This window comes from Paraburkholderia sp. CHISQ3 (assembly GCF_030464945.1).
Lineage (GTDB): Bacteria > Pseudomonadota > Gammaproteobacteria > Burkholderiales > Burkholderiaceae > Paraburkholderia > Paraburkholderia megapolitana.
Window position 1 is genome coordinate 173,015 of the sequence record NZ_JALPRG010000011.1, and the last position, 113,313, is coordinate 286,327.

The 113,313-nt window shown below is 62.7% G+C and carries 110 protein-coding genes and 2 pseudogenes (1 of these 112 running past the window's edge); 74 read left to right on the forward strand and 38 right to left on the reverse strand.

The features are described from left to right. Nucleotides 1-112: 112 nt before the first annotated feature. The 3 genes from M0D65_RS24740 (at nt 113) to M0D65_RS24750 (ending at nt 2,662) form a co-directional block, all read left to right on the forward strand. A complete protein-coding gene (locus tag M0D65_RS24740) occupies nt 113-1,201 on the forward strand; it encodes an alpha/beta hydrolase (RefSeq protein ID WP_266254968.1) in 1,089 nt (362 codons plus the stop codon). A gap of 82 nt (nt 1,202-1,283) precedes the next feature. Continuing rightward, complete coding sequence (locus tag M0D65_RS24745) at nt 1,284-1,667, forward strand: hypothetical protein (RefSeq protein ID WP_266255071.1); 384 nt, start codon at nt 1,284-1,286, stop codon at nt 1,665-1,667. Between the two features lie 134 nt (nt 1,668-1,801). Then, the gene (locus tag M0D65_RS24750) at nt 1,802-2,662 is read left to right on the forward strand and encodes a lytic transglycosylase domain-containing protein (protein WP_266254969.1); all 861 of its coding nucleotides are present in this window, start codon (nt 1,802-1,804) and stop codon (nt 2,660-2,662) included. A 15-nt stretch (nt 2,663-2,677) separates the two neighbouring features. Here the strand turns inward: M0D65_RS24750 and M0D65_RS24755 are convergent, their stop codons facing one another. Continuing rightward, nucleotides 2,678-3,682 carry an AraC family transcriptional regulator gene (locus tag M0D65_RS24755; RefSeq protein ID WP_266254970.1) on the reverse strand — a complete coding sequence of 335 codons (1,005 nt, stop codon included), beginning with the start codon at nt 3,680-3,682 and terminating at the stop codon, nt 2,678-2,680. 127 nt (nt 3,683-3,809) lie between these two features. Between M0D65_RS24755 and M0D65_RS24760 the strand changes: the two genes are divergently transcribed. Both M0D65_RS24760 and M0D65_RS24765 read left to right on the forward strand, forming a co-directional pair. Continuing rightward, on the forward strand, nt 3,810-4,772 hold the full coding sequence (locus tag M0D65_RS24760; RefSeq protein WP_266254971.1) for a sterol desaturase family protein: 963 nt from the start codon (nt 3,810-3,812) through the stop codon (nt 4,770-4,772). 34 nt (nt 4,773-4,806) lie between these two features. Beyond that, the gene (locus M0D65_RS24765; RefSeq protein ID WP_266254972.1) at nt 4,807-6,162 is read left to right on the forward strand and encodes a lysoplasmalogenase; all 1,356 of its coding nucleotides are present in this window, start codon (nt 4,807-4,809) and stop codon (nt 6,160-6,162) included. 116 nt (nt 6,163-6,278) lie between these two features. On the opposite strand, the gene M0D65_RS24770 is transcribed toward M0D65_RS24765, so the two are convergent. Further along, complete coding sequence (locus tag M0D65_RS24770; RefSeq protein WP_266254973.1) at nt 6,279-6,716, reverse strand: heme-binding protein; 438 nt, start codon at nt 6,714-6,716, stop codon at nt 6,279-6,281. Between the two features lie 119 nt (nt 6,717-6,835). Here M0D65_RS24770 and M0D65_RS24775 point away from each other — a divergent pair, with 119 nt between their 5' ends. The 3 genes from M0D65_RS24775 (at nt 6,836) to M0D65_RS24785 (ending at nt 8,736) form a co-directional block, all read left to right on the forward strand. Further along, nucleotides 6,836-7,741, forward strand: a complete 906-nt coding sequence (locus M0D65_RS24775) for a LysR family transcriptional regulator (protein WP_266254974.1) — start codon at nt 6,836-6,838, stop codon at nt 7,739-7,741. 46 nt (nt 7,742-7,787) lie between these two features. Further along, nucleotides 7,788-8,240, forward strand: coding sequence for a GNAT family N-acetyltransferase (locus M0D65_RS24780; protein ID WP_266254975.1), 453 nt, complete (start codon nt 7,788-7,790; stop codon nt 8,238-8,240). 67 nt (nt 8,241-8,307) lie between these two features. Next, on the forward strand, nt 8,308-8,736 hold the full coding sequence (locus M0D65_RS24785; protein WP_266254976.1) for a nuclear transport factor 2 family protein: 429 nt from the start codon (nt 8,308-8,310) through the stop codon (nt 8,734-8,736). A gap of 40 nt (nt 8,737-8,776) precedes the next feature. Here M0D65_RS24785 and M0D65_RS24790 read toward each other — a convergent pair whose 3' ends face one another. Beyond that, entirely contained in the window at nt 8,777-9,220 is a 444-nt protein-coding gene (locus M0D65_RS24790; protein WP_266254977.1) for a MerR family transcriptional regulator, read from the reverse strand. Between the two features lie 434 nt (nt 9,221-9,654). Between M0D65_RS24790 and M0D65_RS33180 the strand changes: the two are divergent. Continuing rightward, nucleotides 9,655-9,906 (forward strand): annotated as a pseudogene (locus M0D65_RS33180) (hypothetical protein); the annotation flags it as partial. A 249-nt stretch (nt 9,907-10,155) separates the two neighbouring features. Continuing rightward, nucleotides 10,156-10,401, forward strand: a pseudogene (locus tag M0D65_RS33185) (hypothetical protein); the annotation flags it as partial. A 143-nt stretch (nt 10,402-10,544) separates the two neighbouring features. Here the strand turns inward: M0D65_RS33185 and M0D65_RS24800 are convergent. Together M0D65_RS24800 and M0D65_RS24805 are read right to left on the reverse strand one after the other, a co-directional pair. Then, nucleotides 10,545-11,012, reverse strand: a complete 468-nt coding sequence (locus M0D65_RS24800) for a GNAT family N-acetyltransferase (RefSeq protein ID WP_091017161.1) — start codon at nt 11,010-11,012, stop codon at nt 10,545-10,547. 28 nt (nt 11,013-11,040) lie between these two features. Next, a complete protein-coding gene (locus tag M0D65_RS24805) occupies nt 11,041-12,900 on the reverse strand; it encodes a type III effector HrpK domain-containing protein (protein ID WP_266254979.1) in 1,860 nt (619 codons plus the stop codon). Nucleotides 12,901-13,238: 338 nt separating this feature from the next. Here M0D65_RS24805 and M0D65_RS24810 point away from each other — a divergent pair, with 338 nt between their 5' ends. Beyond that, nucleotides 13,239-14,249 (forward strand): hypothetical protein, encoded by a 1,011-nt coding sequence (locus M0D65_RS24810; protein WP_266254980.1) that lies wholly within the window; start codon nt 13,239-13,241, stop codon nt 14,247-14,249. A 204-nt stretch (nt 14,250-14,453) separates the two neighbouring features. On the opposite strand, the gene M0D65_RS24815 is transcribed toward M0D65_RS24810, so the two are convergent. Both M0D65_RS24815 and M0D65_RS24820 read right to left on the reverse strand, forming a co-directional pair. Beyond that, the gene (locus M0D65_RS24815) at nt 14,454-15,371 is read right to left on the reverse strand and encodes an FAD-dependent oxidoreductase (protein WP_266254981.1); all 918 of its coding nucleotides are present in this window, start codon (nt 15,369-15,371) and stop codon (nt 14,454-14,456) included. 112 nt (nt 15,372-15,483) lie between these two features. Continuing rightward, nucleotides 15,484-16,467: a LysR family transcriptional regulator gene (locus tag M0D65_RS24820; protein ID WP_266254982.1), complete on the reverse strand. Its 984-nt coding sequence runs from the start codon at nt 16,465-16,467 to the stop codon at nt 15,484-15,486. Nucleotides 16,468-16,596: 129 nt separating this feature from the next. On the opposite strand from M0D65_RS24820, the gene M0D65_RS24825 reads away from it, so the two are divergent. The 4 genes from M0D65_RS24825 to M0D65_RS24840 all read left to right on the forward strand — a co-directional run bounded on the left by M0D65_RS24825 (nt 16,597) and on the right by M0D65_RS24840 (nt 21,942). Next, the gene (locus tag M0D65_RS24825; protein WP_266254983.1) at nt 16,597-17,910 is read left to right on the forward strand and encodes an MFS transporter; all 1,314 of its coding nucleotides are present in this window, start codon (nt 16,597-16,599) and stop codon (nt 17,908-17,910) included. Between the two features lie 30 nt (nt 17,911-17,940). Continuing rightward, a complete protein-coding gene (locus M0D65_RS24830) occupies nt 17,941-19,467 on the forward strand; it encodes a CoA-acylating methylmalonate-semialdehyde dehydrogenase (protein WP_266255072.1) in 1,527 nt (508 codons plus the stop codon). Between the two features lie 29 nt (nt 19,468-19,496). Continuing rightward, entirely contained in the window at nt 19,497-20,393 is an 897-nt protein-coding gene (mmsB, locus tag M0D65_RS24835; RefSeq protein ID WP_266254984.1) for a 3-hydroxyisobutyrate dehydrogenase, read from the forward strand. A gap of 382 nt (nt 20,394-20,775) precedes the next feature. Beyond that, nucleotides 20,776-21,942, forward strand: coding sequence for a porin (locus tag M0D65_RS24840; protein ID WP_266254985.1), 1,167 nt, complete (start codon nt 20,776-20,778; stop codon nt 21,940-21,942). Nucleotides 21,943-22,066: 124 nt separating this feature from the next. Here the strand turns inward: M0D65_RS24840 and argC are convergent, their stop codons facing one another. Further along, complete coding sequence (gene argC / locus M0D65_RS24845; RefSeq protein ID WP_266254986.1) at nt 22,067-22,993, reverse strand: N-acetyl-gamma-glutamyl-phosphate reductase; 927 nt, start codon at nt 22,991-22,993, stop codon at nt 22,067-22,069. Nucleotides 22,994-23,117: 124 nt separating this feature from the next. Between argC and M0D65_RS24850 the strand changes: the two genes are divergently transcribed. The 5 genes from M0D65_RS24850 to M0D65_RS24870 all read left to right on the forward strand — a co-directional run bounded on the left by M0D65_RS24850 (nt 23,118) and on the right by M0D65_RS24870 (nt 31,612). Then, nucleotides 23,118-24,002 carry a LysR family transcriptional regulator gene (locus M0D65_RS24850; RefSeq protein WP_266254987.1) on the forward strand — a complete coding sequence of 295 codons (885 nt, stop codon included), beginning with the start codon at nt 23,118-23,120 and terminating at the stop codon, nt 24,000-24,002. A 260-nt stretch (nt 24,003-24,262) separates the two neighbouring features. Further along, nucleotides 24,263-24,667 (forward strand): hypothetical protein, encoded by a 405-nt coding sequence (locus M0D65_RS24855; RefSeq protein ID WP_266254988.1) that lies wholly within the window; start codon nt 24,263-24,265, stop codon nt 24,665-24,667. A gap of 217 nt (nt 24,668-24,884) precedes the next feature. Next, the gene (locus tag M0D65_RS24860; RefSeq protein WP_266254989.1) at nt 24,885-25,442 is read left to right on the forward strand and encodes a hypothetical protein; all 558 of its coding nucleotides are present in this window, start codon (nt 24,885-24,887) and stop codon (nt 25,440-25,442) included. Between the two features lie 193 nt (nt 25,443-25,635). Beyond that, nucleotides 25,636-27,105, forward strand: a complete 1,470-nt coding sequence (locus tag M0D65_RS24865; protein ID WP_266254990.1) for a hypothetical protein — start codon at nt 25,636-25,638, stop codon at nt 27,103-27,105. A 421-nt stretch (nt 27,106-27,526) separates the two neighbouring features. Next, nucleotides 27,527-31,612 carry a tetratricopeptide repeat protein gene (locus tag M0D65_RS24870; RefSeq protein ID WP_266254991.1) on the forward strand — a complete coding sequence of 1,362 codons (4,086 nt, stop codon included), beginning with the start codon at nt 27,527-27,529 and terminating at the stop codon, nt 31,610-31,612. Nucleotides 31,613-31,754: 142 nt separating this feature from the next. Here M0D65_RS24870 and M0D65_RS24875 read toward each other — a convergent pair whose 3' ends face one another. From M0D65_RS24875 to M0D65_RS24885, 3 genes are all read right to left on the reverse strand, one after another. After that, nucleotides 31,755-32,051 (reverse strand): flagellar protein FliT, encoded by a 297-nt coding sequence (locus M0D65_RS24875; RefSeq protein WP_091017184.1) that lies wholly within the window; start codon nt 32,049-32,051, stop codon nt 31,755-31,757. Between the two features lie 25 nt (nt 32,052-32,076). After that, entirely contained in the window at nt 32,077-33,522 is a 1,446-nt protein-coding gene (gene fliD / locus M0D65_RS24880) for a flagellar filament capping protein FliD (protein WP_091017187.1), read from the reverse strand. Nucleotides 33,523-33,707: 185 nt separating this feature from the next. Then, nucleotides 33,708-34,526, reverse strand: coding sequence for a flagellin domain-containing protein (locus M0D65_RS24885; RefSeq protein ID WP_091017189.1), 819 nt, complete (start codon nt 34,524-34,526; stop codon nt 33,708-33,710). A 220-nt stretch (nt 34,527-34,746) separates the two neighbouring features. Between M0D65_RS24885 and M0D65_RS24890 the strand changes: the two genes are divergently transcribed. Next, nucleotides 34,747-35,688, forward strand: coding sequence for an aldo/keto reductase (locus M0D65_RS24890; RefSeq protein ID WP_266254992.1), 942 nt, complete (start codon nt 34,747-34,749; stop codon nt 35,686-35,688). Nucleotides 35,689-35,988: 300 nt separating this feature from the next. Continuing rightward, nucleotides 35,989-36,201, forward strand: a complete 213-nt coding sequence (rpsU, locus tag M0D65_RS24895; RefSeq protein ID WP_006050883.1) for a 30S ribosomal protein S21 — start codon at nt 35,989-35,991, stop codon at nt 36,199-36,201. A 264-nt stretch (nt 36,202-36,465) separates the two neighbouring features. Here rpsU and M0D65_RS24900 read toward each other — a convergent pair whose 3' ends face one another. Further along, a complete protein-coding gene (locus M0D65_RS24900; protein ID WP_091017194.1) occupies nt 36,466-36,891 on the reverse strand; it encodes a hypothetical protein in 426 nt (141 codons plus the stop codon). Nucleotides 36,892-37,263: 372 nt separating this feature from the next. Further along, the gene (locus M0D65_RS24905; protein ID WP_266254993.1) at nt 37,264-37,860 is read right to left on the reverse strand and encodes a DNA-3-methyladenine glycosylase I; all 597 of its coding nucleotides are present in this window, start codon (nt 37,858-37,860) and stop codon (nt 37,264-37,266) included. Between the two features lie 134 nt (nt 37,861-37,994). On the opposite strand from M0D65_RS24905, the gene M0D65_RS24910 reads away from it, so the two are divergent. Continuing rightward, entirely contained in the window at nt 37,995-38,879 is an 885-nt protein-coding gene (locus M0D65_RS24910) for a BadF/BadG/BcrA/BcrD ATPase family protein (RefSeq protein WP_266254994.1), read from the forward strand. 75 nt (nt 38,880-38,954) lie between these two features. Further along, a complete protein-coding gene (locus M0D65_RS24915; protein ID WP_266254995.1) occupies nt 38,955-39,776 on the forward strand; it encodes a Cof-type HAD-IIB family hydrolase in 822 nt (273 codons plus the stop codon). A 96-nt stretch (nt 39,777-39,872) separates the two neighbouring features. Here the strand turns inward: M0D65_RS24915 and aqpZ are convergent, their stop codons facing one another. Next, nucleotides 39,873-40,598, reverse strand: coding sequence for an aquaporin Z (gene aqpZ / locus M0D65_RS24920; protein WP_091017203.1), 726 nt, complete (start codon nt 40,596-40,598; stop codon nt 39,873-39,875). Between the two features lie 287 nt (nt 40,599-40,885). On the opposite strand from aqpZ, the gene M0D65_RS24925 reads away from it, so the two are divergent. Beyond that, nucleotides 40,886-41,188, forward strand: a complete 303-nt coding sequence (locus M0D65_RS24925; protein ID WP_091017205.1) for an H-NS histone family protein — start codon at nt 40,886-40,888, stop codon at nt 41,186-41,188. A 243-nt stretch (nt 41,189-41,431) separates the two neighbouring features. Here the strand turns inward: M0D65_RS24925 and M0D65_RS24930 are convergent, their stop codons facing one another. After that, a complete protein-coding gene (locus M0D65_RS24930) occupies nt 41,432-42,496 on the reverse strand; it encodes a glycosyltransferase family 4 protein (protein ID WP_091017207.1) in 1,065 nt (354 codons plus the stop codon). Between the two features lie 624 nt (nt 42,497-43,120). Between M0D65_RS24930 and flhD the strand changes: the two genes are divergently transcribed. The 23 genes from flhD to M0D65_RS25045 all read left to right on the forward strand — a co-directional run bounded on the left by flhD (nt 43,121) and on the right by M0D65_RS25045 (nt 67,712). Beyond that, nucleotides 43,121-43,441, forward strand: coding sequence for a flagellar transcriptional regulator FlhD (gene flhD, locus M0D65_RS24935; RefSeq protein WP_266254996.1), 321 nt, complete (start codon nt 43,121-43,123; stop codon nt 43,439-43,441). A 50-nt stretch (nt 43,442-43,491) separates the two neighbouring features. Beyond that, a complete protein-coding gene (flhC, locus tag M0D65_RS24940) occupies nt 43,492-44,055 on the forward strand; it encodes a flagellar transcriptional regulator FlhC (protein WP_091017591.1) in 564 nt (187 codons plus the stop codon). 256 nt (nt 44,056-44,311) lie between these two features. Then, nucleotides 44,312-45,172, forward strand: coding sequence for a flagellar motor stator protein MotA (gene motA / locus M0D65_RS24945; RefSeq protein ID WP_091017211.1), 861 nt, complete (start codon nt 44,312-44,314; stop codon nt 45,170-45,172). Between the two features lie 37 nt (nt 45,173-45,209). Further along, nucleotides 45,210-46,190 (forward strand): flagellar motor protein MotB, encoded by a 981-nt coding sequence (motB, locus tag M0D65_RS24950; protein WP_091017214.1) that lies wholly within the window; start codon nt 45,210-45,212, stop codon nt 46,188-46,190. Nucleotides 46,191-46,247: 57 nt separating this feature from the next. Further along, nucleotides 46,248-46,625, forward strand: a complete 378-nt coding sequence (locus M0D65_RS24955; RefSeq protein WP_266254997.1) for a response regulator — start codon at nt 46,248-46,250, stop codon at nt 46,623-46,625. A gap of 57 nt (nt 46,626-46,682) precedes the next feature. Then, nucleotides 46,683-49,076: a chemotaxis protein CheA gene (gene cheA / locus M0D65_RS24960; RefSeq protein ID WP_266254998.1), complete on the forward strand. Its 2,394-nt coding sequence runs from the start codon at nt 46,683-46,685 to the stop codon at nt 49,074-49,076. Between the two features lie 62 nt (nt 49,077-49,138). Further along, complete coding sequence (locus tag M0D65_RS24965) at nt 49,139-49,669, forward strand: chemotaxis protein CheW (RefSeq protein ID WP_091017223.1); 531 nt, start codon at nt 49,139-49,141, stop codon at nt 49,667-49,669. A 52-nt stretch (nt 49,670-49,721) separates the two neighbouring features. Then, nucleotides 49,722-51,614 carry a methyl-accepting chemotaxis protein gene (locus M0D65_RS24970; protein WP_266254999.1) on the forward strand — a complete coding sequence of 631 codons (1,893 nt, stop codon included), beginning with the start codon at nt 49,722-49,724 and terminating at the stop codon, nt 51,612-51,614. Nucleotides 51,615-51,761: 147 nt separating this feature from the next. After that, nucleotides 51,762-52,727 (forward strand): CheR family methyltransferase, encoded by a 966-nt coding sequence (locus M0D65_RS24975; RefSeq protein ID WP_266255000.1) that lies wholly within the window; start codon nt 51,762-51,764, stop codon nt 52,725-52,727. Beyond that, nucleotides 52,724-53,518, forward strand: a complete 795-nt coding sequence (cheD, locus tag M0D65_RS24980) for a chemoreceptor glutamine deamidase CheD (protein ID WP_266255001.1) — start codon at nt 52,724-52,726, stop codon at nt 53,516-53,518. Before M0D65_RS24975 ends, cheD begins: the two co-directional genes overlap by 4 nt. Before the next feature lie 5 nt (nt 53,519-53,523). Then, nucleotides 53,524-54,627: a chemotaxis response regulator protein-glutamate methylesterase gene (locus tag M0D65_RS24985; RefSeq protein WP_170275888.1), complete on the forward strand. Its 1,104-nt coding sequence runs from the start codon at nt 53,524-53,526 to the stop codon at nt 54,625-54,627. A 62-nt stretch (nt 54,628-54,689) separates the two neighbouring features. Continuing rightward, on the forward strand, nt 54,690-55,085 hold the full coding sequence (cheY, locus tag M0D65_RS24990; RefSeq protein WP_091017234.1) for a chemotaxis response regulator CheY: 396 nt from the start codon (nt 54,690-54,692) through the stop codon (nt 55,083-55,085). Nucleotide 55,086: 1 nt separating this feature from the next. Next, complete coding sequence (gene cheZ / locus M0D65_RS24995) at nt 55,087-55,818, forward strand: protein phosphatase CheZ (RefSeq protein WP_091017236.1); 732 nt, start codon at nt 55,087-55,089, stop codon at nt 55,816-55,818. A gap of 175 nt (nt 55,819-55,993) precedes the next feature. Continuing rightward, nucleotides 55,994-56,509, forward strand: coding sequence for a DUF2844 domain-containing protein (locus M0D65_RS25000; protein WP_266255073.1), 516 nt, complete (start codon nt 55,994-55,996; stop codon nt 56,507-56,509). Nucleotides 56,510-56,526: 17 nt separating this feature from the next. Beyond that, on the forward strand, nt 56,527-57,774 hold the full coding sequence (locus M0D65_RS25005; RefSeq protein WP_091017237.1) for a DUF3443 domain-containing protein: 1,248 nt from the start codon (nt 56,527-56,529) through the stop codon (nt 57,772-57,774). A gap of 174 nt (nt 57,775-57,948) precedes the next feature. Continuing rightward, nucleotides 57,949-59,160 carry a flagellar biosynthesis protein FlhB gene (flhB, locus tag M0D65_RS25010; protein ID WP_266255074.1) on the forward strand — a complete coding sequence of 404 codons (1,212 nt, stop codon included), beginning with the start codon at nt 57,949-57,951 and terminating at the stop codon, nt 59,158-59,160. Next, nucleotides 59,157-61,259 (forward strand): flagellar biosynthesis protein FlhA, encoded by a 2,103-nt coding sequence (gene flhA, locus M0D65_RS25015; RefSeq protein ID WP_266255002.1) that lies wholly within the window; start codon nt 59,157-59,159, stop codon nt 61,257-61,259. Before flhB ends, flhA begins: the two co-directional genes overlap by 4 nt. 178 nt (nt 61,260-61,437) lie before the next feature. Further along, nucleotides 61,438-63,216, forward strand: a complete 1,779-nt coding sequence (gene flhF / locus M0D65_RS25020; RefSeq protein WP_266255003.1) for a flagellar biosynthesis protein FlhF — start codon at nt 61,438-61,440, stop codon at nt 63,214-63,216. Then, the gene (locus M0D65_RS25025; protein WP_266255004.1) at nt 63,209-64,078 is read left to right on the forward strand and encodes a MinD/ParA family protein; all 870 of its coding nucleotides are present in this window, start codon (nt 63,209-63,211) and stop codon (nt 64,076-64,078) included. The genes flhF and M0D65_RS25025 overlap by 8 nt, the downstream gene beginning before the upstream one ends. A gap of 25 nt (nt 64,079-64,103) precedes the next feature. Further along, nucleotides 64,104-64,838, forward strand: coding sequence for an RNA polymerase sigma factor FliA (locus M0D65_RS25030; protein ID WP_091017249.1), 735 nt, complete (start codon nt 64,104-64,106; stop codon nt 64,836-64,838). A 483-nt stretch (nt 64,839-65,321) separates the two neighbouring features. Further along, nucleotides 65,322-66,443 (forward strand): hypothetical protein, encoded by a 1,122-nt coding sequence (locus M0D65_RS25035; RefSeq protein WP_266255005.1) that lies wholly within the window; start codon nt 65,322-65,324, stop codon nt 66,441-66,443. Nucleotides 66,444-66,963: 520 nt separating this feature from the next. Next, nucleotides 66,964-67,305 carry a hypothetical protein gene (locus M0D65_RS25040; protein WP_266255006.1) on the forward strand — a complete coding sequence of 114 codons (342 nt, stop codon included), beginning with the start codon at nt 66,964-66,966 and terminating at the stop codon, nt 67,303-67,305. Further along, nucleotides 67,302-67,712: a hypothetical protein gene (locus tag M0D65_RS25045; RefSeq protein ID WP_266255007.1), complete on the forward strand. Its 411-nt coding sequence runs from the start codon at nt 67,302-67,304 to the stop codon at nt 67,710-67,712. The genes M0D65_RS25040 and M0D65_RS25045 overlap by 4 nt, the downstream gene beginning before the upstream one ends. 65 nt (nt 67,713-67,777) lie before the next feature. On the opposite strand, the gene M0D65_RS25050 is transcribed toward M0D65_RS25045, so the two are convergent. The 3 genes from M0D65_RS25050 to flgA all read right to left on the reverse strand — a co-directional run bounded on the left by M0D65_RS25050 (nt 67,778) and on the right by flgA (nt 70,121). Beyond that, nucleotides 67,778-68,221 (reverse strand): flagella synthesis protein FlgN, encoded by a 444-nt coding sequence (locus M0D65_RS25050; protein ID WP_266255008.1) that lies wholly within the window; start codon nt 68,219-68,221, stop codon nt 67,778-67,780. Between the two features lie 148 nt (nt 68,222-68,369). Next, a complete protein-coding gene (flgM, locus tag M0D65_RS25055; protein ID WP_266255009.1) occupies nt 68,370-68,723 on the reverse strand; it encodes a flagellar biosynthesis anti-sigma factor FlgM in 354 nt (117 codons plus the stop codon). Between the two features lie 108 nt (nt 68,724-68,831). Then, nucleotides 68,832-70,121 carry a flagellar basal body P-ring formation chaperone FlgA gene (gene flgA, locus M0D65_RS25060; protein ID WP_266255010.1) on the reverse strand — a complete coding sequence of 430 codons (1,290 nt, stop codon included), beginning with the start codon at nt 70,119-70,121 and terminating at the stop codon, nt 68,832-68,834. 227 nt (nt 70,122-70,348) lie between these two features. Between flgA and flgB the strand changes: the two genes are divergently transcribed. The 12 genes from flgB (at nt 70,349) to flgL (ending at nt 82,295) form a co-directional block, all read left to right on the forward strand. Next, entirely contained in the window at nt 70,349-70,840 is a 492-nt protein-coding gene (gene flgB, locus M0D65_RS25065) for a flagellar basal body rod protein FlgB (RefSeq protein ID WP_266255011.1), read from the forward strand. Between the two features lie 45 nt (nt 70,841-70,885). Next, nucleotides 70,886-71,311, forward strand: coding sequence for a flagellar basal body rod protein FlgC (flgC, locus tag M0D65_RS25070; RefSeq protein WP_091017271.1), 426 nt, complete (start codon nt 70,886-70,888; stop codon nt 71,309-71,311). A gap of 11 nt (nt 71,312-71,322) precedes the next feature. Next, complete coding sequence (locus tag M0D65_RS25075; RefSeq protein ID WP_266255012.1) at nt 71,323-72,048, forward strand: flagellar hook assembly protein FlgD; 726 nt, start codon at nt 71,323-71,325, stop codon at nt 72,046-72,048. A 51-nt stretch (nt 72,049-72,099) separates the two neighbouring features. Then, nucleotides 72,100-73,347: a flagellar hook protein FlgE gene (gene flgE / locus M0D65_RS25080; RefSeq protein ID WP_266255013.1), complete on the forward strand. Its 1,248-nt coding sequence runs from the start codon at nt 72,100-72,102 to the stop codon at nt 73,345-73,347. Nucleotides 73,348-73,370: 23 nt separating this feature from the next. Next, the gene (gene flgF, locus M0D65_RS25085; RefSeq protein ID WP_266255014.1) at nt 73,371-74,129 is read left to right on the forward strand and encodes a flagellar basal-body rod protein FlgF; all 759 of its coding nucleotides are present in this window, start codon (nt 73,371-73,373) and stop codon (nt 74,127-74,129) included. Nucleotides 74,130-74,186: 57 nt separating this feature from the next. Next, nucleotides 74,187-74,975, forward strand: a complete 789-nt coding sequence (gene flgG / locus M0D65_RS25090) for a flagellar basal-body rod protein FlgG (RefSeq protein WP_091017281.1) — start codon at nt 74,187-74,189, stop codon at nt 74,973-74,975. Between the two features lie 40 nt (nt 74,976-75,015). Further along, the gene (gene flgH / locus M0D65_RS25095) at nt 75,016-75,714 is read left to right on the forward strand and encodes a flagellar basal body L-ring protein FlgH (protein ID WP_266255015.1); all 699 of its coding nucleotides are present in this window, start codon (nt 75,016-75,018) and stop codon (nt 75,712-75,714) included. Beyond that, nucleotides 75,714-76,919, forward strand: a complete 1,206-nt coding sequence (locus tag M0D65_RS25100; RefSeq protein WP_266255016.1) for a flagellar basal body P-ring protein FlgI — start codon at nt 75,714-75,716, stop codon at nt 76,917-76,919. The genes flgH and M0D65_RS25100 overlap by 1 nt, the downstream gene beginning before the upstream one ends. An 11-nt stretch (nt 76,920-76,930) precedes the next feature. After that, entirely contained in the window at nt 76,931-77,863 is a 933-nt protein-coding gene (gene flgJ / locus M0D65_RS25105; protein ID WP_266255017.1) for a flagellar assembly peptidoglycan hydrolase FlgJ, read from the forward strand. Between the two features lie 292 nt (nt 77,864-78,155). Beyond that, entirely contained in the window at nt 78,156-78,944 is a 789-nt protein-coding gene (locus tag M0D65_RS25110) for a flagellar brake protein (protein WP_266255018.1), read from the forward strand. Nucleotides 78,945-79,062: 118 nt separating this feature from the next. Continuing rightward, nucleotides 79,063-81,063: a flagellar hook-associated protein FlgK gene (flgK, locus tag M0D65_RS25115; RefSeq protein WP_266255019.1), complete on the forward strand. Its 2,001-nt coding sequence runs from the start codon at nt 79,063-79,065 to the stop codon at nt 81,061-81,063. An 11-nt stretch (nt 81,064-81,074) separates the two neighbouring features. Further along, a complete protein-coding gene (gene flgL, locus M0D65_RS25120) occupies nt 81,075-82,295 on the forward strand; it encodes a flagellar hook-associated protein FlgL (RefSeq protein ID WP_266255020.1) in 1,221 nt (406 codons plus the stop codon). Between the two features lie 103 nt (nt 82,296-82,398). Here flgL and M0D65_RS25125 read toward each other — a convergent pair whose 3' ends face one another. Further along, on the reverse strand, nt 82,399-82,638 hold the full coding sequence (locus M0D65_RS25125) for a helix-turn-helix transcriptional regulator (protein ID WP_266255021.1): 240 nt from the start codon (nt 82,636-82,638) through the stop codon (nt 82,399-82,401). A gap of 198 nt (nt 82,639-82,836) precedes the next feature. On the opposite strand from M0D65_RS25125, the gene M0D65_RS25130 reads away from it, so the two are divergent. Further along, complete coding sequence (locus tag M0D65_RS25130; RefSeq protein WP_266255075.1) at nt 82,837-83,280, forward strand: helix-turn-helix domain-containing protein; 444 nt, start codon at nt 82,837-82,839, stop codon at nt 83,278-83,280. After that, nucleotides 83,277-83,852 (forward strand): PIN domain-containing protein, encoded by a 576-nt coding sequence (locus M0D65_RS25135; RefSeq protein ID WP_266255022.1) that lies wholly within the window; start codon nt 83,277-83,279, stop codon nt 83,850-83,852. The genes M0D65_RS25130 and M0D65_RS25135 overlap by 4 nt, the downstream gene beginning before the upstream one ends. Nucleotides 83,853-83,902: 50 nt before the next feature. On the opposite strand, the gene fliR is transcribed toward M0D65_RS25135, so the two are convergent. The 13 genes from fliR to fliF form a co-directional block, all read right to left on the reverse strand. After that, complete coding sequence (gene fliR, locus M0D65_RS25140) at nt 83,903-84,685, reverse strand: flagellar biosynthetic protein FliR (RefSeq protein WP_091017293.1); 783 nt, start codon at nt 84,683-84,685, stop codon at nt 83,903-83,905. Nucleotides 84,686-84,691: 6 nt separating this feature from the next. Continuing rightward, nucleotides 84,692-84,961 (reverse strand): flagellar biosynthesis protein FliQ, encoded by a 270-nt coding sequence (fliQ, locus tag M0D65_RS25145; protein WP_091017296.1) that lies wholly within the window; start codon nt 84,959-84,961, stop codon nt 84,692-84,694. A 28-nt stretch (nt 84,962-84,989) separates the two neighbouring features. Further along, nucleotides 84,990-85,778, reverse strand: coding sequence for a flagellar type III secretion system pore protein FliP (gene fliP, locus M0D65_RS25150; RefSeq protein ID WP_266255023.1), 789 nt, complete (start codon nt 85,776-85,778; stop codon nt 84,990-84,992). Continuing rightward, nucleotides 85,779-86,291: a flagellar biosynthetic protein FliO gene (gene fliO / locus M0D65_RS25155; protein ID WP_266255076.1), complete on the reverse strand. Its 513-nt coding sequence runs from the start codon at nt 86,289-86,291 to the stop codon at nt 85,779-85,781. 50 nt (nt 86,292-86,341) lie between these two features. Further along, nucleotides 86,342-86,800: a flagellar motor switch protein FliN gene (fliN, locus tag M0D65_RS25160; RefSeq protein ID WP_091017298.1), complete on the reverse strand. Its 459-nt coding sequence runs from the start codon at nt 86,798-86,800 to the stop codon at nt 86,342-86,344. Further along, nucleotides 86,793-87,791 carry a flagellar motor switch protein FliM gene (gene fliM, locus M0D65_RS25165; RefSeq protein WP_091017301.1) on the reverse strand — a complete coding sequence of 333 codons (999 nt, stop codon included), beginning with the start codon at nt 87,789-87,791 and terminating at the stop codon, nt 86,793-86,795. Before fliM ends, fliN begins: the two co-directional genes overlap by 8 nt. Nucleotides 87,792-87,846: 55 nt before the next feature. Beyond that, complete coding sequence (gene fliL, locus M0D65_RS25170) at nt 87,847-88,356, reverse strand: flagellar basal body-associated protein FliL (protein WP_266255024.1); 510 nt, start codon at nt 88,354-88,356, stop codon at nt 87,847-87,849. A 576-nt stretch (nt 88,357-88,932) separates the two neighbouring features. Continuing rightward, nucleotides 88,933-90,456, reverse strand: a complete 1,524-nt coding sequence (locus tag M0D65_RS25175) for a flagellar hook-length control protein FliK (RefSeq protein ID WP_266255025.1) — start codon at nt 90,454-90,456, stop codon at nt 88,933-88,935. Nucleotides 90,457-90,502: 46 nt separating this feature from the next. Next, nucleotides 90,503-90,952, reverse strand: a complete 450-nt coding sequence (fliJ, locus tag M0D65_RS25180; protein WP_091017307.1) for a flagellar export protein FliJ — start codon at nt 90,950-90,952, stop codon at nt 90,503-90,505. A 2-nt stretch (nt 90,953-90,954) separates the two neighbouring features. Further along, nucleotides 90,955-92,535 (reverse strand): flagellar protein export ATPase FliI, encoded by a 1,581-nt coding sequence (gene fliI, locus M0D65_RS25185; protein WP_266255026.1) that lies wholly within the window; start codon nt 92,533-92,535, stop codon nt 90,955-90,957. Beyond that, nucleotides 92,529-93,215, reverse strand: a complete 687-nt coding sequence (fliH, locus tag M0D65_RS25190) for a flagellar assembly protein FliH (protein WP_266255027.1) — start codon at nt 93,213-93,215, stop codon at nt 92,529-92,531. Before fliH ends, fliI begins: the two co-directional genes overlap by 7 nt. After that, nucleotides 93,202-94,197 carry a flagellar motor switch protein FliG gene (gene fliG, locus M0D65_RS25195; RefSeq protein WP_091017314.1) on the reverse strand — a complete coding sequence of 332 codons (996 nt, stop codon included), beginning with the start codon at nt 94,195-94,197 and terminating at the stop codon, nt 93,202-93,204. Before fliG ends, fliH begins: the two co-directional genes overlap by 14 nt. Next, nucleotides 94,187-95,968, reverse strand: coding sequence for a flagellar basal-body MS-ring/collar protein FliF (gene fliF / locus M0D65_RS25200; protein ID WP_266255028.1), 1,782 nt, complete (start codon nt 95,966-95,968; stop codon nt 94,187-94,189). Before fliF ends, fliG begins: the two co-directional genes overlap by 11 nt. 283 nt (nt 95,969-96,251) lie before the next feature. Between fliF and fliE the strand changes: the two genes are divergently transcribed. From fliE to M0D65_RS25225, 5 genes are all read left to right on the forward strand, one after another. Further along, nucleotides 96,252-96,593, forward strand: coding sequence for a flagellar hook-basal body complex protein FliE (fliE, locus tag M0D65_RS25205; protein WP_266255029.1), 342 nt, complete (start codon nt 96,252-96,254; stop codon nt 96,591-96,593). Nucleotides 96,594-96,926: 333 nt separating this feature from the next. Further along, complete coding sequence (gene fliS / locus M0D65_RS25210) at nt 96,927-97,361, forward strand: flagellar export chaperone FliS (RefSeq protein WP_266255030.1); 435 nt, start codon at nt 96,927-96,929, stop codon at nt 97,359-97,361. Further along, nucleotides 97,358-97,687 (forward strand): flagellar protein FliT, encoded by a 330-nt coding sequence (locus M0D65_RS25215; RefSeq protein WP_091017322.1) that lies wholly within the window; start codon nt 97,358-97,360, stop codon nt 97,685-97,687. Before fliS ends, M0D65_RS25215 begins: the two co-directional genes overlap by 4 nt. Nucleotides 97,688-97,752: 65 nt before the next feature. After that, on the forward strand, nt 97,753-99,324 hold the full coding sequence (locus M0D65_RS25220; RefSeq protein WP_266255031.1) for a flagellar hook-length control protein FliK: 1,572 nt from the start codon (nt 97,753-97,755) through the stop codon (nt 99,322-99,324). After that, complete coding sequence (locus M0D65_RS25225) at nt 99,324-99,662, forward strand: EscU/YscU/HrcU family type III secretion system export apparatus switch protein (RefSeq protein WP_266255032.1); 339 nt, start codon at nt 99,324-99,326, stop codon at nt 99,660-99,662. Before M0D65_RS25220 ends, M0D65_RS25225 begins: the two co-directional genes overlap by 1 nt. Here M0D65_RS25225 and M0D65_RS25230 read toward each other — a convergent pair. The 3 genes from M0D65_RS25230 to M0D65_RS25240 all read right to left on the reverse strand — a co-directional run bounded on the left by M0D65_RS25230 (nt 99,639) and on the right by M0D65_RS25240 (nt 103,737). Beyond that, entirely contained in the window at nt 99,639-100,424 is a 786-nt protein-coding gene (locus M0D65_RS25230) for an SDR family NAD(P)-dependent oxidoreductase (RefSeq protein WP_266255033.1), read from the reverse strand. The two genes, M0D65_RS25225 and M0D65_RS25230, sit on opposite strands and share 24 nt — an antisense overlap. 114 nt (nt 100,425-100,538) lie before the next feature. Beyond that, nucleotides 100,539-101,957, reverse strand: a complete 1,419-nt coding sequence (locus M0D65_RS25235; RefSeq protein ID WP_266255034.1) for a coniferyl aldehyde dehydrogenase — start codon at nt 101,955-101,957, stop codon at nt 100,539-100,541. A gap of 103 nt (nt 101,958-102,060) precedes the next feature. Next, nucleotides 102,061-103,737: an isovaleryl-CoA dehydrogenase gene (locus tag M0D65_RS25240; protein ID WP_266255035.1), complete on the reverse strand. Its 1,677-nt coding sequence runs from the start codon at nt 103,735-103,737 to the stop codon at nt 102,061-102,063. A gap of 335 nt (nt 103,738-104,072) precedes the next feature. Here M0D65_RS25240 and M0D65_RS25245 point away from each other — a divergent pair, with 335 nt between their 5' ends. The 3 genes from M0D65_RS25245 to M0D65_RS25255 all read left to right on the forward strand — a co-directional run bounded on the left by M0D65_RS25245 (nt 104,073) and on the right by M0D65_RS25255 (nt 108,443). Then, the gene (locus tag M0D65_RS25245) at nt 104,073-105,701 is read left to right on the forward strand and encodes a GMC family oxidoreductase (protein ID WP_266255036.1); all 1,629 of its coding nucleotides are present in this window, start codon (nt 104,073-104,075) and stop codon (nt 105,699-105,701) included. A gap of 504 nt (nt 105,702-106,205) precedes the next feature. Beyond that, nucleotides 106,206-107,405, forward strand: coding sequence for a porin (locus M0D65_RS25250; protein ID WP_308076708.1), 1,200 nt, complete (start codon nt 106,206-106,208; stop codon nt 107,403-107,405). Between the two features lie 291 nt (nt 107,406-107,696). After that, on the forward strand, nt 107,697-108,443 hold the full coding sequence (locus M0D65_RS25255) for a glucose 1-dehydrogenase (protein WP_091017337.1): 747 nt from the start codon (nt 107,697-107,699) through the stop codon (nt 108,441-108,443). A 136-nt stretch (nt 108,444-108,579) separates the two neighbouring features. On the opposite strand, the gene M0D65_RS25260 is transcribed toward M0D65_RS25255, so the two are convergent. Next, the gene (locus M0D65_RS25260; protein ID WP_266255037.1) at nt 108,580-108,804 is read right to left on the reverse strand and encodes a hypothetical protein; all 225 of its coding nucleotides are present in this window, start codon (nt 108,802-108,804) and stop codon (nt 108,580-108,582) included. Between the two features lie 334 nt (nt 108,805-109,138). Here M0D65_RS25260 and M0D65_RS25265 point away from each other — a divergent pair, with 334 nt between their 5' ends. Continuing rightward, nucleotides 109,139-109,831 carry a cytochrome b/b6 domain-containing protein gene (locus M0D65_RS25265; RefSeq protein WP_266255038.1) on the forward strand — a complete coding sequence of 231 codons (693 nt, stop codon included), beginning with the start codon at nt 109,139-109,141 and terminating at the stop codon, nt 109,829-109,831. Nucleotides 109,832-109,878: 47 nt separating this feature from the next. Here M0D65_RS25265 and M0D65_RS25270 read toward each other — a convergent pair whose 3' ends face one another. Beyond that, nucleotides 109,879-110,418: an ATP phosphoribosyltransferase regulatory subunit gene (locus M0D65_RS25270; RefSeq protein WP_266255039.1), complete on the reverse strand. Its 540-nt coding sequence runs from the start codon at nt 110,416-110,418 to the stop codon at nt 109,879-109,881. Nucleotides 110,419-110,875: 457 nt separating this feature from the next. On the opposite strand from M0D65_RS25270, the gene M0D65_RS25275 reads away from it, so the two are divergent. Beyond that, nucleotides 110,876-111,313 carry a YciI family protein gene (locus M0D65_RS25275; RefSeq protein ID WP_091017344.1) on the forward strand — a complete coding sequence of 146 codons (438 nt, stop codon included), beginning with the start codon at nt 110,876-110,878 and terminating at the stop codon, nt 111,311-111,313. A gap of 54 nt (nt 111,314-111,367) precedes the next feature. On the opposite strand, the gene M0D65_RS25280 is transcribed toward M0D65_RS25275, so the two are convergent. After that, the gene (locus tag M0D65_RS25280) at nt 111,368-112,282 is read right to left on the reverse strand and encodes a LysR family transcriptional regulator (protein WP_266255040.1); all 915 of its coding nucleotides are present in this window, start codon (nt 112,280-112,282) and stop codon (nt 111,368-111,370) included. A 121-nt stretch (nt 112,283-112,403) separates the two neighbouring features. Between M0D65_RS25280 and M0D65_RS25285 the strand changes: the two genes are divergently transcribed. Then, complete coding sequence (locus tag M0D65_RS25285) at nt 112,404-112,889, forward strand: CidA/LrgA family protein (RefSeq protein WP_266255041.1); 486 nt, start codon at nt 112,404-112,406, stop codon at nt 112,887-112,889. A gap of 7 nt (nt 112,890-112,896) precedes the next feature. After that, nucleotides 112,897-113,313, forward strand: partial view of an LrgB family protein gene (locus M0D65_RS25290; protein ID WP_266255042.1) — the 5' portion only. 306 nt of this gene lie beyond the right edge of the window; the window shows 417 of its 723 coding nt (coding positions 1-417); it begins with the start codon at nt 112,897-112,899; the stop codon falls past the right edge of the window.

The following is a 113,313-nucleotide window of genomic DNA, read 5'->3' on the forward strand; positions in this document are numbered from 1 at the left end:
GGCAATATAGATATCTGGACAAATGTCCGATATTTATCTAATCTTCGCTCCAGAGGCCGACTCTGGACGTTCCGGGTCGACTGCGTTGAATGAACTCGATCAGGGACCGTCGATGGATACGGAGCACAAGTCATTGCTGGATCGCGTCGCACGCGTTGTCCTGAGGGTGGTAGGCATCCTGCCAACGTGGCTGCAACGATGGTTGGGCGGCAAACCGATCCGCATTGACGGACAGGAGCTGCACCCCGAGGTGCAGCTTGCATTGCGGTTGCTCAACCTGGTGCCGAACTCTTCGTTTGAAACCTTGACGCTTGTCGAGGCGCGCGCAGTGCTCGTCAATGAGGCGCAGTTATTCGGCAATCCGATCCCGATCGAGACCATCAGAGACATATCCATTCCCGGCGAAGGTGGCCCGATCCCGGCACGCTTATATAGGCCGGCCAATCTAACGGAGCCTTCGGCTTTGCTCGTCTACTACCACGGCGGCGGGTGGGTACTAGGCGACGTTCGTGTTGCGGATAGCGCGTGCCGGGTGTTGGCGATAGAGGCGAAATTATCTGTGCTGTCCATCGACTATCGTCTTGCCCCCGAGCATCCATTCCCCGCTGGCCTGAACGATGCGCTCACCGCATTCCGGTATGCGGTCGATAACGCAGCGGCACTTGGTGTCGATCCTTCCGCGATCGGTATCGGCGGTGAGAGTGCTGGTGGCAACCTCACCGCTGTCGTCTCGCAGATCACTACTGCGGGCGACGGACCCAAGCCCGCTTTTCAGTTGATGTTTTTCCCCGTCACCGATCTATCGACGAAGCATCCCTCGTATGCGTTGTTCGCCGATGGGTTCTTCCTGACGGCGGCGCAGATGGATTGGTACCGCAATCATTACCTCGCCGATGAGGCAGAAGCGCTTGATCCTCGCGTGTCGCCACTGCTCGCGAGGGATCTTGCTGGCCTACCGCCCGCTTACGTCGCCGTCGCAGGCTTCGATCCGTTGCGCGATGAAGGTCTGGCATACGCGCGTCGCATGAGTGAGGCGGGTGTTCCCGTGACGTTGCGCCTTCACGACGGCCTGATTCACGGGATCATCAATGCCACGGGCGTAGGTCATACCGGACGTGACGCATTGATCGAGGCAGCGGATGCGCTGCGACTCGGGTTGACGTCGCTCGCCGGTACTCGGCGCAGCGTTGGTGAGCGATAGCACGATCGCTGGACGGGCGTTCCCGCGATCAAATAAGATTCCTGCACCCGCTTGCGTTGCAGTCGCCAGGAATTTCACGCTAATGCCATCCACCATCCGCAACTCCCTGCTCTGGATCTTCGACGCATTCGAGCGCGAGCCGACTTACATCCACAAGCGGATGTTCGGCAGCGACGCCGCATATATCGACGGCCTGTTATGCCTGATCGCCGCCGATCGCGACGCGCCGTGGAATGGCCTGCTGGTATGCACATCGCAGGATCGACACGCCGCGCTTATCGATGAAATGCCCGCGTTGCGGCCGCATCCGGTACTTGGTAAATGGCTTTACGTCCCGGAAGCCGATCCGGCGTTTGAAGACGTCGTGGAGCGAATGACGGCGCTCGTCATCGCACGCGATCCGCGCGTGGGCGTCGAGCCCAAGCCGCGTCGACGTGGCAAGAAATCTACGCTACCAAATACATAAAGCATCGCTGCACGTTGCAGGTTTTTGCTTCGCATGGCTGTCGCTTGCTTCGCATCGCGTTCTCCCTGAAGCGAAGCAGCGTCCAATAATCGGGACAAGCCAACCTCATGCGGGGGCAAACCATGCTCAACGTCATGCAGAACCAACCTTCGTCCGCGCTCGATAACAGCGTGACCGATCCGTCGCAAAGCGATGCCACGAAGAACATGCAGTTCATCGAGCAACTGATCGAGATGATTCAGTATCTGCTGCAGCAGATGCAGAATCAGGGCGGCGACGATGACGCGCCACCGGTCGGTAGCAAGTCGTCTGCTTCGCCAGGCGCGCAACCGTTCTCACCGCAATCGGCACCTCAACAGGCGCCGCAAGCGCCGCCAGCAGGGGCGCAGGGCGGTCAGCCATCCACGCAGGCACCACCGCCACCGCCGCCCGTCACATCGGACGCGCAACAGCCTTCGCAACCACCTTCGCAACCACCGGCACAACCGCCCGCACAACCGCCCGCACAACCACCCGCCGCGCCGCCGGTGCAGCAGCCCTCGCAAGCATCGTCCGTCACGCCGACGCAGCAAACCTCCGGCGGCGACATGACGCCGCAGCAGATTGCGAGCACATATCACGATCAGATCATGTCGGCTTCGCAAGCGACGGGCGTGCCTCCCGGCATCCTCGCGGGCCAGATCTGGCAGGAATCCAAGGGGATTGCGAGCACCCCCGGTGGTGGCCTGATGCAACTCGGCGACAACGAGTTCCAGCAAAACGGCGGCGGCGATATCTCCAACCCCGCCGACAACATCAAAGCCGGTGCGAACTACATGAAGTCGCTTTCCTCGCAGTTCGGCGGCAACATGGAAGCGGCGCTACGCGCGTACAACTCCGGTCCGAACGGTGTCGACCTCAACAACCTGAATTCGACACCCGCCGGCACTGGCGATCCGACTTACGTGCAGAAGGTCATGCAAGCCGCGCAGCAATCGGGCCTGGCAACGACCTGATTCCACGATTCGTCACTACGCATCGCGTTCCCCGCGTCGCGCACGGGCCGGCGTCTCGTCGGTCCATCGACGAAATGCGCGGTTAAACGCACTCTGCTCCGAGTAACCGAGCAGCAACGCGATATCGCTGAGACTCAGACTTCGATCGAGCAGGTACTGACGCGCCAGATGCTCCCGCGTACGGTCGAGCAACGACTGCCACGTTTCCCCGGCCGCATCGAGCCTTCGCTGCAACGTGCGTGACGACATATGCAACGCCTGCGCGACACGAGAAATAGTCGGCGCGCCTTCCGGCAACAGCTTAAGCAAACTCTCCTGAACGGCGCGCTCAAACGCATCCGGATCCGGTTGCGCGAGCAGCAGTGCCTGCGCCTGACGATCGAGCAACGCGCGCAAGCCCGGGTCCGCATGAGCCATTGGCTTCATTAAATACGAAGCCGGGAAGCGAACCCGCGTGCAGACGTCGCCGAAATCCACGGGACATCCAAAGAAATTTTCGTAGAGCAATTGTGTGGCGGGATCGGCGGGCGGCGTGTGAACGAAACTGATCCGGCTCGGTGCCGGCGCAGCGTTCACCTGTCGCGCGATGAAGGTGACGAGCGCGGCAATCGCGACATCGTCGACGACTTGCGAAACGGCCGGCACACTCGGGGGCCAGCGAATCTCGACATCCTGAGCGTCGATTTCGATCTCGGCGAGATCGACACCGTAGAAAAGCCGTTCGTAGCGGCGATAGACGAGCAATGCCTCGCCGACTGTGTCCGAAGCCAGCACGAGATAACCGAGCACGCCGACATGCCGCGGCTCGACGAGCGCACCGATCTGCAAGCCCGGCGCGAGCACCGCCGGACGCATGGCGGTCGCCCGTTCGAGCAGCGACTGCCAGGTCTCCATCGCCACGACCTCATCGTCGGCGAGCGCGGCCAGCTCGGCCCGCAGGCGCGCAGCGGGCAACGCTTCCGCGTCGAGCCAGTCGCCCAGCAAGTGCGTCCACGCGCCTGTCACCCGTTTGATCGGCATCGCCACTCCCATTCACGACTATTCGCGAATGGCACGGATTGTCAATTTGCTGACATCGTTAGTCAAGCCTTGTAGGCGCCTTCTGGTCTTCAATAGCGCTACAGACAAGAAAGCTGGGGAGACGCACATGTCGATAATCGAAACATTCACTGAAGTCTGGACGCACAGCGGGCTATTCGAGCTAGGTCGAACCGTCGCGTCGTGGCTGGCGCTGGACGCGCGTCAATTGATCTTCGTCATCGCGACGCCCGTCTTCATCGGCGTCGCGCTGTGGGAGTATTTCCGCATCCGTCACGACAGCAAGCTGATGGATGCGCGCGAAGCGATTCTGAACTTCACGCTCGGGGCCGGGTATCAGATCAGCGAACTACTATTCGCGGGCGTGATCGCTTTTCCCGTCTACGCGCTCGCTTACCGGCACCGGCTGTTCGACATCAGCTGGAGCTGGCTCGTCGGTATCGTGCTCTACATCGCCGTCGACTTCGCCTACTACTTCTTTCACCTGGCCTCGCACCGCATACGCTGGTTCTGGTGCGCGCACGTGACGCATCATTCGTCGGAGCGCCTGAATTTCTCCACAGCGATGCGGCAGAATGCGACCAACATATTCAATGGCGGTTGGCTCGTTTATGTTCCGCTCGCGCTGCTCGGTTTCAATCCGGTCTGGATCGGCATGTGTTACGCGTTGAACCTCGTGTACCAGTTCTTCATCCACAGCACGCTGGTGCCGAAGTTGCATCCCGCCATCGAGTTCATCTTCAACACGCCGAGCCACCACCGTGCGCATCATGGGCGCAATCCCCGCTATATCGACAGGAATTACGCCGGTACGTTGATCGTCTGGGATCGTCTGTTCGGTACGTTCGTTGAAGAATCAAAAGATGAACCGCCTGAATATGGCATCGTCAACCAGGTTCACACGCGAAACCTGTTCGTTAGCTGGCTTCACGAATATAGGGATCTGCTACGCGATATCGCACAACCGGGGCCGTTCTTTCAGCGCATCCGGCATTTGTGGAAAGCGCCGGAATGGACACGCTCCTTGACGGGATCGCTGAAGAACGGTGAGACAACCCGTCGCGTTTCGTAACACATTGCCGGCGTCAACGAGAGAAGGAGCCGCTGTGCCTCAAGACACTCAGGCATTCCGGATGCGTTATCGCGCAGGCATCGATCCGCGTTACAGCCCCTGGTTACACGGGGGCTTTGTTCTGGCGTACGGTGTTCTCTGCGTGTTTCTGTTCTGGCGAACACTGCATCGTGTGGAGCCGCTGGAGTGGTTGACTGTCCCGTTCGCGCTGGTGTTGTTCAACTGGACCGAATACTTTGCGCATAAGCATCTCGGCCACTACAAGCATCGGCTGGCTGCGATGTTCTACAAACGTCACACCGGCGACCACCATAGCTTCTTTGTCGAAGAGCGGATGCGTTACGAGTCTGCTCAGGACTGGCGGGTCATTCTCTTTCCCGCGTGGTTGATCGTGTTCTACAGCGTGGGGCTGTTCGCTGTCTGGTGGTTGCTGGCGAAGATCGATGGCAATGTTGCCGCGCTGTTTTGCGGCACGATGTTGATCGGGTACCTGAGCTATGAGATTTTTCACGCCTGCGAACATCTGCCCGAGACACATCCGCTTGCCCGTCTGCTGTGGATCAGTCATATGCGGCGCCTGCATCGAATCCATCATCGGCGGGATCTGATGCAGACGTATAACTTCAACATCGTGTTTCCGCTGATGGACTGGGTGCTCGGCACGTTGCATGGAGAGTCAGGACCGCTTAGGCGCGATGGGTCGACCAGGCCACGGTTGCTTGCAACCTTGACGCTCGCGGCAGTGGTCGGAGCAATTCTTGGCGCACTGTTCATGAATGCGGGGCATACACCCTGGCGTTGGCTCCACTGGCTATGCAAACCGCTCGCGACGCTGTTGATACTGCGGCTCGCATGGACGGCGCACGCGGCCGCGCCGCGCTACCGGTCGTGGATGCTGCGCGGCATCGTCCTGTCGCTGGCCGGCGATGTCTTCCTCATGCTGCCGTGGAATCTGTTTGTAGCGGGACTAGTCAGCTTTTTGCTCGCACATCTGTGTTTTATCGTCGCATTGAGCAGCGACACGCGGTTTGCGGCTCGACCGCTGTCGGCGTTTGCTTACCTCGGCTATGGGGCGCTCAACGTGTGGCTGCTGTGGCCGACGTTGCCGTCGGAGTTGCGCGTGCCCGTGATCGTTTATGTGCTGGTGCTTGCGACGATGAGTGCTCAGGCGCTGGCTCGCGTGTGGGTGCATGGTGCGGTGGACGATAGCCTGCGCGGCTCCGCGCGACGTGCGGCGGTGGGCGGTCTCCTGTTCATGCTCAGCGATACTTTGCTGGCGTGGGATCGCTTTCATGCAGCGCTACCGTTGTCGGCGTTGTGGATACTCGCGAGCTACTACGCGGCGATGTGGATGCTTGCCTCGTCTACTCACCAGACCAGACGCGCGTGAAACGCACTGCGCGCCTCGTCAGCAAGATTGAGGCGTTGCGGCTGGAATCTACCGCGTGGAATCCGCCCGCGCCCGTGCGACCTTTGCAGCAAGGTTGAGACGCCGCTGTTGCGAACCTATCGCAGCGCATCCACCCCAGCCTGCGCGACCTTTGCATCCTGAGTGGACTGCATCCCCGATACCCCAATCGCACCGATAACCCTGCCATCGACAACAAGCGGAATGCCGCCATCAAGCGGCGTGAGATTGGTCATCCCAAGCAGGCGCAGATTCAAGCCGCCTTGCGCGAGCGCGTCTTCGAAGACTTTCGTCGAACGCCGAAACCTGACCGCGGTTTCAGCCTTTTTTCTGGCCACCTCGATGCTGCCGTGCTGCGCCTGATCGAGGCAGTGCTGCAACACGAGGTGACCGCCGCTATCGACAATCGCGATCACCATCGGCCACCCGTGACGAGTGGCCTCATCTTCAGCGGCCTCGGCTACTTTTTTTGCCAGTAAAAGCGTTATCGGCGTGCCATACAAAGGTACGTCGTGCGCGAGTGTTGCTGTGCTCATGTCGATCTTCCTGAGTGTTTTGCAGCGGCCGGATGCCGTGTCTCGACTGTATGATTTACGCTTGTTCGCGCATAGCGTTCCAGCCGAGAGACATTCTTCCGATCAGCGAGAGAATCACGATGACAGCAGGTGACGACTACGAAGTGCTGCTCGCGGTGATCGACCACGGCAGTCTCACCGCGGCAGCGAGATCGCTTGGCCGCTCGCTACAGGCAGTTAGCCGCTCGCTACAGGCAGTTAGCCGCTCGCTTGCGAGCATCGAGCAGCAACTCAACGTTTCGCTATTCACCAGAACCACGCGTCGTGTCCATCCAACAGCGTCGTGCCTGGCGTTCGCCAGCCGCATTCGACCCGCGCTACGTGAAATCCACTCGGCCCGGGACGAATTGATCGAGCAGAACGTCCAGTTACGCGGTGCTATTCGCATTGCTGCACCGTCTTCCTTCGGCGTGCAATACGTCGTGCCGTCGGTCACCGCATTCATGGGCATCCATGCGGGTGTCAGCGTGGAACTGCTGTTCTCCGAAAAACATGTCGATCTCGCTGGCGAAGGAATCGACCTTGCTGTTCGTCTGGGGAGTCTCCCCGACTCGAATCTTCGGGCGCGCCGGGTCACCGAATTTCGACGCGTGCTGTTTGCTGCACCGGAATACCTCGCCACACACGGCCACCTCACCGATCCCTCCGACCTCGCGAAACACGAATGCATCCTTCGAAAGGACCCGCTTCGGGAGGTCTGGGACTTCGGCGCGGATGGCCGCAGCGTAGAGGTCCATGGCAGGTTGCGCGCAAACGACGCCGATGCTTGCAACATGGCCGCAGCAGCAGGCCACGGCATAGCCCGCGCGCCGTTGTGGCAGGTGCGCAGCCTTGTCGACTCGGGCGCGGTGGAGGTCGTGCTTGCGGAGTTCGAGCCGAAGCCCGTGCCGGTGCATCTGGTGTGGGTCGCTGGACGATCGTTGCCGCGCCGCGTAAGGGCGCTGATCGACTTCCTCGCGGAGAGGATCACGGCGCAGGATCTATAGCTTGACCTGGAGCGCACTTTCAGTCGAATCATGGAGAAACATTGCAATGCATCTCGATCCCCGCCGCGCCGTTCCGGCCGACCGTCAAGCCATCGAGGAGATCGTTCGACAGGCCTACTCGCCTTATATCAGTCGTATCGGGCGGCCACCGGGGCCGATGTCGGATGACTACGAGCGTTTGATCGACGCGGGCCGGGTCTACGTCGTCGAGACGCAAGCCACCATACAAGGCATTCTCGTGCTCGTCCCGGAGCCGGATGCGATGTTGCTCGATAACGTAGCCGTGGCACTTTCGGCAAGAGGGACAGGAATAGGCCGCGGGCTACTGGAATACGCCGAGCACTCAGCCAGAGCGGCAGGCTACCGGGCGATCAGGCTCTATACCCACGAGACCATGACCGAAAATATCGCGCTCTACTCTCGCATCGGCTACACGGAGACGCATCGGGCCGAGGAGAAAGGTCTGAAGCGGGTGTTCATGGTCAAGCACCTTGTTTGATCCGCGCTTGACCTAGAGCGCACTCCAGGTCGTAACGTATGCGTATCCCCTGTCTGGAGACGCCGCAATGACGACCCTGCAAAACAAAGCCCTTGTACAAAGCATCATGGACGCGCGCGCCCAGCGCGATCACGGACCGTTTCGCGCGGTCATGGCGGACGACTTCGTCTGGCGAATCATCGGAAACACGGCCTGGTCGGGTACATACGAGGGTAAGGCCGACGTCATAGAGCGTCTGTTAAAACCACTCTATGCGCAATTCGAGGCGCCGTCGCGTATTGTTCCCACGCGGATTCTCGCGGACGGCGATTATGTGGTCGTTCAGTGCGAGGGCGACGCTACGACCGTGTCCGGCGAGCGGTACGCGAATACGTACTGTTTCGTGATTCGTGTCGAGGATGGAATGCTGCGCGAACTCACCGAATACTGTGACACCGCGCTTATCGATCGCGTGTTGCACGCACCGTCGGATCGAGGTTCCGACGCAACAGTTTGACTACGACGGAGGCCACATTCTGCCGCCGGATTTTTTCGGCTTATACGTCACGCTGTTGTCTGGCGGCCGCCATCGATGTCGGGAGACGTCGATGCGGCTCGACCTCCGGCCGCTGACCATTGGCGACCCACTCATCGTAGAACTCAACCTTCGCATCGATCAAAGCGAGCGCATCGGTCCATGTCTCGATGGTTTCTTGCACACGGGCACGGTGTGAAGCGAGCAGTGCCCTACGCTCGATCAGCGTAGTCGCACCTCGTTCGACGAGTGCGGTGTAGTTGCGCATTTGCGCAACCGACATGCCTGTTCTGCGCAGGCGGTCCATGAGGTCGAGCCAGCTCACATGCCGCTGGTTGTACAGTCTTCGGCCACCCTGATCGCGTACCACGCCCGGCAGCAATCCTTGAGACTCGTACCATCGGATCGTGTGGACACTTCGACCGGTGCGGCGGGCAACGTCTCCGATAAGCAGATTATTCGGCATGGCCTGTACTCCCAATGTGACGCCGACGTAACGCCAACGTCCGTTACTTCATTCGCAGCCTTCAAAACGTACCACTAATTCACCGCCCCGGCGACCGGGAGACCGCCAGTTCGCGGCACAGAAAACAACTTCGCATGTCACACGTCGAAAAGGCTGCTGACGCCTAGAGTCATCTCACGCATTGCCTTCACCACATCTACCTATTCGCGCGAGGCCGTACGATGACTACAGTGATTATTAACAACGGGTCCGATCAGGTTCAGTACAACCCGGGCATGCAGCCTGGTGCGACGAACAGCAACCAGAGTGCATTCCAGCAGGCGCTGGCTACCGTACTCGGGGAAATCGAGCAGATGCTGCAGAATGCGCCGCAGGCGGGCGGCAGCGCTCCGGCGTCGGGCACGTCGCCGACGGGGCAGAACGGCGGCCAGCAGCTTAATGCGCAAAGCGCCTCGGGTGCGCTGGCGAGCTACATGGGTCAGAACAACATCGGATCGCTGGACCCGAACCAGTTGTACGCACTCGCGTATAACCCGCCGGCGAACGCCACGCCGACTGATTCGGCCGCGGCGAAGTTCATGCTGCAGAACCCGGGCGTCTTCAACCAGATCGAAACGCATGACGTTGCAGGCTCGGATGGCATTGCCGGTGCGAACGACTTCCAGTGGGCAGCGCAGGGCGGCATGGGTGGAGCGGGTGGCACGGGTGGAACAGGCGGGGCACCTGGCGGTGGTTCGAACACCGGTTCCGCGCCGCCGATGTCCAGCTTCGGTGGTAACTCGAACACCGGTTCCGCCTCGCAGATGCCGAACTTTAACGGCGGCGGCTTCAATGGCGGGTTCAGTAACATGATGCCGCTGGGGCACGGGCCGGTGGTGCAGCAGCAGCCGCAGCAGAACGGCGGTCAACAGTTCAACGGTGGTCAGCAGTTCAATGCGCAAAGTGCCTCGGGAGCACTGGCAAGCTACATGGGCGCAAACAACACACCGCCGATGGACCCGAACCAGCTGTACCAGCTCGCGTACAACCCGCCGGCGAACGCAACGCCGACCGATTCGGCCGCCGCGAAGTGGATGCTGCAGAACCCGAGTGTGTACAACCAGATCGAGACGCATGATGTGGCGGGCTCGGATGGTATCGCCGGCGCGAACGATTTCCAGTGGGCTGCACAAGGCGGTATGGGGCAGGGCGGCTCGAATGCGAACGTGAATGCGTTGAGCTAGACCTGCATGCACCGGGTTGAACCGAACCAACCCGGTGAAACACAAAAAGGTGATGCGCCGCTTCAAACCGGCGCATCACCTTCAATGTTTTCTACGTGGCTCTACGCCGCCACCTCAACACGATTCAACTCCCTCTGCAGCGCAGCGAAATATCGCCCACGCAAAAACCGGCACTCGCGCTCGAGCATCCCATACATGATGAAGTCCTCGCGATCGCCGGCGCCTTCGCGCATCACCCCTTCGCGCACGAAGCCGAGATGTTCGTCGAGCAACTGGGCACTGACGTTATCGGCCCGCACGAGCCCGGTCACGCGTTGGCATTGCAACACCTGAAACGGATACATGAACACCGCAGAGACAAACGCAGGCGTGATCAGATGGCGCGAGCCGCCGAGTGCAAAATGCATCAGCACGTTGGGCCCGTTGTGCCCTTGATAGACGACGCCCGCGACGATCTCGCCATCCTTCTCAAGCCCGATCGTCGAGCAGTCGTCATAGCGGCTTTCGCCGGTTTGTCTCGCGACGAAACGCATGACCTCGTCTTTGCGGTCGAATAGAACGCGGCGCATCGTATGACCTCGCTTCAGATTGCCCAGATCAGCTCGGCAGCGGAATGCCGAACTGCTTCAGCGTCGGATCGACGTTGTCGGCGAACTCGTTCTGGTGTTGCTTCTTCTGCACCGCCTGGACGATGGCCATGACGATACCCGCGATACCGGCAATGCCCGCGCCGATCGCCAGCACCGGCGCTGCTGCGGCAAGACCGCCGGCCACTGCGCCCATCACGCCTTCGGCTGCTGCCGTGCCGCCTTCCGCACCCGCGACCGCTGCATCGACACCGGCCACCGCGCCCTCTGCCCCTTCGGCTCCGCCCGCGGCGCCTGCCGCACCTGCGGCTTCAGCTGCAGCGCTGTCGCCGCCGATGCCCATGAAGCCTTCTCCCTTGGCGAGATCGCTAAGGGACTGCGTCACGGTTTTCGCATCGCTTAGGCCCTTATGCACCTGATCAACAACGTTCGAAGCGGATCCCTGCGATTGGCCACCCGAACCGTCCACCGCCGAGCCACCACCGCCACCACTACCGCCGCTGTCACCCGCTTCGGAGAGACCACCGGCCTGCGCAAATTCGCCGTCGAGGTTCTGCATCGCAGGCGGCACGGCTTGCTGCAGGTACGCCTGAGTAGCGGGGTCGCTGGCCAGCTGCTGGATGTCCTGGGTCAGTGCCGCCACGGTTTTGCTGACATCGCGCAGACCATCCGATCCGCCCGCCTGCACGTTCACGAGTGTCTGCATCAGTTTCACCATGACAGCGGCCTTCTGCTGCGGCGTGTAGTTCTGCGGATTCGCGAAGATGTCCTGATTCAGGTTGCTGGTATCGGTGTTCGCTGTGATGTTCTGCAAGCTCGCATCTTCGAGGAAACTCTGGTTGCCCTGTGCGGTGCTGGGCGCATCGTTCTTGATGAAGTCCGACAGATTGTCGTCGCTGACTTTTCCGTCGGCCTTGCTGGTGGCCTTGTCGTCGCCGGCGCGATCGAGTGCGTCGAATGCGCCGCTCGACGACCATGCCTGGGCAGCACTCTTCAGCGCGGAACTGAAACCCTTGTTGTCCTGCAGATCGTCGACCTGCTGCTTCGTCGTGATCCCGCCGCTGTTCTTTCCGCCGCTGTAGTTGTTGTTGTTCTTGCCGCCCTGGTGGCCGGTCGATTCGCCGGCGAGCGCGTTGTATGCCTGTATCAAGCCGGCCGAGCGTACCTTGTTCAGCGAGGCTGCATCCGCATCGGGATGCTTCTTCATGTAGGCCTTAACGTTGTCGTCCGCTTGCGAGAGATTCGTATGGACCGAGTCCATCAAACCTTTCATCTTCTTCTGATCGATACTGCCGTCGGATTTCAGCGCGCCCGCGTTCTGCATCGCGCTCTTCATCGACGGGTTGTCGTTGACGAACTGCATGGCGGCCTGCTTTTGTGCCGGCGTCGGCGGTTGTCCGTTCGCACCCGGCTGGCCCGACAGAATCTGCATTGCCGCGAGCGGTCGCTCGAGCGAGACGCCCTGGCTGCTGGCGGCAAGGTCCGACCATTTGCCGAGATCCGACGAGTCGTTCTGCGCGGTGTAGTTGTCCAACTCGGGATAGGAGCCGCTGCCCGAGTTCGCAGCCTGAGTGGGCGACCCGGTCGGTGCCTGCGACAAACTCCCTTGCGGCAAGGTGGTTTGCGGAAGAGTCGTTTGCGGCAGCGTGGTTTGCTGCGGGTTCGTTTGCTGCAAGTTCGTCGGGTTCCCGCCAGGCTGCGCGACGCCCTCCTGCATCTGCTTGTGCATCAAGGTGGCAAGGATGTTTTGAAGCTCGGCGATGAAATTCGCGTCCATGCCATTTTGCGGCGTGTTCGGACCGTTCGACTGCAGACCCGACACCATGCTGGAGGATGTGTCGGGTATGACGGTGATCGATATGTTGTTCATGACAGCGGGGCTCCTTGCATAAACGCTCGCCTGTGCGAAACGAGCACCTCGGGATGCAGTGGCGAAGCCGACGCATCCTCATCGAATGGAAGCCCATTATCGGTATCGTGGGTAGCCTGTTACCTCGTCATTGCCGAACACCTGTTGCGATTTGCGAAGAAAGCCGCGCGCCTGTTTCGCGTGTTCAACCCGGGACACGGATCAAGACACGGATCGCCATCGACGCTTCGCGCCGTTGAAAACAACTTCGCATGTCACGCGCTTGAAATGCAGCCGGCGCCTAGAGTCATCTCACGCATTGCCTTCACCACATCTACCTATTCGCGCGAGGCCGTACGATGACTACAGTGATTATTAACAACGGGTCCGACCAGGTTCAGTACAACCCGGGCATGCAGCCTGGTGGGACGAACAGCAACCAGAGCGCATTCCAGCAGGCGCTGGCCACCGTGCTCGGGGAAATCGAGCAGATGCTGCAGAATGCGCCGCAGGCGGGCGGCAGCGCGCCGGCGTCGGGCACGTCGCCGACGGGGCAGAACGGCGGCCAGCAGCTCAATGCGCAGAGCGCCTCGGGTGCGCTGGCGAGCTACATGGGTCAGAACAACATCGGGTCGCTGAACCCGAACCAGTTGTACGCACTCGCGTATAACCCGCCGGCGAATGCCACGCCGACCGATTCGGCCGCGGCGAAGTTCATGCTGCAGAATCCGGGCGTCTTCAACCAGATCGAAACGCATGACGTTGCGGGCTCGGATGGCATTGCCGGTGCGAACGACTTTCAGTGGGCGGCGCAGGGCGGTATGGGTGGAGCGGGCGGTACCGGTGGCACGGGTGGAACAGGCGGAGCGCCTGGCGGTGGTTCGAACACCGGTTCCGCACCGCCGATGTCCAGCTTCGGTGGTAACTCGAACACCGGTTCCACTTCGCAGATGCCGAACTTTAACGGTGGCGGCTTCAACGGCGGTTTCAGCAACATGATGCCGCTGGGGCACGGGCCGGTGGTGCAGCAGCAGCCGCAGCAGAACGGCGGTCAACAGTTCAACGGTGGCCAGCAGTTCAATGCGCAAAGTGCATCGGGAGCGCTGGCAAGCTACATGGGCGCAAACAACACGCCGCCGATGGACCCGAACCAGCTGTACCAGCTCGCGTACAACCCGCCGGCGAATGCAACGCCGACCGACTCGGCTGCCGCGAAGTGGATGCTGCAGAACCCGAGCGTGTACAACCAGATCGAGACGCACGATGTGGCGGGCTCGGATGGTATCGCCGGTGCGAACGACTTCCAGTGGGCTGCGCAAGGCGGTATGGGGCAGGGCGGCTCGAATGCAAATGCGAACGCGTTGAGCTAGACCGTACCGGAGCGACGGTGCCGGGTTCAGACCCGCACCGTTCGCCGCGGCGCAGCCGTAACGAAACTGTTTTAAAGGGCAATGTCGAAGGCCACATGTGGAAGCGCATGTGGCCTTTGTCACAACTGGATTCGCCGGGTGAGCTCACCGCCCGATACTGGCTCAGCACGCCCAGGGCAAAAAACCGCCCCAGGCGTCATGCCGTCAACATTCCACCACGGCTTCCCGTGCAACCTCCGAAGCACTTTCAGCCGCCTCTGCCAGCAGATTCAGCTGAATCGACTTCGCGACCTGGATGCCATGCGCAAACGAGGTCGTCACGCAGGGATGCCAATAGTTCGTCACTTCACCGGCTGCATACATGCGCGGCAATGAAGGAATCGCGCCGTGCTGGTCGACATCGATGCAGCCTGCGCGCAGAGGAACCTCGAGGCCCCCTGGTATGCACGCATCGAAGCCAAACTGAACGCCCAGTACGTCATAAGGAATTCCGTTGACGGTCATGTGAGTCTGGTCCGCATCGAAAGGTCCGACGTGGACATGTCGTGCAGGAACCAGGCGCTGCAAAAGCGGCTGGGCGCTCGGCCGACGACGGCAATAGATGTCCACACTGGCGGCCCCTCGGCGCAGCACCGAACCCGCCTGATCGAATGCGTTATCGCCGCCCCCAAGAATGGCGACCCGCCGACCTTCAACCGAGACCCGCTCCATCGATATACCCGGCCCAATCGCGACGCAATCCGATTCCACGAACCCCGCGCTACGCGGTTTCGAGCCGGTCGCAATCACGACATAGCGCGCGCGGAACGTCCTGCTGCCGTTCGAGACTTCCCAGGCCGTCGACGCGTCCACGCGACGAAACGAGGTCACCCTGAAACCGGGAATGTGCGGCACCGAGGCGGCGCGCAGCTGTTCTTGCAGCAGCCCTGCCACCTCCTGTCCGGACTTGCCGAGCAATCCGGGAATCCACACGTTCGAATACGGACTGCGCAACTGCAATCCGCCGACGGCCGGGCCGGCCTCGAGCAACATCACGCGCAGCCCGAGTTGATGCAGCCACAACGCACTGGCCGCGCCTGCGGGGCCGCCGCCGATCACCACTACGTCTTCCATCTTTTCCATCGATCCGTTCCTCGCCAGAAACCAGAAGCGGCGAGTCCGGATGGGTCGCCCGATAGCCCATCGTAGGGACTACGGTGTTGCGACGTCGGCGCATATGCGAACGCTGGACTGGTTACGCGAACGGCAAGGTATCGTTGGCCTGCATAGCGTCCACGTAATGCATTTCCGCCGATTCCCCCATCAGCAGCGGCCGGTTAGCCTCGGCGGCGGCGCGCAGATAGTCCCACAGCGACGAGACGCGGCGCAGCTTGCGCAGATCCTCGCGGCTGCATAGCCAGAAGCGCCGGGTCACGACCACTTCGTCGGGCAGCACCTGCACCAGCGCGGGGTTCGGTCCGGCCATGAAACACGGCAGAATCGCGAGCGCATTGCCCTGCAACGTTGCGTGGTATTGCGCAATGACACTGGTGCTGCACAGGTTCGCCGTGACGTTCGGCACGGCACGGTTCAGATAGAGCAGCTCATGGCTAAACGCGAGATCCTCGACGTAATCGATGAACGCGTGCTGCCGTAGATCGGCGACGGTGCGGATCGGTGGGTGGCGTTGCAGATAGTCGGCGGTGCCGTACAGCTTAAGCCGGTAGTCGCATAGCCGCGTGTAGACATACTGGCCGCGCTTGGGCCGCTCCAGCGTGATCGCGAGATCGGCTTCGCGCTTGGACAGGCTCACGAAATGCGGCACCGGCAACAGGTCGATCGATACGTCCGGGTGACTGCCGCTAAAGCGCGCGAGCTGCGGTGCCAGAAAAAAGCACCCAAAGCCTTCCGTCGATCCGATCCGCACATGTCCCGTCAGCGATTGCGTACTGCCTGCCAGCTGTTCGCTTGCCGAATGCACGGTCGTCTCGACCGCGTCCGCGTAACTGAGCAGACGCTGGCCCTCGGCGGTCAGCACGAAGCCGCCTGTGCGCGACTTGTCGAACAGGACCGTGCCGAGAGCCGTCTCGAGTTCCCGCACGCGGCGCGCCACGGTGGTGTGATCGACGCCGAGCCGTTTCGCGGCGCCGCTGGCGCGCTGCGTGCGCGCCACTTCGAGGAAGTAGCGCAGATCGTCCCAGTTCAGGTTCTGCGGCAACCGGCTTGTGTTTTTTTGCATATCGGATGGGCTTTTTCGCGTATTCCCTGTGAATATTCGAGTAACTATACTCGTCCGTATGCTGCCGGAATACCGGTGGCGTGAGCCGTGCGCGGCTGGCGACATAAAAACAATCGGAGACGACACCGCATGCAGATACCTTCAACGCCCGATGGACTGGCCTCGACGCGGCAGCCACCCAGGCGCGCCCGCGACTACATCTTCGCGGGCTGGGCCAGCATGGCTGGCACGACCATCGAGTGGTACGACTTCTTCCTGTACGGCACAGCCGCTGCGCTGGTATTCAACAAGATCTTCTTTCCGACGCTCGACCCGGTGCTCGGCACGCTCGCGGCGTTCGCGACGTACGGCGTCGGTTTTATCGGGCGGCCGATGGGCGGCATCGTGTTCGGGCACTTCGGCGATCGCATCGGACGCAAATCGATGTTGCTCGTCACGCTGCTGCTGATGGGTATTCCGAGCATCGTGATCGGCCTGATTCCGCCTTATCAAAGCATCGGCTACGGCGCCGCGGCGCTGCTCGTGACGATGCGTTTTCTGCAAGGGATGGCTGTCGGCGGCGAATGGGGCGGCGCGGTGTTGATGGCCGTCGAGCACGCGCCTCCGGGACGAAAAGGTTTCTTCGGCAGTCTTCCGCAGACCGGTGTCGGTTTCGGTTTGATCCTGTCGTCGCTGGCAATGGCGGCCGTGACGCGCCTGCCCGAAGCGCAACTGCTCGCGTGGGGCTGGCGCATTCCGTTTCTCGCCAGCATCGTGCTGGTCGTGATCGGCTGGGTGATCCGCGTGAGCGTGCCGGAATCGCCGGACTTCGAGCGCGTGAAAGCGACCGGTGCGCCGGTGAAGGCACCGGTGCTCGCCGCATTGCGACGCCAGCCGCGCGAACTGCTGATCATCCTCGGCGCACGGACGGCGGAGAACACCTGGTTCTATCTGGTCGTGGCGTTCGCGCTCGCTTACGCGGCCAATCAATTGAAGATTCCCAGAGCCGACATCCTGCATGCGATCACTGCCGGCGCCGTCCTGTCGCTGTTCACGATGCCGTTCTGCGGCTGGTTGAGCGACCAGATCGGGCAGCGCAGGTTGTTCCTGATCGGCCTCGTCATCATGTGTCTGTTCGCGGCGCCGTTCTTCGCGATGCTCGGCACACGGAATCCTGCGATGGTGTGGTGGGCGATGGTGCTCGGCACCGGTGTCGTGTTTCCGATTCTGTATGCGCCGGAATCGCAGCTGTTCGCCGCGCAGTTTCCCGCCGAGATTCGCTACAGCGGCATCTCGTTGTCGGTTCAGCTGGCAGGCGTGCTGGGCGGCGGCGTCGCACCGATGATCGCGACGGCGTTGCTCGTCGCCGGTGGCGGCAGTCCGCATTACGTCGTGGTCTACATGGTTGCACTAGGTATCGTCGCGCTGGGTTGTACGCTCATGATGCGTAAGCACGCCAGCTAGCGGGTTTTCAACTGAAAGAGAGAGTCAATGATGAATGCAGTCACTCAGGCATCGAAGGCAGGCGTCGCAAACGTGAAGTTGCTGATCGACGGTGAGTTCGTCGAATCGCACACCACCGAATGGCGCGACATCGTGAACCCCGCGACGCAGGATGTGCTCGCGCGCGTTCCGTTCGCGACGACCGCTGAAGTCGATGCCGCGGTTCGCGCTGCGCATGCAGCCTTCGCGACGTGGAAGCACACGCCGATCGGCGCACGGATGCGCATCATGCTGAAGTACCAGGCGCTGATCCGCGAACATATGCCGCGCATCGCGAAGATTCTCACGGCCGAGCAGGGCAAGACGCTACCCGATGCCGAGGGCGATATCTTTCGCGGGCTCGAAGTGGTCGAGCACGCGGCGTCGATCGGCACGTTGCAACAAGGCGAATTCTCGGAGAACGTCGCGGGCGGCGTCGACACTTACACGCTGCGGCAACCGCTTGGTGTGTGCGCCGGCATCACGCCGTTCAACTTCCCGGCGATGATCCCGCTGTGGATGTTCCCGATGGCGATCGTCTGCGGCAATACGTTCGTGCTGAAGCCTTCGGAACAAGATCCGATGTCGACGATGGCGCTCGTCGAACTCGCACTCGAAGCGGGTGTGCCGAAGGGCGTGCTGAACGTCGTGCACGGCGGCAAGGAAGTCGTCGATGCGCTGTGTTCGCATGAACTCGTGAAGGCGGTGTCGTTTGTCGGTTCGACGGCGGTCGGCACGCATGTGTACCGGCTTGGCAGCGAACACGGCAAGCGCGTGCAATCGATGATGGGCGCGAAGAATCACGCGGTAGTGTTGCCCGATGCGAATCGCGAGCAGACGTTGAATGCGCTGGCGGGCGCAGGTTTTGGGGCGGCGGGGCAGCGCTGTATGGCGACGTCGGTGGTCGTGCTGGTCGGGGCGTCGCAGCAATGGTTGCCCGATCTCGTCGAGAAGGCGAAGACGCTGAAGGTCAACGCGGGTCACGAAGCGGGCACGGACATCGGGCCGGTCGTGTCGCGTGCGGCGAAGCAGCGCGTGCTTGGCTTGATCGAGTCGGGCGTGAAGGCGGGCGCGACGCTCGCGCTCGATGGCCGCGCGGTGAAGGTGCCGGGCTACGAAGACGGCAACTTCATCGGTCCGACGATCTTCACCGACGTAACAACCGACATGGACATCTACCGCACCGAGATTTTCGGACCGGTGCTGGTGGTGCTGAGCGTACCGACACTCGACGAAGCGATCGCGCTCGTCAATCGCAATCCGTACGGCAACGGCGTTGGGCTCTTCACGCAAAGCGGCGCGGCGGCGCGCAAGTTCCAGAGCGAGATCGATATTGGTCAGGTCGGTATCAACATTCCGATTCCGGTGCCGGTGCCGTTCTTCAGCTTTACCGGTTCGCGTGGGTCGAAGCTTGGCGATCTTGGCCCGTACGGCAAGCAGGTCGTGCAGTTCTACACGCAGACGAAGACCGTTACCGCGCGCTGGTTCGACGATGCGACCGTCAACGACGGCGTGAATACGACCATTAGCCTGCGCTGAGCAGCACGACGAACCAGGGAGACAGCATCATGAAGATCGGTTTCATCGGACTGGGCAACATGGGCGCGCCGATGGCGCACAACCTGCTCAAAGCGGGCCACGCGGTCAACGTGTTCGATCTGAACGCACAGGCTGTGCAGGCGCTCGTCGATGCGGGCGCGAAAGCCGCCGCTTCACCGAAGGCGGCGGTGACCGACGCCGAATGCGTGATCACGATGCTGCCCGCTGCCGCACACGTGCGCAGCGTGCTCACTGCCGCCGACGGCGTGCTGGCCGGCATCGCGAAGGGCGTGACGATCGTCGATTCGAGCACGATCGACCCAGCGAGCGTGAAGGAGTTCGCCGAACTCGCCGCGCAGCAGGGCAACGCGTTTGTCGATGCGCCGGTGTCGGGCGGCACGGGCGGCGCGGCGGCGGGCACGCTGACGTTCATGGTGGGTGGCAGCGCGGCGGTTTATGAGCAGGTCAAGCCGGTGTTGTCGTCGATGGGCAAGAACATCGTTCATTGCGGCGACACCGGGACCGGCCAGGTCGCGAAGATCTGCAACAACCTCGTGCTCGGCATCACGATGGCGGGCGTTGCGGAAGCGATGTCGCTAGGCGAGGCGCTTGGGATCGATCCGAACGTGCTTGGCGGCATCATCAATACGTCGACGGGACGGTGCTGGAGCTCGGATACCTATAACCCGTTTCCGGGGGTGATCGGGACAGCGCCTTCGTCGCGCGGTTATACCGGGGGTTTCGGCACGGATCTGATGTTGAAGGATCTGGGTCTCGCCACCGATGCAGCGAAGCTTGCGCGCCAGCCGGTTTATCTGGGGGCGCTCGCGCAGCAGCTGTATCAGACGATGAGCACCAAGGGGGCGGGGCGGCTCGATTTCTCGGCGGTTATCAAGCTGTATCGGCGCGACGACGACGCGTCGTAAGCGGGTAGGGTGTACTGCATCGGCCGCGGTGGGGCGCTGTATCAGGCGCCTCGCCGCGGTCGTGTTTTCATCGGCCTATCAAATTCGCTCAAGATTTCCCGATTGAATCTTTGCGGAAATACCATTTGACGGTTCTAGCTCACGCGCATTCAGGTTAATCCGATCTGACTTGTATCGAAGTCCCAAATACTGTCAGGGGACAATCCCGCATTGCAATTACGGAATACATCGATTAACCGCAACCCACGGCATTGCGCCCCGTGTTACGTTTTTACGACAGTGAGTTATTTTTTGTTTCGTGAGTTATAGCAGGTGTCTTATCCTCCGGCGCACAGCAACAAGTAAATCAATTCAAAAACTACTCCTGGTCAACGAGACACTAATGAAAAATCGCAAAATCAAGGCAGGCATTATCGCTGTTGGCGCTTTCGCGGCATCCTCGGCAGTAATGGCGCAGTCGTCGGTCACGCTGTACGGCATGCTCGACGCAGGTATTGGCTACACCTCGAACGTCGGTGGTCACAACAAGTTCAGCCTCGATGGCGGCGCCTCGGGTTCGAACAAGTGGGGCATCAAGGGTCAAGAAGACCTTGGCGGCGGCCTCAAGGCAGTCTTCCGGCTCGAAAACGGCTTCAACATTGCTACCGGTGGCATCGGCGGCCAGGGTCCCATTGGCACTTCACGTTCGGAGTTCAACCGCCAGGCTTTCGTAGGCCTCGCTTCGGACCAGTACGGTACGGTGCGTTTGGGTCGCCAGCTCGACGCCGTGACGGAGATGGTTCAGGGCCTAACGGGCGACGCCATTTCGGCCTCGGCATTCTCGACCCCGGGCGACGTCGACAACAACGACAACACGACGAACCAGAACAACGCTGTGAAGTACATTTCGCCGCTCATCAGCGGCTTCCAGGCTGAAGGCGCGTACTCGTTCGGCGGCGTGGCCGGTGCCATGGGTTCGGGTCAATCGTGGTCGGTGGCGGCGGACTACGTTCAAGGTGGTTTGACGGTTGCAGGCGGCTACTTCCGTGCTGCGAACCAGGGTGAGAACGGCTGGGTGAACGCCACGGCACAACCGTCGTTCGGCGGTGCTCTGGGCTATCCGAGTTCGGGTTACAACGGCGGCAATGCGTTCAAGAGCGCGGGCATCGCGCAGATCGCCGGCCAATACGAGGTTGGTCCGTACACGGCTGGCCTGCGTTACTCGAACGCTCAGTACCAGGGCAACAACGGCCAGCCGTCGATCCACTTCAACGTGCTGGGTGCCCTTCTGCAATACCGCGTAAGCCCGGCACTATCGCTGGCTGCCGGGTACACGTATGTGTACGGTTCGGCAGCCACGCCTGATCAAGCCGCCCAGGGTCACACAATGGCTTCGATCAATCAGGCGTCGCTCGGTGCTTCGTACGCGCTGTCGAAGACCACCTCGATTTACGCCATGGGTGCCTACGTCCATGCTCTGGGCGCTCACGCTTCGGCTGCTGACTTCGGCAACACGGCATCGGGCGGTAACCAGGTTCAAGCCAACGTTGGCATGTACCACAGCTTCTAATCGCTGGTTCAGAAGACCGGGGTAGTGGATACATTCACCCCGGCAAAGAAAAGCCTCGCTAGTCAATTGCACCTCAAAGGTTGGACATCGATCCAGCCTTTGAGGTGTTTTTCATGAAGCGCCGTTACCGCGCGAGCATCAGGTTCAGGTTCTGAACCGCAGCGCCGGCCGCGCCTTTGCCGAGATTATCGAAAACTGCCGATAGCAGAACGTGCCCGTGTTCCATGTTGGAAAACACGCTTAAGCGCATGTCGTCGGTACCGTTCAGTACCTGCGGATCCAGCTGCTTTAAAACGGCCGATTCGTGCAGCGGCAAGACATGCACGTGGGCCGCCCCGACATAGTGGTGTGCGAGGCACGCGTGTAACGTGGCAGCGTCTACGTTCGGTGCCAGCAGCCGCACATCCAGAGGTACCGTCAGCACGATGCCCTGGCGATACGCACCATACGAAGGGACGAAGATCGGACGCCGCGCGAGTCCGGCGTGCTGCTGGATCTCAGGGGTGTGCTTGTGCGCGAGCTCCAGACCGTACACCTGGTACGGCAGCGCGTTGACAGCACTCGGCCCCTCGTGTTCTTCCACGGCGGCGCGCCCGCCCCCGGAGTAACCGGACACCGCGTAAATGCTGACCGGGTGGTTCGCTGGAATGAGCCCGGCGTGCAGCAGCGGACGCAGCAGGCCAATGGCACCGGTCGGATAGCAACCTGGATTCGTGACCCGACGTGTGGTCGCAATGCGCTCGGCCTGTCCCGGAGTCATTTCTGGAAAGCCGTATGTCCAGTCCGGCTGCGTGCGATGAGCGGAACTTGCGTCGATCACTCTGACGGCAGGATTAACGATGGCCGCCACCGCTTCGCGCGCGGCGCTATCGGGCAGACAGAGGATGGCGATATCGCAGGCGTTGATGGCTTCGGCGCGACGCCTGGAGTCCTTGCGTTCCGCCGCGGGAAGCGTGACCAGTTCCAGATCGGTCCGGCCGCGAAGCCGTTCGTGAATTTGCAACCCGGTGGTGCCTTGGTCGCCGTCGATGAAAACAACGGGAGAGCTCATGCGCGCAATACTCCGGTGACTGATAACAAGTGGAACGAGCCTGTTATCTTCCGCGCAGCGCTAGAATAGCGAAAGTTGAATTTCATGACCTTGATATTCAGCTTTTCTGAATCGGGAGGTCGACATGCGAGAGATCAGTCTGGACCGCTTGCGCACCCTGGTCGCGATTGTCGACCGCGGTTCATTTGCCGACGCGGCGCGTGCGTTGCATCTGGCGCCACCGACGGTCAGCCTCCACATCGCTGAACTGGAAGAGCGCATCGGGGCTCCGCTCGTGTCGCGCAAGCGTGGACATGTGCGGCCGTCGGCGACAGGCGAGTTGCTGGTCGAGCGCGCGCGTCGGCTGCTGGCCGACGCGGAACAGGCGTTAGACGATGTTCATCGCCAGGTTCAAGGGCTTGTCGGACGCGTTCGGCTCGGAGCGTCGACCGGCGCCATTGCGCATCTTTTGCCGCAAGCGCTTGAAGTGCTGCGGCAGGACCATCCCGCTATCGATATTCAGATCGCGGTGCTTACTTCGCATGAAACGCTAAGCCGGTTGGCCGATGGGACGCTGGATATTGGGCTGGTCGCATTGCCGCAGCCTCCGGTGGCCGGGCTTGTGATAAAGCCCTGGCGGCGCGACCCTGTGATGGCTTTTGTGCCGGCGCATTGGCGGTGTCCGGCTCGCGTTACGCCTGAATGGCTTGCCGCTCAGCCGCTCATTCTTAATGATGCGACTACGCGTCTCTCGCGTTTGACTACAGAATGGTTTGCGAACGGAGGGCATCATCCCGCGCCGCGCATTCAGCTTAATTACAACGATGCGATCAAGAGTCTGGTCGCGGCGGGGTATGGCGCGGCGCTGTTGCCTCATGAGGCTACTACACCGTTGCCCGATAAGCGTGTTGTCATGCGGCCGCTAAGGCCGGCGTTGTGGCGTCGGCTTGGGATTGCGTATCGTGCGGGGTATGTCGAGCGGTCCACGCAGTATGTGCTGGATGCGTTGTGGGATTTGCGGTTGGTGTAGGGGGGCTTGGGTTGGTTTGGTCTTGCGATGGGGTAGTGGTGTGTTGCGTGCCGGGACTAATGAATGGTCGGTCTGTGGATATTTGATAGGCCGGATTGGCTCGATCAGCGATGATGGTCGTTCGGCTTCGCCCGACCAGGAGCGGACGGTCGACATCTCTACAAGATGTCGTCAATAATCGGCAATGGTGAAAGATCGCGACGCGATCTCGCCTTGGCAACTAGAGCCACGATCAACCAATACTGAAGTTCACAAGCGCCATGGCGAAACCTATTTTGGCGGTGCTATTGAAGGGTCCATTTCCGGACGTGTTTTGCTTTGTCAGGGCGTTGCTCCAGCCGCTTGGATTCGAACTTGCGAATCCAGAAAATGGGCGAGTAACCTACTGGAGTGATGCTGGCGAACAAATCACGATACCCCACGATAGAATTAGTGATGAAGCGTCTATCGCAACGGTGAAAAACATTCAGTTTTGGAGCGCCAGCAACGAAGATCTATTTGTGTCTTGGGCCGATACGTCATCGGGATGGTGGTTTTCCTTCCACCTCGATGGCGTTACCCCGGGCCTGAAGGTTAGTTTGACAATTGCACTCTCGAATTCAGTCCTGATCGATCTAAAGCCGCAGTACGAAGATGAGTGCGCCTTCAGGATCGATTTCGACTAACTCTTTAATCGAGGGTTTGGCCGGAACAATGCTCGAGTAGGTCGCCGATGCCTGCCTCCTAATGACCGCATTCTGAAGAAGTAAAGGGCTGTTCCGGGTCGCACTGAGACGTCCGCCGCGAATCAAGGTTTGCGCATGAAAGGGCGTTCGACAACACCATTCGGACCGTCGACAATCAAACGTGTCTTACATCAAAAGAGCATCACGGGGCAATAACATGACAGAAAACGAAGACTACATAGTTGAGTGCATCACCAAGTGGGTGTGGTCAGGGTTCTACGAAGCTGCCCAGATCCGCGAGATGATGGACGACATCCTGGAGCCAGACTGCGAGGTAAGTCGGTTGGAAGCCTTCCTTGAGTCGGAGTTTCAGCGCAAGGTTGTCGCAGAATCGTCCTGGCCGGCGGAGACAGATTGCGATCGCCTCGATCGCGTTTTCCATAGCCTTCACGAGGAAGGAATCTGTGCTTTGTCGAACGCCGGATACACAATGTCAGACGGCGACTCGGACGTAGCAGAAGTAGTGGGAGAGGCTCCGAAGGGCCACTACCACGGATACTGCTTTTACCACGGACAGGATGTTGAGCGGGCCCTGGAAGGGAACGGAGTCATGATTGCTTTTGGCGATTTGGCCAATGATAAGGAACGTAGCTCCGCAGTGGGACATCGAGTTACAGCGCTTCTATCGGCCGCTGGCTTCGAAGTGTCCTGGGATGGATCTGTCGCAAAGCGAATTGACATTCCAGCCTTCGACTGGAAGAGGCGGCACGCGTAGATTCTGACTTCGAACCTCTCGATATGCAAACGCAGATAAGCGAATCAGATTTGCCCGATCCGGATGACACAGCAGCCATTTTCACATTCGCGATGTCATTTAACGGATACGAGCACATCGGCCGGATTGATGCCGGTCGACCACGGGCGCGATGCCTCCAATCTCCAGGAAAAGCCGCCTGAAGAAATCCACGATGAGAAAACATACTGCGGCATTGACCGTTATCGCGCTGCTGAGCGGTTGCAATTCCTATCATCCTGTATCAACCAATCCTCCTTCCCGTTGTGGATCTGATTTCGGGATGCAGGCATGCGGGCCGGTTTCAACGGCAACGATGTATGGAATCAGTAATCCTTCAAGGGTGCTGTTAGCTTCTGCGAGCACGCCCCAAAACGAAGCGGTCTCCGACGGATACAAGGAGATCAGCGCTCGAATCGATGGATGGCGCAAAGAATGTGTAGCCACTATGTCTACGCCCGATCTGGACCCCATCCGCAGCAAGATTGAGATCTTTTACGATCCGTCGTCGTTGGCCTCGTACGCGCACGCATCGCTTGATGCTTTTCCCACGAATGCCGAAGTACCTTTGATCATAAAGTGGAACGAACTCCGCGATGCGTGCATAAAACAGGAGAATGAGATCAATCTAACGTCGTCGAGTCTAACGCCGATAGCGCAATCGATCTTTCTGCAAAGAGCGGCATTCGCAAGCGTAGCCGAAGCGAAGTTGCGCCAGCTTACCGTCGCGCTCTCGCAGCAGAAACTGACGTATGGCGAATTTGCTCAGCGCCGGTACCAGATCAATGGCGCATCGGACGACGCCGCCTTGCAAGTTTCTGCGACGTCTAATACCCGGGATCAAGGCAATCAGATTCTTGCGCAACAGCATATCAAGCAGCAATTCTCGGCCGAGATCGGTACGCTGGACGGCTACCTGCACTCCGTCGACGCGCGTCCGCCTCGTACCGTGCGTCTAGTGGATACAGCCGCATTCGGGTCTCGCGTATCGGAGCGAACATGCGGCGCAAATTGCTCATCGGCAGCCCTCCCGGAGGGATACCTATTCAAGCAGTTGCGCCATGGGTTCACAGTTTCGGTCGGCGGACTTGGCGGAACGACGACGAGACTGGTTGATTTCGATACCGGAACGTTCTCCGTTATCGATTTCGAGTTGAAACCGATTGATGGAAAGGTGCAGTCTACGATCGCTCGTCGTTCGGACATCAGACTTGCGATGGGTGATTTAGCGCAGTTGCGCGCCGTCGCAAACATGATCTGGATATCCGTCGGCTCCAATCCGACAGCACAAGTTGCCTTGGACGGTTTTTGGGGCATCCGTCTGGTCAATGGCAACATCGTTAGATATGAACATGGGTTGGGCAACGTGGGCGGAGCCGGTCGAAGCCTCAATGTGTTGTTGTACGAGATCGAGGAAAGGCAACTCGCGCACGTCATGTTTGAGGACAGGCGCATGTACCAGCTGTGGTCGTGCTACCCCTATCCGTTGGGCGGCCACGCGGGCCTTCCCACGTCGTATATTCGAACATCGGGATACTCCTGGTCGGATCCAGATGACGTGCCTCCCGTTTTTCCAATTCCTGCATCTGACCCGTTGCTGTTTCGTTTTGACGTTTCGAAGATTCGATTGACGTGCGCCAGTTGAAATCCGAGATTCGCGCGTGTGACCGTCCGTTTGCGGAAAATCTGCAGATATTTCCGGGACGATCAGCGATAGTAGCGCGCGACCGACTCATCGCGTGAAGTGTCGGCCGCCCGGACTTTTGCACGAACTGTGACAGCGGTTTCTCACTTACCCGGCCCAGTTCGCACTTTCCGCGACCTCCGACACCTCATCGCGCCCGCCGAAAATACCCCCAAAACCGGCCCTTGTTCCCTCGATTGACAAACCACCGCAAACGCTAAGCTGCTGTCATCGCACAGTGCGGCTTTGCGTCCGCGGCGCGCACAGTTCAACCGAGAGAAGGGTGGATTCGCTTCATGGCTACCGTCAGTAACCAGAATCCGGCGTCCGGCGCATTGTCCCGGCGCGCCGACAATCGACGCAATCCGCAGAAATCCGGCGAGTGAACACGACCGGCTCTCCTGGCGTCGAGCTTCTACCCACGCCGATCGAAGCAGGCCTCGCGCACCAGCACGCGGGCCGTTTTGCCGAGGCTTCGGCGATCTATCGACAGATCCTGCAGGCGCAGCCCGATCACGCCGACGCGCTGCATCTGCTGGGCCTGATCGCGTATCACGAGGGCCGGCTAGAAGAAGCCGTCAACTTGATCATGCGTGCGCTCGCCGTCGGCCCGAGCGCGATCTTCTACAGCAATCTCGGCAACGCACTCGGTCGCATGGGCCATCACGCGGCGGCGACGGAAAGCTACCGGCAGGCGCTCGTACTGCAACCCGACTACGTTCACGCGCACAACAATCTCGGCAACATGCAGCGCGAGCTGCGTCAGTACGATGCCGCGGTGCAGAGCTTTCGCACGGTGATCGCGCTGCAACCGGGCTACGCGCAGGCTTATAACAATCTCGCCAATGCGCTCGTGGACCTCGGCGATCTGGAAGGCGCAATCGATCACTATCGCAAGACGATCGAACTGCAGCCCGATCTGATGGAGCCATATAGCAACCTGTTGTTCATCTTGAGCTATCGCGAGGCCACGTCGCCCGCCGATTATCTGACTCAGGCGTTGCGCTTCGGCGAGCAGGCGACGACACTCGCACAACCGTTCACCGACTGGCCCGCCGACGATCGCACGCCCCATCGCGCGCCATCGCGGCCGCTACGCGTAGGCTTCGTTTCCGGCGACCTGAAGACGCACCCAGTCGGGTTCTTTCTCGAAAGCATCCTGGCGCATCTCGATCCACAACGGATCGAAGCGATTGCGTACCCGACGCGTCACGTCGAAGACGAGCTGACCGCGCGCATCAAGCCGCGCTTCGCAGCGTGGACACCGCTCGCGGGACTGACCGACGAGGCAGCCGCGCGCCGCATCCGCGACGATCGCATCGACATCCTGGTCGACCTGGCGGGGCACACGGTCCACAACCGGCTGCCGGTGTTCGCATGGCGGCCCGCGCCGGTGCAGGTGAGCTGGCTCGGTTATTTCGCGAGCACGGGTCTGCACTCGATCGACTACGTGCTCGCCGACCGCCACGTCGTACCCACCGACGAGGAACAGCAGTTCGTCGAGCGCGTATGGCGCCTGCCGGACAGCTACCTGTGCTTCACGCCGCCCACCGAAGCAGTCGATGTGAGCACGCTGCCCATGCTCGCGCATGGCGCGATCACATTCGGTTGCTTCAACCATCTGATGAAGATGAACGACACAGTGGTGTCGGCATGGGCGCGGATTCTCAACGCAGTGCCGGGGTCGCGCCTCTTCCTGAAGGCGAAGCAACTCGACGATGAGTTCGCGCGGCGCGCGACGCTGCAGCGTTTCGCGGCGCTTGGCATCGACGGTGCGCGTTTGATTCTGGAAGGCCGCTCGCCGCGTAACGAGTATCTTGCCGCGTACAACCGCGTCGACATCGCACTGAGCCCGTTTCCTTATCCGGGCGGTACGGTGAGCGTCGAAGGTCTCTGGATGGGCGTGCCGGTGCTGTGCTGTCGCGGCGACCGGTTCCTCGGACATCTGTGCGAAAGCCTGCTGCAGTCGGCGGGTCTCGCCGACTGGATCGCCACCGACACCGATGACTACGTCGCGAAGGCCGTCGCATTCGCCGCGGATCAAAAGCACCTCGCCGCATTACGCGCGGGCTTACGGACGCAGATACTCACCTCGCCGTTATGCGATGCTCCGCGCTTTGCGAAGCACCTCGAAGCGGCGTTCGCAGGCATGTACCGTCAACGCGCGGATTCGACACCGTCGCGTCGCGTACCGGACGCGCAGACGATCCAGCGCCTGCTCGAAGAAGCGCTTGCACATCACCAGGCGAACCGGTTTGCAGAGGCCCATGCGCGCTATCAACGCATCCTTGCCGTGCTGCCGAAACACGCGGACGCGTTGCACTTCTCCGGGCTGCTCGCGTGCCAGATCGGCGAATCCGCAGCGGGTATCGCGTTGATGCGCGAATCGATCGCAGCGAATCCGAATGCGATCTACTACAACAACCTCGGCAACATGCTGAAGGACAGTGGCGCGTTGTCCGATGCGATCGACTGCTACCGTCGCGCCGTCGCGCTGAAAGGCGACTACGCCGAAGCGCACAACAACCTCGGCAATGCGTTGCGCGAGTCGGGTGATGCGGCCGGATCGATGGAAAGCTGCGCGCAGGCGATTGCGTTGCGACCCGGTTATGCCGAGGCGTACAACAATCTCGGCAACGCGCTGAAGGATCTGCAGCAACTGGACGCGGCTGCGCTGAGCTACGGCAAGGCAATCGATGCGCGACCCGGTTTCGCGGAGGCGCATAACAACCTCGGCAACGTGTTGAAGCAGCAGGGGCATCTCGATGCGGCGATCGAATGTTATCGCGCGAGCATCGCGGCGGCACCGACCCTGGTCGTTGCACATAACAACCTCGGCATCGCACTGACGGAGCGCGGCGCCTATCGCGAGGCGATCGCGTCTTTCACGACGGTCGCAACACTAACGCCCGACCGTGCCGACGCGCACAACACACTCGGCAACGCGTTGAATGGACAGGGTCGTCTCGAGGAAGCCGTGGCGGCATACGAACGCGCGATTGCGGTTGCGCCCGATTTCGCGGACGCATATCACAACCTCGCAAACGCGTTAAACCGCATGGGCCGCGCGCAGCAGGCGCTGACAATGAGTCGCAAAGCCTTATCGCTGAGGGACGATGTTCCTTCGTTTCACAACAATCTCGGCATGATCCTCGCCGACCTGAACGACTTCGATGCGGCCGTCGATAGTTACCGCAGAGCGCTTGCACTCGATCCGGACTACGCCGAGTCGCATACCTGCGTGCTGTTCGGTCAGTCGTATACGACCGGTTGGTCGCCGCAGGCGCATCTGCGGGATGCGCGCTATTTCGGCGAGCGTATGAGCGCGCGTGCGAGGCCTTTCGTGCACCAACGCGCTCCACGTAGTAGCGCGCTCGCTGCGCGGCCGTTGCGTATCGGATTCGTTTCCGCAGATCTGCGCAAGCACCCGGTCGGTTACTTCGTCGAAAGCGTGTTGACGCATCTCGACCGTACTCGCATCGAACCGATCGCGTATTCGAATGCGCTGCTGCACGACGAACTGACGGAGCGTTTGCGCCCGCGTTTCGCAGCGTGGCGCCACATCGTCGATCAAAGCGACGAAACGGTCGCTCAACGGATTCACGACGATCGCATCGATATCCTCGTCGATCTGTCCGGACACACCGGACGCAACCGGCTGCCGGTGTTCGCATGGAAGCCGGCCCCTGTGCAGGTGAGCTGGCTCGGTTACTTCGCGACGACCGGCATTGCCGAGATCGACTACGTACTCGGCGACCGGCACGTGTTGCCGACGAACGAGGAAGGGCACTTCGTCGAGCAACTCTGGCGCCTGCCCGACAGCTACCTGTGCTTCACGCTACCCGAACGCGAGATCGACATCGGGCCGCTGCCGGCGCTCGCACGCGGCGCCGTCACGTTCGGCAACCTGAACAACCAGAAGAAACTCAACGACGGTGTGATCGCTGTGTGGTCGCGCATCCTGCAAGCGTTGCCAGAGTCGCGTCTACTGTTGAAGAACCATCAACTGAACGAACCGTGGACCCAGCGCGCGACGCTCGAACGTTTCGCTGCGCACGGTATCGCGGCGGAACGTCTGGTACTCGAAGGGCCGTCGCCGCGCGATCAGTACTTCGCGACGTTCAATCGCGTGGACCTCGCGCTCGATCCATTTCCGTACCCTGGTGGCACGACGAGTGTCGAAGGACTGTGGATGGGCGTGCCGGTGCTGAGTCGTCGCGGCGATCGCTTCCTGTCGCATCTCGGCGAGACGGTGTTGCACACAGTGGGACTGTCCGACTGGATCGCCACCGACGATGACGACTACGTCGCGAAAGCCATCGCGTTCGCGCAGGATCTGCCGTGGCTTGTCGCATTGCGTGCAGGGTTGCGCGCGCAGGTGCTGCAATCGCCGCTATGCGACGCACCGCGTTTCGCGAGGCAGCTCGAAGCGGCTTTCAGGGAGATGTGGCTTCGCCGCGTTGCCTGAAGCACTCGCCGCGTACGACAACGCAAAAAATGAGAGGCAAAAAAAAGCCGCATCGCTGCGGCATCGAGGGTTACTTGAATACCCCGCATTCGACTAGTGCGGTGTTCGGTCACTGCGTGTGACTCGATGTGACTGGATATAACTAGAGCTGTCCGGTAGCCTGGTAGAAACTCACCGCTTCTACCCGACGCATCGAAGCATGCATATCGCTCATCAGCGCGTCTCGGCCACGCTGCGCAATGCGCTCGATCTCCGCATCGATGTCCTGGATCGCGCGAATCGTCGCGAGGGCTTCCGGCGTTTGTTCGGCGGTTAGCGACATCAGCAGCGGCGAGCGCGTATCGGCGAGTTCCGCCGCATACAGCCAGTCGCCTTCCGTGGCCGCGGCGTTCATCGCCTGGCTTAGTTCGTATGCACGCGACAACGATTCGTGTGACATGCTGCGTTCCCCCGTAGATTGCCGCTTACGACGTCTTGTTCAGCGTACCGGCCGCACCGTTGCCGCCGAACAGCTGGTTCAGATACTGCGTGTTGTTCTGCATCGTCGCCATCAAGTTGTTCAGCGCGGTGAACTGCGCGTTGTACTGGGCGCTCAGCGTGCTCGAATAAGTCTGCAGTGCTGTGGCCTGCGAAGACAGGCTCGTCAGATCGGAGTTGATCGAAGCGGTGCGCTGGTCGATCGTGCCGCTCGTCTGCACATATGTGTTGGCGAAATTGTTGAGCTGCACGCCCATACCATTGGTCGTGTTGAAGAGCGCCGCCACGGTACCCGGGTTCGCCGTCAGCGCAGTCTGCAGCGCGGCCGAATCAGTCACGATGGTGCCGTCGTCCTGCAGGTTCAGTCCGATCGAAGAAAGACTGAACGTGCCGCTCCCGGTGGTGACCCCGCCGCTGATGATCGACGCAAGTCCGTTCGTAATCGAGTTCAACATCGCGTCGCCGAGCAGCGGGCCTGCTTGCGTCCCCGACGCCGCCGTCGAGCTGTACGAAGACAGCGACGCTGCCGTGGTCACGTAGTTGTTGTACGCCGTGACGAAGCTGGTGATCGCGGTGGTTTGCGCGGTGGTGCTCGTCGCAACCGTCAGTGTCTGCTGCGTGTTGACGGCGGCGGCAGTCAGGTTGATCGTCACGCCGGGCAGCACGTTGCTGATCGAATTGGTCGGGCTCGTCACCTGCGCACCGTCGATCGTCAGGCTCGCGTCTTGCGCCTTCTGCAGCTCCGTCATGTTCGACGTGTTGAGCGCGCTGTTCAGGCCCGAGCTGGCGGTCATCGAAATCGTGTTGGCCGCGCCGGTCGAATTCGACATGAGTACGAGATGCTGGCCGTCGGTCGCATTGACGACGGTCGCGGTGATGCCGGGGTTGTTCGACGATGCGTTGATCGCGGCGGCGATGCCGGTGATCGAGTTGTCGGTCGAGTCGACGTTGACCGTCATCGAGCCGCTCGTGCCCAGCGACAGCGTCAGCGTACCGGTGCCCACGCTCGTCGAACTCGTGAAGGCCGACGATGAATATTTGTCCGCGGTCGCAATCGCGCTGACGTTGACGTTGTAGCTGCCGGCGTTCACGCCGGTGGTCGCCGTCGTCGCCGTGATGCCGTTGCCGCTCGCGGTAGCCGAGAACGCAGCCAGCGATGTGCCGTCGGCAAGACCGCTCACCGCCGTCTCCAGCGCCGACAGCGCTGACTTGAGCTGACCGATCGCGGTGAGCTGGGTGTTGTCGAGTGTCTGCTTGTTGGTGATCGTCGCGTTTTGCGCGGCGGTCTTCGAGGTGACGAGCGCCGAGACGAGCGAATTGACGTCGAGCGTCGATTTCGTCGAGCCGCTGATAATGGACTGTGCCGCCTGCGCAAGCAGATTGCTTACGTCGGTGGGACTGGTTCCTGTCGTCGAGGACGTCGTCGAGCTCATGTCGGATGCTCCATTCGTGGCTGCGACATCGGGTCTTTACCCGATGACAAACGCGTACCGGGAGGCATGCCTCCCGGCGGTGTTGCCGATGCTTTAAAACTGCGTGTGAACTGCGGTGATGCAAGTGAGGCAATGGCTCCGGCGGCACGGCATCATACTGCGACGCCGTGTCCATCGGTTAATCCTTACTGGAGCAGCTTCAGCACTTGTTGCGGCAGCGAGTTCGCCTGAGCCAGCACCGAGATACCGGCTTGTTGCAGCACTTGCGCCTTGCTCAGGTTGGCCGTTTCCGCTGCGAAGTCAGCGTCGGTGATCTGCGATTTCGCGGCGCTCAGGTTCGTCGACGTCGTTTGCGTGTTGGTGATGGCCGATGAGAACGTGTTTTGCGTTGCGCCGAGCGTTGCCTGGAAGTTGTTGACCGATGCGAGCGCGGCGTCGATTGCCGTGATCGCAGCCTGTGCACCCGAGGTCGTCGAGATGTCGAGACCCGACACGCCGAGACCGGCCGTGTTCCACACCGTCGTGCCGAAGCTTGCCGTCACGGTCTGGTTCGCGTTCGCGCCGATCTGGAACTGCACGTTGCCCAGACCGCCGAGCACGGCCTGACCGTTGAACGTCGTTTGCGATTCGACGCGGTTGATTTCCGTCAGACGCGTAGAGACTTCGGTCTGCAGGTTCGCCTGAGCGGCGGTGCCGAGCGAGCCGTCACCCGATTCGGTGGCGAGCTGACGGATACGCTGCAGGTTGTCGACGGTCGAGGAGATCGCGCCAGCGGCGGTCTGCACCATCGAGATGCCGTTGTTCGCGTTCGCCACGCCTTGATTCAGCGCGTTGATCGCGGCGGTTTGGCTCGTGGCGATCGCGAGACCGGCTGCATCGTCGGCTGCACTGTTGATGCGCTTGCCCGACGACAGGCGGTTGATGGCTTGCGACAACGCACTTTGTGAGCCGGACAGATTCGTTTGAGTCTGCAGCGAAAGAATGTTCGTGTTGATATTCAGCATTTTTTCCCTCGTTTGGAAAACGCCTCGGATATAGGCTGGTTCAGTTTCGGCGTAGCGCTTCTGACGAGCGGCGCTGCCCGCCTTTCCTGGTTGTCGGCGCATCGGCGAGAAAACTTTAGGGGCGTAGCCGCGCGAGGCGGCACGGGGCGTGCTCACTGCGAAGGTGGAGGCGGGAGCGTATTCTCGATGGCGCCCCGCACATCGCGCTCTTGGAGGTGTTATGCAGAAACGCTTTATTGGCAATTCTTCGGTGGAAGTGGCGCCGCTCGTGTTCGGCGGCAATGTGTTCGGCTGGACCGTGGACGAAGCGACTTCGTTTTCGATTCTCGACGCGTTCGCCGATGCGGGCCTCGACTTCATCGATACCGCCGACGTCTATTCCGCATGGGTTCCCGGCAACCAGGGCGGGGAGTCCGAAACGATCATCGGCAAGTGGTTCAAGCGCAGCGGCAAGCGCGATCAGATCGTCGTTGCGACCAAGGTGGGCAAGCTGGAGCGGCGCAAGGGCCTCTCCGCGAACAACATCCAGGCCGCCGTCGAAGACTCGCTGCGTCGCCTGCAAACCGATTACATCGACGTCTATTTCTCGCACTACGATCTGGCCGATACGCCGCTCGCGGAAACGCTGGGGGCGTATCAACGGTTGATCGAAGCGGGCAAGGTGCGGCTGATCGGCGCATCGAACTACAGTGGCGCGCGCGTCACGGAAGCGCTCGATGTGGCCCGGGCGGATGGTTTGCCGCGTTATCAGCTGTTGCAGCCCGCATACAACCTGTATGATCGGGGCCCCTACGAGCAGGACCTCGAGCCGGTCGCGACGGCGGAACGCTTGGGCGTCGTGCCGTATTACAGCCTTGCAAGCGGCTTTCTGTCGGGCAAGTACCGCTCGCGGGCCGATCTGGCGAAGAGCGCTCGCGGTAGCCGCGTGGAGCCTTATCTCGACGAGCGGGGGTTGCGCATCCTGGCGGCGCTCGACGAAGTGGCCGGTCGCCACGACGTGACGCCCGCAACGGTAGCGCTGGCATGGCTGATTGCGCGGCCCAGCATAACGGCGCCGATTGCCAGCGCGACCTCGCTCGAGCAGCTGAAAAGCCTTGTGGCAGCGGTACACCTCGCCCTTTCGGACGACGACATTGGTACGTTGAATGACGCAAGTGCCTGAGCGGTATCGCTAAAAGGGTGGTCTGCCGGCTGCTTTCCTGATATGATCGAGAGTGAATTGAGATTTTTGCCGTTTTGACGTCGTTTCCGGCGCCAAGGCGGCGATCAGACGCGGGGCTGCAACATGCGTCTGCCCGTGTTAAGCGGTGAACTCCCCACCTCTCTTTTCCGGCCTCCGCGGCCGCTTTGCCTCTCGTTTCATCCGTGGTTCATCCATGAATTGAAGCGCCCGGAGGGCCGGCGCGTGAGCGGCTTACCGCCACGCAGTTAACCGTATCAAGCGATTTGAGTTAGGAATTACATGACGACGATTCTTCTGAAAGAAAACGAGCCGTTCGAAGTGGCGATCCGCCGCTTTCGTCGCGCTATCGAAAAAAATGGCCTGATCGCCGAACTGCGTGAACGCCAATCGTACGAAAAGCCGACCACGGCTCGTAAGCGCAAGAAGGCTGCAGCTGTGAAGCGCCTGCACAAGCGCCTGCGCAGCCAGATGCTGCCGAAAAAGCTGCACTAAGCACGCTTTTACGGATGGCCTGACGGCGGGGGGGGGTGGGAAGAAACCCCCCCCCCCGGTGTTTGGTGGGAAAGTTCCCCCCAGTCTGGGCGGGTCGTTCCCGCCAGCCCCCCCCCCCCCCCCCCCCCTTGTGCCCCAAAAACAGAAAAAAACCCTTTCTTTTTGGGGGGGGGGGGGGGGGGGGGCCCCCCCCCCCCCCCCCCCCCCCGCCGTTTTTCGTCTGTAACAGTGATTGGGCGGGCAGCAGCGTGAGGTTGAAAGCGTTTAAGCAGCGTGCTTAATGCATTCCGCGGACAAACCGAACTGGCGCGCAATCGACCCCAGCCGTTCATCCCATTCCCAGCGGGCAAAGACGTCGTGAACGTTCTGCAGGCAACTGAGCAGTTCGACGGTGAGCGGATCGTAGATGTTGATGCGTGCGCGTAGCAGCGCTTTCTTCAGGGCGAGAACGCCCACGTCCATATACGCGGGCACATCGACCGGCGGCTTGCCGATGTAGCGCACCGGAATACCTTCCATCGCGCTCATGTAGTCGCGCGGCTTGATAAAACTGCCAACCGGACAGCCCCCGCAATAGCCCCGATAGGCGCCGCCGCCCCGCGGAAGAAGAGCGGTACGGCCCTGGCCGAAAAGATGGCTCACAGCCTGGTCGAATATCTCCTGATGGCTCAGGAAGTCTGGATTCTTCAAGGTGTTTCTCCTCTGCGCAATGCGCAGCGGTCGTTCGCTGTTCGTTATTCGAGCGCGGCACCTTGAGTCCCGGATGCCGATGGTTGCGTCGTCCGTTTGCACGACGCGACCCTGCCGCCTGTTAACCGTTATAACGGGCCCAGGCGGTAAAAATGGAATTTGACGAGCGGCGAAGCGCATCGTTGACCGCCGGCCGACGCATGCGTGCCCGGTGAGCGTCGCGCAAAGCCTTGAGCCACGGAGCTGACCGACACTAACAACGACAGATTCGGGACTTTCCCGGAGTGCCGCGCTTTTCGGCCGCTTTTGTTGCAAAAATGCCGAAAAAGCGGCAAGTGAGCGCATGCTCACTTCTTCGGAACCCCCGGGCTATCAGCCCGCCTTGCGCTTACGTCCCTTCTTGCCCAACGCCGCGCATTGCGCGTGGCGCACGCAATCGGTCTGGTGGTCGTTGACCATGCCGACAGCCTGCATGAACGCATAGCAGATCGTCGTACCGACGAACTTGCAGCCATATTTCTTCAGCGCCTTGCTGAGCGCATCGGATACCTCGGTCGAGGCCGGTGCGTGCTGATACGAGGTCAATGCGTTCTGTATCGGCGTCTGATCGACGAACGACCAGACGAAGTTCGCGAGCGAACCATGTTCCGCCTGAATCTGCTGCACGGCGCGCGCATTGACCACCGCCGATTCGATCTTCGCGCGATTACGGACAATGCTCGCGTCGAGCATCAGCGGTTCGAGCTGCTTGGGCGTGAAGCGGGCGACGGTGTCGATATCGAAGTTGGCGAATGCGCGCCGGTATCCTTCCCGCTTGTTCAGGATCGTCGACCACGACAACCCGGCCTGCGCGCCTTCGAGTACCAGCATTTCGAACAGATGTTGATCGTCGCGTGAAGGCACACCCCATTCGGTGTCGTGGTAGTGTGCGAGCGCTTCGCTCGTTGCCCAGGTGCATCGCTGTGTCACGGTCCTGCTCCGCTTGTTCAGGTTGACGCAAGCATAACGGAATGAACCGTCGCCGCCACCTGGCCTTTTGGTCGATTGCCGGATCGCAGCGGACCTGCCACGCTATGCGGCATCCCTTCACGAATCTTTAGCGCATGAATACAGACTTCTTTTTGCTTGGCGTCGATGGTGGCGGCACCGGGACGCGCGTCATTCTCGGCGATGCCGAAGGCCGTGTGCTGGCACAGGCATCGAGCGGGCCATCGGGGCTCGGGCTGGGCGTCGAGCGCGCGTGGGAATCGATTGAAGCGGGTTGCGCCGGAGCGTTCGCTGCTGCCGGCCTGACATACGACCGATCGCGCTGCGTGCTCGGGTGCGGTCTTGCGGGCACCGTGAACCGCGACTGGCTTGCGGCCTTCCACGCAGCGGCACCGCAGCTTGCCGGTATCGCGGTCGAGAGCGACGCGTATACGACCTTGCTCGGCGCGCACGGCGGCGAGCCGGGCGTAATTGTCGCCATCGGCACCGGTAGCATAGCGGCTGTGCTCGATCGTGAGGGTGCATGCCGGATCGTTGGCGGCTTTGGTTTTCCATCGGGCGATGAAGCGAGCGGTGCGTGGCTCGGCGTGCGCGGAATCGTTCACGCGCAACAGGCGGCCGACGGCCGCGTACCCGTCGATGCCTTCGCGCAGGCGTTGCTCGCTCACGCTGGCGCTACCGATACCGAAGGGCTGATCGTCTGGCTGTGCGAAGCGAACCAGACCGCTTACGCGACGCTCGCACCCGTGATCCTCGCGCATCGCGAGCACCCGTTCGCCGCGCGGTTGCTCGCTCATGCGGGAGCGGAAATCGGCAGGATGATCGCGGCACTCGATCCATCGAATACGATGCCGGTCGCGCTATGCGGCGGCCTCGCGGAACCGCTGCGTCCATGCGTACCGTCGGAGTATCAGCATCGTTTGCGCACGCCGCTGGCCGATTCAGCGCATGGCGGCTTGCAGCTCGCCCGGCGCGAAGCCGCGCGCATCGCCGGAAAATAGGCGGCCGACGCAGTGGACAGGCGATAAAATATGCCGCTTGATGTTGTCCACTGAAGTCGTCCACTCAACCACACCATGTACAAAGTCATCGCGACGGATCTAGACGGAACCCTGCTCAACAGCAACCACCAGCTCGATCCGCTCACTGTCGAAACCGTGCGGCGACTCGAAGCGCAGGGCGTGCAGTTCATCATCGCAACGGGTCGGCACTATTGCGATGCAGCCGGCATTCGCGACCTGCTCGGCATCCGTCCGTATCTGATCACGTCCAACGGTGCGCGAATTCACGCACCCGACGACACGAAGATATACGCCGACGACCTCCCGCCGGTCACCGTGCGGCGCCTCGTGCAGCCCGACATCGCCGGTTCGCATGGCCGCATCATCGTCAATCTGTTCGCCGACCAGACATGGCTGATCGATCGCGATGCGCCGCAGCTGCTGAGCTTTCATCAGGACTCGGGCTTCCGCTATTCCGTGGTCGACATGCCGCAGCACGACGGTACCGACATTGCGAAGGTGCTGTACATCGGCGGGGCCGACGACCTCGCTCACGTAGCCGTGAACCTGCAACGGGAATTCGGCAATTCGCTGTACGTGACGTACTCGGCGTCCGATTGCCTCGAAGTGATGACGTCGAATGTATCGAAGGGACGGGCGTTGAGCTTCGTGCTCGATCGTCTCGGTGTCGCGCCGTCGCACTGCGTCGCGTTCGGCGACAACATGAACGACATCGATCTGCTCGAAACAGCCGGGCATCCGTTCATGATGAACAACGCGAATCCGGATCTGATCGCGAGGCTTCCTGATGTGCCGCGCATCGGCAACAATTTCGAAGCGGGCGTCGCGCATCAGTTGCGCAAGCTGTTCGCGCTCGATGGTGAACTCACTTCATAAGCACGGTGCCCGCGGCCCGTCTATGCCGCGCTAACACAAGCAAAACGGGCGCCGCAGCGCCCGTTTTGCCATGCTCAATCGAAGAAGCGGCCCGCGTTACGCCTGAGCGTTACGCTGCTGCCCCGCCACGAGCGGATAGATCACACCCGCGATGATCGCGCCGATAATCGGCGCCACCCAGAAGAGCCACAACTGGTCGATCGCCGCTCCGCCTTCAAACAACGCCGGCCCCGTCGAGCGCGCCGGGTTCACCGACGTGTTGGTCACCGGGATCGAGATCAGGTGGATCAGCGTGAGGCACAGGCCGATTGCGATCGGCGCGAGGCCGGCCGGTGCGCGCTGGTCGGTGGAGCCGAGAATCACGAACAGGAAGAACGCCGTCATCGTCGTTTCGCAGACGAACGCAGCCATCAACGAATAGTGACCCGGCGAGTGATCGCCGTAACCATTCGTCGCAAAGCCGCTCGCGACCAGGTCGAAGCCCGGCTTGCCCGAAGCGATCACCGACAGCACGAACGCGCCGACAATCGCGCCGATTACCTGCGCGACGATGTACGGGACGAGGTCACGAACCGGCAGACGCCCGGCCACCGTCAAACCGACGCTAACCGCTGGGTTCAGGTGGCACCCCGAGATATGCCCGATCGCAAAGGCCATCGTGAGGACGGTCAGGCCGAAGGCAAGCGCGACGCCGAGAAACCCGATGCCGAGACCGTGGACCGGTCCCGCGAAACTGGCGGCTAGTACAGCGGCACCGCAGCCGCCGAGGACCAGCCAGAAGGTGCCGAAGAACTCGGCGGCAAGGCGTTTGGAAAGTGGCATATGTGGCTCCTGAAAAAGACCGGTAAGAGGCAAGACATCGTCGGGATGAGCGATGCAGGCCGCGGAACGCGTATTTTTAGGCAAATGCAACAGACGCGGGTGTCAACAATTGTCAATCTCCACGAAGTGAAACAATTACTGAAGGCAAGACTCTTTTCAATTTAACAATTTGGGTTCCTTTAATAATTATCAGACGTAATCCTGTTATAGCAGTATTATTGTCCATTGCGAATTTCTTTAGTTACAGCTAATCTCCGGCCATTCAGTGCTACAAAGGGGGAGCCAGAATGTCACAATATGCGGATCTCAAGGCGCAGATCGTCCGCCTGCAAGCCCAGGCGGATGACGCCCGGCGTACCGAAGTGATCAATGTGATTGCGGAGATCAAACGCAAGATTGTCGAGTATGGGCTGTCCGCCCAGGATCTCGGCTTTGCCGCGCCTGCCCGGCGGGGGCGTCCGCCGAAAAAGGCACCGCTTCCACCGAAGTATCACGACCCGAAAACGGGCAGTACCTGGAGTGGCCGCGGTAAGCCGCCTAAATGGATTGCCGGCAAAAACCGCGACCGCTTTTTGATCGAGCAAGCGTAATCGTCCGGTTGACGAAAGCGTTCCGAAGGCAATGGCAAGGGTGAATGCGGGATAGACACCGAGGCCGGCGTTTACCCCAATTCTTGCCGAATCGTCGGTACGCGCACATCAATGGCCCATGCCATTGGTAAATAAAAAAGCCGCCCGTAAAGGGCGGCCTTTTTGTCCGGGACGGTTAACCCACTTTTGCGTCCGCGCAAACGATTCACATTGCAGATTTACGCAATGCGAATCCGCCGCGGGTTAGCCCGCCGCTACGCGACGCAACACCGGGCGGCGAGCCGCCTCGATTAGCGCGGTATAGCCATCGACATAATTCTGCGCCATGGTCTTCGCGCTAAAGCGGCGCTCGAACTGCGCACGGATCGCGTCGCGCGGCAACTCGTCGAGGCGCTGCAACGCAGCAACAGCGCCCTGCACATCCTCGACGATAAAGCCGGTCACGCCGTGATCGATCACCTCCGGCACCGAGCCGCGGTTGAACGCGATGACCGGTGTTCCGCAGGCCATCGATTCGATCATCACAAGCCCGAACGGCTCCGACCAGTCGATCGGAAACAGCAGCGCCTTCGCACCCGACAGGAACTCCGGCTTCTGCGCCTCGTTGATCTCGCCGACAAATTCGACATGCGCCTGCGACAGCAGCGGCTCGATCTCCGCCTTGAAGTAGTCCTGGTCGACCTTGTCCACCTTGGCGGCGATCTTCAGCGGCAGACCGCTTTGCGCAGCGATCTTGATAGCTGTATCGACGCGTTTTTCCGGACAGATCCGACCGAGGAACGCGAGGTATTCGGGTTTCTTGTGAGCCTGCGGCGTGAGCAACTGGTCCGGCAGGCCGTGATAGATCGTGTTGAGCCAGTTCGCCTGTTGCAGCGGCAGGCGCTGCGAATCCGAAATCGACACGACCGGCGTGTCGGAGAACACGTCGAAAATCGGCTGCAACTCGGGCAGGTCGAGTCGGCCGTGCAGCGTCGTGACGAACGGCGTGTCGAGTGTCGAGAACAGCGGGAACGGCAGGTAGTCCAGATGGAAGTGCAGCACATCGAACTCATGGGCGACGCGGCGTACGCGCTCGAGCAGCAGCATATGCGGAGCCATTGCATCGCGGATGGTCGGGTCGAGCCGCAGCGCGCGCGGCCATGCCGCTTCAAGTTGCGCCGACGTCACCGAATCGCCGCTCGCGAACAGGGTCACGTCGTGGCCGAGGTCGACCAGCGCCTCCGTGAGGTAGGACACGACGCGCTCGGTGCCGCCGTAGAGTTTCGGCGGGACAGCTTCGTATAGCGGCGCGATTTGTGCGATTCGCATGCGTAATCTCCTGGTTCAGGGGCTTCGCGGGGGACGCTGCGTGGCAGCGTAGCAAGGCGAGTGCCCATCGGACGGAAGGGCGCGGCAGGCCGCCGCCCGAGGGGTGCCCCGATCAAACCGGTTGGGGTTTCTCCTTACGTCTCATTATCGGGATCGAGCGTCGCAATTCGAGCTATTTTTCAAACGCTTAATGTTGTTACAGCGAGAAACATCATGCGTAACGGGTTCTCCGATTGACCTTAAAGCCTTGTGCAGTAAGCCGCACACGGCATCGGATCAAGCGCGGAAGCGTGCTCAGCAAGGGTTTGCGGCGAAATACCAGCAGTGCATTACGGCCCGATGAAAAGCCTCTATAATTCGGCCAGCCCACCGAAGGTGCCATTCGGCACTGTTTAGAACAGCCCGCATTCCATTTCCCCAAGTCGTTCGTTTGTAGGAAAAACTCCGACAGCATTAAGGGATTTTTCCGGCTGCCAACCGGGGTGTCTGTCCGATTTCCGTTCTCTTTCCCTTTGGCCACAATTCAGGCATGACCATAAACGGGCCATTCCACGTGCATCGATGCGTGCGGGTGAGCAAACGTTTTCGGAACGGCCTGACCAGCCAGATCGACTCGGGGGAATCATGAGCGCCAACAGTGAAATGCTGACTGAGATCAGGGAAGTGAACCTGTCTTATCTGCTGCTCGCCCAGCGCCTGCTGCGCGAGGACAAGCAGACCGGCATGTTCCGGATGGGGATCTCCGACCAGCTCGCCGACGTGCTCGCCAGCCTGTCGCTGGCCCAGACCGTGAAGCTTGCCGCGTCGAACCAGGTGCTGTGCCGCTTCCGCTTCGACGATCACGCGATCCTCAGCTCGCTCGCAGACAAGGGCAAAACCAGCGCCGTCGCCCAGGCGCATTCCGCGATCCTGATGGCCAGCCAGCCGGTCGAACAGCTTGGCTGATGCCGCCGTTGCATCACGAGGAAACCGACAGGACGCGGGAACCGGAGCGGATGGCACATAAAAGCGTAGTGCTCGAGGTCAGGGAGATCACTCTCGCCATCGAACTGATCGAACTCGGCGCGCGTCTGCAGTTGCTCGAAGCCGAGACCAGCCTGTCACGCGACCGGCTCATCAAGCTCTACAAGGAGCTCAAGGGCGTTTCGCCGCCCAAGGGCATGCTGCCTTTTTCGGCGGACTGGTTCATGACCTGGCAGCCGAACATTCATTCCTCGCTGTTCTACAACATCTACCGGTTCATGACCGATCACGGCGGCTGCAAGACGATCGAGTCGATCGTCAAGAGCTACCGGCTGTATCTGGAGCACGTGCAGATGCACGGCGACGAGCCGGTGCTGAGCCTCACGCGGGCGTGGACGTTAGTGCGATTCTTCGATTCGGACATGCTGCAGATCACCGCGTGCTCGCGCTGCGGCGGGCATTTCGTTGCGCACGCACACGATCCGCGGCAGGGCTTCGTCTGCGGGCTGTGCCAGCCGCCGTCGCGGGCCGGCAAGACGCGCAAATCCGCCGACGCGAAAGCGCGCGCAGGGCAGGTGCCGGCGCTGGCTGCGTGAAACACGCTGCCTGAATCCTTGCGTTCCGCCCGCGCTGGCTCCGACGTCCCAGCTCAGCGGCGATTCGCCCAAGGCCTGAGGCGGTCGGTGCAGGCTTCATCCGGCGCGGCCCACCGGTCCCTCCACGCCGCCATGCCGCCACGCGCCCACCGCTCAAGTGCCGACACGCGCCGGCTTTTCCGCCAAAGTTTTCCGCTCCGCTGCCGTAAACCCAATTAACGACGGTCAACGTCGATTTTTTTGTGAGGGCCCGGCAGTGCTGATTTTCGTGGGAACACTCGTAACGCTGTTGTCCGTCTTCGGCGGCTATGCACTGGCGGGCGGCCATCTCGGCGCGCTGTTGCAGCCCGTCGAAATACTGATGATCGCGGGCGCGGGCCTCGGCGCGTTCATCCTCGGCAACGGGATGAAGACGATCCGGGCAACGGTGCGGGTGATCCCGACGCTCTTCAAGGGCTCGAAGTACAACAAGGACGTCTATATGGAGCTGATGGCGCTCCTGTACGTCCTGCTCGCAAAGGCCCGCAAGGAAGGCACGCTGACGCTCGAAGCCGACATCGACAACCCGGAGCAGAGCCCGATCTTCACGCAGTATCCGAAGATCCTGGCCGACCGGCACATCGTCGAATTCCTGACCGATTATTTGCGCTTGATGGTCGGCGGCAACATGAACGCGTTCGAGATCGAAAGCCTGATGGATGAGGAAATCGAAACCCATCACGCGGAAGGCGAGGCGCCGGCGCATGCGCTCGCCAAGGTCGGCGATGCAATGCCGGCATTCGGGATCGTCGCGGCGGTGATGGGCGTGGTCCACACGATGGCCTCCGCCGACAAGCCGCCCGCCGTGCTCGGCGAGATGATCGCGCAGGCGCTGGTCGGCACGTTCCTCGGCATTCTGCTTTCGTACGGTTTGATCGGTCCGCTCTCGAGTCTCGCCGAACAGCGCGTGACCGAGTCGACCAAGATGTTCCAGTGCATCAAGGTAACGATCCTCGCGAGCCTGAACGGCTACGCGCCGGCCATTGCCGTCGAGTTCGGCCGCAAGGTGCTCTTCTCGACCGAACGCCCGTCGTTCACCGAGCTGGAAGAGCACGTGCGCCGGGTCAAGGCGAAGTAAGGCCGGATAAAGGCGACGCCCGGGGACCGAAAAAACGATGAGCAAAGACAAAGACCGCGCAATCGTCGTCAGGCGTTCGGCGCCGGCGAAGAAAGGCCATCACGGCGGCGCATGGAAGCTCGCCTACGCGGACTTCATGACCGCGATGATGGCGTTCTTTCTGCTGATGTGGCTGCTCAGTTCGGCTAGCACGGCGCAGTTGAAGGGCATCGCCGACTACTTCAACCAGCCGCTCAAGGTGTCGCTGTGGGGCGGCGTGCGCAGTGCCGAGGAATCGAGCGTGGTGCGCGGCGGCGGGCGCGATATCACGAGCGACAACTGGGGTGTGACGCGCTCCAGCGACGGCACGACGAAGCGCGCCGATCGCAGCGAAAGCCGCGCCGACGATCAGGCGCTGAACACGCTGCAGGGCGAGCTGGAGCGACGCGAGCAGGCGCGTCTGCACGATCTGCAGGTGAAGCTGATGGCCGCGATCGAAGCAAACCCGGTGCTGCGTCAGTTCAAACAACAGATTCGTATCGATTCGACGCTGACCGGGCTGCGCATCGAGATCGTCGATTCGCAGAAGCGGCCGATGTTCGCGACCGCGCGCGACACGGTCGAGCCGTACATGCGCGACATCCTGCGCGAGATCGGCCACACGCTGAACGACGTGCCGAACCGCATCGTCGTGCAGGGACACACCGATGCCGTGCCGTACGCGGGCGGCGAGAAGGGTTACAGCAACTGGGAGCTGTCGGCGGATCGCGCGAATGCATCGCGGCGCGAGCTGATTGCGGGCGGGATGGACGAAGCGAAGGTGCTGCGCGTGATCGGTCTCGCGTCGACGCAGAACCTGAACAAGGCCGACCCGCTCGATCCGGAGAACCGCCGGATCAGCATCATCGTGCTGAACAAGAAGTCGGAGGAAGCCATGATGCGCGACGACACGACGACGACCACGTTGTCCGACGATGCAGCGGGTTCTGCGCGGCCGTTGTTGCAGAAGATACCGCCGCCGGTAGCGGCGGGACCATAAAGCAGCATCGGCAGCCACCAGGCAACAAGATAAAGGCATGCGCAGCGAGGGGTTTCAATGATCAGGCACATTCTGGCAATCGACGATTCGGCCGCGATGCGGGAGATTCTCTCCGCGACGCTGACGACGGCCGGCTATGAGGTGACGCTCGCCGCCGACGGCAACGAGGGCCTGGAGAACGCACTCGCTATCCGCTTCGATCTCGTGCTGACCGATCAGCACATGCCGGGCAAGACCGGTCTCGATCTGATTACCGCATTGCGCGGCAACCCGGCCTATCGCGCGACGCCAATCCTCCTGCTGACGACCGAATCGGGCGAGCCGTTCAAGGCGGCAGCGCGTGCGGCCGGCGCGACCGGCTGGATCGAAAAGCCGCTCGACCCGGACATGCTGACCGAACTGGTGGCGGCACTCGCCGAACCGGGGCAGGCGTGATGCGCACCGACGGCACCGTTGCACAGTCCAGACACGATTTCTCGTGGTGACCCACGTATGACACTCGACATCACTCAGTTCTATCAGACGTTCTTCGACGAGGCCGACGAACTGCTCGCGCAGATGGAGCAATTGCTGCTCGATCTGGACATCGCGCATCCGGACCCCGAAGACCTCGCTGCGATCTTTCGTGCGGCGCACTCGATCAAGGGTGGCGCGGCGACGTTCGGCTTCACCGCGCTCACCGAGACGACGCACATTCTCGAGTCGTTGCTCGATCGCGCGCGCAATAACGAACTCGTGCTGCGCAAGGACATGATCGACACGTTCCTCGAAACCAAGGACGTGTTGTCGGGCCAGCTCGCGGACTATCGCGCGAGCGCCGAGCCCGATGCGGCGACTGCTGCGGCGATCTGCGCGAAGCTCGACCGGTTGTATGCGGAGAGCCGCGCGGGCAATGCACAGCAGCCAGAATCCACAGCGATCGAGGCAACGGCAGCGGACCTGTCCGCGTTGCACGCGGCGCCACAGCCCGAAGCCGCGGACGGCGCGAACGCGCCGCAACACGTCGTCGATCAGGCACTCGAAGCAGCCGGCGAGTGGACCGGAGCGTGGGTCGAAGTACCGAGCGGGACCACGCCAGAAATGTCGACCGGAGCGCAGGGTGACAACACGGATATCAACGCGGCCGGCGACGCAGCCGCTACGTCGTCCGCCGCCGCGCCAACGGAAACACCAGCCGGATCGCATTTGAAAATTACGCTGCGGGGCGTGGGGGAGAAGGACCAGGCATTGTTGATCGAAGAACTCGGCAACCTGGGGAATATCGTCGGACAGGTGAAGAGCGGCAGCGAACTTGCGCTGTGGCTCGACACCGACGTCCCCTCCGACGACATCGTCGCTGTGTGCTGTTTCGTGATCGACGAAAGTCAGATCACGATCGGTCGCGGCGAAATGCCGGCGGACGACGTGCAGCTGGGCGAACCTGGAACGCCCGCCGCTGTCACGTCGTCGCCGGCGGCCGATGCAATCGATACAACCGTTGCGCCCATCTTCGTGCCACAGGCTGCGAACGAAGCGGCATCGGCTTCCACGGCTGCCACAACCGAAGCAGCAGTCGCCTCCATGCTGGCCGCAGCCGCGGCAGCAGCGACTCAAGCAAGCGCACCGCCTGCCAGCGCCGCCGCCACAACAACAGCTTCTTCAGAATCAGACCGCAAAGCTGCCCGCCCAGCCGCCGCTTCAAGCGCCGAAGGCAGCTCGATCCGCGTCGGCGTCGAGAAAGTCGATCAGTTGATCAACCTCGTCGGCGAACTGGTGATCACCCAGGCGATGCTCGCCGAAACCACCAGCACCTTCGATCCGGCGTTGCACGACCGCCTGTTCAACGGCATGGCGCAGCTCGAGCGCAATGCGCGCGACTTGCAGGAAGCGGTGATGTCGATCCGCATGATGCCGATGGACTACGTCTTCAGCCGGTTCCCGCGGCTTGTCCGCGATCTCGCGGCGAAGCTCGGCAAGGAAGTGGAACTGGTCACCTTCGGTCAGGCGACCGAACTCGACAAGAGTCTGATCGAACGCATCATCGATCCGCTCACGCACCTCGTGCGCAACAGCCTCGACCACGGCATCGAAACCGTCGAGGCGCGCCGCGCGGCGGGCAAGGACGGCACCGGTCAGCTCGTGCTGTCGGCGGCGCATCACGGCGGCAACATCGTGATCGAGGTCAGCGACGACGGCGCCGGGCTGCGCCGCGACAAGATTCTCGCGAAAGCCGCGAAGCAGGGCATGCAGGTCAGCGAGTCGATGACCGACGAGGAAGTCTGGAACCTGATCTTCATGCCGGGCTTCTCGACGGCCGAGCAGGTCACCGATGTGTCGGGCCGCGGTGTCGGCATGGACGTCGTGAAGCGCAACATCCAGGCGATGGGCGGTCACGTCGAGATCACGTCGTACGCGGGCCGCGGCACGACGACGCGGATCGTGCTGCCGCTCACGCTGGCGATACTCGACGGCATGTCGGTCAAGGTCGGCAGCGAGATCTTCATCCTGCCGCTGAACTTCGTGATGGAGTCGCTACAGCCGCGCGCCGAAGATATCTACACGATCGCGAACGGCGAACGCGTGGTGCGCGTACGCGGCGAATACTTACCGCTCGTCGCGCTGCACGCAGTATTCACCGTCGAAGACGCACGTACCGATCCGACACAAGGCATCGTCACGATCATGCAGGCCGAGGGGCGCCGCTTTGCGATGCTGATCGACGAGCTGGTCGGCCAGCAGCAGGTCGTCGTGAAGAACCTCGAAACGAATTACCGCAAGGTGCATGGCATTTCCGCTGCCACGATCCTTGGCGACGGCAGCGTCGCACTGATCGTGGACGTGGCCGCATTGAACCGCGAGAAGCGCACCGCGCATGGCGCACATAGCGACCTTGCCGCACTCGCATGAACGCGGCAATAAAGCGACAAAGCGAACCTTAACCAATTTTTCCCAACTGCTTGGGGGCTAACGTGGCAGAAGTCCAATCCATTCATTCGAGCCAGTCGAACAGCGCAGCAAGCCGCCGGCACGCGCAGCAGGCCGACGCGGGCGGGCAGGAATTTCTGGTGTTCACGCTCGGCGCCGAGGAATACGGCATCGACATTCTCAAGGTGCAGGAGATTCGCGGTTACGACAACGTGACGCGCATCGCGAACGCACCGGAGTTCATCAAAGGCGTGATCAACCTGCGCGGCATCATCGTGCCGATCGTCGACATGCGCATCAAGTTTCATCTGGGCCGCGTCGAGTACGACCATCAGACGGTGGTGATTATCCTGAACGTCGCGCATCGCGTGCTCGGCATGGTGGTCGATGGCGTGTCCGATGTGTTGACGCTCGCAGCCGACCAGATCATGCCCGCGCCCGAGTTCGGCGCGACGCTGAACACCGAATATCTGACGGGGCTTGGCACGGTCGATGGCCGCATGCTGATTCTGATGGACATCGAAAAGCTGATGACGAGCCGCGAAATGGCGCTCACTGACGCACTGAGCGAGTAAGCAGACCTCGCACCTGAAGCACGTATAAGACACACATCAAGGAGAAACGACGATGCTGGGCAGATGGTCGATCCGCACGACGCTAACCGCGGTCGGCGTCATTCTCGTTGCGCTGACGGTTGCCGTCGGCGCGCTCGGACTGGTCGCGCTGCAACGCGCGAACCAGTCGCTCGAGCAGATCGCCGGCAGCGATCTGGTCGCGATGCGTTCGCTGAACGACGCGTCGTCCTACCTGCTGCGCTCGCGCGTGACGCTCGATCGCGTCACCGGTCTGATCGCCGCCGGTGAAATGGAGCAGGCCAAGACCGCGCTCGATCGCGGGCAGGATCTGCTCGGCAAATCGAACGAAAACTGGCAGGCGTTTCTTGCCACACCGCGCCGCGGTGCCGATCAGTCGCTGATCGATGCGGTGAGCGCGCGTCGTGCGACGCTGCTGCACGACGGCGTTGAGCCGGAGTTCGTCGCGCTGCGCGCCAGCGACACGACCAGTTATCACGCGATCGCCGACACGAAGATCAGCCCGATGTTTGTCGACTACGACAACGCCGCGACGCCGGTCGTCAAGGCGCTGCAGGATCACGCGCAGCGACAGCAGGCCGACACGGCTGCGCAGATCGGGCTGATGAAGATGTTGATTATCGGCGTGACGGTGTTCGCACTGGTGATGGTCGTCGTGATCCGCTTCGCGCTGCGCGGACTGATCGTGCAACCGCTGAACGACGCGACCGTGTGCTTCGAGCGAATCGCTGCCGGCGACCTCTCGCAACGCGTCGACGTGTACAGCCACAACGAGATCGGGCGTCTGTTCGGCGGGATCAAGCAGATGCAGGAAAGCCTCGTGACGATGGTGAAAGCGGTTCACACGAGCACCGAATCGATCGACACCGGCGCGCGCGAAATCGCGATGGGCAACACCGATCTGTCGCAGCGCACCGAGCAGCAGGCGGCTTCGCTACAAGAGACCGCATCGAGCATGGAGCAACTGACCGGCACAGTGCGGCAGAACGCCGAGAACGCGCGGCAGGCGAGCCAGCTCGCTGTCAACGCGTCGGACATCGCGACGCGCGGCGGCGATGTCGTGAACCAGGTCGTGCATACGATGCAAGACATCGCGTCGAGTTCGAACAAGGTCGTCGACATCATCGGTGTGATCGAAGGGATCGCGTTCCAGACCAATATCCTCGCGCTGAATGCCGCGGTCGAAGCGGCGCGCGCCGGCGAACAGGGGCGTGGCTTCGCAGTGGTGGCCGGCGAGGTGCGCAGCCTCGCGCAACGCAGCGCGAGTGCGGCAAAAGAGATCAAGGAACTGATCGGCGATTCGGTCGACAAGGTGCAGAGCGGTTCCGCGCTGGTCGGTCGCGCGGGCACGACGATGGAAGAGATCGTGCAGGCCGTGCGCCGGGTCACCGACATCATGGGCGAGATCAGCGCGGCGTCCGAAGAGCAGTCGACCGGTATCGAGCAGGTCAATCGCGCGGTCACGCAGATGGACGAGGTGACGCAGCAGAATGCGGCGCTTGTCGAAGAGGCCGCGGCAGCGGCTGCTTCGCTCGAAGAGCAGACGCGGCAACTGCAGATGGTTGTCGGCGGCTGGCGCGTGGGTGGGAGCGGGAGCGAACGAACGACGCGTCCGGCAAGTGCCGTGCGCAGTCACGCGGTGGCCGGGCCGGCTCACGGCAGCGCGCGTCCGGCATTGGCAAACCATGCGGGTACACCGGCGATATCCGCTGCAACGAGCGCAACGCACCACGCAATCGGAGCGGCGGCGAAGCCGCAAGGCGCGCCGGCAGCGTTTGCAAGCACAACCGCATCGACGAAACCGGACGGCGCATCGCGTAGCGAGCCCGGCCTCAGACCGAAGAGCCTGCCAGCAGCAGAGACACTGAAGCGCCCAGCGCCGGCCGGTTCCACGGTCAGCGCGGACGCGGATTGGGAAACGTTCTAGGACAGGATGAAGCGGTATGCGGACCCCACGCACCTCGCCCGATGACGGGCGGCTCGCCGAAGCATGCTCATACAGCATGCCGGGAGCCGGCCGTCTGCGCGCGGTTCGTGCAACGGTCTGCGCATTGCAACGCAGGCGGATCTCGCGATGAAACTGACGCGCACACCGTCCCGACCCGCTCCCAGCGAAGCGGCACGAACCGCCGAATCGACACGCGACTTCGAGTTCACATCCGCCGATTTCGCGCGCATTCGCGAGCTGATCTATCTGCGCGCCGGCATCTCGCTGTCCGACCACAAGCGCGACATGGCGTACAGCCGTCTCGCACGACGCCTGCGCGCGCGCGGCTTCGACAACTTCCGGCAATACCTCGACTTGCTCGAGTCCGATACCGATCCCGCCGAATGGGAAGCGTTCACCAACGCACTCACGACGAACCTCACCGCGTTCTTCCGCGAAGCACATCACTTTCCGGTCCTTGCCGACTTCGCGATGCAGCGCCCGGCGCCGGTTTCGGTGTGGTGTTCGGCGGCATCGACCGGCGAGGAACCGTACTCGATCGCGATGACGTTGATCGAAGCGCTCGGCGAGCAGGCTGCGCGCCAGGCGAGCGTGCTCGCCACCGATGTCGATACGCAGGTACTCGCCAAGGCCGAGGCCGCGGTGTATCAACTCGAACAGGTCACGCATCTGGCGCCGGAGCGGCTCAAACGCTTCTTCCTGAAAGGCACCGGCGCGCATGCAGGCCTCGTGAAAGTGCGCCCGGAAGTGCGCGCGATGGTCCGCTTCGAACGGCTGAATCTCACCGATCGCGATTACGCGCTGCGCACGCCGTTCGATGCGATTTTCTGCCGCAACGTGATGATCTATTTCGACAAACCGACGCAGGCGCAGGTACTGGCCCGCTTCGAGCCGCTGTTGAAGCCGGGTGGCTTGCTGTTCGCCGGCCACTCGGAGAACTTCACCTACGTGAGCCAGGCGTTCCGTCTGCGCGGCCAGACCGTCTACGAACTGACCCGCGACGGCGGCGTACCGCATCGAGCTACGGCGCACCGTCGCGCGGACCACGCCGCAGGTTCCGCCGACGCTGCACCAAGCGGGGTGAGCGCATGAGCACCGCACTGCCGATCGCGACAAACCTCTACTACGACAATCACTTCAAGCGCCCCGGCGTGAAGCTGCTGCCGAACGAGTTCTTCATGACGGGTGAAGACATGGTGCTCGTCACGGTACTGGGCTCGTGCGTGGCGGCGTGCATCCAGGATCGCAGCGCGGGCATCGGCGGGATGAATCACTTCATGCTCCCCGACGACGGCGCGGACGTCGCGCAGGCCGCCTCGGATGCGATGCGCTACGGCGCCTATGCGATGGAAGTGCTGATCAACGAAATGATCAAGGCGGGCGGTCGGCGCGAGCGGCTCGAGGCGAAAGTGTTCGGCGGCGCGGCCGTGCTCGCGGGCATGACGACGATGAACATCGGCGACCGTAACTCGACCTTCGTGCGCCGCTACCTCGCACTCGAAAAAATTCCGATCCTCGCCGAAGACCTGCAGGGCGAGCATCCGCGCAAGGTCGCGTTCATGCCGCGCACGGGCCAGGTGATGGTGAAGAAGCTGCGGCTGCAACAGGAGGCGCGCGTCGCCGAGCGCGAACAGGCGCTGGCGCAGCAGACCTCGGTGGCACGTGCCGAACGGCTCGCGCGGGCACGCGAACGCGTCGAGCTGTTTGCGAGCCCAGCGCCGCGACCGCGCGTCGAACTGTTCGGCAACGCAACCGGTGGTACTCAAAACGGCACATCGGGCAACAACCCTGGCAACCCCGCCAAACCGCGCATCGAACTGTTCGGCAGCAGCGGTAGCAAGCCCGATCAATCCAGCAACGCCAGAACGGCCGAGGAGGCGTGAGCGCTGTGCAAAAGATCAAGGTACTGTGCGTCGACGATTCGGCGCTGATTCGCAGCCTGATGACGGAGATCATCAACGGCCAGCCGGACATGACGGTCGTCGCGACGGCGCCCGATCCGCTCGTCGCGCGCGAACTCATCAAGCAGCACAACCCGGACGTGCTGACGCTCGACGTCGAAATGCCGCGCATGGACGGTCTCGACTTCCTCGAAAAGCTGATGCGTCTGCGGCCGATGCCGGTGGTGATGGTGTCGTCGCTAACCGAACGCGGCTCTGAAATCACGCTGCGCGCACTCGAACTCGGTGCCGTCGATTTCGTGACGAAACCGCGTGTCGGTATCCGCGACGGCATGCTCGACTACGCGGAAAAGCTCGCCGACAAGGTGCGTGCGGCGGCGCGTGCGCGCGTGCGGCAGCGCGTCGTGCAAACGCCTGCCAGCACAAGCCCCACGGATGCAACCGGCGCCGCGCAGGCGCCCACACTCGCACCGCTCTTCAACAACCCGCTGGTCAGTACCGAGAAGCTGATCATCGTCGGCGCATCGACGGGCGGTACCGAAGCGATCCGCGAAGTGCTGCTGCCGCTGCCGCCCGATGCGCCCGCGGTGCTGATCGCGCAGCATATGCCGCCCGGTTTCACGAAATCTTTTGCACAGCGGCTCAATGGTTTGTGCCGGATTACCGTTAAAGAAGCAGAGCACGGCGAGCGCGTGCTGCCGGGTCATGCGTACATCGCGCCCGGTCACGCGCATTTGCTGCTGGCAAGAAGCGGGGCAAACTACATCGCGCATCTGTCGGACGAACCACCGGTGAACCGGCATCGGCCGTCGGTGGATGTGCTGTTTCGCTCGGCCGCGCAGCATGCGGGCAAGAATGCGGTCGGCGTGATCCTGACCGGTATGGGCCGCGACGGCGCGGCGGGGCTACTCGACATGAAACAGGCGGGCGCGTACACATTTGCCCAGGACGAAGCGAGCTGTATCGTCTTCGGCATGCCGCGCGAAGCGATCGCACTCGGCGCCGCCGACGAAGTCGCCGCGCTGTCCGAGATGAGCCGCCGCGTGATGGCGTGCCTCGCTGCGATGGGCGAGCGCGTGCAGCGCGTATGATGCGGGCCGATTGAAGCGGCGGCAGTGTGCCGCACGAACTGGATTTGCGAAAGGGAATGGCTATGGATAAGGGAATGAAGATTCTGGTCGTGGACGACTTTCCGACGATGCGCCGGATCGTTCGCAACCTGCTCAAGGAGCTGGGCTACGGCAATGTCGACGAAGCCGAGGATGGCATGGCGGGCCTCGCCCGTCTGCGCAGCGGCACGTACGACTTCGTGATTTCCGACTGGAACATGCCGAACCTCGACGGCCTCGCGATGTTGAAGGCGATCCGCGCCGATGCAGGCCTCGCGCACCTGCCGGTGCTGATGGTGACGGCCGAGTCGAAGAAGGAAAACATCATCGCGGCCGCGCAGGCCGGTGCGAGCGGCTATGTCGTGAAGCCGTTCACGGCGGCGACGCTCGATGAGAAGGTGAACAAGATCCTCGAAAAGATGGCCAAAGCCGGGAGCTGACTTGAACCAGCCGAGCAACGCGTCAGGCTTCGACCTGAAAGAAGACAGCGGCGGCGACTTCGCAAGCGACCGCATCCTGGCCCGCATCGGGCAGCTCACGCGCACGCTGCGCGACTCGATGCGCGAGCTGGGGCTCGACAAGCACGTCGAGCGCGCGGCCGAAGCGGTGCCGGATGCACGCGACCGCCTCAAGTACGTCGCCACGATGACCGAACAGGCCGCCGAACGTGTGTTGACCGCGATCGAAGTCGCCAAGCCGATTCAGGAGCAACTGCAGCGCGATGCAGGCAAGCTTGATGCGCGCTGGGCCGAGTGGTACGCCGCGCCGATCGAGCGCGACGAAGTGCGCGCGCTGATGAGCGATACGCGCGGCTTTCTGAGTGCGCTGCCGGAGTCGACCGGCGCGACCAACGCGCAGTTGCTGGAGATCATGCTCGCGCAGGACTTTCAGGACCTTACCGGCCAGGTGATCAAGAAGATCATGGATGTGGTCTATCTGATCGAGCAGCAACTGCTTGGTGTGCTGGTCGAGAACATCGCGCCCGAGCGGCGCGAGCAGTTTGCGGCGACGGCCGCCGCGCTCGCAGCGGCGCACCCGGCCACCGACCACGCGGGCGCCGCCGGCCCTACCGAAACCCTGGTAAACGGCCCGCAGATCAATCCGGAAGGCAAGCCCGACGTGATGCAGGATCAGGCGCAGGTCGACGATCTGCTCGCGAGTCTCGGCTTCTGAGTTTCATACGATCCCTTACCGACGCGCTGTACTACTGCTTAATCCACTCGGGCACAGGCATACTACGGGCACGCGCACCGGGGCTGAGAGGCCGGTGCGGTTTTCACGTCGCGGACATGCCGGTGACACGGCCCCGCGACAGACGATCAGGAGGAGTCTGGCCATGTCGAGCCGTATGTCGAGCCCACTACGTCGCGCCGTCATCGTGACGACGCTCGGATCCAGCCTTGTGCTGTCCGCCGTCCCCGCCGCGCAGGCCGCGCTGGGCGGCAGCCCCATGACCCCGCCCGACGGTTCGACCGTTACTACGCGCGTCATGCATGCCACATCGACGTCTTCGGCGTCGGCATCGACCGCGTCCTCCACTGCCGCCGCGGCCTACAGCGTGCGCGAGACGACGCTCGCTAGCGGTACGGTCGTGCGCGAGTATCTGTCGCAGGCCGGCACGGTCTTCGGGATCGCATGGAACGGCCCGCAGATGCCCGATCTCAACAGCCTGCTAGGCACTTATTTCCCACAGTATGTCGACGGCCTGACGGCAGTGCGCACCGCACGCGGCGGCCACGGTCCCGCGTCGGTCCAGAGCGACAATCTCGTCGTGCAATCGGGCGGCCATATGGGCGCGTTCGCAGGCAATGCGTGGCTGCCGCAGGCGCTGCCTGCCGGCGTCAGCAGCGCCGACATCCAGTGACGGGCGGGAGACAGACAGTGCAGACAGTCCAATCGAAAGCACCGATCAAGACGCAATGGGTTCGCTGGGTTCAGGCCGCGGGCCTTGCCATCGCCGCGGCCTGCATCGCCGGATGTGGCGGTGGCGGAGGCAGCAGCGGTGGCGGCAGTACGCCGGTGACGCCGGCCGGCGGCAATCAGGTCGCATTGACCGTCAACGCCGGGGTGGCCAACGTCGTGAATATTCCGACCGTCAGCGTCACGGTGTGCCCGCCGGGTTCGACCAGCAATTGCCAGACGATCAATAACATCCAGGTCGACACGGGCTCGTATGGGCTGCGGGTGGTGAGCTCGGCGCTCACGTCGTCGTTGTCGGGCGCGCTGCCGGTCACGACCGTGAGCGGAGCGCAGATCGCCGAATGCGCGCAATTCGCCATCGGTTACACGTGGGGCACCGTGCGGACCGCGAACGTCACGATTGGTAGCGAGACGGCCAGCAGCATCCCCGTGCAGATCATCGGCGACCTGGCGTCGTCGACGGTGCCGGCCACCGGTTGCGCAAACGGCCCGGCGCAGAATACGGCGAGCGCGCTCGGCGCGAACGGCATTCTCGGTATCGGCGTCGCGCCCAACGACTGCGGCACGACCTGCGCGACCTCCGCCAACAGCAGCATCTATTACTCGTGCCCGAGCGGCACCAATTGCACGAAGACGACGCTGCCCACCACGCAGCAGGTCGCGAACCCGGTGCAGAACTTTCCGGTCGACAACAACGGCGTGGTGCTCCAGATGCCGTCCATCTCCAGCACCGGTGCGACGTCGGCGTCCGGCACACTGACGTTCGGTATCGGTACGCAGGCAAACAACACGCTCACAGCGAGCCAGACGTTTACGACGAATAGCGCCGGCAACATGGTCAGCAGCACGTTCAACGGCAGTACGGTGACGGCGTTCCTCGACTCGGGCTCGAACGCCTACTTCCTGTCCGACCAGACGCTGACGCAATGTACTAACAGCAACTATTCGGGCTTCTATTGTCCGTCCACGCCGACGTCCCGCACCGCGACCCTGGTCGGTGTGAACGGCACGGTCGGGACGGTCACGATGAACGTCACGAGCGCAGCGACGCTGTTCGGTAACACCAGCAACTACGCGTTCAACGATCTCGCTGCTGCCGGCGGCCTGGGCCAGCTCGATCTCGGTTTGCCGTTCTTCTACGGCCGCACGATCTTCTTCGGTATGGATCGCCGGGCGACCGGCGGCGCGGCGCCGTACGTCGCGTTTTAAGAGCACGACGGCGCGCTGACCCGGGCGACGACATGCCCGGGGCGGCGCGCCGCTTCCCCATCCCCCGAAATACCCCCGTTTCCCCGTCCTTATCCGCCGATGGCGCCTTGCCGTCTGCGGGAATAATCGCTGTCACTGGAAAACGGCATCGTGCCGTCTCGTCTGGAGAGCCTGGTGGCAGAGGACAGCGACCTCGAAAAAACCGAAGCAGCCACTCCCCGGCGGGTCGACAAGGCCCGCGAGGAAGGGCAGGTCGCGCGCTCGCGTGAGCTGGCTTCGTTTGCGCTGCTCTCGGCGGGCTTCTTTGGCGTGTGGGGCATGGCCGGGCCGATCGCCACGCATCTGCGCGCGATGCTGCGCACCTCATTCACGTTCGATCACACGGCTGTCTTCGATTCGCACCAGATGATGAGCGGCGCGGCCGTCGCAGGCCGCGAGGGTCTCTATGCGCTTGCGCCCGTGCTCGGACTGACCGGTGCCGCCGCATTGTTCGCACCGATGGCGCTGGGCGGCTGGCTGATCTCGAGCAAATCGCTCGAACCGAACTTCGGCCGGCTGAATCCGCTCACCGGCCTCGGTCGCATTTTCTCGATCAACGGTCCGATCCAGCTTGGGTTGTCGCTTGCGAAGACGCTGGTGGTGGGACTGGTGGGCGGCATAGCGGTCTGGCAGCGGCGCGACGAGATAATCGCGCTCTGTACGCAGCCGCTCGATGTCGCGCTCGCCAACGCGGGCCACCTGATCGCCGTGTGCTGCGCCATGACGGTCGCGGGCATGTTGCTCGTGGCCGCGCTCGACGTGCCGTATCAACTCTGGCAGTTCCAGAAGAAACTCCGCATGAGCAAGGATGAAGTGAAGCGCGAACACCGCGAGAACGAAGGCGACCCGCTGGTGAAGGGGCGCATCCGTTCGCAGGCGCGCGCGCTGGCACGCCGCCGGATGATGTCCGAGGTGCCGAAGGCCGATGTTGTCGTGACGAACCCGACGCACTTCGCGGTCGCGCTGAAATACACCGACGGCGAGATGCGCGCACCGAAAGTGGTGGCGAAGGGCGTGAATCTCGTCGCGTTGCGTATCCGCGAGATCGCCGCCGAACACAACGTACCGTTGCTCGAAGCGCCGCCGCTCGCGCGGGCGCTTTATCACAACGTCGATCTGAACCGCGAGATTCCGGGCGCGCTGTACGGCGCGGTCGCCGAAGTGCTCGCGTGGGTCTATCAGTTGCGTCGCTTCAATACCGAAGGCGGTATTGCACCGACGGTGCCCACGAGCTTCGACGTGCCCGCCGAACTCGACAAGGGCGCCATCTCCGACGATGAAGCCGCTGAAGAAGCCGCCGAAGCGCTCGCAAAAGAAGACGAAACCCGACGCGGAGGCCGCGCATGAACACGCGCGCCGGTTTCCTCTCGCGACGGCCCGACGTGCTGGCCGGCACCAACCTGCGGGCGCTAGCCGGGCCGGTGCTGATCTGCATGATCCTCGGCATGATGATCCTGCCGTTGCCGCCGTTCCTGCTCGACTTGCTGTTCACGTTCAACATCGCGCTGTCGGTGATGGTGCTGCTCGTCAGCATGTACACGATGAAGCCGCTCGATTTCGCCGCGTTCCCGAGCGTGCTGCTGTTCTCGACGCTGCTGCGCCTGTCGCTGAACGTCGCATCGACACGCGTCGTGCTGCTCGAAGGTCACACCGGTCCAGATGCAGCCGGGCAGGTGATCGAGGCGTTCGGACATTTCCTCGTGGGCGGCAATTTCGCGGTCGGCATTGTCGTGTTCATCATCCTGATGGTGATCAACTTCATGGTGATCACGAAGGGTGCGGGCCGCATCGCCGAAGTGTCGGCGCGCTTCACGCTCGATGCGATGCCTGGCAAGCAGATGGCCATCGACGCCGACCTCAACGCCGGTCTCGTCAACGAAGAACAGGCCAGGAAGCGACGCCTCGAAGTCGCGCAGGAAGCCGAGTTCTACGGCTCGATGGATGGAGCGAGCAAGTTCGTGCGCGGCGATGCGATCGCCGGGCTGCTGATCATGGTGATCAATATTCTCGGCGGGTTGATCGTCGGGATGGCGCAGCACGGCATGGACTTCGCTTCGGCGGGCAAGACCTATACGCTGCTCACGATCGGCGATGGCCTTGTCGCGCAGATTCCGTCGCTGGTCATTTCGACGGCGGCCGGCGTAATCGTGTCACGCGTCGCGACCAACGAAGACATCGGCACGCAGCTCACCGGCCAGCTGTTCACGAACCCGCGCGTGCTGATGATCACCGGCAGCATTCTCGTGCTGATGGGGCTGATTCCCGGCATGCCGCACTTCGCGTTCCTGCTGCTCGGCGGCGGCGCGATCCAGCTCGGCCGCGTGATGAGCAAGCGCGCGGCGGACCGCAAGGGCGCGTCGGCACTGGTCGATGTCATACCGGCCGCGATGACGCCGGTCGAGAACAGCGAAGCGAGCTGGGAAGACGTGACGCTGATCGACACGCTCGGTCTCGAAGTGGGCTACCGGCTGATCCCGCTCGTCGACAAGAACTCCGACGGCGAACTGCTCAAGCGGATCAAGAGCATCCGCAAGAAATTCGCGCAGGAAATCGGCTTCCTGCCGCCCGTGATTCACATTCGCGACAACCTGGAACTGCGCCCGAACGGCTACCGGATTGCGTTGAAGGGCGTCGAGGTCGGCATCGGCGAGGCGTATCCGGGCCAGTGGCTCGCGATCAATCCAGGCCAGGTCACCGCGGCGCTGCCGGGCACACCGACGCAAGACCCGGCGTTCGGCCTGCCAGCCATCTGGATCGATACGAACATGCGCGAACAGGCGCAGGTGTACGGCTATACGGTCGTCGATTCGAGCACTGTCGTCGCGACGCATCTGAATCACCTCGTTGTCACGCACGCGTCCGAACTGCTGGGTCGGCAGGAAGTGCAGGTGCTGATCGAGCGGATGTCGAAGGACACGCCGTCGCTCGTCGAAGACCTCGTGCCGAAGACGATCTCGCTGACCACGCTGCAGAAGGTGCTGCAAAGCCTGCTGGAAGAGGGCGTGCCGATCCGCGACATGCGCACGATCCTCGAAGCGCTCGCCGAGCACGCAGCGAAGATGCCCGATGCCCACGATCTCACTGCCGTCGTGCGGCTCGCGCTTGGCCGAGCGATTACGCAGCAGTGGTTCCCGGGCAGCGGCGACATGCAGGTGATGGGCCTCGATTCGAATCTCGAACGGGTGCTGTCGCAGGCGCTCGCGACCGGTGCGAACCCCGGCCTCGAACCGGGCCTCGCCCACACGCTGCTCACCGAAACGCAGAAGGCGATGACGCGCCAGCAGAACCTCGGGCTCGCGCCGGTGCTGCTCGTCCAGCATTCGTTGCGCGCGATGCTCGCGCGTTTCCTGCGTCGCAGCCTGCCGCAACTGAAAGTGCTGTCGTATGCGGAAGTGCCCGACACCCGGACCATCAAGGTCGTCAACCTGATCGGCGCGCACGGCTGAGCGAGACTGACCACGGCGGCGGCACTGCTGCCGCTACCGCCGCCGATCAGTCGAATTGCCCGCCTTTCCCCTTCCTTATCCATCGATCGTCACTCGACACCTTTGGCAATAATCGTTGTCATGGGAAGCGGTATGTGAGGGTACGTGGCCGCTCCGTTCATCTCGCCGGGAGTCCAGCTTGAACATCCGAAAATTTATCGGCGCCACCACCCGCGACGCGCTGCGTCTCGTGCGCGAGGCGCTGGGTCCGGACGCCGTCGTGCTGTCGAACCGCACGGTCGACGACGGCACCGTCGAGATCGTCGCGCTGGCCGACAGCGAGCTGGCTTCGATCAAGCCTGGTGCTGCGGCACCGGCTGCCGCCGCAGTGACGGCACCGCGTGCGGCTGTGACCTCGAGCGCAACACCGGGCGCCGCATTGGCGAATCCGTACGCGAGCGGCATGCCGGATGTGTTCTCGTCGGTATTCGGCGCGAGTCCCGAAGCGGGCACCGAGCGTATGTCGAACGACCATGCCGACGCCCAGCCCGTCACTGCAATACGAGCACCGGCTGCTCGTGCTGAAGCTACGCGTAGCAAAGACGCCGCTGCCGCGCCGCGCACGCTCGCGGAATCGAACCCCTGGCTTATCGATCACGCACGTAAAGTCGCGGTTCAGGCCGAGCATGGCGCGATGACGCCGGCTGTTGCGATGGCGAAGGGCCTGGGCACACCGGGCGAACTGCAAACGCCTACCGAAACATCGCGTGCCGAGACACCGGAATGGGCTCGTGAAGGCGCTCAGCTAGCCGCGCGCCGCGCTGCGCAACGGGCAGGCATACCGACCACAGCGGCCACAGCGGCCGCTGACGAAGCGCGCCGTATGCCGAACCCGCCGGCTCCATCTTCTGCATCGATTGCATCCACTGCGTCGACCGCGTTTTCCGCCGGCACTGCGGCATCGATGACCGAAGCGATCAACCAGCGCGTCGAGCAGATCGTCAACGACACCGTGATGCACGAACTCGCGTCGATGCGCGGGATGATGGAAGAGCACTTCACCGGCCTGCTGTGGGCGGACCGCCAGCGCCGCGGACCGACACACGCCGCGTTGACCAAACACCTGTTCGCCGCCGGCTTCTCGGCACAGCTCGTGCAGATGATGATCGACAACATGCCGGAGACCGACGGCATGGAAGCCGGCATGAACTGGGTCCGCTCGGTACTCGCGACGAACCTGCCGGTGATGGAAAACGAAGACGAGCTGATGGAGCGCGGCGGCGTGTTCGCGCTGATGGGACCGACGGGAGTCGGCAAGACAACGACGACCGCAAAGCTCGCCGCACGCTGCGTGATGCGCTTCGGCGCGAGCAAGGTCGCGCTGCTCACCACCGACAGCTACCGGATCGGCGGTCACGAGCAACTGCGCATTTTCGGGAAGATTCTCGGCGTGTCCGTGCACGCGGTGAAGGACAGCGCCGATCTGCAACTCGCGCTGTCCGAGCTGCGCAACAAACACATCGTGCTGATCGACACGATCGGCATGAGCCAGCGCGACCGGCAGGTGGCTGACCAGATCGCGATGCTGTGCCGCGCCGGTCAGACGGTGCAGCGTCTGTTGCTGCTGAACGCGACCTGTCATGGCGACACGCTGAACGAAGTCGTGCAGGCGTATCAGCGTGCGCCGGACCAGCAGCCGCTCGCCGGTTGCATCCTGACCAAGCTCGACGAAGCGACCAACCTGGGCAGCACGCTCGATACGGTGATCCGTTACCGCTTGCCCGTGCATTACGTGTCGACCGGACAGAAGGTGCCGGAGAACCTCTACGTTGCGACGAAGAAATTCCTGATCAAGAGCGCGTTCTGCATTCCGCGCGACAGCTCGCCTTTCGTGCCGCAGGACGACGACATTCCGCCGCTGCTGTCAGCGCTGTCGGCGCGTTCGACGGCCGATATGCACGAGGTCCGCTTTGGATAAACGTGTGCCCGATCAGGCGGAAGGGCTACGCAGGCTGCTCGCCGGTGGTCGCGCGCGCGTGATTTCAGTGACTGGCGGTTCGCCGCGGGCGGGGGCGACGACAACGGTCCTCAACCTCGCAACGGCACTCGCCGAGCAGGGCAAGGATGTGCTCGTGATCGACGAGTGTTCCGGCGAGGGCTCGATCAGCTCGACGCTCGGCGGGGTGCGCTGCACGGGCAGTTTCATCGAAGTTGCACGCGGCGAACTGCCGCTCGAGCGCGCGGTATTGCGGCATCCGCTGGGCTTTGGCGTGCTGGCTGCGTCGCGGGCGAATCGCGAGGGCTGCACGCCGTCGCAGCTTGCCGCGATGGTCGACGGTTGCGCCGACATCGTGCTGATCGATGCGCAGCTCGGTCGCGAGGGCGCGTTGTCGGCGCTGGCGCTGCAGGCGCACGACGTGATGATTGTGATGCGGGTCGCCGCGCAGTCGATCACCGAGACCTATGCGTGCCTGAAGCGGCTGCACTACGCGCATGCGATCGCGCAGTTTCGTGTGGTAGTGAATCACGTGCAAAGCATCGACGATGCGCGCACCGCGTTCGACAACCTCGCGGGGGTGGCGGGGCGTTATCTGTCGGTGGCGCTGGAGGCGGCCGGCTGCATCGCCGCCGATGTGCGGATCGTGCGGGCGCTCGAACTGTCGCGCTGTGTGGTCGATGCGTTCCCGTCGACACCGGCGGCGCGCGGCTACCGGCACCTCGCCGCGCAATTGCAGTACTGGCCGATGCGGCCAGCGATGTCGTCGCGCGCGCCGTGGCCGGCGAGCGCGACCGTAACAGCGGCGCAACACGCCGACCAACCGTCCGCGCAGCACGCCTGAAGGCGCCACGGACAAGGGGAGCACGATGTACAACGCGCAGGGAAAGATCTCCCAGGCCGACGTCCTGACCAAATACGCGCCGCTCGTCAGGCGGCTCGGTCTGCAGCTCGTGGCCAGGATGCCGGCGAGCGTCGATCTCGACGATCTGATCCAGGCCGGCATGATCGGCTTGCTCGATGCGGCGAGTCGTTACAAGGAAGATCAGGGCGCGCAGTTCGAAACCTACGCGAGCCAGCGGATTCGCGGCGCGATGCTCGACGAGCTGCGCAGCAACGACTGGCTGCCGCGCAGCCTGCGCCGCACGTCGCGCGAAGTCGAGGCGGCGGTGCATCGGGTCGAGCAACGTCTCGGACACTCGGCCAGCGAAGCGGAGATCGCCGATCATCTGAACATGCCGCTCGACGAATACCAGTCGATGCTGCAGGACCTGCACGGTAGCCAGCTGATTTACTACGAAGACTTCGATCGGTCCGCTGAGGATGAGCCGTTTCTCGATCGCTATTGCGTCGATCATTCGGATCCGTTGTCGGCGTTGCTTGACGATAGTTTGCGTACGGCGCTGATTGAGGCGATCGATCGGTTGCCCGAACGCGAGAAGCTGCTGATGTCGCTTTACTACGAGCGCGGGATGAATCTGCGCGAGATTGGGGCGGTGATGGAGGTGAGCGAGTCGCGGGTGTGTCAGTTGCATAGCCAGGCGGTTGCGCGGTTGCGGACGCGCTTGCGGGAGATGGCGTGGGCGAATGCGGAGGCGGGGTGAGGGGCGGTTAAGTCGCGTCGTCGTGCAATAAACAGGTGTTCCCGCGCCTGGCGAATGGCTCGTCAATCAATAGTCTGTCGTACAGGTTAGTACTCGATATGCTGCCTTCGAACGTTTCTACGTCGACAGGCAGTAGTCAGTCACATCAATCTTCCTGATCTACTCTCCTGCGCACTGCACTCTGCGACGTCACACAGAGTAGCTAAAACACGCAGTGCGAAATTGCGCGTCGTACGTCTATGGAAAATTCAATTTCATTACACGTATAGCGTTAACGCAATGCGGACCATAAATAAGTTTTACTTTTCGATTCTCCATCGCACCGCCATTGTGTGAGCCGTAAAGCGGATCAGATGGCGATTTCTTAAGGTTTCTTAAGGAATCGTTTTTTGCCAGTCGCCGATCGAGAGCGCAAGAAGCTTGAAGACTCACGCCGCTCCATGGACCGACGGTCAGACCAATAAACGAAATGGAGACGAAGACATGGAAAAGCGCCTGGCAACTTTGATGTTGCTCGCCGTGACTGCATTGACCGGCTGCGGAGGTGGAGACGACATTAGCGCACCGATACCGCCGAAGCTGCTCACAAACATCGCCGTGCCCAATGCTTCGAGTCCACCATTCAGTTTTGACATTGGCTACGTCGAGGCCGGCAAGTACTTTCTCTCCGACCGCAATAACAAGGCAGTCGATGTCGTGGACACTCAATCGAACACGTTGCTCGCGCAGATCGTGGGGCCGTTCATCGGTGCCGGTGCCACGACAAACGAATCCGGTCCCGACGGAATCGTAGGTATCACCGGTACGAACACGATCTATGTCGGCGACGTGGACTCGGTCAAGGTAATCGATACGGCTGCGCAGAAGACGGTCAACACAATCGTCATCAGCAATTCCGGATCGCGCGTCGATGAGGGCTGCTACGATCCCGACGATCATCTCGCGATGTTTGCGAACCCCGGAGACTCGCCGCCATTCGTCACGTTAATTTCGACGCTGACACAAACGGTGGTGACAAAGCTCTCTTTCAACGGTTCGTCCGGGCTCGAAGCGTGCGCCTATGATCCTGCCTCGAAGAGTTTTTTGATCAACAACGACGGAACTGCCGCCAATCCCGAAGGCGAGCTTGACGTCATCACGGCCAGCTCCGCGGTGGCGGGAAATCCTTCTGTCAGCAAGTCGTTTCCGCTAGGGAAATGCGCACCGGCGGGCATCGTGCTTGGTCCGAATAATGACGTGCTTGTTGGATGCGATCCGCCGGCCGGAGACCCGCTCATCACGTTGATCCTCGATCGTACGAGTGGCGCGATTCAAGCCAGCCTGCCGTTTGGCGGGGTGGACCAGGTTGGTTACGATCCGGCTTCCAACCGCTATTTCCTGCCGGCTCGACACTACGTCACGAGCGGCATCGCTGCAGCGTCAGGATTTAGCCCGCAGATGGCCGTAATCGATGGCGCGTCACGGCGGTTGCTCGTCAAGATTCCGGTGGGCACCGGGGCGCACTCTGTCGCCATCGACAGCACGCTTGGGCAAGTGTATGTGCCGTTTCAACCAGGTGCGGCGGGATTTCCCAACGGGGGGATTTCGGTGTTTTCGACGCGCTAGTTTTACAGCGTATCGGCCGGACCGCTAGCAACGGTCGCGGTCGTATCCGTGTCGACAGGGGGCAATGAATGGCCGACCAGCGGCTGCCTGGTAAACGGTAAAAGCGCGGCCGTAGTGTTCATGCCAGGATCAGACAGCAGATGCCGAGGAAAACCACACGTGCTTGTATGTAACGACGGCTGTTTCGTCCGGCGCGCGCTCTGCCGTTAGCCAGACAGACCGGACTGACCATGCCGCGCTGGAATCGGGCTCCGTCGCGAAGTGATCATTCGTCGAGGCACCGCCGACACAAGGAATGAACCCGCCGACGGAGTGAGGTGAAACCAGTATCGTTATTTAAATGCGATTCAAGCCTGCCTTTTAAGCACAGTTACCGGCCGTGAATGCGTCACAAGATCGTTTATTCCAGGACTCCATGTCATACTTTACGCATTGGCGTCCGTCCGCGGATCGTACAAACCTGAAGTGACAAAAAGAAACCATGAAAAGACCAATTTCACTAGGCATTCTCGGGTGGTTCATGATCGTTACCAGCGCGATCTCTCTTGTCGAATTGCCACTATCGCTGCGTAATCCCCTCGCTGTCGAAATGCTCAGTCGCAGTTTGCTGCCGGTGTGGGCGACGCTGGCAGTTGGATGCGTCTCCGCGCTGTTTAACATCGTTGCCGGCATTGGCGTGCTAAAGGGACATGCGTGGTCACGCACACTCTACGTTGCAGTAGCGGCGATTGGACTCGTGGTGTCGGGTATCTCCACGCCATTCAAGGGGCTGCTGATTCCCGGAGTGGTCTTACTCGCGATCTTTAGCTTTTTTCTCTATCGTCCCGCTGCCACGGCCTATTTTCATCGCGCTGACGCATGAATGTCTTTCGAAGAGTAATCGGCATCATCCTGCACAGCCTGGCGGGCTTCATTGTCTTTGGCGGGGAAATAGCCGCATTCATGGGTTCACCCGGTGAGAAGGCCAAGATAGGGATGGTCGGCAGTCTATTTATCATGGCCATGATCGTGTTCGGCATTGCAGTCGTCATCGGGAATTTCTCGAGACGGTTCGATCCTGTGGGTATTGCGATGTTGAGCGCTTCAGCGGGTACGGCTTTAACGGCAATCGGAGTGCTTTCGATGCTTTTGTCTCCCGAACTGATGGACATGCTTGCAAGGCAGGGAGCATCGTTTCGCATGGTCACGCAAAGCGTGGGAGAGGGTGCATTGCTGACAGTAGTCGTGGCTGCGTTGGGCTGGATGGTAATCCGGTTTCGAAACAAATAGCGGCACGTCCGCTGCATGAAGCAACGTGTTATTCCGCGCGGAGCTTCAGCGCTCTTGTTTAGTAACTAAACCCCATACGCCGGAATCCGCCCATCCGGCCCATAGAACGCCGGCTTCTCCGGCACGACAACCTGCAGCGCAGCGAGCGCCCGCTGGTTGTAGTCCATCCGCGTGCGGATCAACATGCCATTCGTCGTGTTGGCGTTCCAGGCACGCTGCGCCGCCTGGCGCAACAGCGACCACTGCGCGGCAATCTGCGCATCGCCATCCGCCGCCAGCTCGATACCACGCGAGCCCGCCGGAAACCCCATTTCCGCAAGCAGCGCATCGCGGGCTGCTTCCAGCTCGGCGAGCTTTCCGATCAGCACGGTTTTCTGCTCGACCACGGGCGGCAGCAGTTCGAGCGGCTGTACAACCGTCAGCGCGTGTTCTTCGAGTGCAAGGGCCGAGGCGAACGCTTCGACGGTCGCAAGCTCGTCGATCAGGCTGGCAAGGAGGGCGTCTTTCATCGCAACTCGCTAGTGAAATGAGAGGGCGTGGGCACGCGCAACAGCCGCGCAGTAAACGCAACGGCCCGCGTGAGACACGCGGGCCGGGTAGGGAAATACTTCTCTATGGCGGCACGGGCCGCCGCTGCGTCTTCGGACGACGCGCAGCTCAGCTGCCGGTAGACGGCGTCTTGTTCTGCAGCAAGTCGCGCGCCGTGTTCAGCACGCCGTCGGCAATCTTGCTGGAATCGATGGTGAGCGTGCCGTTCTTGATCGCCTGACGGACCGATTCGACATGCGCCGTATCGATATCCGCGGAACCCGACGCCGCCAGGCTGCGCAGATGCGCCGACAGTCCCGACAGGTTCACGTTCGCATCGCCGGTCGACGTCTGCGGGGCGGCGGCTTTGCCCGACGCACCCGACGCGCCCGCGCCGGTCGACGTGGCTTCGCCCTGCTGGGGCCGCGACAGACCGTCTTTCAACGTCTGCAGATTGGTGCTGGTGGTGGAATCGACTTTCACGATTGGCTTCCTGAACGATTTGATCGTGATAACGGCATGCACGAATCAAAACTTTAGCGCAACCGGCGCACGCCGTCTGCAATCCCGCGCGGCGGCCCGTGCAGCCGTTCACAGCTGGATCTCCACGGTGGAGCCATCCTTGACGATTCCGCTGATAATCTGCCCCCCGGCCGTCTTCACCCGCACCTGCTGGCCCGGCGCCGCGTTGTTCATCGCGCTGCCCTCGGCCGAAATCGCGAAACCCTGGCCCTGCGCGACCACCCGGACCGTCTGCCCGATCGTCACCGACGATGCACTACGCAACATGTCCTGGCGCAGCGGCAGCCCCGCCGCGACGCGCGTCAGCGCGGCTGCGCCGACCGCCTGTGACGGATCGGTGACGACAGCCATCGGCAGCGACGTGAGGTCGCCGTCGCGCGCGACGAGATCGGCGGCGCTCAGTACGTCGCCGGGCGCGAGCGCCCGTGCCGCCAGATAGTAGGTCGCGTGGATCGCGATTTTCGCCTGTAGATACAGCGTCCAGGGGCGCTCGCCGGCGCAGCGCACACCGACGGTCGTGCGGCCCCACAGGCGCATGCCCGTCGGCATGAATGGTGCAAGCGTCGTGCAGGCGGCGAGACCGCGTGGGAACACCGGCGCCACCGTGATCTCGATCTTGCCTGGCAGGCCGGCGGACTGTTGCTGCAAATAGGCGAGTGCCGCGCTGCGGATCGTTTCGCCGTCTTCTTGTGCAGGGGCGGCAGTGGGGCCGCCAGGTTGGGCTGTTGCCGCCGCCGTTGACGTTGACGCCCTGACGATAGCCACCGGCGCGCGCGGCGGATTGAAAGCAACCGGCGCCGTCTGGCGTACAGCCGGCTGCGGCGGAGTCTGCGTCGACGTGACGATCACCGGAATCACTTCACGCGAAGCCGGCACGTTCACACGCATCATGCGTGGCGTATCGATTGCGCTCTGGTTTGCCGTGGCGGGATTGAAGTTCGCGCGACGGATCGCCGGTGCGACGACGGCATCGCCGGGACCGGGAATCACAATCGCGCCGTTTGCATTCGCGGCTTGAGTGAAACGGTCGTCGGTGCGCGATGAAGCCGGAGCAGTCGCGCCGCTCATCGACATCGCAGCAGCAATCGCAGGTGTGGAGTTGCGCGCATCGGGTGCGGTGCTCGCGACGCGATTGGCCAGCTCGGCCAGCGCCGCAGGATTCTTCTCCGCAGGCCCCGGAATCACGATCGGCCCACCGGCTTCCTGCGCGATGGCGAGCTGCGGCATCGCGCAGACGATCAACCCAACGAACCCCAGCGCAACAGCAACAGCAGCAGCGCATGACGTGCGCCCAGCCCGTCGACCCACACCGATCGCGCGGCACACAGACGGCCGGACAGCAAAGGCGGTGACAGGCATCGGGCTTCTCCATCGAATCCAACAGTACGACTTGCATTCTAGAGAGGCACCCGCCGGAGCAAACGTTGAATAGAGGGCGGCTTCCCCGGTTATTCGTCCGATTGCCGCTTGCGTGCGGCTCATAAGATGCTCGTCATGGATAAAGGTCTCTGCGGTTTGCGCCGGGTGCTGCAGCCCTCGCGCGACGCCGCTCCGCAGACGATCGTGACCGCTTCCGGGAGATTTCGATGCTGGACAAACTCGATGCCGAATTCGCTTTTGGACGCCAGGCGCTCGATGTGCGCGCGTACCGGCAGGAACTGCTGTCGTCGAACATCGCCAACGCCGACACGCCTGGGTACAAGGCGCGCGACGTCGACTTCGGCGCATCGCTCGCAAACGCGATGAAGCAGGGCGCGGGTACATCGGGCGCGTCGAACGCCGCGCCGCTCGCGATGGCTCAGCCGGCCGGCGTGACGAGCGGGATGCAGATGGTGTCGACACATGCGGGACACATGGCGGGCACAGCGCGACTCGCACCGACAGGCGGTTCCACCGACGACTACGGCACGCCGCAGTACCGCATGCCGACGCAGCCCTCGCTCGACGGCAACACCGTCGATCTCGATACCGAGCGCGTGCAGTTCGCCGACAACTCGCTGCATTTCGAATCGGGCATGACGGTGCTGTCGCAGCAGATCAAGACGATGCTCTCGGCGATCACGTCGGGCAGCTCGTAACCCTGTAACCGGCCGGCCCATCGCACACACCCGGAGAGATCAGCCATGCCATCCCTGATGAACATCTTCAACGTCGCGGGCTCGGCGTTGTCCGCCCAGTCGCAGCGGCTCAACGTCACGGCGTCGAACCTCGCGAACGCGGACAGCACGACCGGCCCCGACGGCCAGCCGTACAAGGCGAAGCAGGTCGTGTTCGCGGTGGACCCGCTCGGCGGTTCGCGTACGGCGTCCGGCCAGCAGGTGGGCGGGGTCCAGGTGACCGGCGTGATCGACGATCCGACGCCGATGAAGACCGCCTACGACCCCGGCAACCCGGCCGCCAATTCCGACGGCTACGTGACGCTGCCGAACGTCGACCCGGTGCAGGAAATGGTCAACATGATTTCGGCGTCGCGCTCGTATCAGGCCAACGTCGAGACACTGAATACCGCGAAACAGCTGATGCTGAAGACGCTCACGATCGGAACCTGAGGAGAGTTTCCTTGACCACGCAAACCACTATCGGCGGCAGCGGCACGACCGTATCGCCGACGCTGCTCGACACGATGAACGGTACGAGCAGTACGAACAGCACGACCGGCACTTCGTCGTCGTCGACGAGCGCGACATCGGGCGCGAGCCTGCAGAACACGTTCTTGCAGTTGCTGATCGCACAGATGCAGAACCAGGACCCGACCAATCCGATGGACAGCTCGCAGATGACTTCGCAGCTTGCCCAGATCAATACGGTGACGGGTATCAGTCAGTTGAACACGTCGCTTACGTCGCTGGCGACGCAGCTGTCGGCGGGCCAGCAGCCGCAGGCCGCGCTGCTGATCGGCTCGACCGTGCTCACGCCGGGTAACACGGTGGCGGTAGCCAGCGGCAAGGCGGCGCCGATCGGTGTGCAGCTCGCCAACGACGCTACCAACCTGCAGGTCAACGTGACGAACTCGGCCGGCAAGGTCGTCAGCACGATCAACCTCGGCAGCCAGAAGGCCGGTTCGGTTCCGGTGACGTGGACACCGACCGACTCCTCCGGCAACCCGCTGCCCGACGGTACCTACACGTTCACGGCAACGGGCACGATCAACGGTAAGGCAGGTACGGCGACCACGCTGTCGGCCGCCACGGTGCAAAGCGTCGTCACGCAGGCAGACGGCACACCGGGCCTGCAGTTGTCGAACGGCACGACGGTCGGCCTCACGCAGATCGGCGCAATTCTTTAACGCTTTGCAGATTCATCGAATTCATCGCAATCATCGAGTACGGAGACCGTCATGGGCTACCAACAAGGTTTGAGCGGACTGGCAGGTGCAGCAAACGATCTGGACGTGATCGGCAACAACATCGCGAACGCGAACACGACCGGCTTCAAGCAGGGACAGGCGCAGTTCGCCGATGTCTACGCGAACTCGGTCGCGACCGCGGTCAACACGCAGATCGGTCTCGGCACGCGGCTCGCGCAAGTGCAGCAGCAGTTCTCGGAAGGCCAGATCTCGGTGACGAACCAGGCACTCGACGTCGCGATCAACGGCAATGGTTTCTACCAGATGTCGAACAACGGCTCGCTGACCTACTCGCGCAACGGCGTGTTCCAGCTCGACAAGAACGGTTATATCGTCAGCTCGGACGGGTTGCAGCTGATGGGTTACGCGGCGAACGCGGGCGGCGTGATCAACACCGCGCAGACGGTGCCGTTGCAACTGCCGACCGGAAATATCCCGCCGGTTGCGACCAAGACCATTACGGCCGGCCTCAACCTGAACGCGCAGGACCCGGCGGTAGCAGCCGGCACGACCCTCGATCCGACCAACAAAAGCACCTACAGCTACACGACCTCGACCCAGGTGTACGACTCGCTGGGCGGCTCGCAGCAGGTGAACATGTACTTCGTGAAGTCGGCGACTGGTTCGTGGGACGTCTACGCGGGCGCGGCAAGCGGCGGAACGCCGTCGAAGATCGGTACCGCGACGTTCGATACGTCGGGCAACCTGACCGGCACGACGACGGGGACGCCGCCGGTCGCAACCAATCCGCCGCTGACATTCAGCTTTTCGATTCCGAACACGGACGGCTCGGCGACCCCGCAAACCATCCAGCTGGGCATTGCGGGCACGACGCAGTTCGGCAGCACGGATGGCGTCACCAAAATGCAGCCGGACGGTTACGCCGCCGGCACGCTGACGAACTTCACGGTAGGCACCGACGGCACGCTGACCGGTAACTACTCGAACGGCCAGACCCAGGCGCTCGGGCAGATCGTGCTGGCGAATTTCAGCAACCAGAACGGCCTCGTGAGTCTCGGCGGCAACCAGTATGCGGCGACCGCTTCGTCGGGTGTGGCGCAGATCTCGGCGCCGGGCAGCACGAACCACGGCACGTTGCAGGGTGGCGCGCTGGAGGGTTCGAACGTCGACCTGACGAGCGAACTCGTGAACCTGATCACCGCGCAGCGCAACTATCAGGCGAACGCGCAGACGATCAAGACGCAACAGACCGTCGACAACACGCTGATCAACCTGTAAGCGCGGCACGCACTGAGCTCACCATGGATCGTCTGATCTACACCGCGATGACGGGCGCCTCGCAGGCGCTCGAGCAGCAGGCCGTGGTCGCGAACAATCTCGCGAATACGTCGACGACGGCGTTTCGTGCGCAGCTCGCGACGTTTCGCGCCGTGCCGATGAACTTCGGCGACGGTACCCAGGCTGCGACCGACACGACGCGCACGTTCGTACTTGCATCGACGCCGGGTGCGGACTTCACACCAGGCCCGCTGCAACGCACCGGCAATCCGCTCGATGTGGCGGTGCAGGGGCAGGGCTGGCTCTCGGTGCTGACTGCCGACGGCAATGAAGCGTACACGCGCGCGGGCAACCTGCACGTCGACGAAAACGGCCAGCTCGTCACCGCGACGAACCAGCCGGTGGTCGGCAACGGCGGTCCGCTGTCGGTGCCGCCGGGTGCGGAGGTGACGATCGGCAAGGACGGCACCGTGTCCGCGCTGATCCCGGGCGATCCACCGACGGCGATTGCGATCGTCGATCAGTTGAAGCTCGTAAATCCCGATCCGGGCACGCTCCAGCGCGGCGACGATGGCCTGTTCCGCACCGCCGACGGCAATCCCGCCGACGCGGATCCGAGCGTCGTGCTCGCACCGGAATCGCTGGAGGGCAGCAACGTGAATCCGGTCGCAGCAATGGTCTCGATGATCACCAACGCGCGGCAGTTCCAGATGCAGACGAAGCTGCTCGAATCGGCGGATCAGAACGAACAGGCTGCGAACCAGTTGCTCAATTTCAGTTGACGGCGATGCGGCGTTTCGTACGCCGCGCTGCCCACGCTTAGCCAGGAGAAGAACACCGTGAACCGCTCACTGTATATCGCCGCCACCGGCATGAATGCGCAGCAGGCGCAGATGGACGTGATCTCGAACAACCTCGCGAACGTCAGCACGAACGGCTTCAAGGGTTCGCGCGCTGTGTTCGAGGACCTGCTGTATCAGACCGTGCGGCAGCCTGGCGCGAACTCGACGCAGCAAACCGAACTGCCGTCCGGCATCCAGCTCGGCACCGGGGTTCAGCAGGTCGCGACGGAGCGGCTTTACACGCAGGGCGGCCTGACGCAGACCGGCAACTCGAAGGACGTGGCGATCAACGGTCAGGGCTTCTTCCAGGTGCAGATGCCCGACGGCACTAACGCATACACACGCGACGGGTCGTTCCAGACCAACTCGCAAGGCCAGCTGGTGACGTCGAGCGGCTACCAGGTGATTCCCGCGATCACGATTCCGCAGAACGCGACCTCGCTGACGATCGGTAGTGACGGCACGGTTTCGGTGACGCAGGCCGGATCGAGCAACAGCGTGCAGATCGGCGCGTTGCAGATCGCGACCTTCATCAACCCGACGGGGCTCGACGCGCGCGGCGAGAACCTGTTCGTGGAGACGTCGTCGTCGGGTACGCCGAATGTCACGACGCCGGGTCTGAACGGCGCGGGCACGCTGAATCAGAACTATGTCGAAGCATCGAACGTGAACGTGGTGCAGGAACTGGTGAACATGATCCAGACCCAGCGCGCCTATGAAATCAACAGCAAGGCCGTGACGACGTCCGACCAGATGCTGCAGACGCTCAGCCAGATGCCGGTGTGATCGGGCACGTGCAGTCGGGAACACACAGACGGTAATCAAGATGTCGTACTTCAACCGTATTCCGCTTCGGACACGCTGCTGCGTGGCGCTGCTTGTTGCCGCGGCCACTGCCGCACTCGGCGGCTGCGGGCTCGCGCCGAGGCAGCCGATCGTCCAGCAGCCGATGACGGCTTACCCGCCCATGCCGCCGCAGATGCAGACGGCGGGCTCGATCTACAACCCGGGTTATGCAGGCCGGCCGCTGTTCGAAGATCAACGTCCGCGCAATATCGGCGACATCCTGACCATCGTGATTCAGGAGAACATCAACGCGACGAAGTCGTCGGGGGCCGCCACCAACCGCAATTCGACGACCGATTTCAACGTGCCGACCGCTGGTTTTCTGGGCGGCCTGTTCGGCAAGGCGAATCTCAGCGCGAAGGGCGACAACACGTTCAATTCGACGGGCGGCGCGAACGCGTCGAACACGTTCAACGGCACCATCACCGTCACCGTGACGAACGTGCTGCCGAACGGCAACCTCGTCGTGAGCGGCGAGAAGCAGATGCTGATCAACCAGGGTAACGAGTTCGTGCGCTTTTCGGGCGTCGTCAATCCGAACACGATCTCGGGTCTGAACTCGGTGTACTCGACCCAGGTGGCCGACGCGAAGATCGAATATTCGGCGAAGGGCTATATCAACGAAGCGGAGAACATGGGCTGGCTGCAACGGTTCTTCCTTAACGTGGCGCCGTGGTGATGATGAACTTCGCTTTCTTTCGCCGCGCCTTGCGCTTTGCTACCGGATTCCGCTCGGTCGGGCTTGTGCCTGTCTGCGCCACGCTCGCTTTTGCGCTCGCGCTTTCGTTCAGTTCACCCGCCGCACACGCCGAGCGCCTGAAGGACCTCGTCTCGATTCAAGGCGTGCGCGATAACCCGCTGATCGGCTACGGCCTCGTCGTCGGGCTCGACGGCACCGGTGACCAGACCACGCAAACACCATTCACGACGCAGACACTCGCGAACATGCTCGCGAATCTCGGCATCTCGATCAACAACCAGTCGGCGGGTTCGAACAACTCGGGCACCTCGGCGCTGAGCACGATCCAGTTGAAGAACGTCGCCGCCGTGATGGTGACTGCGACGCTGCCGCCGTTCGCGCGCCCTGGCGAGGCCATCGACGTCACCGTGTCGTCACTCGGCAACGCGAAGAGCCTGCGCGGCGGCACGCTGCTGCTCACACCGATGAAGGGTGCGGACGGCCAGGTCTATGCGCTGGCCCAGGGCAACCTCGCGGTGGGCGGCGCCGGTGCGAGCGCGAACGGCAGCCGCGTGCAGGTGAACCAGCTCGCCGCCGGCCGCATCGCGGCGGGTGCGATCGTCGAGCGGGCCGTGCAGACGGCCGCGTCGCAAGGCGGCATGATGCAGCTCGAACTGAACGACATGGACTACGACACGACGCAGCGCATTGTCGCGGCCGTGAACAACGCGTTCGGCGGCGGCACGGCGATGGCGCTCGACGGCCGCACGATCCAGTTGCGCGCCCCCACCGACAGCGAACAGCAGGTCGCCTTCATGGCGCAGTTGCAGAACCTCGACGTGCGGCCGGCGCTGGCCGCGGCGAAGGTGATCCTGAACGCGCGCACCGGGTCGATCGTGATGAACCAGATGGTCACGCTGCAAAGCTGCGCGGTTGCACACGGCAACCTCTCGGTGGTGATCAATACGCAGCCGGTGGTGAGCCAGCCCGGCGCGTTCTCGAATGGCCAGACGGTGGTCGCGCAACAGTCGCAGATCCAGCTCAAGCAGGATAACGGTGCGGTCAAGCTCGTCTCCGCCGGCGCGAATCTCGCCGAAGTCGTGAAGGCGCTCAATGCACTGGGTGCGACGCCCGCGGATCTGATGTCGATCCTGCAGGCAATGAAGGCAGCAGGCGCGCTGCGTGCCGATCTGGAAATCATCTAAGGACGACGGCGATGAACTCTGATCCTTCCCGGACCGCAAACGACCTGAGCCAGCGCTTCGCCCTCGACGTACAGGGGTTCGACAGCTTGCGCGCACAGGTCAACGCGTCGCCGCAAGCCGGCTTGAAGATGGCCGCGCAGCAGTTCGACGCGGTGTTCACGCAGATGATGCTAAAGAGCATGCGCGATGCGACGCCGTCCGACGGCCCGTTCGATTCGCACGACAGCGCGAGCTTCACGTCGATGCTCGACCAGCAGTTGTCGCAGCAGATGTCGTCGAAGGGCATCGGTGTGGCTGACGCGATGCTCAAGCAATTGATGCGCAACGCGGGCCAGGGCGGCGGCGACGACGCGAATGCTGGCAACAACGCGGCGCTGAACGCGCTTGCCAACGCGTACAGCAACAGCGCGGCGAACGGCGCGCTCGCAGCGGGCAAGGGCTACTCGGCGAACAGCGCGCTGACGCCGCCGTTGCGCGGCGACGGCTCGTCGCAGAAGGTCGATGCGTTCGTCGACAAGCTCGCGGCACCCGCGCAGGCGGCGAGTGCGGCGACCGGCATTCCGGCGCGCTTCATCATCGGTCAGGCGGCGCTCGAATCGGGTTGGGGCAAGAGCGAGATCCGCAAGACGGACGGCTCGTCGAGCCATAACGTGTTCGGTATCAAGGCGACCAAAGACTGGACCGGCAAGACCGTGTCGACGCTCACGACCGAATACGTGAATGGCCAGCCGCAACGTGTAGTCGAGAAATTCCGCGCGTACGACTCGTACCAGGACGCGATGACCGACTACGCGAACCTGCTGAAGGCCAATCCACGCTATGCGCAGGTGCTGAATTCATCGCACGACGTGGCCGGCTTCGCGCACGGCATGCAGCGCGCGGGTTACGCGACCGATCCGCATTACGCGAAGAAACTCATTTCGATCATGCAGAAGATGGCATAGCCGTCTTCTGCAAGCTGGCATAACGAGGCAGGGAAGCGACGGGGCCATGTCGCAGAACAAGACGGGACAGCCGGCCGTCCGTACGACGGCTGGCCTAACCGCACGATCAGCAAGGAAATATTTAGCAAGGCGCCCCTAAACTTTTGGGGCGCGCTGCCGCTATTCAGGAAGATCCGAGAACCGGAAGGCTTTGTCGTTCCGGTCGAACGCGCGCGACTACCGAGGAGACCCCGGTGGCTGCACAGCCGAAGAAGCACCGCGCGCCCGAGAGAACCTGCATACCGGCAAGCCCATGGATACTTCGCAGTCGAGCGGCCAGAACGACGTCGCGCGCCATCTTGACGACGGCGCGAGCGGGCAGAGCGCCCACGACGACCATGATTTCGGCCGACGCAATCCGCTTGAGATCGGCGTGCAGTTGCGCAATCTCGTGAATCGCGGGGATTTTCTGACCGTGCAATACAAGGGCGGTCAACTGGTTACGCAGATTCTCGCAGTCGATGTGCGCGGCCAGACGTTCACGTTCGACCGGGGCGGGCTGCCCGAGCAGAACCGCCGCGCGCTCGCGGCGCCGCGCTGCCAGTTTCGGGCTACGCAAAACGGCGTGCGCGTCGAGTTCGCGAGCTCGACGCCGCGCGAACGATATTTCGAAGGGTTGCCCGCGTTCGAGGCGGACTTCCCCGAGGTGCTGTATCACGTGCAGCGGCGCGAATATTTTCGCGTCGATGCGCCGGTGCTCGACCCGTATGTGTGTCGCGGCCGCTTGCCGGATGGCGAGACGTTTCGCTGCGAGGTGCACGATCTGTCGCTGGGCGGCGTGGGTGTGTACGCCACCGACGAGCGCTTCGCCGATCTGCCGCTCGGCATCACGCTGCCCGATGTCGAATTGAGCCTCGGCGGCCTGAGCATGCTGTCGCTCGATGTGCAACTCGTATCGCACCGCGCGGTCGCGCTGCCGGACGGCACACAGCGTTACCAGCTCGGACTTCGTTTCGTCGCGCTGCCGGGCAGCGCGGAAAACACCCTGCAGCGGCTCATCACGCAACTGGAGATGAAACGCCGGTCGCTGATGCGGGCCTGATGCGAGGCCGACGCAAGCGAATGCGCCGGCCTCAATTTTCCCGCCGGCGAGCCGATATACAGGAAGCTCACGCAACGCGCCGGGAAGCCATCCGACGCTCGCCACTCCAGGATGACGCATGTCCAGCAACCTCTTGAACATCGGTCTCAGCGGACTCAACGCCGCGCAATGGGGACTGACGACGACCGGCCAGAACATCAGCAACGCGTCGACACCGGGCTATTCGGTGGAACGTCCCGTCTATCAGGAGACGGGCGGCCAGTACACCGGCTCGGGTTATCTGCCGCAAGGCGTATCGACCTCGACCGTGCAGCGTCAGTACAGCCAGTACCTGACCACGCAGCTGAACAACGCGCAGTCGCAGGGCGGATCGCTCAACACGTACTACACGCTGATCGCGCAGTTGAACAACCTGGTCGGCAGTCCGACCACCGGTATTGCGAGTGCGATTACGGGCTACTTCACCGGCTTGCAGGGCGTGTCGAACAATCCCGCCGATCAGTCCGCGCGCCAGACCGCGATTAGCAGTGCGCAGACGCTCGCGAACCAGATCAACGCGGCGGGCCAGCAGTACGACCAGTTGCGCGCGAGCGTCAACACGCAACTGTCGAGCACCGTACAGTCGATCAACAGCTACACCGCGCAGATCGCGCAGCTCAATGCGCAGATCGCGGCGGGCAGTAGCGCCGGCCAGCCGCCCAACCAGTTGCTCGACCAGCGCGATCTCGCGGTGTCGAACCTGTCGCAACTCGTCGGTGTGCAGGTCGTGCAGAACGGCAACAGCTATAGCCTGTTCATGAGCAGCGGGCAGCCGCTCGTCCTCGCCGACAAGAGCTTCAATCTCGGCACAGCGACGTCGCCGGGCGATCCTACCGAGCAGTCGGTGACCTACCTCGGCCTCGCTGGCGCAACGCCCGCGCCGACGCCGCAGACGATGCCCGATAGCTCGGTATCGGGCGGGACGCTCGGCGGGCTGCTGACATTCCGCAGCCAGACGCTCGATCCGGCTGCCGCGCAACTTGGCGCGATCGCGACGAGCTTCGCGGCGCAGGTCAATGCGCAGAATGCGCTGGGTATCGACCTGTCGGGCAAGGCGGGGGGCAATCTGTTCACGGTTGGTTCGCCCACTGTCTATGCGAACCAGAACAACACGAGTAGCGCGACGCTGTCGGCATCGTTTGCGAATGCAGCGCAGCCGACTACGAGCGACTACACGCTGTCCTACGACGGCACGAAGTACACGCTGACCGACAACGAGACCGGCACGACGACCACGGCAGCCAACCTGACGAACCCGATCGGCGGCTTGCAGTTCTCGCTAAGCGGCACGATGGCCGCAGGCGATTCGTTCACCGTGCAGCCGACGCGCGGCGCGCTCGACAACTTCGCGCTCGCGACTACGAATGCCGGTGCGATCGCGGCGGCTTCGCCGGTGCTCGCCGCGAAGGGCAGTAGCAACAGCGGTGCTGCGACCATTTCGCAGGGTTCGGTGGGGGCGGGTTATTCGCTGCCGACGGGCACGACTACGCTGACCTATAGTTCTGCGCCTGCACCGGCCACCGGTGGTTTTCTCACAGGTTTTCCGGCGGGTTCGATCGTGAATATCCCGGGCTCGGCGCCGGTCACTATCGTGGACGGCACCACACAGGTGCCGTACAACCCGGCCACCGGTGCCACGCTGACGATCAACAGCGCAACGACGCCCGCGCCGGCCGGCTCGATGAATGCAGTGACCGTGACGTTGAGCGGCACGCCGAACAGCGGCGACACCTTTACGATCGGCCAGAACACCGGTGGCAGCAACGACGGCCGCAACGCGCTCGCGCTGTCGAATCTCGTTACCGCGAAGGCGCTCAACGGTGGAACGTCCACGCTGACCAGCGCGTACGCGAACTACGTGAACACGATCGGCAACCAGACGAACCAGGTCCAGTCGCAGAACAAGGCACAAACCTCGCTGGTCACGCAGATCACGTCCGCGCAGCAGTCGGTGTCGGGCGTGAACATCAACGAGGAAGCCGCGAACCTGTTGCAGTATCAGCAGCTGTATCAGGCGAACAGCAAAGTTATCCAGACGGCGTCGACGTTGTTCCAGACGCTGCTCGGCATTTTCCAGTGAGGCGTTGAGCCATGCGTATCTCTACGACGCAGTATTTCAACATGGGCGTTCAGGCGATGAACGACCAGCAGAACACGCTTGCGCAGCTGTATCAGCAACTGTCGAGCGGTGTGAGTATCGCGACACCGTCGGACAATCCGCTCGGCGCCGCCCAGGCCGTGCAGCTGAGCGCACAGGGCGCGACGCTGTCGCAGTACTCGGCCAACCAGAGCACTGCGCTGTCGTCGCTGCAGGCCGAAGATTCGACGCTCGGCAGCGTCAGCACCGTGCTGACGAACATCAACACATTGCTCGTGCGCGCTGGCGACGGCTCGCTCAGCGACAGCGACCGCAGCGCGCTCGCGACGCAGTTGCAGGGTTTGCGCAGCCAGCTGGTGACGCTCGGCAATGCCACCGATGCACAGGGTAACTATCTGTTCGGCGGTTTCCAGAACACGTCCGCACCGTTCTCCGCCAGCGCGACCGGTGCGGTGGTCTACACCGGCGACGCTGGTAACCGCACGATGCAGGTGGCCGGCACACGCGACATCTCGACGGCGGACAACGGCGCATCCGTGTTCCAGAGCGTCGCGACGGTCGGCACCAGTTCGATTCCGTCGGGCAACCCGGCGAACATCGGGACCGGCGTGATCGGTGCGGTGAGTACGACGAATGCGGCCAGCGCGAGCAACTCGCACACGTTTTCGATTGCGTTCTCGAGCGCGACGACCTACACGGTGACCGACCAGTCGACCACGCCGCCCACGGTGAGCGCACCGACGCCCTTTACCGCGGGTTCGGCGATCTCGCTGGGCGGCGGTCAGAACGTGGCGATTACCGGCGCACCGGCAGCCGGCGACTCGTTCACGGTGAAGCCGGCCGCGCAGGCCGGCACCGATGTGTTCGCAACCATCGATTCAGTGGTCAAGGCGTTGCAGACGCCAGTTACGGGTACGGCTTCGAGCGCGAACCTGCAGAACGCGTTGACGACCGGCATGGCGCAGCTAGGCAACACGCGCAACAACGTCATTACCGTGCAGGCATCGGTGGGTGGGCGCGAGCAGGAAATCCAGGCGCTGCAGGCGGTCACGCAGACCAACTCGCTGCAGACGCAAAGCAACCTCGCGGATCTGACGACGACCAACCTCACGACGATCGTCAGCCAGTACACGATGACGCAGAACGCGTTGCAGGCGGCGCAGGAAGGGTTTGCGAAGATTCAGAATATGTCGTTGTTCAATTATCTGAACTAGGCGCTGTGGTGCTGCTTCGGTCCGCCGAGCGTCCGCAGGGTGCGCGCGGACCTTCGATTTTCCTCGACTGAAATCTGACCATCCCAAAAGACGCCGAGCGCGTTCATTTGCGCCTCGTCGCAGTCAGCTCTACACCAAGAATGTTGAGCACCTGAAGCACCTTGTCGAACCGAACGGTCGCCTTGCCACCTTCCAGGTCCACAATAAAACGCTGTCCGGTCTGCGCGAAGTTCGCGAGATCCGCCTGCGTGGCCTCCTGCTTTTTGCGGAGATCACGCACAAGTTTCCCCAGATCCTTTGCGTTCAGAATCTTCCCGATCGGTGTGATTGCGTTCGAATTCATAGGTGGACCTCTAAATTATTCCCGATCGGGAATTTGCCGTAGATGTGAAGTCCATGCAATCGATTGTTACCAACCGGGAATTTAGCTTGGGGGAAGGGCATCACTCGTTTCGTTTATTGCGATTTTCGATTATTTCGTTTAGAGTGGCGCCATTGATCAACCGCCAGGAGCGATGCCGTGACCGCCACCTATCCGAAGATGACGCTACCCGTCGAACGGGAAGTGCAGGCTGCCGTGCAAGGCCAACGCGCCCTGGCAGCCTATCTAACCACTCGGGTCGAGACCCAGCGCATCCAGATCTTCGACGACGACAATCAAGCCCATCAGGTGGAACTGCCAACGTCGGCACTCCGCCTGCTAGTCGACATCCTGGCCGAGCTAGCCGACGGCAATGCCGTCAAGATCGTGCCTGTTCACGCCGAGTTAACCACGCAGGAAGCAGCCGACCTGCTCAACGTCTCCCGACCGCATCTCGTCAAGCAACTGGAAGACGGCGCGTTGCCGTTCCATTGGGCTGGCAGGCACCGTCGCGTGCGTTTTTCGGATCTGATGCAGTTCAAGGCCGCACGCGATCTGGCCAGTGAGCAAGCGATGGCCGAGTTGGCTCGGCTGGCGCAAGAGTTGGGTATGGGTTACGAATGACGCATTCGCGCTTTACGGTCCTCTACGACGCTTGTGTGCTATATCCGGCCCCGCTGCGCGACTTGCTCATGTGGCTGGGCCTGTCGGGGCGGTTCCGTGCGCGGTGGAGTCCGCACATTCACGATGAATGGAAGCGCAACTTGCTGGCCAACCGCGCGGACCTGACGCGTGAGCAACTGGATCGCACGTCAGACCTGATGGATCGCGCAATCCCCAATGCCGTGGTATTCGGCTACGAAGCGCTTGCCGTCAATCTACGACTGCCGGACCCAGATGACCGACACGTGTTCGTCGCCGCCATCCGGTGTGGTGCCAGCGTCATCGTTACGTTCAACCAGCGAGATTTTCCGGGCGATGCGCTGGCACCGTTTGGTATCAAGGCCCAGCACCCCGATGAATTCATCGACAAGCTGTTCGACCTGGACCCAGCCGCCGTCGTTGCTGCAGCCCAGCAGCAACGCGCGCAGCTCAGGCGTCCCCCGATGGCGGTCGACCAGTACCTCGACGTGCTGCAACGCCTCGGCCTGGTACAGACCGTCAAGGGTCTAGGTCATTACCGCACCACGCTGTAGGTCGCGACTTACGGCAACTAGCCAGATATCGAGGGAACCGCAGAGACGCCCTACCTGAACCCCAACGCCACCCGCCCCATCTCATCAATCCCGCTGTCAAACAACCGCGCAAAAAACGGAATCATGTTCGGCGCCATCAGTTGCACGAGCAGCATGCCGACGAGGATCGTCAGTGGAAAGCCGATCTGGAACACGCCGATCTGCGGTGCCGCGCGGTTCAGGATACCGAGCGACAGGTTGGCGATCAACAGCGCCGCCACCACCGGCAACGACAGCAGCAACCCCGCCGAAAACACCGTCGCGCCCCATCCCGCGAGCATCCGCCAGCCCCCGGCGCCGAGTATGTTGGCCGCGACCGGTGCCGTCTGGAAGGTACCGAGCAGCGCGGTCAGCATCTGTAGATGGCCATCCAGTGCGATGAACGCGAGCATCGCGATGGTGTTCATGTACTTCGAGACGACGGCGCTCGATCCGCTCGCGTGCGGATCGAAGAAGGTCGCGAAGCCGAGTCCCATGCCGAAGCCGATGATTTCGCCGGTGGCCTGGATCGCGGCGAACACGATCTGCATCGTGAAGCCGAGCGCCACGCCGATCAGAAACTGATTGACGACGATCCAGATGCCGGTCGCGGAAAACACGGTGACCTGCGGCAACGGTCCGAGCGTCGGTGCGACGATCAGCGTGACGAACGCCGCAATGGCGACCTTCACGCGCACCGGCACCGACTTCTCGCTGAACGCCGGTGCGGTCGCGACTAGGGCGAGTACCCGCACGAACGGCCACAGAAACGCGGTGAGCCATGCGTTCAGTTGCGCGTAGGTGACGGTGAACATCGTCGCTCAGTTCGCGAGCATCGGAATGCTGGTGAACATATGGCGCATGTAGTCGAGCATGGTCGTGAGCATCCACGGGCCGATCAGCACGAGCGTTAGCGCGATGGCCGCCAGCTTCGGAATGAACGACAGCGTCGCTTCGTTGATCTGCGTCGCGGCCTGGAACAGGCTCACGATCAACCCGACCACGAGCCCCACGAGCAGCGGCGGCGCGGCCAGCGCAAGCGCGACGTACATCGCTTCGTGGGCAATCGTGGTGACGTTTTCCGGCGTCATGATCGAGCGTCCCCGGTAGGCGGCTGCATCAGGTGAAGCTCTGTGCCAGCGAGCCAAGCAGCAACTGCCAGCCGTCGACGAGCACGAACAACATCAGCTTGAACGGCAGCGAGATCGTCGCGGGCGAGATCATCATCATCCCCATCGACATCAACACGCTCGCCACCACCATATCGATGATGAGAAACGGAATGAAGATCGTGAAGCCGATCTGGAAGCCGGTCTTCAGTTCACTCGTGATGAAGGCCGGCACGAGCAGCGACAGCGGCACGTCCTCGGGGCCCTGCATCGGCGCCGCGTGCGAAATGCGCGCGAACAGCGCGAGATCGGTTTCGCGGGTCTGGCGCAGCATGAACGCCTTGAACGGCGCAACACCGCGCGAGAGCGCGTCGTCCATCTGGATCGTGCCTTCGGAAAACGGCTTGTAGCCGTCCGTGTAGGCCTTGTCGAGCACCGGCGACATCACGAACAACGTCAGAAACAGCGCGAGTCCGACCAGCACCTGGTTAGGCGGCGTCGTGTTGGTACCGAGTGCCTGGCGCAGCAGCGACAGCACGATGATGATGCGCGTGAAGCTCGTCATCGTCAGCACCATCGCGGGCAGGAACGACAGCATCGTGAGCAGCAGCATCGTCTGCACGCTCAGCGAATAGGTCGTCCCGCCGTTCGGGCCGGGGCTCGTGTTGAACGCGGGCAGCCCCGCGGTTTGCGCGAATGACAGCGACGGCAGTGCGAGCATCAGCGTGGGCAATGCGAGCGGTGCAAGACGGTAGATGGCGCGCAGCAGATTGCGTGCGAGAGAGCGACGGAGCGGCATTTACTGGTCTCCGCTACCGGGGCGATTCAGGCGCTTGCCGACCTCGCCTTTGAGCGCCTCGCGAAAACGCTGGCCGAACGTGCCGGCGAGGGGCGCGACGGACTGTTCCGCACCGGGTTCGGTTGCCGTGTGACCCGCTGGCATCGCATGCAACAGACGCACCTGGCCGGGCGCCGCACCGAGCACGAGCCACGTGTCGCCGATCTCGACCAGCGCAACGCGCTCCTTACCGCCGAGCGATGCACCACCGATCGTCTTCACGAGGCCACTGCGCTGCGCGGGCTGAAAGCCGAGACGCCGCGCGAGCCACGCAAAACCGAACACGATACCGATCACAACGACAAGACCGACGACGGTCTGCAGAACCGCACCCACACCCAGCGACGGCACCGCAGTGCCCGCACCGACACCGGAGGCGATTTGCGCGGCGTTGTTCACCGCGTTGATATCGGCGGCTTGAGCGGCGTGGACGCAGCAGACGAACCACGTCGATGCAGCGAGCGTAGGCAGCATCCGGAGGCGGCGTGCGGTGCTTGTCGCAACGCTCCGGCAGACGACAGACTTCATCGATTGAGTTTCCGGATGCGTTCCGACGGCGTGATGATGTCCGTCAAGCGAATGCCGAACTTGTCGTTGACGACGACCACCTCGCCTTGAGCGATCAGGCAGCCGTTCACGAGCACGTCCATCGGTTCGCCGGCCAGCCCGTCGAGTTCCACGACCGAGCCCTGCGCAAGCTGCAGCAGGTTGCGGATCGCGATCTTCGTGCGGCCGAGTTCGACGGTCATCTGGACGGGGATGTCCAGAATCATGTCGATGTCGTTGCGCGTGGCAGTCGGTTCGACCTTCGACAGCGGCTGGAAGACGCCGGCCGTCGATGCGTTCAGTTCGGCGCCGTTGTTCTGCTCGGCGAGCGCGCTGGCCCAGTCGTCGAGCGCCGGGTCCGCAGCCGTTTCAGGGCTGGCGAGCTTCGGTTCGCCGACCGGAAGCTGCGCTTCCGGTGCGCTATTCAGGTCACTCATATCCACCTTCCTTCGTCGTGTCCGTTGCGCTGATCATCTTCTGGACGCGCAACGCGTACTGACCATTGAAAATTCCGTAGCCGCATTCCATCACCGGCACGCCGTCGACCTTCGCGACGATGTGCTCGGGAATGTTGATCGGCAGCACATCGCCGGCGCGCATGTTGAGAATCTGCTGGAACGTCACCGGGATCTGCGCGAGATCGGCGGTGAGTTCGACTTCTGCCGCCTGCACCTGCTGCGACAGCACGCGCACCCAGCGGCGATCGACTTCGAGCGCTTCGCCCTGGATCGGGGATGACAGCACGTCGCGGATCGGCTCGATCATCGAATACGGCATGCAGATATGCAGCGTGCCGCCTGTCGAGCCGAACTCGATCGAGAACTGCGTGACGATGACGATCTCGTTCGGCGTCGCGACGTTCGCGAACTGCGTGTGCATCTCCGAGCGCACGAATTCGAATTGCAGCGGCCGCACGCTTTTCCACGCGCTGCCGTAGTGCTCGAACACGAGGTTCAGCAGCTTGCTGATGATGCGTTGCTCGGTCGCCGTGAAATCGCGTCCTTCGACGCGCGTATGAAACCGGCCATCGCCGCCGAACAGGTTGTCGACGACGAAGAACACGAGGTTCGGATCGAAGACGAACAGCGACGTGCCGCGCAGCGGCTTCACGTGAACGAGATTGAGGTTGGTCGGGATCGGCAGGTTGCGGGTGAATTCGCTGTACTTCAGGACCTTTACCGGACCAACCGAGATCTCCGCGGTACGCCGCATGAAGTTGAAGATGCCGACGCGCAGCAGCCGCGCGAAGCGATCGTTGATGATCTCGAGGCCAGGCATCCGGCCACGGACGATGCGTTCCTGCGTCGCGATGTTGTACGGACGCACGCCCGAGCGGTCGGCGGGCTCGGTCTCGGTGTCGGTTTCGCCGGTGACGCCCTTGAGGAGTGCATCGACCTCCTCCTGGGACATGAACTCTTCGTGGCCCATTCCTGTTCCTCGTGCATCCGTTCGCGGTTGAGGGTCGGCGCAGCGTGACGCGAGGTCACTGCACGACGAATTCGGTGAACAGCACGTCCTGGACGCGCGCGGGCTGGCCACCCGGTTCGGTCGGCTGTTCGATCAGCGTTTTCAGTTCCTGGGCGAGCGCGCGCTTGCCGTCGAGCGGCGCGAGTTCGTCGGGGTGTTTGTTCGACAGCGCCAGCAACACGCGGCTGCGGATTTCCGGCATGTGTTCAGTTAAGTGGTCTTGCGTGCGCTGGTCGTTCAGTTTCAATGTGAGGCCGATGCGCAGGTAGTGCTGCTGGCCGTCGTCGGATTGCAGGTTGACGGTCATGGGCTCCAGCGGGAAGAACACGGGTACTGCGGAGGGTGGCGGCGTTGCTGTCGATGCCGTCGTCGGTGTCGCGACGCGCTTGCTCATGAAGAACCACACGCCCGCGCCAGTTGCTGCCGCAGCGAGCAGCGCGATCAGCGCGATCAGCAGAATGCGCTTGATCGGGCCCGGTGAGGCCACCTGGACTATGGTCGGCTGGTTGGGGGTCGTGATTGCCATGAGATTTGGGTTTGGTTTTACGTTTGCGTTTGCTTGTGCAGGGGTGCTTGCGCTTGCGTGCTTTTGCGTGCGTCAGTGCTGGTAGGGTGGATTGTTCTCTATTGGCGTGCCGCGCGATGGGGGGAAAAGAAGGGGGAATTTAGGTTATCTCTTTGGTTTGCCCAGGCGGGCGGCCGTTGTTGCCTGTGCAGGCGGCTTTTCGTTAGCGCCTCACGGTTTTTTTGCCTGTGCAGGTGGCTCTTCGTTAGCGCCTCGCGGCGCAGGCGTTGCCCCTGTGCGGGGCGGCACCTTCTTTCTTTGCCGCGGCAAAGAAAGAAGGCAAAGAAAGCCGCTCGAGACGTTACCTGGTCCTTTCCGCGCGTAACGATTGTGGTCCGCGCCTAAGTGTCGCCATCGCGCTGACACGGTAGTGGTCCGAGACGAGATCATCCCTCGCACCGCGAGCGGTAGTGACCAGGCAGTCATTCATCCCGCTCGCACTACGTGCTCGCGGTCGGGTGACCACTTCGGAAAGCAGAATGGGCAGCGGAATCGCAGCGCCGATGGAGAGCTTTGGTTGTGGCTTAGTTTTTCCGTTCAGACAAACGTATCGACGAGCCCCACGGTACGTCGCGTTGGTGCGGCGACCGCGCCAGCCAACTCGGTCGTGCCGTCGCTGGTGGTGCGACCTCGCCCGCGTCCGCGTCCTCCTTCCCCCTGCGCCTGCTGTCCCGTTTGCCCCGCGAAACCATCGCTGACACTCGCACTACCCAAACCGATGCCGCCCGATTCCATCGCCTCGCGTAGTTTCGGCAGCGCCGCCTCCACTGCGTCGCGCACCTGCTGGTGCTGCGACACGAACAACGCGTGCGCATGGTTGTCCGCTACCTGCAGCACCACCTGCAACGGTCCGAGATCGCGTGGGTTCAACGTGAGTTCTGCCGTCTGCTGGTGGGCGTTCGACAGGAACACCACCTTCTGGCTCAACGCATCCTCCCAGTCAGGGCTGCCGATCTGCGGTGTGATGGCTGCAGCCGTTGCGGCTACGGCTGGGTTGGCGCTCTGCGCGGCCGCAGTCGGTGTGTTTGCGGCGGCCTGCGAGGCGGCAAGCGTTGCGCGCACCGCATCCGCGGTGTCCTTTGCGACCTGGGTGTTCGATGTATCCGTGGTGGTGGCCATCAACGCGTCCGCCGTGCTGCGGGCGGCGTCTGTGTCCACAGCGCCGGTCGTTGCGCTGCCAGTCGTCGTCGCCGTCGTCGCGTTACCTGCGTGCGGACCTTTGCCGTCGGCCAGCGATGCACCGAGCGCGAAACCCTTGCTCGTCGACGAGCCGCGTAGCGTCATGCTCGCATCACCGGTGTTCGCGCCAGTCGTCGATGCCGCACTAATCGCAGTCGCAGTCGCACCTGCACCGATGGCCGGCACAGGCACCAGGCCTTGTCCACCTGTCAGCGCATTCAACGCGGCCTGCAATGCATCGCGGACCGACTTGGGATCGGTGGCAGCTGTTTTCTTGTCCGGTGCCGTGGCCGGTGTGTCAGTCGTCGTTGTGGCGTCGGTTTGCTGTGCTGTGCCGGCATCCTCGGGGAGGGCCGTGGCCTGGGTTGCTACCGCGCTCGCCTGAACTTGCGCTTGCGCCGCGGCTGCCGCAGCCGCGGCGGCAGCTTCGGCGGCCGTCATCGGTGTCGTTGTGCCATCCGTACCCTTCGGCTTCGATGCGCCGCCGCCTGACGGCTTGTTTGCAGCATCGCTGCCGGCAGTCTGCGATGCATCGCCCGACGAAGCAGCCGGCGAGCTGCCCGCATCGTGCTGGCCGTTCGTCGCCGCTGCATTGTTCGAGGTGCCGCTATTGTCCTGCGCCGGCACATCGTGCACACCCGGCGTAGACGGCGCAGCGGACGAAGATGAAGACGAAGACGCCGATGCGGAAGCCGACGCTTTCTGCGCCGCGCTACTACCAGAACTCGCATTCGAATTCGCAGCACCGCTCTGTGCACCAATACTCTGCTGCAGCGTCTGCGCAAACGACGCCGCGCCATTCGACGCCGCCGCGCCAGATCCGGCAGACGACGTACCGCTGCTCGCGCCGGACAGCGCTCCGATCAGTGAAAGAGTCGACATACGTTTCCTGTACGGTGAGTCCGTTCAAACATTGCCTGGCCCGGCGTCACACGCCTTCGGCCCGCATCCGGAGAATTCTTGCTGCGTGTTCGTCGGTGTCGCGCTGTTCGCGGCGCGCGTTTTGCTGTGCCTCGATGGCGGCACCGCGCGCCTGCAGCACTTCATAAGAACCGAGTTTCTGGCGCTGGCGCTGCCACTCCGGTTTCGCCGCCTCGACGCGGGCGCTCGCCGTCACGAGCAGCCCGCGCTGCTGTTCGATCGCGGCATTGAGCGTATCGATGAACGCCTGGAAGTTGCGCATGTTGCCGGCCGGCATGCCCGCCTGCGCCGAATTCGCGAAACGCGCGTGGTATTCGTCGCGATACTGGATCAGTGCGTCGAGCTGTGCCTGCACGTCGCCGCGTTCGCGCTGCGCTCGGCCGAGCCGCTGCGCCGCTGCATCCACGTCGTCCTGGGCAAGGCCGATCAGCGTCTTGAGCGGAAGATGTTGGCCCATCGTCAACCTCCCTGGGTGAACAGTGCGTCGAGCAACTCGACGCTCGATGCGAAGCCCGCGCATTCGGCCATGCCCTGCTGCAGGAACGCTTCGATGCGCGGATAGAGTGCGATCGCGCGGTCGAGCAGCGCATCGCGGCCGCTCGAATAAGCGCCCACGTTGATCAGGTCGCGATTGCGCTGGTAGCGCGACAGCATCTGCTTGAAGATTCGCGTTTTCTCGAGATGCGCGTCGTCGATCAGCGCGGTCATCGCGCGGCTGATCGACGCTTCAATATCGATGGCCGGATAGTGGCCGGCTTCCGCCAGCGAGCGTGACAGCACGATGTGGCCGTCGAGAATCGCGCGCGCCGAATCGGCGATCGGGTCCTGCTGGTCGTCGCCTTCGGTCAGCACCGTGTAGAACGCGGTGATCGAGCCGCCGCCCGCCGGCCCGTTGCCGGTGCGCTCGACGAGCGCGGGCAACTTTGCGAACACCGACGGCGGGTAGCCTTTGGTCGCCGGCGGTTCGCCGACCGCCAGTGCAATTTCACGCTGCGCCATCGCATAGCGCGTCAGCGAATCCATCAGCAGCAGCACGTGCTTGCCTTCGTCGCGGAAGTATTCCGCCAGCGATGTCGCATAGGCCGCACCTTGCATGCGCAGCAGCGGCGACACATCGGCCGGTGCCGCGACGACGACCGCGCGCGCGAGTCCTTCCTCACCGAGAATCTGCTCGATGAATTCCTTCACTTCGCGGCCGCGTTCGCCGATCAGTCCGATCACGATGACCTCGGCGCTGGTGTAGCGCGCCATCGTGCCGAGCAGCACCGACTTGCCCACGCCGGAGCCCGCGAAGAGCCCCATGCGCTGGCCGCGTCCGACAGTGAGGAGCGCGTTGATCGCGCGCACGCCAACGTCGAGCACCTGGTGGATCGGTTCGCGCTTGAGCGGGTTGATCGTCGGTGCGGAGAGCGGGGCGTCGCGTTGTGTGCCGAGTGGGCCGAAGCCGTCGAGCGGTCGTCCCGACGCGTCGACCACGCGCCCGAGCAGCTCCCAACCGACCGGCAGACGCTTCGCGCCCGCGAGCGGATCGGCGATCGGCGCGCTTTCGAGCGGATAGACGCGCGCGCCAGGCAGCAGGCCGGCGACTTCGGTGGTCGGCATCAGGAACAGCCGGTCGCCAGCGAAACCGACGACTTCCGCTTCGGCCATCGGCAGCGAACTGCCCGGCGGCAATTCGATCATCACTTCCGAACCCACCGATAGCCGCAGTCCGACTGCTTCGAGCACGAGACCGGCTGCCCGCGTGAGCCGTCCGCATGCACGCAGCGGACGCGCAATCGCATTGCGGGCCCGCAGTCCGTCGAGCCGTGCGCGCCACGCAAGTGTGTGCGGGTTGCCGGTGACAGCGGCAGCAGCGGCGACAGTGACCTCATCCTTGAACAATGCAGCGCGTGCAGCCGGCGCCACTGCGGCAACCGTCGCAACCTCACGCCCGACCTTCTCCACCGGCTCGACCACACCAAACGACGCAAACGCCAGCTCGCGTTCGAGCGGCGTGAGATCGCTGGCGCGAATGTCGTCGAGCGTCGGCTTCACCATGTGCTCACCTTGCCGAGTGCCGCTGCAACGCGCTCCCAGCGTGTCGCAATACCTGCATCGATTTCGCCGGTTGCGGCGTGTGCGCGGCAGCCGCCGCGATCCACCGCGGGATCGGTGCGCAGTGTCCAGCCGCGCGCCTGCAGTTCTTCGAGCAGATAGGCTTCGACAACCGGCAGATCGGCGGGACTGACGACCAGATGCGGTGCGCCCGAGAGCGCCGGTTCCGCGGCAAGCACTTCGCGCGCGGCCGCGATCAGTGCCGTCGGATCGTGCTGCACATGCTGTCGCACAACCTGTTGCGCAATATCGAGCGCGAGTGCGACGAGCGTTTCCGACACGTCTGCCTGCGCACCGTCGAGCGCAGTCTTGAACGATTGCGCGAGCGCCGCGAGGCTTGCCGCTTGCGCATGCGCTTCGCCGATGCCCTGCTCAAAACCCTGCGTATGACCTTGTTCGTAGCCGGCCTGGTAACCGAGCGCCTGCCCAGCGACATGGCCCGACGCGACGCCCTGCGCATGCGCGGCATCGCGCAGCCGTTGCAGTTCGGCTTCGAAGGCGTGTTCGTCGGTGGGCTCGGGTGGCGGGGCGGGGTCGAACGATGCCATCTCCCAGCGCTGATACGCCGAGAGACCGCCGCTGCCGGGTTTGCCCGACGACGAGTCCTGGTCAGACATACGCATCTTCGGCCTTGCCGCCTAGCGCAATCTGTCCGCTTTCGGCGAGATTGCGCACGACCTGCAGGATGCGGCGCTGCTGCGTCTCGACCTCCGATACGCGCACCGGACCGCGCGAATCGAGATCTTCCGCGAGCAGTTCGGCGGCGCGTTGCGACATGTTCGACAGGAACTTCTGCCGCAGCGCGGGCGGTGCGCCCTTCAGCGAGATGATCAGCGACTCCGATTCGACTTCCTTTAGCAGCAACTGGATCGCGCGATCCTCGAGGTCGAGCAGGTTCTCGAACACGAACATCTGGTCGACGATTTTCTGCGCAAGTTCGGCGTCGTACTGGCGCACGTTCTCGAGCACCGCTTCTTCATGGCTCGTCGACATGAAGTTGAGAATTTCCGCGGCCGTGCGGATACCGCCCATCGGGCTGCGCTTCAGGTTGTCGCTGCCGGACAGCAGGCCGGTCAGCACATCGTCGAGTTCGCGCAGCGCGGCTGGCTGGATCCCGTCGAGTGTCGCGATACGCAGCAGCACGTCGTTGCGCAGGCGCTCGCTGAGGAACGCCGCGATCTCCGACGCCTGATCGCGATCGAGATGCACGAGGATCGTCGCGATGATCTGCGGATGTTCGTTCTTGATGAGTTCGGCGACGGCGCCCGAGTCCATCCACTTCAAGCCTTCGATCCCGCTCGTATCGCTGCCTTGCAGGATACGGTCGATGATCGCGCCGGCCTTGTCCTCGCCAAGCGCCTTGGTCAGCACGGTGCGGATGTAGTCGCTTGAATCGAGCGACAGCGCGGTGTGCTGCTCGGCTTCTTTCGCGAACTCGGTCAGCACTTCCTCGACCTGCTCGCGCGTCACGTTCTTCAGCGCGGCCATCGCGACGCCGATCTTCTGCACCTCGCGCGGCGCGAGGAACTTGAACACCTGCGCGGCTTCCTCTTCGCCGATCGACATCAGCAGGAGCGCGCTCTTGGCTACGCCTTCAGCTTTCATCGGACACCCAGTTCTTGACGACGGTTGCGACGATCTTCGGATCCTGGCGCGCAATCTTGCGTGCGTACTCCAGGTTCCGCTCGAACTTGTGCTTCTCGTTTTCGAACGCGAGCAGGCTGTTGGTGTCTTCCGCGTCGCCGGCGTGTTGCGACGGCGGCAGGCCGTCGAGCAGCATCGGTTCGTCCGGCGCGGGCAGCGCATGACCGGCGCCGACCGGCGCGGGCGCCGGGAAGGCGCGGCGCAGCGCCGGCTTCACCATCACGAAGTAGAGGAACAGGGCGACCGCGCCGATACCGAGGTACGTCGCGATCTGCTTCGCGAGCGCGATCATGTCCGGTGCGCGCCACCACGGCACATCCACGATCGGTTCGACGTCGGTCATGAACGCGCTGTTCACCACGTTCACCGAGTCGCCACGCTTCGCGTCGTAGCCCATCGCATCCTTCACGAGCTGCTCGACCTGCGCGAGCTTGTCGGTGGCGAGCGGTTGCATCGTCGCGTGACCTTTCGCGTCCATCTGCGGTTGATAGTTCACCACCACCGCCACCGAAAGCCGCTTGATCCCGCCCGAGCCCTGCTCGAAATGGCGGACTGTCTTGTCGAGCTCGTAGTTGGTGGTCGTGTCCTTGCGGTCGCTGACCGGTGTCGCGGCCGGCGCGCTCGCACCATTCGCGGCGACGAGCGGGGCGGAGGCGGGCTGCGGCGGCTGGTTTGACAGCGCGCCTGGCACGCCCGATGCGCCACCTTGCGACAGTTCGGTTGCGGTACTCGACTGCTGGCTGCGGATCGCCGATTGCTGCGGCGTGGCGTTCGGCGTGTAGGTTTCGGCGGTCTGTTCGAGCTTCGAGAAGTCGATGTCGGCGCTGACCTGCGAATGCGCATTGCCCGCGCCGAACAGCGGCGCGAGGATCGCGTCGATGCGCTGCTGCGTGCTGCGTTCGATCTGCTGCACGTACTTGAGCTGGGTCGCATCGAGCCCGGTGCCGGAAGACGGTTGCGTGAGCAGGTTGCCGTCCTGGTCGACGATCGTCACGTTGCGCACCGGCAGTTCGGGCACCGCCGACGCCACCATATGCGTGATCGCCACCACCTGACCATCGTCGAGCACGCGGCCCGGATACAGGTCCACGAGCACCGATGCCGACGGCGACTCGCGATCGCGTACGAACACCGACGGCTTCGGAATGGCCAGATGCACGCGCGCCGAGTGCACCGACGAGATCGATTCGATCGTCTGCTGCAGTTCGCCTTCAAGTGCGCGCTGATAGTTGATCTGCTCGGCAAACTGGCTGATGCCGAATTTCTGGTTGTCCATCAGCTCGAAGCCGACCGAGCCGTTCTTGGGCAGGCCCGCCGCGGCGAGACGCAGACGCATTTCGTGAACCTGATCGGCGGGTACGAGGATCGCGCCGCCGACATCGCTGAACTTGTACGGAATGTTGGCCTGTTGCAGCGCGGCGATGATCGAACCGCCGTCGCGGTCCGACAGATTGCTGTAGAGCACCTTGTAGTCCGGTGCGCGCGACCACAGGACGAGCGCCGCCACGACGGCGACGAGCAGGGCGACGGCGAAGATCAGCGGTGCGCGCGGGTTGCCGCGCATCTGCGTGAGCGACGGCAGGCGCTGGGCAAAACCGCCGCCCAGACCGCCCAGGTCGGCGCCGCTGCCCGCCGCGCCGCCGGCCACACCGGCCGCGCCCGCGCCGGGCGGCGCGCTGGCGAGGCCCATGCGGGCGTCGGGGGTGATCAAAGAATTGGCTGACGAATCCATGCGTCGGGTATCTCCGGGATGCCTTGCGTCTGCCGGTGGCCGGGCGGTCCGGCAAGAAGCGGACGGCGCGGCGCGTGGACAGAGACTTTCACGATGGGGATTATCCGCAGCGCCGTGTAAGGCGATTGACCGAATAGAGCGGGGTTTCCCCCCTACTTTCGCGGCTGTCGGAAATGGCCCGCTGCTATGCTTTTCGTCAGATCGGCAGGTGCGCCTTTGTCGCGCCCGGACCAGGCTGTGAAGGCCCGCAGCGTCGCCGTCTTCTCTTTTTTCTGGAGCGAACATGACTGTGCCCGTGAACCCCCTCGCGTCCGCGCTGCAACAGATGCAGTCGATGGCAGCCCAGGCGGCCGGCGGCTCGACCTCGAAGGCCGCGGACAGTGCGTCCGATGCCGCGGATGTTGGCGGCTTTGCGTCGGCGCTGAAGGCATCGATCGACAAGATCAGCAACGACCAGCAGAACGCGCTCGGCGAAGCCAAAGCGTTTGAACTCGGCTCGGCGAACGTGTCGCTGAACGACGTGATGGTCGACATGCAAAAAGCCAATGTCGGCTTCCAGTTCGGCCTGCAGGTACGCAACAAGCTGGTCGCCGCCTACAACGAAATCTCGCAGATCTCGGTCTGAACGCGGCACACCCGGTGCCGGCTGCGTGCCGGTAACGGGCGTGCCGGATTTCTCGTTCCGCATTCCTTCAGTACGCCGCTGCGTAACGCCATTGCCGCGCGCGGCGGACCCGCTATGCCGGTGGCCTTCAGTCGAACCCCGCCACCCATTTGCCGCACCGTTTGGCATACCTCCCGCCCGTGCGGCAAATTTCTCCGCGTTCCCCCTTACAGCAGCCTAAAGCTTTCCCGATGACCATCCGATAACCCGGATACAGGTCCATCGCAGCGGTGACAAAGCGCGTCGCGGCGGTGCCCCGGTCGAATCGAAACGGCATCAACAGGAGGAGCGCCAATGTTTTCCCCAGGACACTCTGGAGCCAATGCGTACGCACGCGTCGGAGTCGAAACAGGGGTGATGGGCGCGAGTCCGCATCGTCTGATCGTGATGCTGTATCAGGGGGCGCGCAAGGCGATTGCGCTGGCGCGGCTGCATCTGCAGCAAGGCAATGTCGCGGCGCGCGGCGAAGCGATCGGCAAGGCGATCCAGATCGTTGCGAGCGGTTTGCAGCCGTCGCTGAATATCGATGCCGGCGGCGAGATCGCGGAACGGCTGGATGGGTTGTACGGCTATATGACGCGGCGTTTGCTGGAAGCCAACCTGAAGCAGAGCGAAGCGATGCTGATCGAGGTGGACGGCTTGCTCGCGACGCTCGAAGACGCATGGATCGGAATTGCACCCGAAGTGGCGCGCATGGCGGCTCAATCGCCGGCAGAAAACATCAGATGACCAACCACGCAGAGTATTTCGCCCGCTATGAGGCGATCGCCGCGATTTCCAGTTGCATGCTGGCCGCCGCGCAACGTTCCCTGTGGAACGAGCTGGAGCACCTGCAGGACGAGTACCGGTTTCTGGTCGAGGCGCTGAAAGAAGCGGAGCTCGACGTACAGCTCAACGACGCGGAACGGCTGCGCAAGTACGAACTGCTGCGCCGGATTCTCGCCGACGATGCTGCGATCCGCGAACTGGCCAGCCCGCGCCTCGCGAAGCTGTCGACGCTCTTCGCATCCGGGCGACCCGGCCGGGTGCTGAAGGAGTTGTACGGCGCGCGCTGAGCCGGTCCGGCTTGCCGCTGCGCGGGCGCAGCGGGAGTGCGGACCTCTCTGATAAGGGACTCGGGATGAACGGAATCGACACGGCCATCGCTTCGCTGCTTGCGAGCCGGATCGACAGCCTGCTCTCGGGGAGTGCCGCGGGCGATGCGACCGCGTCGCAGACCGGCGCTTCCGCGTTGAGCGTTGGGACGCCGTTGCCGCAAGGGGCGGGCTCGCTTGCGGGGAATTCGGCGGGAGCGATGGCATCGACGCAGACGGCGTTGTCGGCGGTGGCGTTGACGCTCGACGCGATCATGCGCTCGGGTGGGGAGGCAACGCCTGCGGTGGTGGGGCAGGTGCCGGTGTGGCCTGTGGCGCCGGTTGCGGGTGCTGCGGTGCTGACCGCTGGGCTGGCTGACCTGGCTGCACGCGCCGGTCCTGCGTTGCCGCTGTTCGATATCACTGCTGGGTCTGCTGCCGATGCGCTGCTTTCGGGCGGTGGCGCTGGGGCGGCTGGCGCTGCTGGCGGTCCAGTGGCGCCGTTTTCATCGGCGTTTGCTTCCGCACCGATGTCTGCTGTTGCCGCATCGCCGTTGCCCGTGGCGGCGCTGGCCGCTGCGCTCCAGCAAACGGTCGCGCAAAGCGGGCTCTTCTATGAAGCGCATCTCGCGCAGTGGCTCGCGGGACAGCGTACGCCGGCATCGCTGGCCGGCGAGCCGCAGAACCGGTTGGCCACCGCGGCCACGCAGTTGCCGCTCGAATGGCTCGACGAGAACGACCCGTCCGCATGGAGTGGACCTGCGCAACCATCGCGCGCCGGTGTGACGGAGCAGCCGGCTTCACAAGCGACACCGCAGCAGGCCCCGGCGAATTCCGCGGGTGCGTCTGTGTCCGCACATGCGCAGACGGGCGCGCAACCTGCCGGCGCGCCGGTGCGTTTTTCTGCCGCTGATCCACAAACACCGGCCGGCTCTCTGCAACGTTCCACATCGCACGCTGCCGTATCCGGCGATACATCCAACGGTACCGCCTCCGACGCCGCTCAACCGGCAGCTGCCGCAATCCACCCCGCAACAATTCCGCTGGTGCGTCAGCAACTCGATCTGCTGGCGACCGGGCAGTTTCGCTGGACTGGCGAGGCGTGGCCGGGCGCGCGGCTCGACTGGACCATCGAACAGGAAAACGACGAACGGCGCGGCGGCGCATCGGACAGCAGCGCCACCGACGATCTACCGTGGCGCACCCGCCTCACGCTGTCGCTACCGACGCTCGGTACCGTCGATGCCGAACTGACCTTGACCGGCACGCAATTGATCGCGCGGGTGCAGGCAAGCCCCGGCGGCGCAGCGCGGCTCGCAGCCCATGGAGAAACATTCAGACAGCGACTCGCGGCTGTGGGTATCGAACTGGGTGGTTTGTCGATTCGCGAGATCGGTGGTGCAGCGACGTTGCCGGAGACCTTGCCAGAGACATTGCCGGCGAATGGCACGGGTGCATCGCAGACGGCTCGCGAGGCGCCTGCAAGGGTGACGCCGCAAGCTGCGGCTACGGCGTATGCGCGTTCGGCGGCGGCTGTTAGCGATGCGGCACGCCCGGTCTACGCGGCGCAGCCCGAGATGCCGCTGTCGCACGCCGACGAATTCGACTGGGACATGTGATGAGCCGTGTCCGCCGCAAGAGCGCAGCCGCGCTGAGCTACGACGCGCAGAGCGGAGATGCTGCGCCGCGTGTCGTGGCGAAGGGCTATGGACTGGTCGCGGAGATGATCGTGCAGCGCGCGAAGGAAGCGGGCCTGTATGTGCACGAAGCGCCGGAAATGGTGTCGTTGTTGATGCAGGTGGATCTCGATGCGAGGATTCCGCCGGAGCTTTACGTGGCGGTGGCGGAATTGCTCGGGTGGTTGCACCGGCTGGAGAGCGGTGCGGATGATTCGCCGACTAGCGCCGATGTTCCGGCACCCTTGAACATCGGGTCACACTCCACCGTTCCCCGGTGAACGATGCGAGTAAATCACGTCCTGGGTGACGGGAATCAGATTCTGCCCGGCGTCGACGACAAAATCGGTTCCAGTGAAGCTAGGCGCTGTGAGTAAAAGAATCGCGCTGGCCAGATCTCGCGGGGTTGCAGCCTGGCCCAGGAGATTCGCGGTACGACTTGCATATTCGAAATCCGCGTCGGTCTGGTTGTCGCTGCGAAGCATCAAACCGGGGAACACAGCGTTGATTCGCAGAACCGGTTCCGCGGAAATTGCCAGCATCTGGGTGAGATTTCCGATCGCGGTCTTTGCAACGGTATAGCTGAAGTGATCGCGGTTGAAGTTGTCCTTCACCTTCTGGTCCACGACATTCACAACGACGCCGGTGGTCCCGGCATCTTTCGCTCTGCGGTAGAAAGCGCGGGTGAGCAGAATCGGCGCTCGACAATTGACCTTCCACGCGAGATCCAGATCTTGAGTGGCGAAGTCCGGGAAGTGTTCCTGCCAGAATACCGACGCGTTATTCACCAGCAGATCGAGCTGCCCGGCATTCTCATACACGTCACCGATCAGTTTTTCGATACTGGATTCTTCGGCCAGATCCGCTTGAAGCGCGAATGCGCGACCGCCCGCGGCAACGATCTCGTTCACCGTCGATTCGGCGTCTTCGCGAGAGGTATTGAAGTGAATCGCCGTTTCGTAGCCGTTCTGGCAAAGGTACTTTGCAATCTCCTTTCCCGTCCGATGTCCCGCGCCTGTAACCAACGCTACCTTCTTGCTCATTACTTCTTTCCTCATTCCTCGGCTCGTTGGCGAATGTTACGGCATCTGAATATCGCGCGTAGAACGGCATCGTAGCGAACCTCCCGCAACAACCCCCGGCCGAGGCAAACACTCCTAGAACTTCATCATCACCCGCAGCAACGCATGAAACCGTTTGCCGTAGGGCGGCGCGATCAATCCGCGCGCATTGAATCGTGCCTGCGCCAGCACAGGTTTCATCTGCGAAAACGTCGCAAACCCTTCGTACCCGTGATAAGCCCCCATCCCGCTCGCCCCAACCCCACCGAACGGCAAGCTCTCACACGCGATATGCATCAGCGTTTCATTGATCGCCATCCCGCCCGCAATCGTCTCGCGCGTCACGCGCTCGACGGTGGCGCGATCGTCGTCATACAGATACAGCGCCAGCGGCCGCGGCCGTGCGTTGATCCACGCGATCGCATCGTCGAGCGTGTCATACGGAATAACCGGTAGCAACGGCCCGAAAATCTCTTCCTGCATCACGGTGACGTGATCGGGTGCGTTGGTCAGTACCGTCGGCGGAAAACGTCGCGTCGCCGGATCGGCAGGCGCACTGGTCAACGGATGCACATGCGCACCGGCTTCGACGGCTTCATCGGCAAGTCGCTGCAAGCGCGCGTAGTGACGATCGGAGATGATCGACGTGTAGTCGCCGTTATGCGCGAAGTCCGGATACATCTTCGCGATCCGCGTGCGCGCACGTTCGATGAACGCCTGTTCCTTGCCGCGCGGCACCAGCACGTAATCGGGGGCGATGCAGGTTTGTCCAGCATTGAGCGTCTTCCCGCCCAGCAGACTGTCCACCGCATAGTCGAAGCGCGCATGTGGCCCGATGATCGCCGGTGATTTCCCGCCTAGTTCGAGCGTGACCGGCGTCAGATGTTCGGCGGCGGCGCGCATCACATCGTGACCCACCTTCGTGGACCCGGTGAACAGCAGGTGATCGAACGGCAGCGAGCTGAACGCAGCCGCGACCTGCGCATCGCCATTCACGACTGCGACGTGGTCGCGCGAAAAAGTCTTCGCAATCAATTGTTCGAACAGCGCGGAGGTGCGCGGTGTCAGTTCCGACATCTTGATCATCGCGCGGTTGCCTGCTGTCAGCGCGCTGATTAGCGGTCCCGCAGCCAGCAACACCGGATAATTCCACGGCACGATGATGCCGACTACACCAAGCGGTTGCGGTACCACGCGCGCACGCGCCGGCATCAGCCATTTATTGGTGCTGCGCCGCTGCGGTCGCATCCAGCCCTTGCCGTGCTTCAGCGCGGCATCGATCTCTTCCTTCGCGATGAAGAATTCCGCGAGCAGTATTTCGCCTTTCGAACGATTACCGAAGTCGGCATTCATCGCATCGGCGAGTGCGTCGCGATTGTCGAGCAGCATCGCGCGCAATGCCTTCAGATGCCCGGCACGCGTTTGCCACGACGGATACGGCTCGCGCAGATACGCCTGGCGTTGCTCGCCCAGTAATGCGTCGAGCGCTGCGATGTCCGGCAAATCGTTCTTCATATGCTCTCCGTGGTTCGAATGTCGATCTCGACGGTGATCGCGTGTCGTCGCGTTGTACTTGCGGCGTGATGCTTGAAGGTCTGCTTCGTTTGCGTTGACTGCATCAGGCCGGAAACGCGCGCGCGACGATCGCCGCATGATCGAGTGTTGCAGGCAGCGTGCCGTACACGCGACCGCTGTCACCGCAGCCGTCGGCGAGCCGCGTTGCGATGAATGCATCGGCTACATACGACGGCGCGTGTTTGAGCAGCAGCGTGGCCTGCGCGACGAGCACGATCTGTTGCGCGATGCGGCGCGCGGATGCTTCGCGTGTCTCGGGCGCCGAGGTGAGCGTTGCGAGCAGCCGCTCAACGGCTGCACCGAGCGCGGGATGCGCGTGGGCATCGGCACGCCACGCGGCGAGTAGCGCGTGCGCGGCGTCGGGCTCGCGTTCCATCGCGCGCAGTACATCGAGGCACATCACGTTGCCGGAGCCTTCCCAGATCGAATTAACCGGTGCCTCGCGATAAAAGCGCGCCATCGGGCCTTCTTCGACGTACCCGTTGCCACCCCACACTTCCATCGCTTCGCCGGTGAATTCGAGCGTGCGTTTGCACACCCAGTACTTCGCGGCTGGCGTAACGATGCGTCGCCAGGCGCGTTCTTCGGGAAGGTTTGCGGTGTCTTCGAATGCACGCGCGAGTCGCATGAACAGCACGGTCGCGGCCTCCGATTCCAGCGCGAGATCGGCGAGTACGTTGCGCATCAGCGGTTGATCGGCGAGATTCTTGCCGAAGGCACTGCGATGCCGTGCGTGATGCACGGCCTGCACGAGCGCGGCGCGCATCAGCGCCGCGCTGCCGATCACGCAATCGAGCCGCGTGTAATTCGCCATCTCGATGATGGTCGGCACGCCGCGGCCTTCGTCGCCGATCAGCACGCCATACGCATCGAGAAACTCGACTTCGCTGCTCGCATTCGAGCGGTTGCCGAGCTTGTCCTTCAGGCGCTGAACCTGCACCGCGTTCTTGCTGCCGTCCGGCGCGAAGCGCGGCACGAAGAAGCACGACAGCCCTTCGTGGTCGTCGGTGCGCGCGAGCACCAGATGCGCGTCGCATTGCGGCGCCGAGAAAAACCACTTGTGGCCGACCAGGCGATAGGCAGCTCCGCGCCCGCCGCCACCGTCCGTGGCGAACGCGTGCGTCTGGTTGCTGCGCACATCGGAGCCGCCCTGTTTCTCGGTCATGCCCATGCCGATCATCGCGGACTTTTTCTGCGCGAGCGGTACGTCGCGCGGATCGTGTTCGCGTGCATAGAGCTTGTCGCGCAGCGTGTCGAATAGCGCAGGTTCGCGTTGCAGCACCGGGATGCTCGCGAAGGTCATCGTCAGTGGGCACAGCGAACCCGATTCGAGCTGCCCGTGCAGGAAGTAACCGGCGCAGCGCGCGGCCATCGCGCCGGGCCGCGGATCGGAAAACGGTAGCGCGTGCAGACCTTCGCGGCGCAGCAACGCGACTAGCGAGTGCCACGCGGGATGGAATTCGAGCGCGTCGATGCGTTCGCCGCGCGGGCTATGCGTGAAGAGTTCGGGTTCATGCCGGTTGGCGAGCGCTGCGAGCGCAATGACGTCGGGCGTGCCGAGTTGGGCGCCGTCGCGCAGCAACGCATCGCGATGCCACGCCGCCCCTTCGCGTTCGACAGCGGCCGCGAGCGCCGGGTCGGTGGCGAACAGGTTGTAGTCGGCGAGCGGCGGGACCTGATTCGTCACGTCGTGCGTTTTGCCGGGGGCGTGCCATTCCATCTACTGTCTCCGTTCACCGGTGCGTGCCGGATCGTCTGTCGCGAAGCGTCGTTTTACCGCTGGGTGCGGCGCCCTGTCGTGCAAAGCCTGCCTGTGGCGCGTGGTGTTTGAACGACGGCGCGGCGCAAGCGGGGGCGCGGGCAGCATCTTTCATCATAGGGGGACGGGATGCGATCCGTTTAGAGGGATCGCTCTGACGTCGGGCGCCGCGCACGCCGTCGCGCTCCCTACAATGCGGCATGAGACGCACGTAGACAAGTGTGCACGCAACATACCGCGCGGGCAATGTGGGCGCCGATGTTGCAGGCTCAAGTGGCTAATAGACGGAGACAGGGATGCAATACGACTACATCATCGTCGGCGCTGGATCGGGCGGCTGCTCGCTTGCCAGCCGCCTCGCGGACAGCTGCCCCGATGCAACGATCGCGCTGATCGAGGCAGGTCCGCATACCGACCGCAACATGTTCGTCAACATGCCGACCGGCGTGGCCGCCGTCGTGCCGTTCAAGCTGAAGACCAACTACGGTTACGAAACCGAACCGCAACCGGGTCTGGCCGGGCGGCGCGGTTATCAGCCGCGCGGTCGCGGCTTCGGCGGATCGAGTGCGATCAACGCGATGATCTACACGCGCGGCCATCCGCTCGACTACGACGAATGGGCGCAGCTCGGCTGCGACGGTTGGGGCTGGCCCGATGTGCTGCCGTACTTTCGCCGCGCCGAGGGCAACGAGCGCGGCGCCGATGCGTGGCACGGCGCGGACGGGCCGTTGACGGTCAGCGACCTGCGCTTTCGCAATCCTTTCTCGCAGCGCTTCGTGCAGGCCGCGCTCGAAGCAGGGCATCGGCCGAATAACGACTTTAATGGGCTCGATCAGGAGGGCATCGGTTTCTATCAGGTGACGCAGCGCGACGGTCGTCGCTGTAGCGTGGCGCGCGCTTACATTTACGATCGTCCGCGACAGAACCTGCATCTGATCGCCGATGCCACCGTGCTGCGCGTGACGTTTAACGGCAAGCGCGCAAGCGGCGTGGAAGTGGTGCGCGGCGGCCGTACCGAAACACTCGAAGCGCGCGCGGAAGTCGTGCTCGCGAGCGGCGCGTTCAATTCGCCGCAACTGCTGATGTGCTCGGGCATCGGTCCGGCGCAGCATCTGCAGGCGCTCGGCATACCGGTTCTGCACGATGCACCGGAAGTCGGACAGAACCTCATCGATCACATCGACTTCACGATCAACAAACGCGTGCGCTCGATCGAGCCGACCGGTTTCTCGCTGCGCGGCATCGCGCGCATGCTGCCGCAGTTCGTCACGTTCACGCGCCACGGTCGCGGCATGTTGTCGAGCAACGTGGCGGAAGCGGGCGGTTTCCTGAAGAGCCGCCCGACGCTCGACCGGCCCGACCTGCAACTGCACTTCTGCGCGGCGCTCGTCGACGATCACAACCGTCACATGCATTGGGGTCACGGCTATTCGTTGCACACCTGCGTGCTGCGACCGAAGAGCCGCGGCACCGTCACGCTTGCGAGTGCCGATGCGCGCGTCGCACCGCTGATCGATCCGCGTTTTCTGAGCGATTCGCGCGATCTCGACCTGCTCGTCGAAGGCGCACATATCGCGCGGCGGATTCTCGATGCGCCGTCGCTCGCGCTGTCGGGAGGCAAGGAGCTGTACACGAGCGCGGACCAGAACGACGCGGATCTGCGCCAGACCATCGCCGAGCGTGCCGACACGATCTATCACCCGGTCGCGACCTGCCGGATGGGTCCTGACGAAAGGTCAGTGGTCGATCTGAAGCTGCGGGTGCGCGGTGTGTCGGGGTTGCGGATCGTCGACGCGTCGGTGATGCCGACGCTGATCGGCGGCAATACGAATGCGCCGACCGTGATGATCGGCGAGCGCGCGGCGGAGTTCATCGCGGCCGCGCGACGCGTGGGCGAGCCGGCAGCGGAGGGCGTGACGGCCTGAGCACGCGAGTTGTGAAGTACAGACCGCAAATTCCTCAATGCGGCAGATAGCAATTGCAGGACCCCATGACCCGCCGTCGCGATGCGTGACGGCGGGTTGTGTCCTTATGGCGCGTCATCTCGTGCCGGCCTCTACTTGAAACGCAAGTGGATTTAAAGGATTTCAATAAATCTGTTGTCCGGATAACACGCATTCTGACCAAATATTTCGGACAAAATAAAAGTCGATTCACCGTCACAGAAATGAAACCGGGCCTCTCTATGGTTCGTCTGGCCGCGCGTCCAGAAGCTCCGGATAGTCCTCTCCGCAGGGCACCAGAGGCGATTTCCCCGCCCCTGGTCAGGCTACCGGCATGCCGGACGTTTGGGCCCGCAGATTATTTTGATCAGACGATTCTTCAAATTAATCGAATAGCAATTAAATAATAAAGCAATCAAGCGGTACACGGTTTAGAGATCTTATCAACAAGGTTAAATCCTCTTTTAGAGAACGAAAAAGGCTGCGATGAAAATTCAAAAGACCACGGTCGCCTTCATGGCGATAGGCGCATTTGCGGGCGTCGCTCACGCGCAGAGCAGCGTGACGCTGTACGGTGTCGCCGACGGCGGCATTCTGTTCAACAACAACGTCAAGGGCGGACAGCTCGTCGGGCTGTCCAGCGCCACTTCGTCGCGCTGGGGTGTGTTGGGTACTGAGGACCTGGGCGGCGGATTGAAGGCGGTCTTCGATCTGGAAAACGGCTATACCCTCGGCACGGGTGGCTTGAGCCAGGGCGGCCTCGAGTTCGGACGGAAGGCGTTCGTCGGCCTGAAGAGCGACACCTACGGTACGGTGACGGCCGGGCGCCAGTATTCCGCCAGTAACGATGCCACTGCCACCTTCGCGTCTGGCGCCGATTGGGCCGCATCGGGCCTGGGCTACGGAACGCGCGCCGGCGACGTCGATAACGTCGATACGTCGAACCGCGTGCAGAACTCGATCAAGTATCAGAGCCCGAGCTTCCACGGTTTGTCGGTTGGCCTGTTGTACAGCCTCGGTGGTCAGGCAGGGCAGTTCACGAAGAACGAGGTTATCGACGGCGCGGTTTCGTATCTGAACGGCCCGCTGCGGCTCGGTGCGAGCTACATGTTCACCAAGAACCCGTACTACGCGACGTTCGGCGATCAGGGCAACTCGTCGTCGCCGACATCGTCGGCCACGGGCGCGAACAACAACATGCCGAGCCGTATTTACGGCGGGTACGCGTCGGCGGGTTCGCAGCAGATCATCACGGCCGGCGGTTCGTATGTGCTCGGCTCGGCGACGATCGCCGTGCTGTACTCGAATACGCAGTTCCAGAATCTCGGTGCGGTCAATGCAGTGGGCAGCTACGGCACCAAATACAACGGTGGAACAGCGACGTTCAATTCTGGCGAACTGAACCTGAAGTATCAGTTGACGCCTGCTCTGACATTGGCCGGCGCGTACATCTATACGCATAACGGCGGCGCGGACAACGTCGGTAGCGCCAGCTACAACCAGGTCAACCTCGGCACCATCTATTCGCTGTCGAAGCGCACCTCGCTCTACGCGATCGGTTTCTACGAAACCGCTTCGGGCGTCGATTCGACGGGCAAGAAGGCGGTGGCGGACTTCAGCGGATCGTCGTACTCGTCGACGAATCATCAGGTGGCGGCGATTGTGGGTATGACCCACCGGTTTTAAGCGATGGTGTGACGCCCGGGCGAACATGCCCGGTGGTGTTGGTTTCTTGAAGAGATGTGCTTCAGCCTTCTCTGCTTGCTTCGCGGCGGGTAGAGAAGGCTTTTTCTTTTGCGGCGTCCGAGCCGACTGGATTGCACTGTTCGGAAATTGTGGCAAATGTATTCGCAATGGACACATTTATCCCACGCGTTTCGCTGAGTAGAGTGGCTCCAGTCGCACCGCTCACAGACCGGGGCAACGTCCCGGCGGTGCACCAGCACATCGAACCATCGAAACTCAAAGGAAGCGATCATGGGCAAGCTCACTGGCAAAGTAGCCGTTGTAACAGGCGCATCGAAAGGTATTGGCGCTGGCATTGCAGTTGCACTCGCGGCGGAAGGCGCGTCGGTTGTCGTCAATTATGCGTCGAGCAGGGAAGGTGCGGACGCGGTTGTCCAGACCATTACCGCGGCAGGCGGTAAGGCGATTGCCGTGCGCGGTGACGTGTCGAAGGCCGCGGACGCAAAAGGCATCATCGATGCAGCTATCAACACTTACGACCGTCTCGACATCCTCGTCAACAACTCGGGCGTGTATGAGTTTTCGCCGCTCGAAGAGATTACCGAAGACCACTTTCACAAGCAGTTCAATGTGAACGTGCTGGGGTTGTTGCTCACGACTCAGGCTGCCGCAAAACATCTCGGCGAAGGTGCGAGCGTGATCAATATCGGTTCAGTGGTGAGCCGTCTCACGCCGCCGGGAAGCGCTGTGTACACCGCGACCAAAGGTGCCGTCGATGCAATCACCGGTGTGCTCGCGAAGGAACTCGGACCGAAGAAGATCCGTGTCAACGCGTTGAACCCGGGCATGGTGAACACCGAAGGCGCGCGCGGTGCCGGGTTCATCGGTTCGGAGATGGAAACGGGGCTTGTCAGCCAGACGCCGCTTGGGCGTGTTGGTCAGCCCGACGATATCGCTGCGGTTGCAGTGTTTCTTGCGTCGGATGATGCCCGGTGGTTGACGGGGGAACAGCTTCTTGCGGGTGGTGGTTTGCGCTAGGGCGGTTTTATTCGCTATTGCCTGGCCCGGCGGTGCAGGTTTGCGCGTGCTGTCGGGCGGGGTTAGTGCTTTGTCTTTTTGCCGCTCAGCTTGCTCGAAAAGCTAGCGGCGTTCGTCTCGCGGGTCGCCGCCAGTTTCATACCTCGTTGTCGCGATCACAGCGCTTCGCAATTTTCACTTGCGTCAATCCTGCGTCGCGACGGGCCAACAGAATTTCACGCAGGGCCGAATACTCACCACCCAACGCGTCGTATGCGGCTTTGACGGCCGGCTTGCTGAGCAAGCGCGCGGTGTCATCGTTTGTGTGTGGAACCGGGTTGAATTCATCGGCGCGCACATGTTTCGGTTGTGCTTTAGTCATGACGTAGCTCCTTCAGATTCACACGAGCAGTGCGCAGTTCGTTCGGCAGGGGACGCAGTGCGCCAGTTTGAATCATTTCCCCTACCGAAGGCGGCTTCGATCGTATCTAACGCTAGTTCCAGTACGTCGTGGCTTGAGATTTGAACGCATGCGTTGAAAGACCTGACTTCGCTGATTTCTGTCTCCAGAGCGCATCGCTCTAACGCCTGACTTATCATGACCAAGGCTGTCGCAATGCGACAGCCTCGTTGCATTCGCAGTCACCGCATGCTTAGGCACGTCTGTCGTGATGCGCTGCATTCCGGTCCACACCGGCGTACGGAGAGGTCAAGCGATGAACACTGAACGACAACCAGCTTCGCCCACGAACGACAACAACCGCCCCGTACAGGTCTGGGACCTCCCCATACGCCTCTTCCACTGGCTAACTGTCCTGCTCGTAGCCGGCGCCTATATAACCGAGCGCTTCAACTGGATCGACTGGCATGTGCGCATCGGCGAGACGTTGTTCGCGCTCGTGTTATTCCGGTTGCTATGGGGCTGCTTCGGCAGCGAGACCGCGCGGTTTCGTAGTTTCGTCGCTTCGCCTGCTGCTGCATGGGCTCATCTTCGCCATATCTTTCGTCGTGAGGCCGACCTGCAGGTTGGCCACAATGCAGCAGGCGGCTGGATGGTGCTGCTGCTTCTCGCGCTGCTATTCGTCGAAACGTTGAGTGGCATCTATGTCTACAACGAAGTCGCCGACGAAGGCCCGCTAAGCGCATGGGTTCCCGCGTCAATCGCCAACGCGATTTCGACGCTACACGCGATGGGATGGTACGTGCTGATTGCAGCGGTTGCGCTGCACGTGGCCGCGATCGTCCTTTACGCCGTCGCGAAGGGAAACAATCTGCTGCGCCCGATGCTTACCGGGCGCAAGCCGCTGCCGGCCTCGATCCGCGCGCCACGACGAGCGCCGATATGGCGCGCACTGCTGGCGCCGGCCGCAGCGGCGATCGTGGTGACGCTGCTTGCAACGTACCTTTGATCGCCACTGCGTCTCTACATGGAAGAACAGGGCCAGGCCCGGCAATACTACGGCGACAGGCTATCGATTCCCTGCGCCGTCATCGCCAGCAACAACCGTTCGGCACCGATACCAAACCCGGCTCCCTCGCGATACGCTCCGCCGCCCGCCACCTGCTGCTGGGCACCGAGTTCCGTGCAGCGCATCTCGAACCCACGACCGTCTAGGTAGTAGCTAAGCCCTCTGCGAGCAGCGTCATCGACGGCATAGCGCAGCCCCAGCGAATCGAAAAATCCCGCGGCGATGGCCTGGCTGCGCACAGCCGCCTGTTGCGGGTTCGGGCAAAGATATTCGAATCCCAGTTGCGAGAACTCGCGGTATCGACCGGCTTGCGGTCGCTCGTACCGATAGCATCGCGCGATATAAAACAGCATGCGTTCCCGCCGCCGTCCGAGCAATGAGTTGCACTGCTCCTGGAAGAGAGCGGTCGCCTCGGGAATCAGACAACAGGGGCGCCCCTTCTTGTCGGGAAACGTCCACATCTGGCTGATGATTTCACTGTCGCCGGCCTTCTCGATGAACGTGTCTTGCGACCACAGCGCGGGCACGATGGCTTCTTCGGCGCCCGCGTCAATGAAGATAGCTCCTGAAGCGGTTTTCGAGCGTACGGATTTGCGCGGCTTCAGTACCGACGACGAAACGGGTTCCGCGAATCATGGTCATGCTGGACTCCTTGTAGACAATAAAAAAGGGCGCCGTGGGCGCCCTGGTCGTTGGTGCATGGAGGGGACTCGTGAAGTCCCGGGTTCCGTGCTATGGACGTAACGAACCACGGCGCAATGAGCTGCGGCCGTGATGATGAGATCTGATCGGGACGTTACGGAGTTCCATGCGCTCGATACTGGCATACAAATGTGGATTTGTGGGCCAATCCCGACGATCTCGAAGAATTTCCAGAGGCGCTGTCGATTCCGGAGATTTCCGTTCGTCGTAGTGGTAGAACCGCCTGACTCGTGTAGCCTCTTCGAGCCGAACGGTTCCCACTACCCACTCAAGGAGAAGACGATGCGTGTCATGGTGATGGTAAAAGCAAGCAGCGAATCGGAAGCCGGCAAGATGCCCAGCACGGAGTTGTTGACCGCAATGGGCAACTTCAACGAAGAACTCGTCAAGGCGGGCGTGATGCAGGCGGGCGAGGGGCTGCACCCAAGCTCGCGCGGCAAGCGCGTGCAGTTTTCGGGCAGCGGGCGGACTGTCGTCGATGGGCCGTTTGCGGAGACGAAGGAACTCGTCGCCGGCTTCTGGCTGTGGCAGGTCAAGTCGATGGAGGAAGCCGTCGAATGGGTCAAGCGCTGCCCGAACCCGATGGAAAGCGATTCCGAGATCGAAATCCGCCCGCTGTTCGAAGCCGCGGATTTCGGCGCCGAACTCACTCCTGAGCTGCAGGCGCAGGAAGCGCGTCTGCGTGCCGAGGCGGAAAGCGCAGCGAACAAGCCGCGCTGATTTCGAACGGGCTGGCCGGCCGCGCGAGCCGTCTCGCGCTCCGGCCGGCCGCCGTTACACCGGCGTATGCATAAACTCGTCGCCGGCCTGGCTCGGCAGCGTTTCGCGCGCAACATCGAGCCACGCGCGCGCGGCATGCGACAGATAGCCGTTGCGGCGCCAGCCGATCGCCATCTCCCACGGAATCTCCGGTTCGACGACCGGCAGACACGTGAACTGCGCCGCATCGAGCCGCCGGCAATACGGCGCCGGCAGCAACGCGATGCCGACGCCAGCCTGCACGAGCGCCGCCATGAAATCCCAATGCCCGCTGCGGCCCACGATGATCGGTGCAAAGCCGGCCGTGCGGCACGCATTCAGCACGACATCGTTGAGCGCGAGACTTTCGCCGTAGAACACGAACGGTTCGCTGGCCAGATCGCCGAGCGGCACCTGCTGCGCGCCGTCCCAGCGCGAGCCGCGGCGTGCGACGAGCCACAGTAGCTGGCGTGTCATCGGTAGCACGTCGAGCGCTTGCGGATCGACGGGCTGTAGCACGCCGCCCAGTTCGAGCTCGCCGGCAATCAACGCGGCTTCGATGCCGCGCGCACCCTGCTCGAAGAGCTTCAGTTCGACCTTCGGATAGCGCTGGCGGAACGCCGCGATGGTCGGCGTGAACAGCGAGCCGCCCATCGGCGGGATGCCAATGGTCAGTTGGCCGCGGCCGAGTTTGTCCAGATCGTCGAGTTCCGCCTGCAATTGCGCGTGCGCGGCCAGCACTTCCTGACCGCGCTGGAACACGATGCGCCCGGCATCGGTGAGCATCATCTGGCGGCCGTCGCGCAGCAGCAGCGGCGAACCGATCTCGTCTTCCAGCGACTTCACCATCTTGCTGATGGTCGGCTGGGTGACGAACATCTGCTCGGCCGCCACGGTGAAGCTTTGCTGGCGGACGACTTCGACGAAATAACGGAGCGCGCGCAGTTCCATGGCTGAAGGCCCTCGATACCGGAGAATTCCAATTCGGAATGATGTTGATGATTCTAAGTCATTATATTTATGGCGGGGCGCTCCTTATACTCAGTTACGTCAAAAATACTAAGGGTTTTCCATGATCTCCCGCGCCGTTGCCTACTTGCTGCCGCTGTTGCGCGCCGTCGAGCACAGTCGCGTCGCCGGCGTGCTGCGAATCGTCCGGATTGTGCGGATTGCGCTGCAAAGCGCTGCGCTGGCGGGTCTGTGGCTCGCGGCCGATTTCGTCGTGCGCATGCTCGACCTGCCGGTGCCCGGCGGCGTGGTCGGCCTCGTCGTCCTGCTCGCGCTGCTGTCCTGCGGCGGTGTGACGACGCGCTGGGTCAAGGCCGGCGCCGACTGGCTGCTGTCCGACATGCTGCTGTTCTTTATTCCGGCGGCGGTCGCGGTCGTGCAGTACGGCGGGCTGTTTCGCGAGGATGGCTGGCGACTCGCGCTGGTGGTTGTCGGTGGGACGCTGATGGTGATGTTCGCAGTCGCATTGGCCGTCGAGCAGGCTGCGAAGCTCGAGCGCCGTGTCGCGTTGCGGCGCGTGCGGCTGGCGCGCCACCTGGCGCGTGCCTGAGACGGCCATGAGCGCGCTCTATACTTCCCTGTTCGCCGACGGCGCTTCACGTCTGATCGCGGCCGGCTGTTTGGTGTTGACGATCGCGCTCTACTTCGTCTCGAAGGCCCTGTACGCGCGCTACCGCTCGCCCTGGCTGACGCCGCTCGTCGCCGTGCCGGCCGTGCTGGCCGCGATTGTTCTGATCGCGCACATCCCGTATCCGGTGTACTTCCGCGACACACGCTGTCTGATGTGGCTGCTTGGGCCCGCAACGGTCGCGTTTGCCGTGCCGATCTACGAATATCGCGAACTGCTGAAGCGCCACTGGATCTCGCTCGCCGTCGGCGTGACGGCCGGTATCGTGGTGGCAGTTGGCGGCTCGCTGTTGCTGGCGAGATTGCTGCATCTGTCGCCGGACCTGCAACGCAGCCTGATGACACGC

Excerpts from the sequence above, each read along its gene's own strand:
- M0D65_RS24740 (WP_266254968.1), top strand. The coding sequence starts at position 113 with ATGGATACGGAGCACAAGTCATTGCTGGATCGCGTCGCACGCGTTGTC.
- M0D65_RS24745 (WP_266255071.1), top strand. The coding sequence starts at position 1,284 with ATGCCATCCACCATCCGCAACTCCCTGCTCTGGATCTTCGACGCATTC.
- M0D65_RS24750 (WP_266254969.1), top strand. The coding sequence starts at position 1,802 with ATGCAGAACCAACCTTCGTCCGCGCTCGATAACAGCGTGACCGATCCG.
- M0D65_RS24755 (WP_266254970.1), bottom strand. The coding sequence starts at position 3,682 with ATGCCGATCAAACGGGTGACAGGCGCGTGGACGCACTTGCTGGGCGAC.
- M0D65_RS24760 (WP_266254971.1), top strand. The coding sequence starts at position 3,810 with ATGTCGATAATCGAAACATTCACTGAAGTCTGGACGCACAGCGGGCTA.
- M0D65_RS24770 (WP_266254973.1), bottom strand. The coding sequence starts at position 6,716 with ATGAGCACAGCAACACTCGCGCACGACGTACCTTTGTATGGCACGCCG.
- M0D65_RS24775 (WP_266254974.1), top strand. The coding sequence starts at position 6,836 with ATGACAGCAGGTGACGACTACGAAGTGCTGCTCGCGGTGATCGACCAC.
- M0D65_RS24780 (WP_266254975.1), top strand. The coding sequence starts at position 7,788 with ATGCATCTCGATCCCCGCCGCGCCGTTCCGGCCGACCGTCAAGCCATC.
- M0D65_RS24785 (WP_266254976.1), top strand. The coding sequence starts at position 8,308 with ATGACGACCCTGCAAAACAAAGCCCTTGTACAAAGCATCATGGACGCG.
- M0D65_RS24790 (WP_266254977.1), bottom strand. The coding sequence starts at position 9,220 with ATGCCGAATAATCTGCTTATCGGAGACGTTGCCCGCCGCACCGGTCGA.
- M0D65_RS24800 (WP_091017161.1), bottom strand. The coding sequence starts at position 11,012 with ATGCGCCGCGTTCTATTCGACCGCAAAGACGAGGTCATGCGTTTCGTC.
- M0D65_RS24805 (WP_266254979.1), bottom strand. The coding sequence starts at position 12,900 with ATGAACAACATATCGATCACCGTCATACCCGACACATCCTCCAGCATG.
- M0D65_RS24810 (WP_266254980.1), top strand. The coding sequence starts at position 13,239 with ATGACTACAGTGATTATTAACAACGGGTCCGACCAGGTTCAGTACAAC.
- M0D65_RS24815 (WP_266254981.1), bottom strand. The coding sequence starts at position 15,371 with ATGGAAAAGATGGAAGACGTAGTGGTGATCGGCGGCGGCCCCGCAGGC.
- M0D65_RS24820 (WP_266254982.1), bottom strand. The coding sequence starts at position 16,467 with ATGCAAAAAAACACAAGCCGGTTGCCGCAGAACCTGAACTGGGACGAT.
- M0D65_RS24825 (WP_266254983.1), top strand. The coding sequence starts at position 16,597 with ATGCAGATACCTTCAACGCCCGATGGACTGGCCTCGACGCGGCAGCCA.
- M0D65_RS24830 (WP_266255072.1), top strand. The coding sequence starts at position 17,941 with ATGAATGCAGTCACTCAGGCATCGAAGGCAGGCGTCGCAAACGTGAAG.
- mmsB (WP_266254984.1), top strand. The coding sequence starts at position 19,497 with ATGAAGATCGGTTTCATCGGACTGGGCAACATGGGCGCGCCGATGGCG.
- M0D65_RS24840 (WP_266254985.1), top strand. The coding sequence starts at position 20,776 with ATGAAAAATCGCAAAATCAAGGCAGGCATTATCGCTGTTGGCGCTTTC.
- argC (WP_266254986.1), bottom strand. The coding sequence starts at position 22,993 with ATGAGCTCTCCCGTTGTTTTCATCGACGGCGACCAAGGCACCACCGGG.
- M0D65_RS24850 (WP_266254987.1), top strand. The coding sequence starts at position 23,118 with ATGCGAGAGATCAGTCTGGACCGCTTGCGCACCCTGGTCGCGATTGTC.
- M0D65_RS24855 (WP_266254988.1), top strand. The coding sequence starts at position 24,263 with ATGGCGAAACCTATTTTGGCGGTGCTATTGAAGGGTCCATTTCCGGAC.
- M0D65_RS24860 (WP_266254989.1), top strand. The coding sequence starts at position 24,885 with ATGACAGAAAACGAAGACTACATAGTTGAGTGCATCACCAAGTGGGTG.
- M0D65_RS24865 (WP_266254990.1), top strand. The coding sequence starts at position 25,636 with ATGAGAAAACATACTGCGGCATTGACCGTTATCGCGCTGCTGAGCGGT.
- M0D65_RS24875 (WP_091017184.1), bottom strand. The coding sequence starts at position 32,051 with ATGTCACACGAATCGTTGTCGCGTGCATACGAACTAAGCCAGGCGATG.
- fliD (WP_091017187.1), bottom strand. The coding sequence starts at position 33,522 with ATGAGCTCGACGACGTCCTCGACGACAGGAACCAGTCCCACCGACGTA.
- M0D65_RS24885 (WP_091017189.1), bottom strand. The coding sequence starts at position 34,526 with ATGCTGAATATCAACACGAACATTCTTTCGCTGCAGACTCAAACGAAT.
- M0D65_RS24890 (WP_266254992.1), top strand. The coding sequence starts at position 34,747 with ATGCAGAAACGCTTTATTGGCAATTCTTCGGTGGAAGTGGCGCCGCTC.
- rpsU (WP_006050883.1), top strand. The coding sequence starts at position 35,989 with ATGACGACGATTCTTCTGAAAGAAAACGAGCCGTTCGAAGTGGCGATC.
- M0D65_RS24910 (WP_266254994.1), top strand. The coding sequence starts at position 37,995 with ATGAATACAGACTTCTTTTTGCTTGGCGTCGATGGTGGCGGCACCGGG.
- M0D65_RS24915 (WP_266254995.1), top strand. The coding sequence starts at position 38,955 with ATGTACAAAGTCATCGCGACGGATCTAGACGGAACCCTGCTCAACAGC.
- aqpZ (WP_091017203.1), bottom strand. The coding sequence starts at position 40,598 with ATGCCACTTTCCAAACGCCTTGCCGCCGAGTTCTTCGGCACCTTCTGG.
- M0D65_RS24925 (WP_091017205.1), top strand. The coding sequence starts at position 40,886 with ATGTCACAATATGCGGATCTCAAGGCGCAGATCGTCCGCCTGCAAGCC.
- M0D65_RS24930 (WP_091017207.1), bottom strand. The coding sequence starts at position 42,496 with ATGCGAATCGCACAAATCGCGCCGCTATACGAAGCTGTCCCGCCGAAA.
- flhD (WP_266254996.1), top strand. The coding sequence starts at position 43,121 with ATGAGCGCCAACAGTGAAATGCTGACTGAGATCAGGGAAGTGAACCTG.
- flhC (WP_091017591.1), top strand. The coding sequence starts at position 43,492 with ATGGCACATAAAAGCGTAGTGCTCGAGGTCAGGGAGATCACTCTCGCC.
- motB (WP_091017214.1), top strand. The coding sequence starts at position 45,210 with ATGAGCAAAGACAAAGACCGCGCAATCGTCGTCAGGCGTTCGGCGCCG.
- M0D65_RS24955 (WP_266254997.1), top strand. The coding sequence starts at position 46,248 with ATGATCAGGCACATTCTGGCAATCGACGATTCGGCCGCGATGCGGGAG.
- cheA (WP_266254998.1), top strand. The coding sequence starts at position 46,683 with ATGACACTCGACATCACTCAGTTCTATCAGACGTTCTTCGACGAGGCC.
- M0D65_RS24970 (WP_266254999.1), top strand. The coding sequence starts at position 49,722 with ATGCTGGGCAGATGGTCGATCCGCACGACGCTAACCGCGGTCGGCGTC.
- M0D65_RS24975 (WP_266255000.1), top strand. The coding sequence starts at position 51,762 with ATGAAACTGACGCGCACACCGTCCCGACCCGCTCCCAGCGAAGCGGCA.
- cheD (WP_266255001.1), top strand. The coding sequence starts at position 52,724 with ATGAGCACCGCACTGCCGATCGCGACAAACCTCTACTACGACAATCAC.
- cheY (WP_091017234.1), top strand. The coding sequence starts at position 54,690 with ATGGATAAGGGAATGAAGATTCTGGTCGTGGACGACTTTCCGACGATG.
- M0D65_RS25000 (WP_266255073.1), top strand. The coding sequence starts at position 55,994 with ATGTCGAGCCCACTACGTCGCGCCGTCATCGTGACGACGCTCGGATCC.
- flhA (WP_266255002.1), top strand. The coding sequence starts at position 59,157 with ATGAACACGCGCGCCGGTTTCCTCTCGCGACGGCCCGACGTGCTGGCC.
- M0D65_RS25030 (WP_091017249.1), top strand. The coding sequence starts at position 64,104 with ATGTACAACGCGCAGGGAAAGATCTCCCAGGCCGACGTCCTGACCAAA.
- M0D65_RS25035 (WP_266255005.1), top strand. The coding sequence starts at position 65,322 with ATGGAAAAGCGCCTGGCAACTTTGATGTTGCTCGCCGTGACTGCATTG.
- M0D65_RS25040 (WP_266255006.1), top strand. The coding sequence starts at position 66,964 with ATGATCGTTACCAGCGCGATCTCTCTTGTCGAATTGCCACTATCGCTG.
- M0D65_RS25045 (WP_266255007.1), top strand. The coding sequence starts at position 67,302 with ATGAATGTCTTTCGAAGAGTAATCGGCATCATCCTGCACAGCCTGGCG.
- M0D65_RS25050 (WP_266255008.1), bottom strand. The coding sequence starts at position 68,221 with ATGAAAGACGCCCTCCTTGCCAGCCTGATCGACGAGCTTGCGACCGTC.
- flgA (WP_266255010.1), bottom strand. The coding sequence starts at position 70,121 with ATGCCTGTCACCGCCTTTGCTGTCCGGCCGTCTGTGTGCCGCGCGATC.
- flgB (WP_266255011.1), top strand. The coding sequence starts at position 70,349 with ATGCTGGACAAACTCGATGCCGAATTCGCTTTTGGACGCCAGGCGCTC.
- flgC (WP_091017271.1), top strand. The coding sequence starts at position 70,886 with ATGCCATCCCTGATGAACATCTTCAACGTCGCGGGCTCGGCGTTGTCC.
- flgE (WP_266255013.1), top strand. The coding sequence starts at position 72,100 with ATGGGCTACCAACAAGGTTTGAGCGGACTGGCAGGTGCAGCAAACGAT.
- flgF (WP_266255014.1), top strand. The coding sequence starts at position 73,371 with ATGGATCGTCTGATCTACACCGCGATGACGGGCGCCTCGCAGGCGCTC.
- flgH (WP_266255015.1), top strand. The coding sequence starts at position 75,016 with ATGTCGTACTTCAACCGTATTCCGCTTCGGACACGCTGCTGCGTGGCG.
- M0D65_RS25100 (WP_266255016.1), top strand. The coding sequence starts at position 75,714 with ATGATGAACTTCGCTTTCTTTCGCCGCGCCTTGCGCTTTGCTACCGGA.
- flgJ (WP_266255017.1), top strand. The coding sequence starts at position 76,931 with ATGAACTCTGATCCTTCCCGGACCGCAAACGACCTGAGCCAGCGCTTC.
- M0D65_RS25110 (WP_266255018.1), top strand. The coding sequence starts at position 78,156 with ATGGATACTTCGCAGTCGAGCGGCCAGAACGACGTCGCGCGCCATCTT.
- flgK (WP_266255019.1), top strand. The coding sequence starts at position 79,063 with ATGTCCAGCAACCTCTTGAACATCGGTCTCAGCGGACTCAACGCCGCG.
- flgL (WP_266255020.1), top strand. The coding sequence starts at position 81,075 with ATGCGTATCTCTACGACGCAGTATTTCAACATGGGCGTTCAGGCGATG.
- M0D65_RS25125 (WP_266255021.1), bottom strand. The coding sequence starts at position 82,638 with ATGAATTCGAACGCAATCACACCGATCGGGAAGATTCTGAACGCAAAG.
- M0D65_RS25130 (WP_266255075.1), top strand. The coding sequence starts at position 82,837 with ATGACGCTACCCGTCGAACGGGAAGTGCAGGCTGCCGTGCAAGGCCAA.
- M0D65_RS25135 (WP_266255022.1), top strand. The coding sequence starts at position 83,277 with ATGACGCATTCGCGCTTTACGGTCCTCTACGACGCTTGTGTGCTATAT.
- fliR (WP_091017293.1), bottom strand. The coding sequence starts at position 84,685 with ATGTTCACCGTCACCTACGCGCAACTGAACGCATGGCTCACCGCGTTT.
- fliQ (WP_091017296.1), bottom strand. The coding sequence starts at position 84,961 with ATGACGCCGGAAAACGTCACCACGATTGCCCACGAAGCGATGTACGTC.
- fliP (WP_266255023.1), bottom strand. The coding sequence starts at position 85,778 with ATGCCGCTCCGTCGCTCTCTCGCACGCAATCTGCTGCGCGCCATCTAC.
- fliO (WP_266255076.1), bottom strand. The coding sequence starts at position 86,291 with ATGCTGCCTACGCTCGCTGCATCGACGTGGTTCGTCTGCTGCGTCCAC.
- fliN (WP_091017298.1), bottom strand. The coding sequence starts at position 86,800 with ATGAGTGACCTGAATAGCGCACCGGAAGCGCAGCTTCCGGTCGGCGAA.
- fliM (WP_091017301.1), bottom strand. The coding sequence starts at position 87,791 with ATGGGCCACGAAGAGTTCATGTCCCAGGAGGAGGTCGATGCACTCCTC.
- fliL (WP_266255024.1), bottom strand. The coding sequence starts at position 88,356 with ATGGCAATCACGACCCCCAACCAGCCGACCATAGTCCAGGTGGCCTCA.
- M0D65_RS25175 (WP_266255025.1), bottom strand. The coding sequence starts at position 90,456 with ATGTCGACTCTTTCACTGATCGGAGCGCTGTCCGGCGCGAGCAGCGGT.
- fliJ (WP_091017307.1), bottom strand. The coding sequence starts at position 90,952 with ATGGGCCAACATCTTCCGCTCAAGACGCTGATCGGCCTTGCCCAGGAC.
- fliI (WP_266255026.1), bottom strand. The coding sequence starts at position 92,535 with ATGGTGAAGCCGACGCTCGACGACATTCGCGCCAGCGATCTCACGCCG.
- fliH (WP_266255027.1), bottom strand. The coding sequence starts at position 93,215 with ATGCGTATGTCTGACCAGGACTCGTCGTCGGGCAAACCCGGCAGCGGC.
- fliG (WP_091017314.1), bottom strand. The coding sequence starts at position 94,197 with ATGAAAGCTGAAGGCGTAGCCAAGAGCGCGCTCCTGCTGATGTCGATC.
- fliF (WP_266255028.1), bottom strand. The coding sequence starts at position 95,968 with ATGGATTCGTCAGCCAATTCTTTGATCACCCCCGACGCCCGCATGGGC.
- fliE (WP_266255029.1), top strand. The coding sequence starts at position 96,252 with ATGACTGTGCCCGTGAACCCCCTCGCGTCCGCGCTGCAACAGATGCAG.
- fliS (WP_266255030.1), top strand. The coding sequence starts at position 96,927 with ATGTTTTCCCCAGGACACTCTGGAGCCAATGCGTACGCACGCGTCGGA.
- M0D65_RS25215 (WP_091017322.1), top strand. The coding sequence starts at position 97,358 with ATGACCAACCACGCAGAGTATTTCGCCCGCTATGAGGCGATCGCCGCG.
- M0D65_RS25220 (WP_266255031.1), top strand. The coding sequence starts at position 97,753 with ATGAACGGAATCGACACGGCCATCGCTTCGCTGCTTGCGAGCCGGATC.
- M0D65_RS25225 (WP_266255032.1), top strand. The coding sequence starts at position 99,324 with ATGAGCCGTGTCCGCCGCAAGAGCGCAGCCGCGCTGAGCTACGACGCG.
- M0D65_RS25230 (WP_266255033.1), bottom strand. The coding sequence starts at position 100,424 with ATGAGCAAGAAGGTAGCGTTGGTTACAGGCGCGGGACATCGGACGGGA.
- M0D65_RS25235 (WP_266255034.1), bottom strand. The coding sequence starts at position 101,957 with ATGAAGAACGATTTGCCGGACATCGCAGCGCTCGACGCATTACTGGGC.
- M0D65_RS25240 (WP_266255035.1), bottom strand. The coding sequence starts at position 103,737 with ATGGAATGGCACGCCCCCGGCAAAACGCACGACGTGACGAATCAGGTC.
- M0D65_RS25245 (WP_266255036.1), top strand. The coding sequence starts at position 104,073 with ATGCAATACGACTACATCATCGTCGGCGCTGGATCGGGCGGCTGCTCG.
- M0D65_RS25250 (WP_308076708.1), top strand. The coding sequence starts at position 106,206 with ATGAAAATTCAAAAGACCACGGTCGCCTTCATGGCGATAGGCGCATTT.
- M0D65_RS25255 (WP_091017337.1), top strand. The coding sequence starts at position 107,697 with ATGGGCAAGCTCACTGGCAAAGTAGCCGTTGTAACAGGCGCATCGAAA.
- M0D65_RS25260 (WP_266255037.1), bottom strand. The coding sequence starts at position 108,804 with ATGACTAAAGCACAACCGAAACATGTGCGCGCCGATGAATTCAACCCG.
- M0D65_RS25265 (WP_266255038.1), top strand. The coding sequence starts at position 109,139 with ATGAACACTGAACGACAACCAGCTTCGCCCACGAACGACAACAACCGC.
- M0D65_RS25275 (WP_091017344.1), top strand. The coding sequence starts at position 110,876 with ATGCGTGTCATGGTGATGGTAAAAGCAAGCAGCGAATCGGAAGCCGGC.
- M0D65_RS25280 (WP_266255040.1), bottom strand. The coding sequence starts at position 112,282 with ATGGAACTGCGCGCGCTCCGTTATTTCGTCGAAGTCGTCCGCCAGCAA.
- M0D65_RS25285 (WP_266255041.1), top strand. The coding sequence starts at position 112,404 with ATGATCTCCCGCGCCGTTGCCTACTTGCTGCCGCTGTTGCGCGCCGTC.